We start from the raw sequence: 115343 nt of genomic DNA on the forward strand, positions 1-115343 counted from the left end.
GCGCAGCGTGCTGCTCGCGACGGCCTCCGGCATAGCCTTCGGCATGTCGTCGGTGTTCACCAAGACCGTCGCCGTCGACTGGACCGACGGGATCACCTTCGGCGACCTGCCCTCCCTCGCGGTGATCGCGGTGTTCGCGGTCGCCGGTGTCCTGCTCTCCCAGGCCGCCTACCAGGGCGGCGGACTGGCCGCGCCGCTGGCCACGCTGACGGTGGTCAATCCGGTGCTGGCCGCTGCGGTCGGCATCCTGATGTTCGGCGAGGCGTTCCGCTACGCCGGCACGGGCACCGTGCTCGCCCTGGGCTGCGGTGTGGTGGCGGCGGGCGGGCTGATCCTGCTGACCACGGTGCGGACCGAGGGGACGCCGGCGACGGAAGCGGGCGTGACGGAGCCGGAGACCGGCCTTACGGCGGCGGAAGCGGGCGTTGCCGCTCTGGAAGCCGGTGTCGCCACCAGGGACGCGTTCCCCGGCGTACCCGCGCAGCGCACGGCGACGGAGGCGGATGCGGAACCGGAGCGGGCGGGGACGGGGCTGGAGAGGGCCGTGCTCGGGCCGGGCGGGGACGAGGGCGAGGCACTCGTCCTTTCGCCCGCCCCCCTCCCCATCCTCTGCTACGCCCTCCCGGTCTGGTACGACCCGCTGGCCACGGGCTTCCGCGTGCCGCTGAAGGTCCTGGAGCGGGGCCGGCCGGCGGTCAGATCCTGACGCCGCCGGCCCGGAGCCAGGCGACCGGGTCGACGTCCGTGCCGAAACCGGGCCCCGTCCGCACCTCGAAGTGCAGATGTGGGCCCGTGACGTTTCCGGTGGCCCCGGACCGGCCGATGCGCTGCCCCTCGGACACGTTCTGCCCGGCGCGCACGGCGATGGCCGACAGGTGCCCGTACTCGGAGTAGTGGCCGTCGGCGTGCCGTATCACCACCTGGTAGCCGTAGGAACCGCCCCAGCCCGCGGCCACCACGTGCCCGGCACCGGCCGCCTTGACGGAGGTTCCGGTCGGCACGAGGAAGTCGATTCCGGTGTGGTAGCCCAGCGACCAGTGCGACCCGGCCTCGCGGTAGCCGGTGCCGAGGGGCGCGTGCACGGGGGCGACGAGCGCGTGGCCGCTGCCGGCCGGCGCGTGCGGGGTGTGTGTCGTATGCCCTGTGTGCCCCGTGTGCTTCTTGGGAGAGGTCTTCTTCTCGGAAGCGGATCTGCTCTTCTGCGACTTGGACGGCTTGGGCGTGGTGCGGGTCTCGGGCGCCGGCGCCGCGGGGGCGCGCAGGCTGAGCCGCTGGCCCGGCAGGATCAGGTCGGGATCGGCGCCGATCGTCGCGCGGTTGCCCGCGTACAGCCGCTGCCAGCCGCCCCGCACATGGTGGTCGTCGGCGATGCCGGAAAGCGTGTCGCCGTGCACCACCGTGTACATCTCGGCCCTGCCCGCGCGGGACTGCGGGGTGGTCTCGGGCAGCACGTCGCGTACGGAACTGCGCGCGGTCCCCGCGGGCCGGGTGGCGGCGCTCTCGGTGTGCACGCCGGCGCTGCCGCCACCCCGGTGCAGCCCGGCCTGCCCCGAACACACCGGCCAGGCGCCCGGCCCCTGTCCGCCGAGGACCTGCTCGGCGACGGCGATCTGCTCGTCCCGGGAGGCGAGGTCCGCGCGCGGCGCGTACCGGGTGCCGCCGTACGCCTCCCACGTGGACTGGGTGAACTGCAGCCCGCCGTAGTACCCGTTGCCGGTGTTGATGCTCCAGTTCCCGCTGGACTCGCAGGCGGCGACCTTGTTCCAGGTGGCCGGGTCGGCGGCGTCGGCGGCGCCGACGGCGACCAGCGGGATGGCGAGGCCGGCGCCGCCCGCCGTGACGGTGAGTGAGGCGCGGTTGATCCTGTTCGGCTGGTACCGGCGATGCCGGCCGCGTACGGCCATGTCCGATTCCCCTCGGCATGCGTCAGGAGCGGCAAAAATATGCGCCGCGAACAGGCCATGACAAGACGCAAACCCGCCCTCCTGACCCGCCCAAGTGGCCGGGAAGAGGCCCCTGTTGAGGCGAACGGCGCCTTCGCTCCGTATCACCGGTGAAATCCCCCCGCGGATCGCACACGGATGACCTGCCGGATGACCTGTGGCGGGTCGGACATGCGTCCGCCGGGGCGGCACGTCAGGATGGGCTGGGGGTCCGGGCCCGTACCGACGGAACCGTGGTCACGAGGCAGCTAGGGAGCAGGCGGTATGAGCACTTCGGCGCAGATCGGCGTCACCGGGCTGGCGGTCATGGGCCGCAACCTCGCCCGGAACTTCGCGCGCAACGGCTACACGGTCGCCGTGCACAACCGGACGGCGTCGCGCACGCACGCGCTGGTGGCGGAGTTCGGGGACGAGGGGGACTTCGTCCCCACCGAGGCCGCGAAGGACTTCGTGGCGGCGCTGGAGCGCCCGCGCCGGCTCATGATCATGGTGAAGGCCGGTGAGCCGACGGACGAGGTGATCCGGGAGTTCGCGCCGCTGCTGGAGCCCGGTGACATGATCATCGACGGCGGCAACGCGCACTTCGCGGACACCCGGCGCCGGGAGCGGGAGCTGCGCGAGCAGGGCATCCACTTCGTCGGCACGGGCATCTCCGGTGGCGAGGAGGGCGCGCTGCACGGCCCGAGCATCATGCCGGGCGGTTCTACGGAGTCGTACGCGTCCCTCGGCCCCATGCTGGAGAAGATCTCCGCGAAGGCGAATGACGGCGCGCCCTGTGTGACGCACGTGGGCCCGGACGGTGCCGGTCACTTCGTGAAGATGGTCCACAACGGCATCGAGTACGCCGACATGCAGCTGATCGGCGAGGCGTACCAGCTGCTGCGCGACGTCGCCGGGTACTCCCCCGCGCGGATCGCGGAGATCTTCCGCTCCTGGAACACCGGACGGCTGGACTCGTACCTGATCGAGATCACCGCCGAGGTGCTGTCCCATGTGGACGCGGCGACCGGGAAGCCGTTCGTCGACGTGGTGGTGGACGAGGCCGAGCAGAAGGGCACGGGTCGCTGGACGGTCCAGATCGCGCTCGACCTGGGCGTGCCGGTGTCCGGCATCGCGGAGGCGGTCTTCGCCCGCTCCCTGTCCGGCCACGCGGCGCTGCGGGCCGCGTCCCGCGGGCTGGCCGGGCCGAAGGCTTCCCCGATGAGCGAGTCGGAGGCGGCTGCCTTCGCGGACCAGGTGGAGCAGGCGCTGTACGCGTCCAAGATCGTGTCGTACACGCAGGGCTTCCACGAGATCGCCGCGGGCGGCGAGGAGTACGACTGGGACATCGACCTCGGCCGGGTCGCCTCCATCTGGCGCGCCGGCTGCATCATCCGCGCGGCCTTCCTGGACCGCATCCGTGCCGCGTACGACGCCCGCCCCGACCTGCCGAGCCTGCTGTCGGACGAGACGTTCGCGCAGGAGATCGCGGCGGCGCAGGACGACTGGCGCCAGGTGCTGGTCGCGGCGACGCGGCAGGGAGTGCCGGCACCGGGCTTCGCGGCAGCGCTGGCGTACTACGACGCACTGCGCGCCGAACGCCTGCCCGCGGCGCTCACGCAGGGGCAGCGGGACTTCTTCGGCGCGCACACGTACCGGAGGGTGGACCGGGAGGGTTCGTTCCACACGCTGTGGGGCGGTGACCGGACGGAGGTCTCCGCGTAGTCTGTGCCGCTCCTCAGGTCAGCGGCGGTCCCGGTTCCGGATTCGGTACGGGTTCCGGGCCCGGGGGGATCGGTGAAGGCGACGGCTCCGGCGGCCCCGGCTGGGGCGGTGCCGGAGGCGGGGGCGCCGGAGGCGGGGTCGGCTCAGGGCCCGGCGACGGCTCCGGTGGCGGAACCGGAGTGGGGTACGGCTCCGGCGGGACGGGTTCGGGGTACGGGCTGGTCATGGTGTCCTCCAGCCGCCGGCGGGACTTCACCCGCGGGCTACTCCCCGACTACCCGGCCCCCGCCGGGCCAGTCACCCCGACGTCGTCACGCCGGTACGGCCTCCGGGCTGCGCTGCTGGTCGGAGCCGGGCACCGGCTCGGACGGGTCGGCGCCGAGGGAGACGATCCGGTTGCCGCCGTCGACATGCACGACCCTCGGCTTCAGCTCCCGCGCCTCGGCGTCGGTGACCTGGGCGTAGCTGATGATGATCACCAGATCTCCGGGATGCACGAGATGGGCGGCGGCCCCGTTGATCCCGATGACCCCGGACCCGCGCTCCCCCTCGATGACGTACGTCTCCAGCCGCGCGCCGTTGGTGATGTCGACGATGTGCACCAGCTCGCCGGGCAGCAGGTCGGCGGCGTCGAGGAGGTCCGCGTCGATGGTCACCGATCCCACGTAGTGCAGGTCGGCCTGGGTGACGGTGGCGCGATGGATCTTGGACTTGAACATGGTGCGAAGCATGGAGAAACTCCCGGTGTGTCTGCTCCCTGCCTGCGCTTTTGCAGGTCAAGGGCTGTTTCCACACCTTACAACCAGTCGCTTGTTCGGGCAGTTTTCCCCATGTTTTTCAGGACTCATACTGACCGAATGCTGACTTCTCTGGCGGTGCATCAGGCCGCTGCCGAGAGGCGCTCAGGGTTGTTGCCTGCCCCTGCGCTACCCCTCGGCGAACGGCACACGCCGGCGTACGCAACCGGGCTCAAATACCCCGACGGCAACCGGACAGCGTCACGCGGGCGGTCGATCACGGCCGCACTGGGACTCCCCTGGCTGGTCGCGCACGAGTCGGGGCCCGTCAGGCCAGGGGCCGCCCTCAGTCGTCCAGGGCGCTCAGCAGTTCCTGACGAGAGAAGCTGTTGGGCGGCAGCGCCGCGGTCCGACGGTACGCAATCGTGCCGTCGGCGTTCACGAGGAAGGTCCCACCGTGCTGCAGGGCCAAGAATGCCCCCAGCCCGGCCGCCTCGTGCCCAGTGCCTGAGGCCCAACTGCTCACTGCGTCACCGCCGATCCGCTTGGTCAGCTTTGCGGCGTCGGACGCTTCGCCAGGCGCCACAAGCACCACCCGCACGTTGGTCCCCAACTCACCCGAAGCGGCGAGATCGGCCAATGTGCGAGCGCGCTTCACACACACCGCACACGTGGCGGCCCGCAGGAAGTAGACCACGGTTCGGCGTCCCGCCCGGACCTCTTCGAGCGTGGTTGCCGAGCGGTTGGGGCCGACCAGGCCGATGTTGGGCATGCCCATACCCACGGCGGGGACAGATTCGACGTTAGTGCTCGCATCCACTCCACGCCCCGGTGGAACGGCCACCCCTTGGACCGAACCACCCACACACAGCTCGCCAGACTCCAACTCCGCCTAGTTGCACTATAGTTGGCGCTTCTCTGAGCCGATGCGGCACATCGTTGCACTCGACGCAGCCCTCCGCGTCAACCGGCCCCGACTGATCGACAGGCGGTCGCGTGGGATCGCGATTCCTCCCGTGTCGAGTGCGACGGGCGGGCACCCACACGCTTGGCGGCTGGGCCGGTCGACAAGTTCACTGGGCTCAATCGGATGTCGCCGTCGGGCGGTTTTTCACCACCGCGTCGAGCTCCAGACTGAGGACCTGTTCGCCGTTCTGGTTGATCAACTCGCCGTGAATCCGCGCCATCGCAGTCCTCGCGCGAGGTGACACCTGTCCGATGGTGACCCAGCCTGTCAGCGTGTCTCCAGGGCGGACGGGTCTCGGCAGGCTCATGTTCGTCATTCGGCGGCCCCACCCATGGCGAACCATCGTAGATCGCTCTGCGCGCCACTTTCACCCATTTTCTGCAGCGTGCCGGTGCCCACTGGGTCGAGCCCGAGGCATCGCCGTTGTCCACACTGTCTTCGACGACTTCGTGCCGTCACCCGATGCCGGCGGCGACCTCGGGCAATGATCAGCAGGCCCCTGCTCAGGGAGCGCACGGTGCGGCACAAGGCGTCACGAGCGCTGATCAGCCGCGAGATGTGACCTGTGTGTGCCGGTCGCGTACATCGGCTGTGCGAAAGATCATCACCTGTGGCCGCTGGATCTGGTGTGCTCCGGGGACCGGCATTCTCGGTAGCGTGACCATCTGCTGCATGAAGTGTCCATGTGTCCGGCTGGTCCGTGCGACGGCTTCCGACGGAGAGTGATGAGGCTGCAATGAGTGAACTGACGAAGCCCGAGGTCGACGTTCCGGAGGGTGACGCTCCTACCGAGCTGACCATCCGGGACCTGATCGTCGGGGACGGGGCTGAGGTAAAGCCGGGCATGGTGGTCAGGGTCCACTATGTCGGGGTGACCTTCGAGTCCGGGAAGGAGTTCGATGCCTCCTGGGACCGGGGCCAGCCGTTCAAGTTCGCCCTGGGCAGTGGCAAGGTCATCAAGGGCTGGGACCGGGGAGTGAGGGGGATGAAGGTCGGCGGTCGGCGCGAGATCATCGTTCCCCCGCGTCTCGGCTACGGCAATCAGTCGCCCTCGCCGTTGATCCCGGCGGGCTCGACCCTGGTCTTCGTGGTGGACCTGCTGGACTCGTATTCCAACACAACCGGGTGGAGCAACGCCTAGCACCCCTGACCGCTCCTCCCCTACGACGTGCTGCGTCGTCCCCCAGGGTTGGCGCCGCCGTGCTCCTCGCTGCCGCTGCTGCTTCCGCCTCCGCAACGTCGGAACGGTTCCGCTGCGACTCGGTGACCACCGAAGACCACAAGGCGACCGACTGCCTCAACGGCCTGCCCGGCGCCGCCGCCCGGACGTCTGAACCCGGCGGCCGCGCTCGGCAAACGGGGAAGGTCCCCGGCGGAATCCAGCTCGTCGCACTGCCGATCACAGCGCTGGTCCGAGAAGGCCCCGCCCAGCAGCAGCACATTGCGGAGTTCAAGTCTCTCCCTGTCCGAGGCGGGCGATGACGGCCACGTCGATGGAGCTGTTCGCGTGCTCACCCACGGAGCACTCCGCCACCCGGCGGTTCGGGAAAGCCCGCCGCTGCCGGGCCGGCAAGGCTCCGAGTCCGCCTGACCAGTGAACGAACAGGTGCGCGGGACCATTTCGAGGGGCCGGGGGATCGAACTCACGGCTCCAGAAACAGCTCCAGTGGCACTCCTGCTCCAGCCCGGTCTCGGCCCAGATCGTCTTGCCCTGGCGGCCATAGCGAGTGCCCCACATGGCGGTGAGCTGCGCCACCAGGAAAAGGCCCCGTCCTCCTTCGTCCTCGCTGCCGGCGCGGCGGAGATGCGGAGAGGTATGACCCCCGTCCGAAACCTCGCAGATCAGCGCGCGATCGACGTCCCGAAGCAGGCGCAGGGAGACCGGCGGGCGGCCATATCGGATCGCGCCGCAGCCGTGTCGTGCTGCCAAGCAGTGCGAGAAGCGTCTACATGCACGACCCGAGGGATTCCTGCCGCACGGCGCCCCCACGAGCGGGTACCTTTCGACCTCCGCGACGGCGCAGCACGACCTCACGGGGCGCGGGTGCTCCCCCGCAAGCGGGACCCGCAGAGGCTGCACCGTGGACCCAGCGGCGCTCACTTACAGGGCGTCGGTCTGAGGGTCCTCGTCCTGGTCGGTCGCCAGCGCGGCCGGCAGCGGCAGCCCGTACTTGTCGCACAGGAATCGGGTCTGGCAGTACCGCTGGGCGTCGGTGGCCACCCTGCCGAGGACCGCGGAATTCATGCCGGCACCGATGAGGACACCCACGAACGGCACGACCTTGGCGACGTTTTTGACCGGCACCCTGGAACCGGCCGGACCCAGCTGCTGCATCAGCTTCTCGAGGGCGGCCAGGAGGCGGTGGTCCTGGCGGAGCTTCTGTGACCACCTTATGCGCCCTTTGACCGCGTTCGCCGCCCGTGCGGTCTCACGCAACGGCTTGGCTTTGGCCGCCTGTGCCATGAAGGACCGCTGTACCAGGCGTTGGATGAAGTCCTGCTCCTTGGGGTCTTTGGCGTCGTAGCCGTAGGAGTACGCGATACGCGATGCGATCGACGTGCTGAGGACCTGGACGACGAGGATGTCCGCTGTCATCGCGACGGGGATACCGGCGACGGGGACCATGGCCAGCAGACCCATGGCGCCACCTTCGAACGCGCCGGCGGTGCGCCACCTGAGAGTGTTGCGGGACAGCAGCCGGTCACAGACCTTGAGATCCTGCTGCCGCAGTTCGGTGAAACTGTCGAGGTCGAAACCTTGCTTGCGGGCGAGATTCTCGACGTTCTTCGGGTCGTTGAGCTCCATGGCCCAGTCGTTGACCAGCTCGAGCAACGCTGCGGCGCCTGCGAGCGCCGGTCGCATGGCCTTGTCGGCGACCGCGTCGCCTGCGCGACGGATCGGTTCCGTGACCGCCTCCGGCACAGCGTCCGTGACCCGTCTCACGGCGTTTCCCGCGGCCTCACCGGTCCGGCCGAGGGCGGCGCTCGCCCAGTTCGGCAGACCGCGGCGGTTGTTGCGGCGTAGCCAGTGCTCGTGGAGCGTGTCCCACACCTGCCCCTCGTACTCGCTCATCGGGGTTGCAGCGTTGACGAGTGGGTCGGCGTAAGTGCTCATTGAGGTTCTCCGATTCGACTGTGATCGCCGGATCCACGATGCCTACCAGCCGACACGTGGGTGAAGCCGCGGTGCGGGGGTCGATGTCCGAAGTCGACTGCACCGGCCACCTGCGGGTTGCTGAGAAGCGACATTTCCTTCGAGAAAGACCGGTCACCACACACTCATTCGCATGCTCCAGGAGCTCGGACGCATCGCGCAGTAAAACGGCCACATACGCCGGGAGCATGTCCACTCGGACGACTAGACAGAGCGGGATGAGCCGGCCGACGCTGCCCGCGCCGGCAACTGGCAGCGTGTCCTCTCCGTCGTCTCCCGCGCCGCAGAGCCCCATATCCTCAACCATGGTTGGTATCAACGCAGTTCGTCTCAGCTGCGGAGCATGGCGGCGCTGATCTCGTTCTTCGGCGAACAGGTTGACGGTCACCGCAGAGCGCTGCTGGAATCACTCTCCGTACGCGCGGGCAGGGTGAGAAGAGAGACACATGGCGGCACTGGACAATCTGAAGCTCAGGGACGTACTCACGGATGTCGCCTCCGGGGCGTTACAACTGCCCGACTTCCAGAGGAACTGGAAGTGGGACGACGACCGGATCAGGGCGATCATCGCGACAGTGACGCTGGACTACCCGCTCGGCGTGGTGATGACGCTGCAGACCGGCGGCGCCACCCGCTTCCGTTCCCGCACACTCACGGGGGCCCGCCCCGAGGGCGATCCGAAGGCGGACCTCCTCCTGCTGGACGGACAGCAGCGCCTCACCTCCCTCTTCCAGGCACTGTGGCTGGACGCCCCGGTGGAGACGTCGGACTCCCGCGGCAAGCCCATCGAGCGCTGGTACTACGTCGACATCGAGAAGGCCGTCGGACCTTCCGCCGACCGCGACGAGGCGATCCTGTCCGTCCCGGCGGACAAGGTGCTCCGCGCCGACTTCAACCGCACGGTCGTGCTGGATCTGAGGACCAGGGAGGCGGAGTGCGCGGCGGGCCTCTTCCCGCTGCATCTCGTCTTCGACGCCCAGCGCGTGAACGACTGGAAGAAGGGCTACATCAAGGCGGACGAGGACCGGAACTGGGACCGGTGGGGCCAGTTCGACGACCTGGTCCTCCAGCAGGTCCGCGCCTTCCAGGTCCCGATGATCCGGCTGGCCGCGTCGACCTCCATGGACGCGGTCTGCGCGGTGTTCGAGCGCGTCAACACCGGCGGCGTGCCCCTGAACGTGTTCGAACTGCTCACCGCCACTTACGCCGGCGACCCCGAGTACGTGGACCGTACCGGCGGCTACTACCAGCTCCCCGAGGTGTGGCGGGAGATCAAGGAAGCACTGGCGAGCAAGTACCCGGTCCTCGGCCGACTGGACAGCGGCCTGGAGAACGGCCTGAGCAGCATCGACTTCCTGCAGGCCATCGCGCTGGTCCGCACCTGGGAGCGCAAGGCGGCGGGCGTCGGGGCCACGGTGTCCTGCAAGCGTCGGGACCTGCTGGATCTGCCTCTGAACGACTTCGTCCGCCTGGCGCCCCAGCTCGCCGACGCCTTCGCCTGGGTCGGCGACTTCCTGGAACGCCAGTGCATCGTCCGCGCCAACGACCTGCCGTACAAGACGCAACTCGTGCCGCTCGCCGCGGTGCGGGCCATCCTCGGCGACGCGACCGACGGGCTGGGTCCCGAGGAGAAGATCGAGCAGTGGTATTGGTGCGGTGTACTCGGTGAGATGTACAGCGGCTCCACCGAGACACGCTTCACCCGGGACGTGGAACAGCTCGTGGCGTGGATCAGGCAGGAGGACCGCGCGCCCGAGACCGTCACCGACGCGTTCTTCTTCGCCGAGCGGCTCGACACCCTCACCACCCGCAACAGCGCCGCCTACAAAGGCATCTACGCCCTGCTGGTCAGGCAGGGCGCGGTCGACTGGCACCACACGGACGCCCCGCTCAGCCCCGGACGGCTCGACGAGTACGTCGTGGACATCCGGCAGATCTTCCCCAAGACCTGGTTCCGCAGGGGCAACAGTCACGGCCTGCCGACGAACTCGATCGTGAACAAGAGCCCGCTGTCCTACCGCGCCGCGATGAGCATGACGGGCGCGCCGTCGTCCTACCTCTCCACCCTCGTCGCGGCCTCCGACATGCGCCCCGAGTGGTTCGACGACGTGCTCGCCACCCACCTCGTCGATCCGGAGGCACTGCGCGAAAACGACTACGAGCGCTTCTACACCGACCGTTCGCGTCAGTTGCTGGACCTGGTCCAGTCCGCCATGGGCAAGCGGACCATGCTCCGCGACTCCACGGAGGGCGACGCCCGATGACCACCAGGCCCAGCGAGAAGGATCTCGCCTCGCTCAAGGGCAGCACCGTGCCCGTGCAGGAGATCCTGGACCTGTTCCGGGTCCGGGTCCGGGACCACCGCACGGTGCACCTCATCTCGCAGGCACTGGCCGACGCAGGCCTGACGACCCTGCCCGACTTCGCCGTCTGCGGGCTGCGCAGCAGCGTCGACGTGGTGCCGCTCGCCTCCGTCCCCGCACAGGCCGGACCGGTCGAGCTCGAGAACGGCGATGCGGACGAGGACGACGAGGCCCTGCCCTCCCTCCCGCAGCGGCTGCTGCTCGGCGACGTCCCGTCGGCCAGGCGTGGAGTGCTGGGCGTCAACCCCGGCACCCCCTTGGGTCAGGCCACCTTCCTGATGCGCACCAAGAGCCTCTCCCAGGTACCGGTGACCACCGGCATGGCGCAGATCCACGGGGTGGTCACCTGGGGTTCGGTGGCCCGGATGTACGAGGCGGGGAAGCAGCCCACCCTGGACAACGCGATGGAGAAGGACTCCCTGCCCGTCGCGGACGCCCGCCAGGAACTCTTCGCCGCCCTCCCGGTGCTCAAGGAGCACGGCTATCTGCTCGTCCGCGGCGACGACGGCTGCCTGTCGGGCATCGTGACCGCAGCTGACGTCACCGAACGCTTCGAGGGCTCCGCCCGGCCCTTCTTCATCGTCGGGGAGATCGAGTCCCTGCTGCGCCGCTGTCTGGGCGCGGCCCTGGACGAGGAAGCCGTCAAGGCCGTCCAGACGAACAAGAGGCCCGAACACCGCACCGGCCAGGTGACGGACCTGATGTTCGGCGACTACCTGAAGCTGCTGGACGGCGGCCAGACCAAGCAGGCCATGGCCGAGCGTGCCGACCGCAACTGGGAGGCCCTGAAGTGGCCCAACATGCCCCGCGAGCAGTTCGTCGGGCGCCTCAGACGGGTCAAGGACATCCGCAATCGGATCGCCCACTTCGACGAGAAGCCGCTTCCCCAGCAGATGATCGACGAGCTGACGACCTTCGCCAACGTGCTTCGGGCGTTCGTCTCGTGATTATTCGCGGGCCGCAGGCAACAGGTGTACGTTGCAGGCGAGTTGGCTTCTCACTAGAGTAAGCGTGCGTAACTTCCACACCCTTCCGGAGGCCTCTTTGACTTTCACGCTCTGTGCAGACCTACCGGCAACCAGCTGGTTGCGGGCTCCTTAGAGCTCGTCTGCGCATCGCTGGGAGCACGACTCACCTCGGTCAGCCGTGCCCAGTTCCAGCGAGCGAACAAGTCAATGGAGGAACGGTGTCGACTCACTCGACCCACCGGACGTGCAACCATCCCGGGCGCGACATCAGCATCGTCGCCCTCTGCTCCACTGTGGTGTCTCTCGGCGCGGCCGTCACGACCATGGCGCTTCACGCCGGCCCGTTGGTGATCCTTTCGAGCAGTGGCGGTGCGTTCGTCGCGATCGCCGGCATCGGGATGAACGTCCTCAACCATGTGAGGCGCAACGGTTAGCGTTCCTGGGGCGGCTCCTCAAGGGGCCGTCCCAGCTCACCACTGGGAGGTCTCCGTGTCGTATGGGATCCCCCACGCCCGCGAGCCGTTCCGCGGTGACCCGTCTCGTCACAGCCATGGTGGTTGCCAGGCGGTCCCCGTCGGCCCGTACGACCGCGGTACGGGTTTGTACGGCCGTTGTACGGGTCCGTGCCCGACACCGGGTGTACCCAGGCGTCGTTGAGCAGGCTGGACCAGCACTGTGGCGGACCAGGGGGCGACATGGGCAGGGCGGTGGAGGGCACGTGCCGGACGACAGGCCGACGCAAGCCGGAGAAGGAACGGCCCGTTGGGACACGGAAGCGTACCCGCCCTCCGGCAAGACGGTAGGAGCCGATTGCCCTCTGCGAAGAAGAAGTTCTCCCCTCGGAAGCAGCACTGACCGGAAACACGCTTGGCTCACCTCGGTGTACATAAGCTCGCCCTTCCGCATGTGCCCAGGTCTGGCGTATGTCATGGCGATGAGCCAATCACCTCGGGGGTGGAGATGGCGCAGGAGTCGACCCGTCCGTATCCGGTGGACGAACTGCTGGACGCAGTCCGGCTGGAGATTGCTGCCGAGCTGCGCAGCGGCGGCAAGGACGAGCAGAAGGTGCCCCTGTCGAAGGGGCGCCGAAGCTCGTCCGCAGAGGGTCGGTACGAGTACGTGTTCCAGTGCCGCAAGTGGCAGGATGGCCTCAACGGCAAGCCCGTGCTGGTCCGGCCGTCGCGCTCCACCGGTGAATGGGCTCCGGCCGAGGCCAAGCGGCTTCCCGACGGCAGCGTGCGGCTGGCCACCGCCGTGGATCTGGGGAACGCCCCGGCGAACGTGCAGATCCGTGAGGACGACGCGGCCGGGTGGCGCACGCTCGCCGAGCGCCTGGAGGCGGTGGGGCAGCAGGAACACCCGGTGCGTCCAGAAAGCGCCGGGTGGATGGTCGGCCGGGGCAGCCCGCGGCTCGGCAGTGAACGGTCGATGGCCCGCTGGGTGGCGAACTGGGCGTCCCTGAAGCTCAATTCCGGACAACGTCAGGCGGTCTCCCAGGCTCTCGCCGGCGAGGTCACCTTCCTGTGGGGGCCGCCGGGCACCGGCAAGACCGATGTCGTCGGACACATCATCGAGGGCAGCTACCGGCAGGACCTCACGGTCCTCTTCCTCGCGCCGACGAAGGTCGCCGTCGACCAGGCCCTGGAGCGCGTCTGCGACCTTCTCTCCGCCGAGACCGGATTCCCGGACGGACTCGTGCAGCGCGCCGGAGAGATCACGGTCCCATCGCTGCAGGACAGGTATGGCGAGCAGGTGGACCCGGAGCGGATCGCCACGCGGCTCTCCACCACACTGGACGCCGCGCTCACCGAACGCGCTGAGGAACTGCGCACCACGCAGGCGGGCCTCGCCGCACACGACAAGGTGGGCGCCCTCCGCGCCGATCTCGCGGCGGCGCAACAGCAGCACGCGCAGGCGACGCAGAGCGGCGACGCGGCGAACTCCGCCCAGGCAGGCGCCCGCAGGGAGATCGCCGAACAGACGGCTCTGATCGAGAAGATCGGCGTCCCACGCGGACTGTTCGCCGACCGGAAGCAGAAGCAACTGGACGACGCACGCGCGGTCGTCACCAGTGCCCGCACCCGACTGGAGTCGATCGCGTCCAACCTCGCCGCTGCCGAGCGTGCCCGGCGGCACGCCATGACCGAGGTGACCCGGCTGCGGTCGGCCTTGTCGGCCGAGGAGGCCAAGGTTTCCGGCCTGCCGGGCCGGGCAGCGCTGGTGTCGCGGGCCGACCGGCTGCAACAGGAGATCAACACGCTGGAGGAGCAGCGCCGGGCGATCAAGGACACGGTCCGTTCGAAGTGCCGGGTCCTCGGCGCGACCGTCGCCAAGGCCGTTCAGTCGCACAAGCTGCTCGACCGCGTCGACGTGGTGGTCATCGACGAGGCGGGGATGGTCGACCTTCCCTCCGCCTGGTACGCGGCAGGTCTCGCCGGCAAGCGGGTCGTCGTGGCGGGCGACTTCCGTCAGCTTCCGGCGGTGACCAAGGGCGGCGGCGACCGCAAGGCGACGCCGGAGGAACGTGACCACTCCCTGCGGTGGTGCGCACGGGACGTCTTCCATGCGGCGGGCCTGGTCGGGGAGTCCGGGTCCGTCCGGCCGGACGCTCGGCTCGTGGCGCTGAACACCCAGTATCGGATGCGCGGTCCGATCTGCGACCTGGTCAACACCGTGGCCTATCCGGACGCGCCCCTGTCGACGGGACGGGGAGACGGCTCGCGCATTCCGTTCAATCCGCTGGTCGACGCACCGGTGATCCTCATCGACACGTCGAAGCAGCGGATCGCCGGGCGCGACCACCTCACCAACACGCTGCACGAGGCGGCCGTCCATGAACTCGTGCGCGGCCTCCAGTACGAGGGCGTTCTGCCCGGTCGCAAGGCTGAGGACGTACCCGCCGGGGAGCGGGCCACGGACCGGCTGGCGGTGATCGCCCCGTACCGCGCGCAGGTACAGGCCCTCAAGAACAGCCTGGCCTACCGTTTCGGGACGTCGTACGAGGGGCTCGTCGACACCGTCCACCGGTTCCAGGGGAGTCAGCGGCCCATCGTCATTCTCGACACCACGGCCGGGTCGGGCAGGTCACCGGGGTACTTCTTCAGCGGCGGCGGACTGTCCTCGCACACCTGCCGACTGCTCAACGTCGCACTGAGCCGGGCGCAGGATCACCTCGTCGTCCTCGCGGACGTCGAGCATCTACGGGAGCACCTGGCCGTCGGCAGCGAGGCGCTGCGCATGCTCGATCACCTCGAGTCGAACGCGCAGTGCATGTCCGTGGACCAGCTCATCCCGGTCCGTGACGCCGCCCAGTTGTCTGCCCTTTCCGACAAGGAACTGGCCCGGCCCGCGTTCTTCCCCGCCGACGAGGTCCCCGCGGCTGTCCAGTGGGACATCGCGAGGGCCGCCCGCACCATTGAGCTCTACTCACCGTTCCTCGACCGCCGGCCGGTCCGCACCTGGTCGGCGCACCTCGCGAAGCGGGTGGTGGACGGCGTTCAGGTGACGGTCAGGACCCGCGATCCGCGGGAGCAGACGACCGATGCGGCGGCGGAACGTGTCCAGGGACTGGTCGACGAACTGCGTTCGGTGGGCTGCCGGGTCGAGTTCCGGGAGCGGATGCACGAGAAGGTGCTGATCCTGGACGGGAATGTGCTGTGGCACGGCTCGCTCAACCTCCTGGCCAACAAGGGCCCCACCGACCTGATGATGCGGCTCACCGACCCGGTGGCGTGCGAGCGGGTGGGGCGGGTCATCGAGCGTGCCCGCAAGGAGAGGGCGGCGTGGAACCCGCGAACGACGGGCGCGGGGACGACCGGCGGAGCAGGCGGTACCGACGAGGAGCGCCTCTATCTCGAAGTCCCGTACGCGGACAAGGACGAAGCGAAGAAGCGGCTCGGCGCGCGGTGGGATCCTGGCCGCCGGAAGTGGTATGTGGACGCCGCCAAGGTCAGCCGCGAGCAGGCTGCGCGCTGGCTGCCGCCATCATCGTGACGTCCGCCGAGCTGCCGGACGTGCGCAGGGGCAATCGGCACACGACGCCCGCCGACGACCGAAAGGCCGCCCGCTCCGACAGGCGCGGGACACGGCGTCGCGCCCACGCGGCTGCACACCTCCACTTGCAATGGGAGCGACTTGTGCTGCACCCCTGGAGGGGTACGAGTGCGGAGTTCATGCGCCACTCGGCGGCGTACTCCGGTTCCTGGCCCCCTTCACAGGGTCGTCCGCCCGCGGGCGCCGGGCGGGACGGCGGCCACTGCCACGGGCCACCAGGCCAGCACGCTGGACACCGTCCGGTCCCATGTTGACCTTTTGCTGACCCGGTCGCGGCGATCACGCCTTTGACCTGCAGAAACACCCAAACGCTAGATCTTGGACTTGAACATGGTGCGAAGCATGGAGAAACTCCCGGTTTGTCTGCTCCCTGCCTACTTTTTGCAGGTCAAGGGCGATGTTCGGAGGCTACAACGTTTCGCATGCGTGGTCAGCTGTCGCCGGGTGTTTGAGGACTCACACTGACCCGTTGCTGGGCGCTGTCCGGCGTGGTCACACGGCTGGCGGGCAACGGCAGCCCCATCCACATCTCCCAGGCCGCGGGTTCGGCGGGGCAGGCCGCTCGGGTGAAGATCACGGGCACCGTCGGCGGCCGCGAGCTGAAACAGCACGGGCACCGACACTGAAGCGGCCGTTCGCGGGCTCACCGGCCGAGCGGTGGGCGGACGGTACGGAGGCCATCGTGCTGCCGAAGGCAACCCCGGTGGGCAAACGGCAGGCAGTCGCCCCGCTGCCCCGCCTGCCGGAGCCATCAGATCCACGTTGTGCGGCGATGGCGGATCCGCCCGCCGGGCTAGCCGATCGCGTCAGCCGCAATGACCTGCTCCGTCCAGATGATCTTGCCGGTCTTCGTGTACCGAGTGCCCCACCGGCGGGCCATCTGGGCAACGATCAGCAGGCCCCGTCCCCCCTCGTCGGTGGTCCGCGCGTGACGCAGCCGTGGCGCGGTGCTGCTGGCGTCCGAGACCTCACAGATCAGGCCGCGATCCCGGATCAAGCGCAGGCAGACCGGTCCGGACGCATGGCGGATCGCGTTGGTCACCAGTTCACTGACGATGAGTTCCGTGGTGAAGGTGAGATCGGGGATGCCCCACTCCGTCAGCTTCTGAGCCGCGAGGTCGCGGGCGTGCGCGACGGCAGCCGGATCACTGGGAAGGCCCCAGGAGGCGACGCGATCCGGAGCAAGGACACGGGTACGGGCGAGGAGCAGGGCCGCGTCGTCGGCAGGCGGACCCGTCAATAGGCTGTCGATCACTCGTTGGCCGGTCTCCGCCAGGGTCGGCAAGGGCGTCGCGAGGGCATCACCCAGCCGGGAGAGCCCGACGTCGATGTCCCGGTCGACGGACTCGATGAGGCCGTCGGTGTAGAGGGCGATGAGGCTGCCGTCTTCCAGCTCGGTCTCGATGGACTCGAAGGGGAGGTAGCCGAGACCGAGTGGCGGTCCGGCGGGCAGGTCCAGGATGTCGGCGGCGCCGTCGGGAGTGACGATCATCGGGGGGAGGTGACCGGCCCGGGCCATGGTGCACAGCCTGCTGACCGGGTCGTAGACGGCGTACAGGCACGTGGCGCCCAGGAATGCGGTGCCCGTCGCCTCGCCCTCGGCCGCCAACGGAGCATCCATGTCGTGCGCCCCCATGAGGCCGATTACCAGATCGTCCAGATGGGCCAGCAGTTCGTCCGGGGACAGGTCGAGGTTGGCGAGCGTGCGTACCGCGACGCGCAGGCGCCCCATGGTCGCCGCCGCGTTGATGCCGTGCCCGGCCACGTCCCCGACGACCAGGGCGACCCGTGCTCCGGAGAGCGGGATCACGTCGAACCAGTCGCCGCCCACACCGCTGGGGGCATCCGCCGGGAGGTACCACGAGGCCACGGCGAGAGCGGACCCTCCCGTCAGGTCTTGCGGCAGCAGGTAGCGCTGCATGGAGCGGGCCGCGGTGCGCTCGCGGGTGAAGCGGCGTGCGTTGTCGATGCACACCGCTGCACGGGAGACGAGTTCCTCGGCGAGGCGGACGTCGTCGTCCTCGAAGGGGCCCAGCCGCCGGGACCGGGCGAACGTCGCCACCCCCAGGGTGACGCCGCGCGCCCGCACGGGGACCACCATGACCGAGCGGAAGTCGTAGTTCAGGAACGAGGCGCCCAGCGTTTCGTCCACGGTCACCCACGGACTGTTGGTGCGGTCAAGGACCCGTTCGACCAGGGTCTTGCTCTCGAGCAGACAGCGGGTCACGGGCGACGCGGGCGCACGTCGGACTGTTTCCCCCACGGCAAGGGACGCCTCGGGGCATCCCTCACGGACCGACCGCTGGGCCGCACGGCGGATGACGGGTGACATACCGACCGGCCCGGGGGCCGGCTCCTCGCCCCTCGTGACCGAGTCCAGCAGGTCGACGGCGACGAAGTCCGCGACGGCCGGCACCGCGTCGTCGGCCAGTTCCTGTGCGGTCCGCGTAACGTCCAGGGTGCTCCCGATGCGCGCAGCGGCGTCATTGAGCAGGGCCAGGCGCTCCTGCGCCCGCCACCGCTCAGTGACATCGATGATCATGTACCAGACACCGACATTCCGGTGGTGACGGTCCTTCATCGCGAAGAAGGAGGCAGAGATCGCGCGGCCTCGGTCGTGCACCGTGTAGCCGGCGCCGCGGTACTCGAAGTCCATCACCGGCGCACCGGTCCGAAGAACCTCGCGCATCTTCTCCTCGAAGGCGTCGGCCTCGGCCTGCGGCAACACCTCCGCCATCCGCCGCCCCAGCCGCTGCTTCAGCGAGATCTGGCGGTCCAGCGGCTCGTTCACCCAGACGTACCGCAGATCCGTGTCGAGGACGGCGATGCCGACCGGCGCGTGGCTGAGGAAGGGGGTGAGCATCAGTTGGCTCACCCCGCCGCCCGGCATCCGCCAGAAGGCCCGTTTCGGAGGCCGGCCGACGAACCTGCCGAAGATCAGGGCCGCGACCGTGGCGGCCATGACGCCCGGAATGATCTCGTAGATGCCCGACCAGAAGGGGCCGTGCAGCGGCTTGACCACACGCCACAGGAGCACCGTGACTGCGCCGGACACGATCCCGGCCATGGCCCCCGCCCAGGTCATGCGCGGCCAGTACAGCGAGAGCAGGACCACCGGGCCGAAAGCGGCCCCGAAGCCTGCCCAGGCGTAGCCCACGATCCCCAGCAGCCCGCCGCCCCTCAGCGCGATCACGGAGGCCACGAGGGTCACGGCGACGACGGCGGCGCGACCCACCCACACCAGTGCCTCGTCCGAGGCGCGCCGCTTGAGGAACGCGTGGTAGAAGTCCTCCGTGAGGGCGACGGACGACACGAGGAGCTGGCTGTCCGCGGTCGAGATGATCGCGGCCAGCACCGCGATCAGCATCACGCCGGCGCCCCACGGACTGAACAGGGTCCGGCTCAGAGCGATGTATACCGTCTGCGGGTCGTGGAGCGGTGTGCCGAACTGCGCGATGCCGAGCAGGCCGACCACTGTGGCACCGGCCAGTACCACGACCACCCATCCGGTCTCGATACGGCGGGCAGCGGGTACGGCGCTGGTGCTGCGGATGCCCATGAAGCGGGCCAGGATGTGCGGCTGCCCGAAATAGCCGAGGCCCCACGAGAGCAACGAGATGATCGAGACGGCGCCGAGCGACCCGCCGCCTCCCGACCACCGGCCGTCCGTGAAGCCGACTTTGGCACCCATGTCCAGCAGGCTGGGCGTCTTGCTGTTGAGGGAGTCACGAAGCGCACCGAAGCCGCCGAGCGTCGCGATACCGACGACGGGGAGGACGAGCAGGGCGAGGAACATCAGCGTGGCCTGCATGACGTGGGTCAGGCTCACGGCGAGGAAGCCGCCCAGGCACGAGTAGACGACGATCACCAGGGCGGTCAGGGCCACCCCGAGCCGGAACCCGGCGCCGAAGATGTGCCCGAAAAGCAGCCCGCCGGCCACCAGTCCACTGGCGACGTAGACGGTGAAGAACACGAGGGTGACCGCCGCCGAGACCATCCGGAGCATCCGGGTGCGGTCCTCGAACCGCTCCTCCAGGTAGGCGGACAGGCTCACCGCGTTTCCGGCGCGCTCGGTGTAGGTACGCAGCCTCGGCGCGACGAACAACCAGTTGAGGTACGTTCCGAGCACCAGGCCGACCGCGATCCAGCTTGCGCCGACACCGGCCGCGTACACCGCTCCGGGGAAGGCGAGGAACAGCCAGCCGGACATGTCGCTGGCTCCTGCGGACAGGGCGGCGACGAACGCGGGGAGCCCGCGGCCGCCGAGGGCGAAGTCGGCGAAGGTGTGCGTACGGCGGTAGGCCCAGACACCTGTTCCGATCATGACGGCCACGTACACGAGGAACGTGGCCACGATCGGGGCACTCAAGTCGGACATACTGCCTCGCCTGCGAGGTTCATGAGCACGGGCCTACAACCGCACGACTGACAGTCGTGATCCCTACTGCACAAATGTACAGATTCCGGTTGCCGTCGGCCGCTGGTGCCGCCCGCGCCGGTGCCGGCACGGGCATTGCGTCACGCCGAGGTCGAAGAGGACCGCCATCACAGCGATCAGGCACGAAAGTCTTCTCCCTCCGGCATGGGCAGCCCGATCAGGAGCAGTGTCACGTCATCGTCATCTGTGGCCGTGTCTGGCAGGAGGGTCTTGATCAGCAGGTCGGCGGCTGGTCGAGGCTCTCCTGATCTGCGAGTACCCCTTTCAGCGCCGAGTCGAGCGTGCGGGCGAGGGTGTCGATCTGGGTCTCGATGTCGGTGCCGGGCCTTTCGACCAGTCCGTCGGAACAGATGGCCAGCGTGGTGCCCGGTGCCACCGCTTGGGTCGCCTGCCGGAACGGCACCCCTGCGCCCCCGGTGCCCTGGTCCGAACGTCTCCGTCCGCGCCTGATCGTGCTGGTGTCGGCTCGCGCCGTCTTCCCTGTTCGTCACCACGGTCCCACGACGAGACAGCCCAAAATGATCTGCGGTTGGCCAGGACGACAAGAAGCCGCCCGGTCGGGGCGACGAGCCCGCGACAGCGGTGCAGCAGGCTACCGAGGATCCCCTCCGATGCCGATCTTGCCGTCCATCAGCAGAACCGGCTGCCGGCCTCTCTCCGCCGGCAGCCGGTCGAGGAGGATCAGCCGAACACCGAGGTCAGGGCCCGCGGATCGGACTGCGCCAGAACTCCGGCCGGAACGGCCCGGGGGCGGGGGCAGCAGCCCGAGGCGGTGCACCGCCCTCGGCTGTGGACGGTCGCCCACGCTGCCGCAGCCGTCCCACCGGTCCGCAGATGCCAGGGCCACCCCCGGGCACACTTCTGGCCCGGTGCCCGGCGCTGGGACCCGCTGGGCGGGGCCGACCCCGACGGCTGCCCGCCGGTTTCCCTCGGCATCACGTCACCGGTGCTCGGGGTTCTCGTAGTCGTGGCGGCAGCCGGCGTCCCAGGCGGTGCGCTGGTTGCCGTAGGCGGGGATGCCGCCGAGGTCCTTCAGTGCGCGGGCCAGGTGCAGGAGGTTCCAGGTCATGAAGGTGGTGTTGCGGTTGGTGAAGTCGTTCTCCGGGCCGCCCGAGCCGGGGTCGAGGTAGGAGGGGCCGGGGCCCGCCTCGCCGATCCGCCGTCCTCGTTGCCGGTGATCAGGCAGCCGCCGACGCGGCGTAGTAGGCGTACTGCCCGGCCTCGTTGAGCGGGCTGGAGCAGGCGTAGAGGCGTTCGATCACCCGCTTCATCACCGAGCTGTTGTCGCCCAGCCAGATGGGCCCGGCCAGCACCAGGATGTCGGCCGCCATGACCTGCCGGTACAGGTCCGGCCAGGCGTCCGTCTCCCAGCCGTGCTCCCTCATGTCGGGCCACACACCGGTCGCGATGTCGTGGTCCACCGCCCGTACGACATCGACGTGCACTCCCTGAGCGGCCATCATGGCCGTGCTCCGGTCGATCAGCCCCTGGGGTCGGTCGTCGCCGGCGAGCGTTTGAGGGTGCAGTTGATCACCAGGGTCCGCAGGTCGTCGTACCGGGCCGGCGGTGCGTCGGTGGCGGGCGACGAAACGGTCACACGGTCCTCCCGGAGTTCTGCCGCCGCTCTGTGCATGGCGGCCCGTTCTCACTCAGCCGGCGTGCGGTCCGACCGCGGAAGCCGCCACCACAACGCCTCCAAACGGCCGCAGCGGTCCACGCCCCGGTCGGCGGCGGACGAGTGGCCCGGACAGGCAGGCGTACCTACGTTCGCCTCATGAGCACCGACGGCGCGACCGAGTCGCGGAACACGGCAGCAGCGGACGACGTCGCACACCTTCTGGTGCGCTGTCTGCGAGCCGAAGGCGTGGAGTACGTCTTCGGGATCCCCGGCGAGGAGAACATCCGCTTCGTCGACGCCCTGAGCGGCTCCGGAATCCGGTACATCCTGGTGCGCCACGAGCAGGCTGCCTCGTTCATGGCCGAGATCTACGGACGTCTGACCGGCCGGGCCGGGGTGTGTTCGGCCACGCTGGGCCCCGGCGCGATCAACCTGCTGCTCGGCACCGCCGATGCCATGACCAACAGCGCACCGATGGTGGCCCTTGCCGCCCAGGGCTCGCTGCGCCGCACCCACAAGGAGTCGCATCAGGTCATCGACCTGGTATCGATGTTCGCCCCCGTCACCCAGTGGGCGGCCCGCGTGGAGTGTCCTGACGCGGTGCCGGAGATGACACGCAAGGCTTTCAAGATCGCGCAGAGCGAGCGCCCCGGTGCCGTGTTCCTGGCCGTGCCCGAGGACATCGAAGCGGAGCGGCCCGCCGAGCATCTGGCACCCCTGCAGATCGACACAGTGCACGCCGACGCGCCGTCACTCACGCAGATCGCGCGGGCGGTCGAGGTGCTCACCACGGCACGGCGTCCTGTCGTGCTGGCAGGCCATGGTGCCGCGAGAGCCCGGGCCTCGGACGCTCTCGTGCGGTTCGCCGAACGACTGAACACCCCGGTCGCGACCACCTTCCACGGCAAAGGCGTCTTCCCCGACGACCATCCGAACGCCCTCGGCGCGGTCGGCTTCATGCGCCACGACTACGGCAACTTCGGCTTCGACACCGCCGACGTGGTGATCTGCGTCGGCTACGAGATCCAGGAATTCGATCCCGCCAAGATCAACCCCGACGGCGACAAGCGCATCGTGCACGTGCACCGCTTCCCCTCCGAGGTGGACGCACATTACCCGGTCGCAGTGGGCATCGAGGGCGACCTGTCGCAGGCGCTGGACGCACTCGCTTCGGCACTGCCCGAAGGGTTCACCTACAACTCGGAAAGCAGCGTGAAGATCCGTACGCTGCTCGACGACGAACGCGCCTACGGGCGTGACAACGACGCGTTCCCGCTGGTGCCCCAGCGTGTGGTGAGCGATGTCCGGACCGCCCTGGACCGCCACGACATCGTGCTCGCCGACACCGGCGCCGGGAAGATGTGGATGTCCCGCCTCTACCCCACCTACGAGCCGGACACCTGCCTGGTCTCCAACGGCCTGTCCACCATGGGCTTCGCACTGCCGGGCGCCATTGCTGCCAAACTGGCCCGGCCCGACCGGCGCGTCCTGGCCATGATGGGCGACGGCTCCTTCCTGATGAACTCCCAGGAACTCGAGACCGCCGTCCGCGAACACATCCCCCTGACCGTCCTCGTCCTGGTGGACGAGGAATACGGGCTGATCACCTGGAAGATGGAACTCGAACTCGGCCGCCACAGCCACACCCGCTTCACCAACCCGGACCTGGTCGCCTACGCCGAGAGCTTCGGCGCACGCGGTTACCGGGTCGAGTCCGCCGACCAGCTGCTGCCTGTGCTGCGCCGCGCCCTCGAAGACGAAGGCGTCTCCGTGATCGCCTGTCCTGTCGACTACACCGAGAACCTGCGCCTGACCGACCGACTCGGCAGCCTCAGCGGACCGTTCTGAACCGCCGGCCCAGGTTCTCGGCATCCGAGCCGTCCACGTGCCGGGCACGAGAGGCCGCCGCAGGTCAGTGACAACCGCTGGCGCAATGAGGTGGATGGGCGCTGATCGCCGTGTCTGAGGCGGGAGTTGAGCATCCGGTTCGATGTAAGGACGTGAAGGTACGCAGAAGGTCCACCGGGGGTCCGCCAACGCGATCAGCCGGTGACCCGCCCGCGTGTTCGGCGCCCTGGTGATCGCCGCGTAGTCGAAGACGATGCCGTCACCACGTCCGGCCAGTACTGTCCCGGCGTCGAGCTGCCGCGAACGCTCCCAGCTGCCGAACTTCCCACTCCGGTACGTGCGCCGGTCGACACCGGACAGCGACATCGCCGGATTCAGCTCGAACGCGTGGTGGCGGATCTGGAACTCCCGCTCCTTCGCTCCTTCACGATGCCGACGGCCTTGTCCAGCCGACGGGCTTTCCGAACAGGGCGCCGGGCGGCGCAGCAGGCCCCTGCCACGGGTGCAGGTCAGCAAGCCCGGACACCCTCCGGCCTGATGCCTCCTTCACGTCCCCGGTCTCGTCGACCACCAGCACTGCGCCCTCGTCGTGGAGATGCTCCAGGACGTACTCGCACACGTCATCGCGCACGGCGTCGGCATCCCATCGGGCCCGGCCGAGCAGGTGCTGCATGCCGTCCGGGGCGGCCTCTCCGACCCACGGCGATGCTCCAGCAGTTTTTGCGTGGCAGGTCCGACAGCAGCCCCAGCATCCAGCGAGCAGGATCTACGCCGTGACCTACGGTCGGCCCACGAGCAAGATCAAGGTCTATGGCCGGAGGTCGCGCTGGTACCAAGTGCCTGACTTGCCGCCGAGATCGGCCGGGGTGGCAGGGCCAACCGGGACGAACCCGGCCTTGGCCAAGACTTTCTGGGACGCGGCGTTGTCGTGGGAGGTGGCCGCCCGCAGTGTGCGCAGGCCGTGCACCGCTGTCGCCATCCGGCACAGCTCCCGGACGGTCGCGGTCGCCACGCCGCGGCCGGCGACCCGCTCCGCGACCCGGTAGCCGAGTCTGGCAGTGCCGTCCTCCAAGTCGTACAGGTTGAACCTGCCGAGTACCGAGCCGTCCTCGGCGACGAGCACGTAGAAGGCGCAGATACCGGCCTCATGCTCGGCCAGCGAGGCGTTGTACCGGTCGGTGAACTGGTCGAAGAAGTCGTCGCCGCGGTCGGAGATCGAGGCAGCGAAGTAGGTGCGGTTCGCCAACTCGAAGGCCAGGACCGCCGGGGCGTGGCCGCCATGCAGCGGCTTCAGCTCGGGCATTGCCCGACTCTACCCAGATCGTGCGCTGAGGCCACCTGAGTTTCCGCCAGTGGCAGACAGCCCCAAGACCAGCGCACATAACGATCTACGGCTGGAGTACTTGGAGGCTCCTGGTGTGGCGACGGCGGTGTCACCGTAGTAGGTGATCAGCCACGCCAGCGCCACCTGGCCGACGGTGGCATGGTGCGCTTCGGCGATCGTGCGCAGTTCGTTGATCAACGGGATGGTGTGATCCAGTCTCTTGTTGGAAATTCCGGTCAACATCCGGCGCTGGCACGGGAGTTCGTCGACCAGCGTCCGGCCGGCATGGAGTTTGCCGGTCAACATGCCGCTGCCCGGGGGACGTAGGCGATCGGCGTGATGCCAAGACGCTGGGCGGTCTCCAGTACGCCGTTGGTCTCGATCTTGCGGTGCAGCAGGTTGATCTGAACCTGGTCGGCGGCCAACGGGACGCCGCGTTTCGCCAGTTCCTCGCGGGCGGTCTCCATCTGCCGGGCCGAGAAGTTGCTGACGCCGACCGAGCGGATCTTCCTCTGCTCGACCAAGTGCGCCATGGCCCGCGCCTGGGCGCGGATCGACGACAGGCTGCCGTAGGGGGTGTGGATCTGGTGCAGGACGATGGGAACTGGCCGGGAGGGTCTGGGCGAAGGCCGCGCCCACGAACGCCGGTCCGGCCGGCCCGAGGGCGACCGGATACAGTGCGCGAGACGGCAGCCTGGTCAGGGAGGGGAAGCGTGACCGACACCAGCAGCACCCGGCCCACTGAGGGTGAGGCGCAAGCGCCGCGGCAGAGCCGACTGCACCGCCTGATGCGCTACATCCCCCTGATCGCCCCCGTCCTGCTCTGGGCCGTGCCCTGCTGGGTGCTCCTGTACACCGGCCAGCACTGGCCGCTGCCCGTCACGCTGGTCGGCACCGCCCTGTTCGCCCTCGGCCTCATATGTATGCCGCTCGCGATGGTGCGCGGCCACGGCCGACGCCAGCAGGACAGGGCGGCGATCGTCGGTGACACTCTGCTGGGCAGCAGCTGGGTTCTGTTCACCTGGTCCGTTCTGCTCGGCGTCCTGTTGCGGCTCGTCCTGACCGCGGCCGGCGCCGGCGAGAGTCAGGACCGGGCCCGAATCGTCACTTGGGCGATCCTCGGCGTAGCCGCCGTACTGCTCGGCTGGGGGTACGCCGAGGCCCGCCGGGTACCCCGCGTGCGCCGCCTGGACGTGCAACTTCCGCGCCTGGGGGCCGGGTTGGACGGCACGCGCGTCGTCCTCATCACCGACACCCACTACGGCCCGCTCGACCGCGCCCGCTGGTCGGCGCGGGTCTGCGAGACGGTCAACACGCTGAAGGCCGACCTGGTCTGCCACACCGGAGACATCGCGGACGGCACGGCCGAACGCCGCCGCGCCCAGGCCGCCCCACTCGGCACCGTGCAGGCCACCCGGGCCCGGGTCTACGTCACCGGCAACCACGAGTACTACAGCGAGGCCCAGGGCTGGGTCGACCTGATGGACGAGCTGGGCTGGGAGCCGCTGCGCAACCGCCATCTGCTGCTCGAACGCGGAGGCGACACCCTCGTGGTCGCCGGCGTGGATGACGTCACGGCCGAGTCCTCCGGCCTGGCAGGCCACCGCGCCCACCTCGCCGGGGCCTTGGACGGCGCCGACCCCGACCACCCCGTCCTGCTCCTGGCACACCAGCCCAAGTTCATCGACCGGGCAGCAGCCGCCGGCGTCGACCTCCAGCTCTCCGGCCACACCCACGGCGGCCAGATCTGGCCCTTCCACCACCTCGTCCGCATCGACCAGCCCGCCCTCGCCGGCCTCAGCCACCACGGCCCCCGCACCCTCCTCTACACCAGCCGCGGCACCGGCTTCTGGGGCCCGCCCTTCCGCGTCTTCGCCCCCAGCGAGATCACCCTGCTCGTGCTCCGCTCCCCGCAGCCGCCCACCTCGATGTAACACTCGACGGGCCGACACATCAATTGGGTTCTTTGCGTTACCGTCCGGCATCCAAGGGCGTTCCCGGTGGACCAGTCGCGGGCCAAATAGGCCGCCTGCGTCAGGCCAGGCTCATACCTTTCCTCACGCGCGACGTCATGCTGAACGGCTGGACCGAGACCCGCTCCGCAGCCCGCGTCACGGCGGCCGAGGTCTGGGGCATGGTCGACGAGGAAACCCGGAATGCGGAGGATCCCTATGCGCCCCGAGCCGGCGGTCGGCCCCGTGCCGCGGTCCTCATCGACGCAGAGGCTGCAGCCGCCGAGATGCGGGCCTGCGTATACGAGCCGCTCGTGCCGTATCCCGGACGCACCGACGTGACTTGGCCCTCGCGCTGCATGACCTGCGGGCACGAGGGGCGTGCGACGTTCAATGCCGTCCGTAACGCGGGCCAGCGCTGTCGCGTCTGCCGGGTGAAGGAGACCCAGGCGAAATGCACCGCCGCGAACGCGCCGAAGGCCAGTGCAAGCATGCGCGCGACCGGACTCGAACTACTGGAGCCCTACCCGGGCAGCCAAACACCGTGGCGGTGCCGCTGCACCACATGCGGTCGCGAAACCAGCCCCACCTACTCCAGCGTCGACAGCGGTTCGAGGGGCTGCCGGTTCTGTGCCCTCAACTCGGCAACCGACGAGCGTGCGTCCGCCGAAGTGCGAGCGGCCGGGTTCGAGCCGCTGGAGCCGTACCCCGGTCGTACCACGGACCGTTGGCGCTGCCGCTGTTCCTGCGGGAACGAAGTCGCGACGCGCCTGTCGTTCGTCCGGTCGGGAACGACCGGCTGTAAGAAGTGCCCCCGATCCGATGGCCGAACCGATCCCGCGACAGCCGCCGCCGGGCTCGAGCCGTTGCTGCAGGTGCAGCACGGACATCACGCTCACCCTGGCCGGCATCAGAGGAGGCCGTACCGCGTGCGGAACGTGCTCCCGAGGCGCGGCACCCGGTAACCGTCGGTCACGATGAGCGCCGCCGCTGACACCCAGGAGTCGAGCCGGCCCGGGTCCCGCCGTACGAACCGTCCTCAAGAGATCGCTGCCGCCCGATGGCACCCTCGGTGTCGGCCCCCTTTGAAGATGCGTTCGGCGGATTATGAGCGCTTCGGCCTCCAGGGATGTGGTCGACGTCCTGTCGACGGTGATCGACTATCAGCTGGCAAGGGCAGGCCGCACAGTCTTACGGATGCCGACCTGAGCGCCATGATCCGTGCGAACGCCGCGCCGGCCTTCCGCGGCCAGGGGACCGTCGACACGCGGCACAGCCGTGCCCGCGCCCCCCGCTACAACCTAGTCGTCCCGGGGCACCCGGTTCGGGTGCCTGGCCCCGTCGGGAGGAAGAGATCGCACAGGCAATGGATCACCCCGTCCCGCTCTCCGGTACCGTCAGGGTATGAGTCACCCGCACCCCGACCTCAAAGCCGCCCCACCCCTTCCCGAAGGAGGGCTGCGGGTCATCGCCCTGGGCGGCCTGGGTGAGATCGGCCGCAACATGACCGTCTTCGAGCACGCCGGCAAGCTGCTCATCGTCGACTGCGGCGTGCTGTTCCCCGAGGAGACCCAGCCCGGCGTGGACGTGATCCTGCCGGACTTCACCTCGATCCGGGACCGGCTGGACGACATCGTGGCCGTGGTCCTCACCCACGGACACGAGGACCACATCGGCGGCGTGCCGTACCTGCTGCGCGAGCGGTCCGACATTCCCGTCGTCGGTTCCAAGCTGACGCTGGCGTTCCTGGAGGCCAAGCTCAAGGAACACGGCATCCGGCCGCGCACGGTGCGGGTGCGGGAGGGCGACCGGCGTGGTTTCGGGCCCTTCGACTGCGAGTTCGTGGCGGTCAACCACTCCATCCCCGACAGCCTCGCGGTCGCGATCCGCACCCGGGCCGGGATGGTGCTGCACACCGGCGACTTCAAGATGGACCAGTTCCCTCTCGACGACCGCATCACCGATCTGCGCGCCTTCGCCCGCCTCGGCGAGGAGGGCGTGGACCTGTTCCTCACCGACTCCACCAACGCCGAAGTACCCGGCTTCACCACCTCCGAGCGTGAGCTGAACCCGGCGATCGAGCAGGTGATGCGCACCGCGCCGCGCCGGGTCATCGTCTCCAGCTTCGCCAGCCACGTGCACCGCATCCAGCAGGTCCTGGACGCCGCCCACCAGCACGGCCGCAAGGTCGCCTTCGTCGGCCGGTCGATGGTCCGCAACATGGGCATCGCCCGTGACCTGGGCTATCTGAAGGTCCCCTCCGGTCTGGTCGTGAGCACGAAGGAGTTGGAGAAGCTCCCGGACCACAAGATCACTCTGGTGTGCACCGGCTCCCAGGGCGAACCGATGGCCGCGCTGTCACGGATGGCCAACCGCGACCACATGATCCGCATCGGCAAGGGCGACACCGTCCTGCTCGCCAGCTCCCTCATCCCCGGCAACGAGAACGCCATCTACCGGGTGATCAACGGACTCACCCGGTGGGGCGCCCACGTGGTTCACAAGGGCAACGCCAAGGTGCACGTCTCGGGGCATGCCAGCGCCGGCGAACTCGTCTACTGCTACAACATCGTCAAACCCCGCAACGTCATGCCCGTGCACGGCGAATGGCGCCACCTGCGGGCCAACGGCGACCTCGCCATCCGCACCGGTGTCGACCCCGAACGGGTCGTCATCGCCGAGGACGGCGTCGTCGTCGACCTCGTCGACGGGCGCGCGTCCATCACCGGCAAGGTCCCCGCCGGCAACGTCTACGTGGACGGCATGGAAGTCGGCGGCGCCACCGAAGCGTCCCTCAAGGACCGCCTCACCCTCGCCGCCGAAGGCGTGGTCACGGTGGTGGCGATCGTCGACGCAGACACCGGCGCCCTCGCCGAGGCCCCCGACTTCCTGGCCCGGGGCTTCGTCCACGACGACACCACCTTCGAGCCGGTCATCCCCGTCATCGAGAAGACCCTGGCCACCGCGGCCGAGGAAGGTGTCGGGGACGCGCACCAACTCGAACAACTCGTCGCCCGCGCCGTGGCGAACTGGGCGTTCCGCACCCACCGCCGCAAGCCCCTCATCATCCCCGTCATCATCGACGCCTGAGCCACGGCCCGGCAGCACGGTCCCGGTTCCGGCCGCGGCCCCGCCGGCATCGAGGCCGGGCACGGGAGAGACTCTGCGCACGTGAGCGCGATGAAGGGCGGGCCGGCCACCGGGCGTTCCCCGGTGGACCGGGGCAAGGCCGGCAGCAAGCACCACGTGATTGTCGAGGCGCACGGAATCCCTCTGGCGGTGACCCTGACCGGTGGAAACCGTAACGATGTCACACAGCTGAACCCGCTGATCCAGGCCGTTCCGCCGATTCGTGGCAGGAGCGGCCGACCCCTGCGCCGCCCCCGCCGGGTCTACGCCGACCGCGGCTACGACCACGACGTCTACCGCGACAAGGTCCGCCGGTTCGAAATCACCCCGGTCATCGCCCGACGCGGCGCCGAACACGGCTCCGGCCTCGGAGTCCACCGCTGGGTCGTAGAGGGCGCCATCGCGCTGCTGCACTGGTTCCGGCGTCTTCGCATCCGCTGGGAGATCCGCGACGACATTCACCAAGCCCTCGTCGCCCTCGGCTGCGCCATCATCTGCTGGCGACGGCTGAAGACCTCAGTCTGATCCCAGTTCTCAGGGCTGGGCGTCGTTGTCGCTGCCGAAGTCGGGTACGTCGGCGGACAGCAGGTGCTCGGCACCGCCTTCGAGGGCTTTGGCCGTCTCGGTGGAGCGGGGGAGCATGGTCTTCTCGTAGGTGCGGATCGCGTCGTCGACGGCGGCGGCGTTCGCGAGAGCGAGGGCGATTTCGCTGGCGTCGAGCATGGCGAGGTTGACGCCGACGCCGAGCGGGGGCATGAGGTGGGCGGCATCTCCGAGCAGGGTCACCGTCGGGTTGTGTTCCCAGGTGTGCGGGACCGGGAGAGCGAAGATCGGGCGGTCGACGTAGGGGCCGTCGTTCTCGGTGATCATCCGGCGCATGCGGGGCGACCAGTGGGCGTACTCGCCCAGGAGCAGGGCGCGGATACCGTCGGTGTCCTCGACTGTCAGGCCGCTCGTGCTGATCCAGTCGACCGGGACGCGTCGGATGATGTAGACGCGGATGTGGTTTCCGCTGTTGCGCTGGGCGAACAGGCCCCGCTCGCCGTCGGCTGCGTGGGCGCTGCCCTGGCCGACCAGCTCGGCGATGTCCGGGTGCCGGTTCTCGACGTCTGAGAACCATGCTTCCAGGAAGCTCACCCCGGTGTACTCGGGGACGGCGGGGGACACGGCCGGGCGTACCCGGGAGGAAGCACCGTCGGCGCCGATGACCAGATCGGTCTGGATGGTCGTGCCGTCGGTGAAGTGCAATTGCCGCGGCCCCTCGTCGGGTCCACTGATCGTGTCGAGGGCGCGGCCCCAGTGCACGGTTCCCGGTTGCAGGGAGTCGAGCAACAGGTTGCGCAGCTGGCCACGGTCGATTTCCGGCTTGAAGAGTTCGTCGGCCGCCGGGATTTGATGGGACGTGATCGTGCCGGTCGGGTCCATCTGGCGCAATTCCTGCCCTTCGGGACGGGCAAGCTTGAAGAACTCGTCGAGCAGACCGGCTTCGCGCAGGGCGATCTGACCGTTGTCGGCGTGCAGGTCGAGGGTGCCGCCCTGGTTGCGCGCGTCGGGGCCCCGGTCGCGGTCGTAGACGGTGACCGCTATGCCTCGCTGCTGAAGGATGCGGGCGCAGGTCAGTCCGCCGGGGCCGGCACCGATGATGCTGATGCGCGCCCGGGCGGGTTCTGGGGAGTTCATGGGTGTCCCTTTCAGTCGGCGAAGAGGGGCGAGCAGGCCGGGCGTCGTCGACCTCGGCACCGGATGTGCCACGCAGAGGGGTCCCTCAGATGAACAGACCGGCGCGGTGCAGACGACGACCAGGCTGACGAGGATGTGCCGCTCAAGTACTCGCAATACTCATAACATCAGAGCGAATAGAAAAGTGCAACGACTCTACTTAGTGACTGATTCGACTATCGAGTATGCTCTAGCCATGACCGTGCCCTCTGTCAGCCGCCGCGACCGCAAGAAGGCAGCCACCCGGCAGGCGATCGCCGACGCCGCACTGCAACTCTTCCTGGAGCGCGGCTACGATCAGGTGAGTATCCGTGACATCGCCGACGCCGCCGATGTGTCGACCGCTACGGTGTTCAAGCACTTCAGCGGCAAGGAAGCGCTGGTATTCGACCAGGACGAAGACCGAGAGTCGCAACTGATCGCCGCAGTGCGGCAGCGACCCTCCGATCAGAGCATCGTCGATGCCCTTCGACAGCACGTCCTGGACACCTGGCCGTCGATCGATGCCCATCCTCAGGCGGCCGAGTTCACCAACCTGGTGAACTCCACGCCGGTGCTGCGCGCCTACGCCGAACGCATGTGGACCCGGTACACCGACAGCCTCAGCGCAGCCATCGCCGACGAGTTCGGCGTGGACCACGACAACCTCGCATGCGTGGCTCTTGCCCGATTCACACTCGAGATCCCGGTGCTCGCTCGCGGCCGGCAGGACCGCCGGGCCGCCGTCGAGGCAATCTTCGACATCCTCACCCACGGCTGGGAGCCGCCAAGCAAGCCGCCCGCGCCGTAGCGCCTGGGCCGTTTCCTGGGCCCGTCCTCGACCAGCCTCGGCTTGCCCCACTGCGCGTTTCGGTCGCACTCACCCCCTGCCTGGCAACGAGAACTGACATGCCGTCACCCCTACACGGCAAGCACCTCATTCTGATCCCAGTCCTTAGCCGGTTGATCATCCGGACTCGGTTGGCGATCAGATCAGAACGATGGGCGGCCAGCAGTGCGAGATCGGCGGCCAGCTGGGCGGGCACCGCAATCGCGGTGAAGTCCCGGCGGTGCCGGGCCGTCTCTGCGACGACTCGCCGGCGGCCCGAGGAACACCCCGCTGTCATCTCCGTAATTAGCGACCGAAGCGCACATCTCAATCAGCAGCCAGGGTGCCCCGAAGAGCCGGAGTCTTCCACTTGCCGAAACGTGCAGGCAGATCCCGCCACGGCACCCCGGTCCGGTTCCGGGACAGGAGCCCGTTGATGATCCTGCGGTGGCTGCCCCAACGACCCCCGCGCTGCCCGGACTTCGGCAGATGCGACCTCAGCCGGGCCCATTCTTCGCTGTGGTGGGCGGCGAGGAGCTCGCCGAGCCGGGCCTGCCAGCGGGCGGTGTCGAACGCCGGGGCGCCGTCGCTCACACCCAGCGCACGGTTGACCGACCGGGCCACGTCGCGGTCGGTCTGTTCCAGGATCTTGGCCACCCCAGGTCTTCCGACATGCTGTCTCCCCCGCGGTCACGGTGCAATGGCGCGGGTGGGGCGGGGCCTGCCGGCTAGTCGGCGCTGCGGGTCCGCCGGCCGACGAGCCCGGTCAGCAAGGCAACCGTCGTGCGCGGCGGCTGCCGGAGGTCGCGGTCCGGGTGCAGGACGGTGCGGAACGCGGCCCAGGCGAGTGCACCGAGGGCGAAGCCGTAGCAGGAGACCAGCCCGTGCCCGTTCTCCTGCGCGAACCACATCGCCAGCCCGAGCACCGGCACGCCGAGCGCGAGCAGCCGGTTCTTGCGGACGGCCTTGCCGCGGCTCGCGCCCAGGTCGTCGGAGCCCTCCTCGGCACCCTGGCCGGCGGCCTTGCCGGAGTTGTCGTCGGCGCCGCCGCGCAGCAGCAGGGCCGCGGCCAGCGTCGCGCCCAGGAAGTAGGTGGCGCCGGAACTGCCGGCGAAGTTGCGGGGGTCGGTGCTCTGGGAGGTCTGGCCCCACAGCTTGTCGATCTGCTCCGGCAGCAGGATGCCCGCGGCGAACAGGCCGAGCGTCAGCGGCGCACCCCAGAACCAGTCGGCGAAGGCCGCGACGGCGGCAAGGGTGGCGATGTTCCAGGCCGCCCCTCCGAAGCCGCCGTTCTGCATGAAGACCGACGTGACCACGCGCCACCAGCCGGACTTCGACGGGTCCGCGTCGAGCACGCCCATCGCCCCCGACCAGCAGAGCTGGAGGGCTACCCCGGCAAGCGCGAGCCCGGTCAGGCCGACGGCCGCCCAGGGGATCCGCCGCCCTTCCAGCGTGCTCTGGCCGACCAGGGCCAGACCGCCGTTGAACATCAGCACCATCAGTGCCGCCGTGGTCACGTTGAACAGCACGATGTCCATCGTCACCACCCCCCTCCGAGCCGTGTGCGATTCGCTGATCACGACATTAGTGCGACCCTGGGAATTTTCAAACAGTGTTTGAAAGTTGGCGCGGCTCGCTAGACTGCGGTCGTGAAGCTGACGGCAGACCGGATCATCGACGCGGGGATGGCGGTGTTCGCCCAGACCGGCTACCACGGCTTCTCCGTGCGCCAGGTCGCGGACCGGCTCGACGTGCACGCCGGCAGCCTCTACTACCACGTGCCCAGCAAGGCCGCACTGCTCCAGCTGATGGCCGACCGGGTGGCCCGGCAGGCGTACGAGGCCGGCACCGCCGCCCTGGCCACTCTGCCCGCGCAGGCAGGCTGGCCGGCGCAGGTCACGGCGCAGGCCGTCGCCCTGCGGCAGAGCATCCGGCAGCACCCCGGCGGGGCGGTCATGCTCGCCGGCAGCCCGAAGACCCTCGGCCCCGGCGCACTCTCGCTGATGGAACGGCTGCTCGCCACCCTCGCCGAGGCCGGCGTGCCCACGGAGCACTGCGGCACCGCCGCCGACACCGTGCTCAGCCACGTCACCGGCTACGTGCTCCAGGAACAGAGCGATCCACCCGCGGTGCCGGTCACCGCCGAGGACCTCGCCGCCCTCCACCGGAGCTTCCCCCGGACGGTGGCCGCCGCGGCCGCGCACGGGCCGGACGAGAAGTTCACCCGCAGCTTGGACCTGCTCTGCGCCGGCATCGGGACACTGATCCGGCCGCCGTCCGAAGGGGCGCCGTCCGAAGAACCGGACGGAGGGAGCCAGCGGTGACGTCTGGTTCATGCAGTCAGTGGGTAATTGCGGTTTATGCGCCCCGCCAAGTGTACTTACCCTCGTCTCACGGCTCCGCGCGGAGGTCCCGTCGGAACGGCTGCTGGCCGGCCTCGCCGTATCACCCGCTATCACGCAGCTATCACGAACTGGGCTGACCCTCTCGGACCAGTAGGCCCTGACCTGCGATTTCATGCCCGCGATTGACTGGTGTAGACGCCCCTGGAGAGTCCCTACAACCTGTGCCATGTAGTACCGCGGGAAGATCCTCCGCCGGCATCACATACCTAGGTCCGCCGCGGCGGGGCAGGACGGGCAGGTCCACGCCCGCACGCCGGGCCAGTTCGCCGCCCCAGGCGCCTGCCGCGTTCACCACGTGCGGGGCGGGGAGGGTGCCGGTCGACGTCCGTACACCAGCCACCTCGCCGTCCGCTCCGGTGAGGACTGTGAGGTCACGTGTGATATTTCATATGGGACTGTGATGTCCCACCCCCTGCCGGTAGGCCCCACCGCTCCTTACCATCCGCGCCATGGATCTAGAGGTACGGCACTTGCGAGTGATCTGCGCGATCGCGGAGGCCGGCAGTCTGACCCGTGCCGCCGCTTCGCTGCGCATGACACAGCCGGGACTCAGCGCCCAACTACGGCGCATCGAAGCCATGCTGGGCGGGCCGATCTTCGACCGCGGGCAGACCGGTGCCGAGCCCACTGCGTTGGGCGAACTGGTACTCGCCCGGGCGAGGGCCATCCTGCCGGGCATCGACGGCCTACTGGCCGACACCGCCCGCGCCGCCCACTGCAAAACCGCCCCCGGCCACGTCCGCCTAGGATCGGTGGGCGCACCGCTGCTGGCCGATCTCATCGTGGCGACAAGGGAGTTGATTCCCGGATCGGAGGTGACGACCCGTTGCCAGTACTCCCCGTCGCCCCTGCTGGACGACCTCGCGGCGGGCCGCCTGGAGGCGGCGGTCCTCGGCGACAACCCCGGCCACGAACTCCCGCCGCGCGCGGGAGTAGTCCTGCGCCCGGTCGTCACCGAGCCCGTCTTCGCCCTGCTTCCGTCCACCCATCCGATGGCCGGCCGCGAGGAGGTGAGCCTGGGCGAACTCATCGGGGAGGACTGGGCCATGCCGCACCCGGACAGTGACCGCACCCGGGAGTACTGGGCGTCCGTCTTCTCCCGGACGGGCTGTCAGCCGCACGCCCCCTACGAGGCGGAAGGCCGGCAGCTGATCGACATCGTGCGTGCGGGCCTGGCCGTCAGCCTCTGCCAGGCGACCTTCATCGAGGTGCCCGGCGTCGCGGTGCGTCCTCTCGCCGGCAATCCGCTCTGGTACCGCCATGTACTCGGCTGGCGCTGCGACGGACCGCTGGCGGCACACGGCGACGGGATCGTCCGCAGGGTGGCCGAGGGGTATCTCGCCACCTGTGCCGCCGCGCCGGCCTACACGCGGTGGCGCAGGCGCCGGCCGGAATCGCTGCGCCTGCCGGAGTCGCTGCGCCTGCCGGAGTGAGCCACCGCGCGAGGGCGATCACTTCTCATTGCTTGGTGATCGAGATCTCGTCATGGAGAGGGGTGCTGCTGTCGATGTTGATCCGGACACCCGTGGCGGGATCGGTGAAGGTCTGGCCTGAGTGGAATGCCGCCATGTCCAAGGCCCGGCAGCCCGAGGGCAGGGTGGCGCCGGGTTTGCCGTTCACGATCTGTACGGGGCCGTAGCCGGTCTGGGTGGAGGTGTCCACCTTGTAGATGAGCACGCCGGTGGAACAGGCGCGGCTGTCCGTGCCGATGGCCCGGCGGGACTCGGCGACGTAAGCGGTGGTCTCGCCCGTACGGATCACCGCGATCTTCGTTCGGCCGGGGCTTTCGACCGCCTTCAGGCGAACCGTGCGGCTTCCGGCCGAGGGCAGGCAGGCGACCTGGCGGTCGTCGATCCAGCCGAGCTTCCACCGCTCCCATCCAAGGTGCTGCGGGGCGGCGCCGGCGATGTCGCCCATGAGGTCCCAGCCGCCGACGAAGCGGTGGTAGTCGGTGCCGGTGAACGCGTAGAGATCGGGCAAGCCGAAGGTGTGGCTGGTCTCGTGGTCGGCGACCATGAAGCCCCAGTGCCACATGTCCTGCCCGAACGTCACCCCCCACTTGAGGCGCTTGCCGTCGGCGGTGATGCCCGCGGTGGCGGGGTCGTACAGGTACGTCGGCGAGAAGCTGATCGCGGAGGCGGACTTCGCCGGGACGATGTAGACCATGTCGTACCGGGAGAAGTCGGCGTACGGGTCGGCGGCTGCCACCGCCTGCCGGACGTACGCCTCGTGCTGCTCGAAGGTGATCCCGCGCTGGAAGCCGTAGCTGGTGGAGTCCTGTGGCATCCGTATCCACCGGTCCAGCGGAGTGATGTCGAGCGCGGTCCGTCCGTAGGAGTCGCGCTTCATCCACTGGGCGGCCGGGGCGAGTTGCCGGTAATAGTCGGTCGTGGAGCCGGCGGCCTGGGCGTCGGGGAAGTCCACGAACAGCATGAGCACGTGCTTGGTGCCGATGGGCCGCTGGAACTGGGTGTGGTCGGTGTTGTGGCCCTCGTCCGTCCAGCCGGTTCTGCCGGGGAGGGCGCAGTCGGCGGCCGCAGGGGTGGGGTGCGCCGGTTCCGGCGCCGCGTTCGCGGTCGGAGCAACGGCTCCGACCGACAGGAAAGCCGTCGCCGCGGCGCCCGCGGCAAGGGCTCTGAGCCTCTGGGTGGATCCGGACATGTCTCCTCGTCTCTCCTTCGGGTTCGCGTGGGTACGGGTCGTCACGTTCGGGTTGGTGCGGGGACGTCAGGCCCGGCCGGCGGCCATGTCCATCAGGCGGGACAGCACACCTCCGCCGGACGCGGTCACCCCGTCGTGCTCCCACTCGTTGGTGACCCAGGCACGCAGCGCACCGACCGAGCGCGCGGTCTGCAGGGACAGCTCGGTGGGCACGTACATGTCGTCGTGGTAGATCGCGGCGGCCACCGGCACCTGGTTCGCCGCCAGCCGCGACGGGGAGTACAGCTCGGGCCAGTCGGCTCGCTCGGCCAGCAGATGGACCGCTTCGCGGAACGGCCGCAGCCCGGCGATCTCCTCGAACATCCAGGGATAGAACATCTCGCCGGTGAACAGCAGCGGGTCGGCGTCCTCGGCGAACTCCGGGTGGTCGGCGATCGCTCGGGCGGCGGCCCAGTCGGTTGGCTTCCCGCCCTGCGCGAAGATGGCTTCCTGGAGCACGGCGAAGAGCGGGTCGTCGACGAGACCGGTCAGGTTCATCACCTGATGCAGGAAGGTCGCCGAGAGTTCGCCGTCGGCGCCGAGGGCTTCGTCCAGAAGCCAGTGCAGGCGCTCGGCTCCGTCTCCCATGCCCAGCATCAGGCCGAGCGTGCGCAGCCGCCGGACGGTGAGCCGGTCCCCGTCGGGCAGGTGGACCGTTCGGCGGTCGAGCAGGCCGGCGATCCGCCGGACCAGCGCGCGGTCACCGGGGTAACGGGCGTAGAAGGCGGTCACCTTCTCCCTGACCCGGGGATAGGTGGCCGCGTAGACGTCATCGGCGGTGGCCTCCAGACCGGGTAGGCCGCCGGTGATGTAGCAGGCACGCAGTCCTTCGGGGGCCCGGGAGAGGTAGGTGAGAGTGAGGAAGCCGCCGTAGCTCTGGCCGAGCGTCTCCCATGGCTCGTCGCGGCACAGCTGATGCCGGATCAGCTCCGCGTCGGCGACGATCGAGTCCGCGCGGAAGAGGGCGAGATGGCCGGCCAGCTCCCGGGCATCGGAGAACCGCCCGGCAGACCGGGCCGTCACCGGGCTGCTGCGGCCGGTGCCGCGTTGGTCCAGCAGCAGCACCCGGTGGGTCTTGAGGGCACGGGCGAGCCACCCGGTGGTGGCGTTCAGCGGCCGGGGCGACTTGCCTCCGGGTCCGCCCTGCAGATACAGCAGCCAGGGCAGTCGCTCGCCGGCGCGGGCCGGGTCGGACAGTTCCCGTGCGAACACCTGGATCGAGACGCCCGCGGGGTCGGCGTGGTCGAGCGGCACGGTGAACGCGTGATCGGTCGCGGCGAGACCGGGCAGGTGACAGGTGCGGCTCATGCGGTCCTTTCCTCGGCGACCGGCGCGGACGCCGGCTGGGTCAGCGGCTCGGGGTAGTGACAGGCGACGTCATGGCCCGGGGCGATCACGCGCAGCGCGGGCCGTTCAGTGGCGCACGGGTCGGCCGCCTTGGGGCAACGCGTGCGGAACGGACAGCCGCTGGGCGGATCGAGCGGACTGGGCAGGTCGCCGCTCAGGACGATCCGCTCGCGGGTCCGCTCGGCGTCCGGGTCGGGCAGCGGTACGGCGGAGAGCAGGGCGTGGGTGTACGGGTGCGCGGCGCTGCCGTAGAGAGTGTCCCGGTCGGCCGTTTCCACGACCGTGCCCAGGTACATCACGGCGACCCGGGTGCTGATCTGGCGGACCACGCCGAGGTCGTGCGCGATGAACACGTAGGCGAGCCCGTACTCCTGCTGCAGGTCCTTGAGCAGGTTGAGGATCTGCGCCTGCACCGACACGTCGAGCGCCGAGACGGGCTCGTCGCACACCACCAGTCTCGGCCGCAGCGTCAGCGCCCGGGCGATCCCGATGCGCTGCGCCTGGCCGCCGGAGAACTCGTGGGGGTAGCGGGCGGCGTGCTCCGGCCGCAGGCCCACCCGCTCCAGCAGCTCTTCCACCGGTTCGTCGGGGGTCAGCCCTTGGTAGCGGTACGGGGCCGTCAGGATCTGTCGGACGGTCTGGCGGGGGTTGAGCGAGGAGAAGGGATCCTGGAAGATCATTTGCAGGTCGCGGCGCACTGACCTCATCAACCGCTCGTCCAGCGTGGTCAGTTCGCTTCCGGCCACGCGGATCGTGCCCGATGTGGGCTCGGTGAGCCGGGTCAGCAACCGGGCGACTGTGGACTTGCCGCAGCCCGACTCGCCGACCAGACCCAGCGTCTCCCCCGCGTCCACGCGCAGCGACACACCGTCGACCGCCTTGACATGTCCGGCGAGCCGCCGGGTCAGGCCGTGTCGTACGGGGAACTGCTTGACGAGGTCGCGCGCTTCGAGCAGCGGTGCGTTCATTCTGTTCACGCCGTCACCTCCGGTGCCGACAAGGTGGGCAGTCGATCGGGCAACGGTCCATCGACGCGAGGTACGCAGGCGAGCAGGCCCTTGGTGTAGGCGTCGCGCGGCCGGTAGAACACCTCGCGGACCGTGCCCCGTTCGACCGCGCGGCCGCCGTACATCACGACCACCTCGTCGGCCAGCCCGGCAACCACGCCCATGTCATGGGTGATGAGCATGATGGCGGTGCCAGACCGCTCCCGTAGCTCCCGCAGCAGATCCAGTATCTGGGCCTGCACGGTCACGTCGAGCGCGGTGGTGGGTTCGTCGGCGATGAGCAGGTCCGGCTCCAGACACAGGGCCATCGCGATCATCACGCGCTGGCGCATGCCGCCGGAGAACTCGTGCGGGTACGCGCGGGCGCGCCGCTCGGGCTCGGGGATGCCGACCCGGTCCAGCATCCGTACCGCGACCCGGTGCCCCTCGCGCCGCCCGGCCCGGCGGTGCGCGCGGTAGGCCTCGGCGATCTGGAAGCCCACCGGGTAGTAGGGGTTCAGGCAGGACAGCGGATCCTGGAAGATCATCGCGACCCGGTCGCCGCGCAGCCGGCGCAGCGCCCGCCGGTCCAGGCCGGTCAACCGCTGTCCGTCGAACCGGACTTCACCGGCGATCCGGGCATCGGGCAGGAGGCCCATGATGGCCAGGCTGGTGACGGACTTGCCGCTGCCCGACTCGCCCACCACGCCGAGCACCGCCCCGGCGGCCAGGTCCAGATCGAGGCCGTCGACGGCGCGTACGCCGCCCGCGAAGCCCACGGTCAGATCACGTACGGTCAGCAGGGTCATCCCACGGCCCTCACTCTCGGGTCCAGGAGCGCGTAGACCAGGTCCACCGCGACGTTGGCGAGCACGACGAATCCGGCGGCGAACAGCGTCACCCCGAGGATCACCGGCTGGTCGGCGCTGTTGATCGCGTCGGCCGCGAGCTTTCCCACGCCGGGCAGGCCGAAGACCGACTCGGTGATGAGGGCGCCGCCGAGCAGCGCGCCGAGGTCCATGCCGAAGATCGTCACGATGGGCATCAGCGCCGGCCTGAGCGCATGGCGGCGCAGCACGGTCGGCTCGGGCAGGCCCTTGGCGCGGGCGGTGCGGACGTAGTTCTGGCCCAGGCTGTCGAGCAACTCGCCGCGAGTGATCCGTGCGTAGATGCCGGCGTAGAGCATCGCCAGGGTGATCCAGGGCATGACCATGGACTCCGCCCAGCCGGCCGGGTCCGCGGTGAGCGGGATCGCCTGCGGATAGGGCAGCAGACCGAGCTTGACGACGAGCAGGTACTGCAGCACCAGAGCGGTGAAGTAGACCGGCAGCGAGACGCCGCCGAGCGCGGCCGTCATCGCCGCCCGGTCCCACAGGCTGCCCCGGCGCAGCGCGGAGATCACCCCGGCCGTGACGCCGACGATCAGCCACAGCACCGCCGCGCCCATGGCGATGGAGATGCTGACCGGCAGCCGGTCAGTGAGCATCAGCCACACCGGCTGATCGGTCTGGAAGCTGAATCCCAGGCACGGAGCAGGGCAGTGCACGGCCTGCGCGCCCGTGCCGTATGTGCGGCCCGTCACGATGCCGACGAGATAGTCGCGGAACTGCACGAACACCGAGTGGTCCAGGCCGAGCGTGGTGCGGATCTGGGCGATCCGCTCCGGGCTGCACGCCTTGCCGCAGGCGCCCTGGGCAGGATCGGCGGGCATCAGGTAGAAGATCGCGAACGTGGCCGCGCAGATCACCAGCAGGATCGCCGCCGTCGCGGCCAGCCTGCGCAGGACATAGAGGATCATCGTCGGCGGCTCCGGGGGTCGAGTGCGTCCCTTACCGCGTCGCCCAGCACGTTGAAGGCGAGCACGGTGACGAAGAGAAAGGCGCCCGGGACGAGGAAGTAGACGGGGTCGGCGGCGTACCACGGCACCGCGGAGGCGATCATCTGGCCCCACGAGGGGGTCGGCGGGCGCACCCCGATACCGAGGAAGGACAGGCCCGCCTCGGTCGCCACGTATCCGGGGATCGACATGGTCGCCACCACGAGGATCGGCCCGCTCAGATTGGGCAGCACCTCGCGCACCAGCAGGGCGCGCCTGGAGGCACCCAGCACCCGGGCCGCCGCCACGAACTCCCCGCGGGCCAGCACCATCGCCTGCCCGCGCACGATCCGCCCGACGTACGGCCAGCCGAAGAAGCCGAGCACGACGACCAGCAGCAGCTGCCGGTTCACGCCCGGGGCCGCGGAGATCAGCGCGATCATGAAGATCAGGGCGGGAAAGGACATCAGCAGGTCCATCAGCCTGCCGACCACGGCATCGGTCCAGCCGCCGAAGAACCCGGCGGCCAGCCCGAGCGCAGTTCCGAGCGACACCGAGACAACGGTGGCGAGCAGGGCGATCAACAGGGAGACCCGGGCTCCGTAGACGACACGGGCGAGGATGTCCCGGCCGCTGCCGGGTTCGACGCCCAGCCAGTGCTCGGCGCCGATCCCGCCTCCGGTGCCGCGCGGCAGTCCGCCGAGCGCCGGGTCCACCGCGTCGGAGTGGAACTCGGTCGGAGACATGCCGACGGCCCAGGTGATCAGCGGGGCCGCAAGGGCGATCAGCACCAGGAGTACGACCGCCGTCAGCGCAACCGTCGCGGAGCGCTGTGCCAGCAGCCGGCGCAGCAGAGACGTCTCTCGGGGTCCGCCGCGGCTCGACGGGGCGGAGGGTACCGAGGCGGGGAGCGTTGCGGTCACTTGCGCAGCCCCAGGGAGACCAGATCCAGTCGTCCGACGTAGGCGATGTGCCCATAGGCGCCGGTGACATGAGGCCCGGTCAGGACGGCCGCCTTGTCCCACAGGAACGGCACGACCGGAGCGTCTCGCATGATCTGCTCGGCCAGTCGGCCGTAGGCGGTCGCGGCTGCCGCCGGGTCCTTCATCCTGGCGATCGCGTCGATGCGGGCGTTGACCTTGGCGGAGTCGTACTGGGCGTGGTTGTTGTTGCCCTCGGAGGTGATCAGACGGCCGTCGAACACGAGCGGCAAGTAGGTGGAGGCGCCTGGCCAGTCGGGTGTCCAGCCGTCGATCACCAGGTCGTGTTCCTGGGCGGTGTTGCCCACCGTGCTGTAGAACGCCGAGGAGCTGATCGCGTTGATCTTCACTTTGATCCCGGCCTCGGCCAGCGATGCCTGCACGGCCTCGCCCTGCGCCTGGCCGCCCGCGGTGGCCGGGGTGTCGAGCGTGAGGGTCAGGCCCGAGGCATGACCCGCCTGGGCCAGCAGCGCCTTCGCCTTGGCGGGATCGCCCTTGCCGTCCGGGCTCGGGTACGGATCGTCGGGGACGGAGCCGGGCAGCGACGGGGGCAGCAGAGTGGTGGCCAGTTGGCCGGCGATCGGGCCGCCCCGGGCTGTGCGCAGGGCGGCCTTGTCCAGCGCGTAGGCGATCGCCTGCCGCACCCGGACGTCATTGAGCGGCTTGTGCCGGGTGTTGATGCTCAGGTAGCGCGTGTTGATCGACTCGCCGGTGACCAGCCGCTTGCGGACGGCGGGGTTGGACAATGCCGGCCCGACCGAGGCCGGGCCGACCGGCTCGAAGGCGACGGCGTCCGCGTCCTGTCCCTGAGCGGCGATGAGCCGCTGGTCGACGACGGCCGGGTCGAGGTTGAGATCGATCACGATCTTGTCCGGCCGGCCCTTGCGCACCATGTCGGTGGCCGGACTCCAGTGGGTATTGCGGACCAGCGTGAGCCGCTTCTTGGGTTCAAAGGTCCCGATCTTGTACGGACCGGAGGAGAAGGGCCTGCTGTCGTACCGGACGCCGGTGTCCTTGTCCTGCGGAACCGGGGCGAAGATCGGCAGCGACACCGCGGAACCGAAGTCGGCCACCGGACGGTCGAGCTTGAAGACGATCGTCCGGTCGTCGGGGGTCTCGATCGAGGCGAGACCGTGCTTGTCCTTGTAAGGGCCCTTGTAACTCCGGGCCCCAGCAAGCCACATACGTGCGTACGGCGGCCCTTCGGGGAGTTCCGCGGCGAACGACCGCTCGACCCCGTACTTGATGTCCCGGCTGGTGATCGGCCGGCCATCCTCGAACTTCACCCCCGCCTTGAGTGTGAAGGTCCAGGTGCGGGCCCCGTCGCTCGGGCGGCCGGTGTCCGTCGCCAGATCCGGCACGATCTTGCCGCCGGCGGGCCCGGGTGCCGCCGCGTACGTCGTCAGCGTCCGGTAGACGAGGCGGCCCACGTCCTCGGAGGAGGTGACATAGTTGCGGGCCGGGTCGAGGTGCTCCAGGTCGAGGCTGGAGAGCACGTGCAGCGTGCCCCCCTTGCTCGCGGACCCGCCCTGCCCGTCGGCGTCGCCGGCTCCCCCGCAACCGGCGACGGCGACGAGTCCGAGGGCGGCAGCCATGACCATCCCGGAACGTCGTGCTCTCACGATGACTCCTATGCGGTGTTCCCTGTGGGGCTATGCGATGTGACATTGCACAGCGGCTTGGGCCAAGGGTGGAGGCAGTCGGCCGTCACGGCCAGATCTCGGATCCCCACAACATCGGGTTATGGGGATCCGCTCGGCAGCGTCCGCCCTACCCGGTCACCACTTGTAGGTCCAGACGGTGTCGGTGTACGCGTCGGAGCTGCGTACGTAGATCCGGATGCGGGCGGTGCTGTCCTGGAACCACTGACCGGGTTGCCAGGCCTGCATGTCCCGTGTGGTGCAGTTCCCGGTGGGTGCGGCGGCATCGGGGTTGTCGACCACCTGGACCGGCCCGCTGCCGGTCGGGGTCGAGGTGTCGACCTTGTAGATGAGGACACCGGTGGCGCAGGCGCTGGAGTCGTTGGAGGCGGCCTTGCGGGACTCCGCGACGTAGGCGGTGGTGTCGCTGGTCTTGATCACCGCGAGTTTGTAGCCACTTCCGCCGTATTCCACCCCGGTCAGGGTCGTGGAGTACGTGTTCGCCGTGGACAGGCAGGAGACCTGGGAGTCGCTGATCCAGCCGAACTTCCACGCCTCCCAGGCGAAGTACTGCGGGGCCGGGCCCGAGATCAGGCCCATGAGGTCCCAGCCGCCGACGTACTGGTTGTGATCGCCGCTGAAGGCGTAGAGGTCGGGCAGGCCGAAGGTGTGGCTGGTCTCGTGGTCGGCGACCTTGTAGCCCCAGGTCCACATGTCCTGGCCGAAGGTCACCGCCCAGTGGATCGTCACCCACCTCTGGGTCGCCCGGTTCCACACGTGGGTCGGCTGGGCCGGGTCCTGGATGAAGGTGGGAGAGTGACCGATCGCGGCCGCGGTGCCGGTCGGCACGATGTAGAACATGTCGTACCGGGAAAGGTCGACGCCGGCGTCGGCGGCGCCGGTGAGCGCGTCCTTCACATACGTCTGGTGCGTGGCCCAGGAGAATCCGCGCTCCCAGTCGTAGTCGGTGGAGTTCTTCGGCATGCGCACCCAGTTGCCGTACGGGGCCTGAAGGTCGAGCCATGTCTTGCCGTTGGAAGCGTTCCACATCCAGTCGGCGGCTCCCGACAGCTGGTTGTAGTACGGGGTCAGGGGCAGGGATGTGCCGACGGCGTCGGGGAAGTCCACGTAGATCACGGCCACGTGTTTGGTGCCGACCGGGTTCTGGAACCGGGTGTAGTCGGTCGGTTGGCCCTCGTCGGTGTACCCGGTCGTCCCTTGCAGCGCACATGCCGAGGTGCTCCCGTTGTACGCGTGGGCGGGGTGGGCAAGTACGACGACCAGGGCGAGCAGGGCGGACAGGACCATGAGGAGCGACGCCGAGTGCAATGGGCGTCCGGTCCCGGCTGGGGAGCGCATGGTGCCTCCGGGGATTGGTGTTTGGGTGTGGGATCTGGACAGCATCGAACCGAGGCGGCGACGGACGGAATGGGCGTCGGTGAGGGCATGGGTGCCAGTGTGTCGGCCCGCTCGGCTCGTCGGCTGTTCGCGGCCGTGTGGGGTGATGAGGGCGGCGCGACCGCTTGCGTGGGGAGTTCTCACCCGGTCGCAGGGGCGGCCACGGCTCGAGCGGTTGTGGCACCCCGAGTCTTCGGCCGTGGTTCCCGAAGCCTGAGCCGTGCACTCCGGGTGCGCGGTTTACGCAAGGAGCAGTATTCGGCCGCCTGTACTCTGTCGGGGAGACATCAATAATCCATAACTCCGCGTTATGAGCCGGGGTTTCGAGGCCGGGGCACCTCGGATTGTTCGGCGGGCTGAGGGCATGCAGCGGTCCTCGACCGGCGGCGCTTCATCGGCTGCGAGATCCCCTGCACCGTCGGTGCCGGCGCCCACCCTGTCCCAGCGACGCGGAGCCGCCTGATGACCCGACGTCGGCCGTGGCAGGGGCACTGGTAACGGAGTACCGGCCGGCTGCGCTGCAATTACTGAGGTGCGCTGTCACTCCAGGACTTTCGACCGCGAACGAGGCCATTTTTAACAATCGTTACGTTTGTCAGGCTATAAAGTTGCTGTAAACCCCTGGGGTTGAGGGTGGGCGCGGGAGTACGGTTCCGGCGCTCGGCAGTAGGAGATCAAGTGCGGCCGTAGGGGCGGCCGCGACCTACGCCGAAGAAGCCGGAGACATCCATGCGTGGGTATTCCGCACGGCGCAGACCGCGCCGCGGGACGAAGAGCGGCGGCAGAAGGGCACTCGCCGCCGCAGCCGCCGCACTCCTGATAGCGGGGACGGGACCCGAGGCGGCGTTCGGGGCGAGCGACACGGACTCCAGCCGCCATGACGTGGCGGGCGAGGAGTCCCATGAACTGATGGAGTCGCTCGACGCGTTCAACGAGCCGAGACTCTCCCCCAGCGGACAGGTCACGCCGGGCGCGTACGCCGACGCCTGGGCGCACATCAAGAACATGCCGGTGAAGTCCGGGAGTTGGTCCGAGGTCACCACCTCCCCGTACAACGAGGACGCGCTGCACTACCGCGACCGGTCGGCCTCCAACTCCGGTGGCGGTGCAGGCCACTCGGCGGGCCGTATCGCCGCTCTGGCCACCGACCCGACGCGCCAGGGCGTGGTCTACGCGGGCGCCGCCGGCGGCGGCGTCTTCCGCTCCACGGACGACGGCAGAACGTGGACGCCGATCGCCGATCGGCTGCCCGCCCTGTCCGTGGGCGCCCTCGCGGTCGCGCCCGACGGCTCGCTGTGGCTGGCCACCGGCGAGGCGACCACCGCCTCCGACAACTATCTGGGCAGCGGCGTCTACCGGCTCGCGGACCCGGTCACCGGCACCTTCGGCGAGAGCGACAAGGTGGGCGGTACGGAACTGGACTCGGCCTCCATCCACACCCTCACCTTCGACGAGGCAGCAGGCTATGTCTTCGCGGCCTCCTCGCACGGCGTCTTCCGGCGCCCGCTGTCGGCCGGCCAGTCCACCGCCTGGACGAAGGTCCTCGCCCCCTGCGCCGGCGTCGGCATCAGCGGCGTGAGCTGCGGGGTGGACGGCCACTACGCGGACATCGCCAACGACATCGCCGTACAGCCCGGCAGCGACGGCACCAAGCTGCTCGCCAACGTGGCCTGGCGCAGCGGCGCCGACTACAACGGCTTCTACTACTCCACCGACGCGGGCACCACCTGGAAGCGCGCCAACCCGACCGGTGCGATCAACCCCGCCGAGATCGGCAACGCCGCCTTCGCGTACGCGGCCGACGGCAGCAGGCTGTACGTCTCGATGGAGTCCCCCAAGCTCCTCAACAAGTCCTCCGGCTCCGGCGTGTACTCGGTCCTCGCCGGCGTGTACGTCAGCCAGAGCGGCGACGCCAGCGGCTCGTTCAAGCAGATCGCGACCTCCTCGTCGCTGTCGAGGAGCGGCTCGGCGATGAAGGTCAACGAGATCGGCTCCGGCTACCAGCCCGGCTCCCAGTCCTGGTACGACCAGGTGATCGCGGTCGACCCGAGCGACCCGAACCACGTCTACCTGGGCCTCGAGGAGATGTTCGAGTCCCGGAACGGCGGCGCCACCTGGAAGACGATCGGCCGCTACTGGAACTTCGGCATGCCGTGCTTCTCGTACGACCCGGCCGCGAACTCCTGCGACGGCGACGTGATGCACTCCGACCAGCACGCCCTCGCCTTCTCGCAGTGGAAGGGCAGCACGCCTCAGGTGTTCGTGGGCAACGACGGCGGCGCCTACGCCCGCCCCACCACGCAGACCACCGCCGGCTGGCGCAACCTCAACGAGTCGGGCACCCTGCGCAACCTCCAGTACTACTCGGTGCGCGCGGGCAAGATGACCGACGGCAGCGGCGAGGCCGTCTGGGGCGGCCTGCAGGACAACGGCGTCTCACTGCTCGCGCCCAAGGGCGCGACCTACCAGGGGCAGCAGCTCAACCCGGACGGCGAGATGGTCTCCCCGTTCGGCGGTGACGGCGGCGACCAGCTGGTCAACCCCGCCGACGGCTGCCAGACGGTCGGCGAGTACGTCGACCTCGCGCTGCAAATCACGGACAACTGCGGCTACACGGCGAGCGACGACGGTTCCGAGGACGTGATCACCGACATCGCGCCCGGCGACCCGGGGGCCCGCTTCATCGCCCCGTTCAGCGCGGACGAGACCGACCCGAACGGCCTGTGGGTCGCGGGCGGCCAATACGTCTGGGGCAACACCGCAACCTGGAAGAGCACCTCCGGAGCCGACTGGACCCAGCTGTACGACCTGGGCGCCGGCCGCTCCGCCTCAGCGGTCGCCAGCCGCAACCACGTGACGTGGGCGGCCTGGTGCGGCCCCTGCTCCAAGGTCGACGGGACCTTCGGGCGGGGCATCGCCACCAACTACGGCGGCACCTGGCACCAGGTGAACCTGCCCGCCGCCTTCCCGAACCGGTACATCGCCGGCCTGACCATCGACCCGTCCGACGCCTCCGGCAAGACGGTCTATGCGGTGATCAACGGCTTCTCGCGGCACTGGAACGAGGGCCCCGGCGCGGGATACGGCCACGTCTGGAAGACCACGGACGGCGGCATGACCTGGACGGACATCAGCGGCGACCCCGCGGCCGCGGACTCCTTCCCGGACGCCCCGGCCAACGCGGCGCTCGTCACCAAGAACGGCACCCTCGTGGTCGCCACCGACCTGGGCGTGTTCACCAGCACCTCGGCGGGCCACTGGGCACGCCTCGGCACCAACCTGCCCACCTCGCCGGCGGTCTACCTCTCGCCGAGCTCGGACGGCAGCCAGGTGTACGTGGCCACGCACGGCCGCGGCATCTGGAAGACACCGACGGCGTAACGCGACACCCGGCCCCTCCACGCTGTGCCCGGCGTTGCCCGGGCACAGCGTGGAGGCCCCCGGACTGATCAGGGTGCCAAGCCTTCCGAGCGGGCGCCGGGCGACGCAGCAGGCGCCTGCCACGGGGTGCAGGGCAGCAAGCCGGGACACCCTCCGGCCTGATGCTGACCGTTTGCTGACTCAGACGCGGCGATCATGGGTCAGCTGTCGGCAGGTGTTCGAGGACTCACACTCACCTGTTGCTGACGCCTCCGCTCCCGCGGGTCCGGCGTGGGGGCCCTTCGGCCTGACACCATGGCTCACTTCCCGTAAGGGAGACAGCGGCCCAGATCGTACGGGTGCCGTCGTCAGCCACGTGTGTGCCGAGCGCTCGGGTGCAACTGGCGACGATTCCGAGACCGCGACCGAACCCTGTGGCATTGTGCCAGTGCTTCCCTGTGGAGACCCTTCCTTGGTCGCGCACCTGAATCCGCAGGTGAGTTCGGTTCCTCCGCAGGTTGGCGGTGATAACGGTGCTGTCGGTGTGAACGATGGCGTTCGTCGCAAGTTCCGTGGCGACGAGCAGGGCCGTATAACGGATGCTCTGGTCCGCCAAGTGCTGCTGGTCCAGCCATAAGCGAGTCAGATAACGGCAGATCGGAACGGATCGGTCCATTGCGGGGAAATGGACGGTGACGATGTGCGATCGGCACGAGGCGGTGGCCAGTGCCCGGACCGCCGACGAGTCAGGCCATCGCTCGATGTCCTGGGGGGAAAGATCGATCCGCGCGCACGCACGTGTGGTCAACATGTCTTGTCACTCCTGGTCCTGTGGGATGCAGGCCGCAGCGAGAAGTGCTGGCGCCCTGGGCGCGGTCCAGCGCCGACGTCGAGGAGGCGCGCCCTGCGCGTCAGACATGAAGAGCGTGCATCTCTGCATCGACAGCGGCCTAGTGGTCTTCCATCGCCGGCGAGGCGTGGATGGGCTGTTGCCGGGAACACGTCTCCAGGCTTCCCACCACTGCGCCCGGCATCGAAGGCGTAGCACCGATCCCGTCAGGGGCTGCCGCAACTCCTACAGAAGAGCGGGGGTCCCCAACTGGCCATACAGGGAGTGACGGCGTTCACGGCTGTCCTGTTTCGGCAACTCGCTCCGTTTCACGGGGATGCGGAAATTACGCGTCAGCCGACGCCGGCCGACGCCGGCTGACGGATCCAACACCTCTCGCGGGGTGCCCATCGTGGTAGCCCGCCGTGCAGCGGCCGGCACGAAACCGACGCGTTGAAAGCGGACGACCACTCCGCCGGAGAGGACGGGCGGCCCACCATTGGATGTAACCGTTATCCACCGGATTGGCATATGGCGACAACACTTACCCGAAGGCGGACACCCGGATGGCCTAACCTGTTGTGATGAAAATATCGGTTTGCATGCGGGGCGCATGGGTGACCAGACGGATTGATGGTGCCGCTCGCACACTATGTGCATCATGATGCTTCCACAGATTCATTCGGGAAGCCCGATAGTCCTCAGAATGCTGGCGATTTTCTCGCACGGCAGTCGACGTCTGCCGTATTGCAGCCAAGAGCCGATCGATGCGACGCTTTCCGGCCACGGTGTCGATCAGACGGTATGACCTTCCGGTGCCAACTGGATGTGCTGCCGCCCCGCCGCTTCGGTCGCGCATGCGCACCGGACCAGCCTGCCGGTCCTCGCACTTCGCCTTCAAAGTCGGCCGAAAACAGGCAAGTTGGGTGACTTCCCTCCCGTGGGAACGATGGCAACGGTCGGGGCGGTGCACGTACTCCGATCGGGTGACGCAGGCGCCGCCCCTCTTGAGATGCCACTCATCCGTGTCGCATTACTGGACTACGAGCCGGCGGGTTGCCCATCCCTTTCCGGGGACGTGACTGCTACCCGTTCCGGTCGTCACTCCCAGCACGCGAAGTATGCGGCGATCAGGTCGAGTTCTCGTTCACAGGCAGCCACCTCCCGGACAGTTGGAGGCAACCGCTCCCACCGGCCTCGTCGCCGATGAGTGAACCAGTAATCTCTTCAAGGGAGTGCCAACATGTTCCGTTACCGTCTTGCCGCCGCCACCGTCACCGCCACCATGGCGGCGGGCGCCGTCGTCGGCATCGCTCCTCTGGCCATGGCCACGCCCGCCGCCGCAGCTGCCTCAGCCTGTGTCGGCGACCTGCAGTCCGCGCAGACGTCGAACAACGCCGCCATCGCGGCCGACCAGGCCGACGACCCCGCTGCCGCCCGCACCCACAACGTGGCCACCGCCGCCTACCTCGAGGCCGCCATCAGTGACTGCCAGGGACAGCCGCAGGTCGTAGGGGCCGGCATCCTCATGGCCAGCGCGACCAACGCGACCGCCCTCGTGTACCACATTCTCGGATCCTCGAGCGCGGCCCTGAGCTCCGAGCAGGCGACTGCTTCGGCAATCAGCCAGGCACTGGCCAACGCGTCCTGACCGGTACATGCGCAGGTGGCCCTTGCGGCAACGCCCCCTGCTCCCGTCCGTCCCTGCGTGAGCCGGGACGAGCCGCCCGCCGGGACCGTCATCACCCCCCTCCGGCCCGGCGGGCGGTAAGCGGGCAGGGCACAGACCCTCTCTCCACAGATGGGGGCCTGGGCGTCGGTGAGTTCGCGTCCGCCGCCTGCCCTGCAGATTCTCTGCGTCCGCCCTCACGTCTGGCAGGTCATCATGCCGGTTTCCGCCTTCATCAATTCTCTGTGCCGCTCCTTCCTCATGGCATCCCGATGCCTGCTTCCCCCACTTCACCACCTTCCGCTCACTCTTGAGAGGACAAATTCGCCGCACAGCGGTGATGACCGGGCATCGGAGCCGAAAGTGCCGAATTCCGTTCGAGTGATGCTTTCCGGAGGCCCGGAATGGGTGCCGGTTCCTGTCGTATGGGAAGTCACATCCCTGGAATCCGAGCCCAAAGTGAAGGTCCTGTGCGGCAACGCCTACGAACATTTCGAGTTCTCAGGTCTGTACTCCGCCCATGACGGGGAGCAGTTGCCCGTCTACCGCTGGTGCCGTCGCACCTACGTGGCCGAATAGCCCACCATCTGACCCTGAAGGGAATACCCATGACCGACTCACTGTCACAGGCGGGTGCCTCGTGAGGCGGCGCACCGGCGCACGTGCGCGGGACGCCGTCGTCACCGGAATCGGACTGTGCCTTCCAGGTCTGGAGGATCCGGTGTTCACCGCCGACGACCTCTGGAAGGTCGCCTCCACCGGAACGTCCTGTCTCGTCAAGAAGGGCGTCTACTACGGCAGCGTCAACCTCCCGGCAGCGGTGTTCAAAGAGCGTGTGCCCGGCATCCCGGAATTCTTCTCACGCCACTACACGGACGCCCATCGCTTCGGGCTGGTCTCGCTCATGCAGGCGTGCCTGGACGCCGGCCTCGATGTGCAGCGCGACCTGGAAGAGGCCGCCGTCCTGGTGGGCCGGGGCGGAGTGGATGCCAACATCGACAGCTACCTCGCCGTGCTGCGGGCCGATCCGGCGACCTATCCCGTCGCCGACGCACTGGAAATGTTCGTCGCGGCGGAACAGGCCATCACCCCGTCGGACGTCGCCCTGGTCCAAGGCGCGCTCACTCGGTCGAGAGGCGCCAACTTCACGGTGTCGTGCGGCTGTGCCTCGTCCGCGCTACAGGTCGGCAACGCCCTCGGCATGATCGCCACCGGTGAGACCGACATCGCCGTGGTGACCGGAGTCGACGTCTTCAGCATCACGATGATCCGCAACATCCAGCGCCTGTTGAGCGGAGCCCAGGATGCGTACGACGCCATGCGCTCCCAGGACATGCCCGGCCTCCTGCCGTCGTTCGACGCCCTCATGCGTCCGTACGACGAACGTGCCGACTGCATCAACCACGGCGAGGGGTCCGCAACCATCATCATCGAGAGCCGGGAGCACGCCTTCGGACGAGACGCGGGACTCTACGGTCAGATCCTGTCGCAGGTCACCACGCGGGACGGGCTCGCGAACCCGCTGGCCTGTGACGAGACCGGGAAAGCACTGGTGTCCGCCGTGCGAAGGTGTCTCGGTGACACCTGGGACATCGATCAGGTGCCGTACATCCACGGGGGCAGCGACGGCAACATGGTCGTCACCTCGTTCGAGGCGAATGCGGTCAGGGAGCTGTACGGCTCGGCGTCACGCGACCTCCTCATGTCCTCACAAGAAGGTTGCTTCGGGCACAACGGCGCTCCGGCCGGCTGTCTCGGGGTGGCGCTGACCCTGCTGATGATGCGGAACCGTCAGGTGTGTCCGACGGCCAACTGCGAACAGCCGGCCGACCAACTGACCTTCAACCCGGTCCCCGGGACGGTGCCCCACCCGCTCGACTTCGACTACGCCTTCAGCTTCAACTACCAAGTGGGAGGGGTGAAAAGCGCGATCCTGCTGGGCGGCCCGGACGTCTGATCCCCGCCCTGTCCGCCCCCACCGTTCCGCGGTGTCACCCGCTCCGGACAGTGGAGAACCCACGGAGCCAGGTGCTGCCCGCCTCCACGGTATCCCGTGAACGCGTGCGGACGGACGCCACGCGCATCCGCACGGGCCGGCTCTCGTGCAGGAGCCCGCCGTCGTACGGCCCGACAGGCGGCCCGTCCCCCTCTTCCGGGCGCAGCCCGCGCTCCTCCCATCTCCCACCGACAAGGAGACTTCCGTGACCAACGACAAGCGCGGCCCTCGGTCGGCGAACGTGCCCATCGCCGTCATCGGCATGGGATGCCGCCTCCCCGGAGACACCGACTCCCCGGCCGCACTATGGCGCCTGCTGGTGGAGGGGCGCGAAGCAGTCGGCGCTCCACCGCCCGGCCGGGATGTGGCCGGTGCTGGGCTCGGGGCGCCCACCGACGCGCGCCCCGCCCTGCACCGGGGCGGCTATCTGAAGGACGTCTCGCGGTTCGACGCGGACTTCTTCGGAGTCGCGGGTCGTGAGGCCGACGTTCTGGACCCCCAACACCGGCTCCTGCTGGAGGTCGTCTGGGAGGCCCTGGAACACGCCGGGCTGCCCCCCGACCGACTCACCGGTTCTGCGACCGGCGTGTTCACGGGGCTGAGTTACAACGATTACATGGACCAACTGGCCGGACAGCCGCAGGAACTCGAAGGCTCCATCCTGACGAACGGCCACTGCGTCGCCGCCGGCCGAGTCTCCTACCTCCTCGGCCTGCACGGCCCCAGTATCGCTCTCGACACCGCGTGCTCCTCCTCGCTGGTCGCCTTCCACCTGGCCTGCGAGGCTCTGCACCGCGAGGAGTGCGACCTGGCCCTCGCCGCCGGCGTCACTCTCATGCTTGCTCCCCGCATCACCCGGTCCTTCGCCCGGATGGGCATGCTCTCCCCGACCGGCCACTGTCACACCTTCGACGCCGCGGCGGACGGATTCGTCCGCGGTGAGGGCTGCGGCGTCGTCGTCCTCAAGCGCCTGTCCGAGGCCCGCAGGGACGGCGACCGCATCCTTGCCGTCGTCCGCGGGTCCGCGGTGAACCAGGACGGCCGTTCCGACGGCCTCGCCGCCCCTTCCGCCGATGCACAGCAGGCCCTCTACCGCGCCGCGCTCCACCGGGCCGGTGTCGACCCGGCCCGGATCTCACTGATCGAAGCTCACGGCACGGGCACCCCCGTGGGCGACCCCGTGGAGTTCGCGAGTCTCGCCGCCGTGTACGGCAATGGTCTCTCACCGTGCGCACTCGGCTCGGTCAAGACCAACCTCGGCCACCTGGAGCCGGCCGCCGGAATCACCGGGCTGATCAAGACCGTCCTGTGTCTGCAGCACGGCATGATCCCTCCGAACCTGCATTTCACCCGCTGGAACCCGGCCATCGCCGCGGACGCCACCCGTCTGTTCGTCCCATTCGAAAGCACGCCGTGGCCCGCCAAGGAACCGGTCAGGTTGGCCGCTGTGTCCTCGTTCGGCTTCTCCGGCACCAACGCCCACGTGATCCTGCAGGAGCCTCCGCGGCCCGCCCGCTGGGCCGGCCTGCCCGCCCGCCGTCGCCCCGGGCCGGTACCGCCCGAGGTGATCCTGGTCGGGGCCGGATCCCACCGGGCTCTGCCGGACGCTGCCCGCAGACTGGCCGACTGGCTGGACACGGACGGCGCGAACGTCCCGCTTCGAGACGTCGCCCACACCCTGGCGCTGCGACGCAGGCCCGGCCGGGGACGCCTCGCGGTCGTCGCCCGCTCCCGCACCGAGACCACCGACACGCTCCGGCTGTTCGTCAACGGCCTGCCGACTCCGGCCCTCGTGTCCGGCACGGCCGATGTCACCGCCCCCCGCCGTCCTGTGTGGGTGTTCTCCGGCCAAGGCTCCCAGTGGGCCGGCATGGGCCGCCAACTCCTGGCCCAGGACGAGGCGTTCCGGAAGGCTCTGGCCGAGGCAGACGCCCTGATTCGCAAGGAGGCGGGCTTCTCCGTGTTGGACCTGATCCGGGCCGGCGAGTCGGTCACCGGATGCCCACGGGTCCAACCGGCCCTGTTCGCGCTGCAGATCTCCCTGGCCGCAACCTGGCAGGCACACGGCGTCCGACCCGCCGCCGTGATCGGCCACTCCATGGGAGAGGCCGCGGCCGCGGTCGTGGCCGGAGCCCTCACCCTCGCCGACGGCGTCCGCGTCATCTGCCGTCGCTCGGCGCTGCTGGAGCGGATCGCCGGCACGGGCGCCATGGCCACCGTCGGTCTGGGCCGGGCCGCGGTGGAAGCCGCACTCGTCGACGAAGGCGCCGACGGCGTGTCCGTGGCCGTCCTGGCGGCGCCCGATGCCACCGTCGTCTCCGGCGACGCCGACCAGATCACCCGTCTGGTCAGCCGGTGGGACGAGCGCGGAATCGCCGCCGTACCCATCGCGGTGGACGTCGCATCGCACAGCCCTCACGTCGACCCTCTGCTGTCCGATCTGCACCAGACACTCTCCGGCCTCGTTCCCCGCCCGCCTGACATCCCCTTCTACTCCACCGTGACAGAGGACCCGCGGCAGAACCTCCTCCTCGACGCCGCGTACTGGTGCGACAACCTCCGACGGCCCGTTCGCTTCCACCCCGCCGTAGCCGCGGCCGCCCAAGACCGGCACCAGGTCTACATCGAGATCTCGCCCCATCCCGTGGTCACCCAGTCCCTCACGGACAGCCTGGCCCAGTTGGTTCCCAACGCCGTCGTTCTGCCCACTCTGCGTCGCGCGCAGGATGAAGTCGCCACCTTCCGGACCCAGCTCGCCGCCTTCCACTGCAACGGCGGCACCGTCGACTGGACTCCCATGTACGGCAACGGCGTCCTGGCCGACGCGCCCACCACCACCTTCGATCGCATGCGCCACTGGGCTGCGGGCCCGGCGCCACAGGTCGACGGCGGGGCCCTGCCCGGCCGACACACCGAGGTCCCCGGTGACCCGGTCCGGCACAGCTGGCACGCCACCGCTCCTGCCCAGCACCTGCCCTGGCTCGACGACCACCGCGTCCACGGCGCCCCTGTCGTACCGGGCGCCGGCTTCTGCGCGGTGTTCCACACCGCGGCCCTCACCGCACTGACCGGTGCCGCCCCCGGCCTCGACCTCATCGACATCGCCTTCCACGACCTGCTGCCCCTGAACAATGACACCGAACTGAGCACCACCGTCACTCTCACCGACGGCGGTCAGGCAACCTGCGAGATCCACTCCCGTACCCCGGACGGCTCCTGGCAACTGCACGCCTCAGCCATCGCCCGCCGGGCACTCGCGTCCCGCGACACCCGTGCCGCCTCCGTCCCCGCACTGCACGGCAAACATCCCATCCCCCTTGATCCCGGCAGGCTCTACGCCAGGCTGCGCGCCTGTGGACTGGAACACGGCCCCGCCTTCACCGGCATCACCGCACTGCGGACCACCAAGGGGCAGGAGAGTTTCTGGGCCCGCATCCAACTACCGCGCACGGCCCTCACCCCTGCCCCCGCCCTGAGCGTCCACCCCGTCCTCCTCGATCTGTGTCTCCAACTGCTCGTCGCGGGAGCGGGCCGAGAGACTGCACCCGCACCGATCCTCCCGGTCGGGGTCGGTGCCCTCCGCCTCCTCGGAGACCCTGCTCGGGCCGTGTACGCCCACGCGTTGATCACCGAGAACAGCGATGCGACACTCGCCGGCAATGTCCGCGTCCTGGATGCCCACGGCCGTCCGGTCGTCGCCCTCGACGACGTGCGTTTTCTGCGGGGCGCACCTGCCGGAGAGACCCCCGTCGACCAGTGGTTCATGGAACTCGGCTGGCACCCCGTCCCCCGGCCCGGCGCCGACCCGAATCCGCCCGGAAACTGGCTCGTCCTCGGCGAGGGGGACGGCCGGGCCGAACGCCTGGCCGGGCTCCTGCGCTCCGTCGGCGCCCGCGTCGAGGCGCGGGAGATTCCTCTGGACTCGCAGGCACTCGCCTCGCTGGCCGAGACCTTCGGCCGGCACCTGGCTGCCGCAAGCGACCCATGGCGCGCAGTCGTCCTGCTGTGCGGCGCACCCTCAGCTGACACCACTGACCCCACTCAGGGCGCGCAACAGCGCGCACGGCGGCTGCTCGCTCTGGCTCAGGCGGCCGACGAGCACCGCGGAACATGGCGTCTGTACGCGGCCACCCACCACGCGTACGCCGTTACGGCGGAGGAATCCGGCCACCCCGCGCACAGCACCGTGCGCGGCGTGGCACGCGTCCTGGCGGTCGAGCGGCCCCGTATGCACCCCACCCTCGTCGACACCGACCCCGACGAGCACGGGCTGCGCACACTGGCCGCCGAACTCCTCGCCGGCGCGCCCGAAGACGAGGTGGCACTGCGCGGTGACACCCGGTACGTCGCGCGCATCGACCGGGCTCCCGTCACACCCGCCGAAGGCACGGCCCGAACCACCCGAACCGTCCACTTCGAAGACGACGGGTTCCGCCTGCACGTCGGGCGGCTCGGAGATCTCGACAGCCTCGAACCGGCCGCGACCGGCCGTCGCCGGCCCGGCAAGGGCGAGGTGGAGGTACGCGTCCATGCGGCGGGCGTCAACTTCCGTGATGTCCTGACCGCCCTGGGGATGCTCGGCTCCGAGCCCGCCACCCCCTACCGCATCGGTTTCGAGTGCGCGGGCGTGGTCAGCGCCGTGGGACCTGGCGTGGACCACCTCCGTCAAGGGGACACCGTGCTCGCCGTTCAGCTGGAGGGCGGCGCCTTCGCCCCCTTCGTCACCGTCCCTTGCGCCGCCGTCGCTCCCGTACCGCAAGGCTTGGCGCCTGCGACGGCGGCAGGACTGCCCACGGCCTACCTCACCGCGTGGTATGCCCTGCAGCACGTCGCACGGCTCGCACCCGGTGAACGCGTGCTGATCCACTCCGCAACCGGAGGCACCGGCCGGGCTGCGATCGCCGTCGCCCGTCTCCTGGGCGCAGACGTGCTGGCGACGGCCGGCTCGGAGGAGAAACGGCATCAGCTGCGCGGGATGGGAATCCGCTGCGTCATGGACTCCCGCACCTTGGACTTCGCCGAACAGACTCGTCGGGCCACCGACGGACAAGGGGTCGACGTCGTCCTCAACTCCCTTGCCGGACCCGCCGTCCGCGCCGGACTCGAAAGCCTGCGCCCGTTCGGCCGCTTCGTGGAACTGGGCGTACGCGACATCATGGCCGACGCTCCCCTCAAGCTCGGCCCGCTGCGCCACAACATCACCTTCAGCACAGTCGATCTCATCGAACTGCAGCAACGCCGACCGAAGTTGTTGGCCTCGGTGCTGCGCGAGGTGATGGACCACATCGCCGCGGGGAGGCTCAAACCGCTGTTGTGCACCGAGTACCCCCTGGACCGCGCGGCCGCCGCCTTTCGGCTGATGGCTCGTGCCCGACACACCGGCAAGGTCGTGCTGACCGTTCCCGACCGGGGAGAGACCACCGCCGTGGTGCCCGAGGGCCCGCCCGTCGTGCGCAACGACGGCGCCTACATCATCACCGGGGGGCTGGGAGGACTGGGCCTGGCCACCGCCTGCTGGCTGGCCGAGCAGGGAGCGGGCCGCATCGTCCTCAACGGGCGCCGTCCCCCGTCGCTGGACACCGCTCGCACCGTCAACGACCTGGCCACCGACACCACGGTCATTCTGGGCGACATCTCGCAGCGCGACACCTCGGAACGGCTGGTCGAGGCTGCCACCAAGGGTGGTGTACGGCTGCGCGGCGTGGTGCACTGCGCCATGGTTCTCGACGACGCCGCGTTGACCACCATCCGCGACAACCAGCTCAAGCGCGTATGGGCGCCCAAGGTCACCGGTGCATGGAACCTCCACGGGGCCACGGCCGACCGGTCACTGGACTGGTTCGTCGTCTACTCCTCGATGAGTTCCCTGCTGGGCAACGCTGGACAGGGCACGTACGCAGCAGCCAACGCCTGGCTCGACGCCTTCGCCACCTGGCGCACACGCAACGGCTTGCCCACACTGGCCGTCGGCTGGGGCCCGTGGGGAGAAACAGGGCAGGCCGTCGACTTCGCCGAGCGCGGTTACGAGACGATTCCCACTCGAAAGGGCTTGGAAGCGCTCCACTGCCTCCTCGCCCACCAAAGGGTCCGGACCGCAGTGATCCCCGGACCTCCCCAGACCTGGATCCCCCGTGCAGCCGCGGATTCCAGCTTGTTCACCCTCCTCGCCCCGGACAGTGTCCACACGGAGCAGAAGCAGACCGGAACCGGAAGCTCGGACATCCGCGCCCGCATCGAGGCGCTGCCTGCCGGCATCGCCCGCCAGACCGCCCTGGAGAGCTACCTGGCAGACCACATCCGGGCCATCCTGCGCACCAGCAGCGCCACACTCGACCCGAACACCCCGTTGAAGTCCCTGGGTTTCGACTCGCTCCTTGCCACCGAGCTGCGGATCCGCCTCGACGCCGACCTCGCTGTCCGCCTCGCGAGCAACTTCGTCTGGCAGCATCCGACGGTCGCCTCCCTCGCCACGGCCCTGGCCGCTCACATGGGCCTCGCCCTGCAGGAGAACGCTTCGTCCTCCGAGACCTAGTCATCGCACCGGACGGATCCCGCCCTGCAGTTGTGTCCCGCTCCCGTCGGCAGCGGGACACGGCCGTGTGCGAGCCGTCCGTCCGCTTCCGTTCGCGCTCATCACGAGCAGCCCTTACCGGCGACTGACGCCCCGGTCGTGCAGCCGACCCGAGACAGACTCGCCATCCCGTTCTGGTCGAAGTGACTGGCCCTGCCGTCCTGCTGTACCAGTCGTCCCTGTTGGGCAGCCCTCGCACGGGGGATGAGGGTCCAGGTGCCGTCGGCGCGGTGCAGGGCGGCGGAGTGCCAGGGGGTGGTCCAGGCATCCGGGGCGTCGAGGAGGCGGATGCCGAATTTCGGGGCGCTGATGGGCTGCGGGTGGATGGACAGGCGTACGGCGCGAGGGTGGTGTTCGGCGATCAGGGTGCCCCAGGCGCGGCTGCGTTGGACAACGCCGTAGGCGCGTTGGCGGCACGCGCGTTGGAGGGCGGAGCGGCTGCCGGTCCAGTCGGCGGCGTCCTCGACGAGGAAGCGGGTGATGCCCCGGTAGAGAGCGAGGGCCTGATCGTCGGCGCGGATCTCGGCCCGGAGGGCCTCCAAGGTGGGGGCGTAGCGCTCGTGGACAAGAGTGCGTTTCGTGTCGTGGGGGAGATCACCGAGGGCGTCGCGCAGGTCGAAGACGGACAGTCTGTACAGGCCCATCCGGCCTATCTGTGTTCGTAGGTCGTCGGCGTAGGCGTCGATGTGGTCGTCGGGGACACCTATGAGGTCGCCGAAGACGTGGCCGTCCGAGCAGATGATCAGACGGGCGCCGGGCGGGTAGATCCGCTCGATCTCGGTGCACAGGGTGTTCAGGAAGGTCAGAGAGAGGCGTTCGCCCTGGTCGGGGAGGTGACCGAGGACCTTGGCCGGGTTGGGGGACTTGCAGGGGAAGCCGGGCAGGGTGAAGACGACGGGCGAGCCGTCGCGTACGAAGGCGGAGATGCGCCGCAGTTGGTGCGGGAACGCCTCGGCTGTCGCGGGGGTCCGGTCGCTGGTGCGGTGGTGGGGCAGCAGCAGGTTCAGGATCTGGGTGCCGATGCGGGCGGGGAGGGTGTCCGGCGCGGTCGTCAGGGGCATGTCGTTCCTCCTGGAGTACGAGGGTGTGCGAGGGCACGTCGACATGGCGCCGTGGCGGGAGTCGATGCCAGGCGCCTGGGGTCAGGGGGTGTGGGTCAGCCGGCGCCGGGTCGGCTGGTGTGGCCTGACCCGGTCAGCGGTACGTCGGTGTCAGAGGCGGCGGTCGTAGCCGACGGGGAGGTGGTTGGTGCCGCGGCCGAGGACGGCCGGGATCCACTTGATGTCCTCGTCTTTGATGGCCGGATGGAGGCCGGGCAGGCGGGCGAGGAGTGCGCCGAGGGCGATCTGGAGTTCGGCGCGGGCGAGGGCGGCGCCTGGGCAGAAGTGGACGCCGTGGCCGAAGGCGAGGTGGGGGTTGGGCGAGCGGTCGAAGTCCAGGGTGTCCGGGTCGGGGAAGCGGCGCGGGTCCCGGTTGGCCGCGCAGAGGGAGACGATCACGGAGTCGCCGGCCGGGACCTCGGTGCCGTGCAGGTCGCTGTCCTTGTCGAAGAAGCGCCAAGTGGTGAGCTCGAAGGCGCTGTCGTAGCGGAGGAGTTCCTCGACGGCGCGGGGCAGCAGGTCCGGGTTGTCGCGTAGCCGGGCGAGCTGGTCCGGCTTGCGGAACAGGGCGATCAGGGCCGTGGTGATCTGGTTGGTGACCGGCTCCTGGCCCGCGACGAGGAGCTGGAAGATCATCGAGTCCAGCTCCTCCTGCGACAGTTCGCGGCGGTCGCGGGCCAAGACGAGGCGGCTGAGCAGGTCGTCGTCCCAGTGTTCACGCTTGTGGGCCACCACATCGCCGATGTAGCTCTGCAGGCCGTGCAGGCGGGCCTCGTAGAGGGGGCGTCCGGGGTCGGTGGGGCCGACCGGCTGGACGACCTTGCCCCAGTCGCGGTCGAAGCGGGCCGCGAGTTCCTTCGGGAGGCCGATGACTTCGGCGAGGACCTGGAAAGGGAAGTGGGCGGCGAATCCGGTGACGAGGTCCGCGGGGCCGTGCTCCGGCAGTGCGTCGACGAGGGCGTCGGCCAGTTCCTGGAAGCGGGGGCGGAGCTGCTCGATGCGGCGCGGGGTGAAGGCGTCCGTCACGAAGCGGCGCATCCGGGTGTGCTTGGGCGGGTCCTGGTGAAGGAGGTGCACCTGGAGCTGGGAGTGCTGTGGCTCGGGCATGATCGAGGCTCGGGCTCGCCAGCGGTCGTTGCCACGGTCGTGGTTCTTGCCGAGGCGGTCGTCGTTCAGCGCGGCGTGGGCGGCGTCGTAGCCGGTGACGAGCCAGGCTTGGACGCCGCTGGGGAAGAGGACCCGGTGGACGGGGCCGGCCTCGCGCATCTGCTCATACAGGGGGTAGGGGTTGCTCTTGTAGGGGCAGCCCGTCAGCGGCACGGGGTCGGGCAAGGTGTCCGGATCTGGCACTGGATGCTGTTCCTGGAGGGTCATGGGGAGGCTCCTCAGAGGGCGAGTTCGGGCTGGTGGTGGTCCAGCCACAGGGCGAGGTCGACGACGCGTTCGAGGCGCAGGCGGTGGCCCCACTCCAGTCGGTCGGGCGGGGTGTCGAGGCAGGGCTTGATGCGGGTCTCGTCAGCCAGGGCACGGACCTGTTCGGTGGCGAGCGCGTCGCGGGCCAGGTCCTGCAGGCCGCGGTTGTAGTCGGGGTGGTGGGTGGCCGGGTAGTGGTTCTTGGGGCGGTGCAGCACCGACTCCGGAGCCAGGCCGGCGCCCATCGCGCGCAGCAGGCTCTTCTCCCGTCCGTCGAAGCTCTTCAGCGCCCAGGAGGTGGTGAAGGCATACTCGACGAGCCGGTGGTCGCAGTACGGGACGCGGACCTCCAGGCCCTGCGCCATGCTGAGGCGGTCCTTGCGGTGCAGGAGCTGGCGCAGCCAGCGGGTCAGGGACAGGTGCTGCATCTCGCGTTGGCGGTGTTCGGCGGGACTCTCTGCGTCCGTGTGCGGTACGGCGGCGAGGGCGGCGCGGTAGGTGTCGTCGCGGAACTCGGCGATGCGAAGGTCGAGTTCCGGGTTCAGGGGCATGGCGGCCTCGTCGCCCGTCACCAGCAGCCACGGGAAGGTCTGCGCTGCCAGAGCCTTCGGGTTGTGGAACCAGGGGTAGCCGCCGAAGACCTCGTCGGCCGCCTCGCCGGAGAGGGCGACGGTGGAGTGCCGGCGGATCTCGCCGAACAGCAGGTACAGCGACGTATCCATGTCGCCGACACCGATGGGTGAGTCGCGGGCCACGATGACGGCCTTGCGGTGCTCCGGGTCGAGCAGGGCGCGCGGGTCGAGGACGACAGTGCTGTGGTCGGTGCCGATGAAGGCGCCGGCCTCGATGGCGTAGGGCGTGTCGTGGCCGGTGCGCAGGACGTCGCCTGTGAACTGTTCCGCCTGGTCGCTGTAGTCGACGGCGTAGGAGCGGATGCGGGCGTCCGGACCTTCGCGCAGGCGGAGTTCGTCGGCGAGCAGGGCGGTCAGGACGGTGGAGTCGATGCCACCGGAGAGCAGGCTGCACAGCGGGACGTCCGCTTCGAGCCGGCTGCGGGCCGCGGCAGCGACCATGACGCGGATCCGCTCGATGGCCGTGTCCTGGTCGTCGGTGTGCTCGGCGGCCTCCAGCTGCCAGTAGCGGCGTTCACGGATGCCGCCCCCGTCCAGGACGAGCACGCCGCCCGGCTCGACCTCCCTGACACCGGACCACACGGTCGGGCCGGTGTTGAACAGCAGGCTGTACGCCTCCCGCAGCCCGTCCGCGTCCACCCGGGGCCGTATCTCTGGATGGGCGAACAGGGCCTTGGGCTCGGAGGCGAAGGCGAGGCCGCCGTCGACAGTGGCCCAGAACAGGGGCTTCACCCCGAGCCGGTCGCGGACCAGGAGCAGGCTCTGAGCGCGTTCGTCCCAGACGGCGAAGGCGAACATGCCCTCCAGGTGCTCGGCCACCGCCTCGCCCCACTCGGCGTACGCCCGCAGCACCACCTCGGTGTCACTGCGCGTGCGGAACGCATGGCCTCGGGCGCGCAGTTCGGTGCGCAATTCGTGGTGGTTGTAGACCTCGCCGCTGTAGCTGAGCACGATGGCCGGCTCGTCGGGCCGGTCGGTCATCGGCTGTACGCCGCCATCCAGGTCGATGACGGCCAGGCGTCGGTGGCCGATCGCGGCCCGCTCGCCGAGCCAGACGCCTCCGGCGTCGGGGCCCCGCGGGGTGAGGGTGGCGGTCATGGCCTCGATGATCGGGGCCTGGGGACGGGCGTCGCTGTGGAAGGACGCCCAGCCGGCGATTCCGCACATGGGAACGACTCCTCGGTCAGGGGTGGTGGGCGGCGGGAGCCGCGTCGGTGGACATCTCTTGCACGAGCGCCGGCCTGCGTCCTTGCAGTGCGAGCAGGGGTACGGCGATACAGGCGGCGACTGCCGCCAGGGTCAGCCCGGCCGTCACGCCGTCATCGCCTCCGGCCAGACCCCAGGCGGCGGTGGCCAGGGCCGGGCCGAGGGTGAAGCCGAGGCTGCGGGCCAGCTGTACGGAGGAGCCCACGGTCGCCGTGCGGTCCGCCGGGGCGGCACCCATGACGAGGGCCTGGGTCGGGCCGCCGTTCAGGCCCATGCCGAGGCCGGCCAGCGCCAGCCGCCAGGCCATGTCCACCGGCGACCAGTCACCCGCCAGTGGAACGAGGAGGAGCAGACCGGCGGCGGTGAGGGCGGCGCCGATGACCGCCACTGTCCGAGCCCCGCACCGGTCGGCGAGGCGGCCACCGACCGGCCCGGCCAGCCCCATGCCGAGCGGGAAGGCGAGCACGGTCAGACCGGTCGTGGTGGCGCTGACGCCGTCGTCGCGCTGGAGGTGCAGGGCGACGACGTAGTGCATCGCCGCGAACCCGGCCGCCAGCGCCAGCACCGCCGTATGCGCCCGGAACAGCCGCATCGCCCGCAGTGTGCCGACGACCGGGCGGCCGCCCGGTCCCCGCAGCCACCACCACAACGGCGGTACGGCGGCAAGCGCGAGCACCAGCCACCCCGGGCTTCCCGACGCCAGGGTCAGCGCCAGCAGCAGGGCGGCCACCCCGGAACCCACCAGCAGCACATCCGCCGCCGACCGCCGGTCGGGCAGGCGCAGGCCGCCGTCCTTCGGCATCGCCCTCCACGCCACGGCCAGGGCGAGAAGGCAGAAAGGGATCTTGACCAGGAAGACGGCGCGCCAGCCCAGGTGGTCCAGCAGCAGTCCGCCCACCACCGGACCGGTCACCGCGCCCAGCGGGCCCAGCGTCGCCGGCACGCTCATGGCCCGCCCGCGCAGTTCCGGCCGTACCGAACGCAGGGCGAGAACCGGCATCAGCACGAAGAGCACGGCCCCGAACGCGCCCTGCGCGAGGCGGGCGGCGATCAGCCAGGACGCCCAGGGTGCGGCGGCCGCCAGTGCGCTGCACAGACCGAAGCCCGCGGTCGCGACCAGCAGGGCGGAGCGCATGCCGACCCCGTCCAGCCACCGGCCGACAGGCAACAGCAAGGCCACTACGGGCAGTTGATAAGCCAGGACCGCCCACTGGGCGGTCGCGGCGGAGACGTGCAGACCGTCGGCGATGTCCGCCAGAGCCACGTTGACGATGTTCATGTCGAGCATCGCCACGAACGACAACAGGCCGGCCACCGCAACGAGCAGCCAGCGGTCCTCGCCGCCGACGGGTATGTGGCCGGGCTGTTCCGAACCGGGACTGTGGCCTGTCACCGTTGCCGCCCCTCACGGTCGTGGGTGGGCTGCCGGACGGCAGCCTCGTCCCACAAGTCGGGAGGGATCGCACACGAGTTCCCGGGCGCGTCCAAAAATCATGACGGGCAGGCTGAAACTGCCCGCGCCGATCAGTCGGGGCGGCCGCCGCGTGCCGGCTTGCCCGACACGGCCGACTCCACCAGCACATCGCCGATTCGATCCCCGCCCGACCCGGCAGACGGCCGAGCGGGCAGGGCGCGACCGTCGTCCTGCCCGAGCCGTTCATCAGCCCGTTCATCCCCGGCTGGGCGTCTCCAGCGGCACGGCTGTCGGTGCCTCGTCCGCCGGCGTCCGGTGGTCGAAGGCGATGAGCGGGTCACCGGTCAGGGGATGCTCGACAACCGCCGCTCGCACTCCGAACACCTCCGCCATCAGCGCGGGCGTGAGGACTTCCCGCGGCGGGCCGGAGGCGACGACCGCTCCGTCGTGCAGGACGTGGAGGCGGTCACAGACGGAGGCCGCGGCATTCAGGTCATGCAACGACACCAGGGTCGTACGGCGCTGGGCACGCAGGAGGGCGAGCAGATCGACCTGGTGGCGGATGTCGAGGTGGTTGGTCGGTTCGTCCAGCACCAGGACGTCCGGGTTCTGCGCGAACGCCCTTGCCAGCAGGACACGTTGGCGCTCACCGCCGGACAGGGCCGTGAAGCGGCGTCCGGCCTGTTCCGCCATGCCGACGTCGGTGAGCGCCTGCGCGACGATGCCCCGGTCGGCGGCATCCTCCCCCGCGAAGGCCCGCTTGTAGGGCGTACGGCCCATCGCGACGACCTCGCGCACGGTCAGCTCGAAGTCGCTCCCGCGCTCCTGCGGCAGGGCCGCCACGTGCCGCGCCGACTGGAGCGGGGTCATCTCCCGCAGGTCCGTGCCGGCCAGCAGGATCCGCCCGGCGGTGGGCTTCAGGTGCCGGTAGACGGTACGCAGCAGCGTGGACTTGCCGCTGCCGTTCGGGCCGACCAACCCGGTGATCTCGCCCTCGGCGGCGACGAGATGGGCGCCCGCGACCACTGTCCGGCCGGCGTAGGCGACGTGCAGGTCCTCGATCTCGATCCTCAACTGCCGCTCCCCAGACGCCGGTCCAGCAGATACAACAGGGCCGGAGCCCCGAGCAGAGAGGTGACCACGCCGACCGGCAGCTCCTGCGTGTCCATCGCCGTACGGCACACGATGTCGACCACGACCAGCAGCAGCGCGCCGAACAACGCGGAGACCGGCAGCAGGCGTCGGTGGTCACCCCCCACTACCAGGCGACAGACATGCGGCACCATCAACGCGACGAACGCGATCGCGCCGGAGACCGCCACCAGGACACCGGTCAGCACACTGGTGACGGTGAACAGCTCGCGGCGCAGCCGGGTGACGTCGATGCCGAGTCCGGCGGCCGTCTCGTCGCCCATCAGCAGGGCGTTCAGGCCCCGGGCGCGTGCCTGGAGCCACAGCAGCGCGGCGGGTACGGCGACGGCGGGTACGGCGAGCAGTTCCCACGTCGCTCCGCTGAGGCTGCCCATGAGCCAGAACAGGACGCTGTGGGTCTGCTGCTCGTCGCCGGACTGGAGCACCAGGTAGCTGGTGAACCCGGAGAGGAACTGGCCGATCGCGACCCCGGCCAGCACGAGCCGCAGAGGCGCGAACCCACCACCGCGCCGGGCCACCGCCCACACCAGCGCGAACGTCGCCAGCGCGCCGACAAAAGCCGCCCCGGACAGGCCCAAGCCCAGCGCCCCGCCGGCGCCGAGGCCGAGGACGATCGCGGCGACCGCGCCGAGGGAGGCGCCGTTGGAGATGCCCAGCAGGTAGGGGTCGGCCAGCGGGTTGCGCACCAGCGCCTGGACGGCCGTACCGACGAGACCGAGGCCGGCGCCGACGAGGGCGGCGAGCAAGGCACGAGGAAATCGGAGCTGCCAGACGATGAGGTCGTCCGTGCCGGGGCGCGGAGCCTCGCCGGACAGCCGCCGCCACACCACGCTCCACACCTCGCCGGGCGGGATCGACGTCGAGCCCCAGGCCACGGCGGCCGTCAGCGCGGCCAGCAGTGCCACGGCCAGAACCGCCGCCGGCGGACCGGCGGGCAGGCTGCCGCGCTCCTCCGCAGCCGCGGCCTTCCGGCGCACGAGTGTGAAGGCCACGATCAGGCGACCTTGCCGGGGTAGAGGGTCTTGGCGATGGTCTCGACCGTTTCGGCGTTCTCGACTCCCGCGATGGTGGTCTGTTCGGAGCCGATGCGCAGGAGGTGGCCCTCCTTGACCGCTTTCAGGCCCTTGGTGGCGGGGTTTGACCTCAGCCACTGTTCGGCCTCGTCGAACGCCTTCTTGTTCGCTGCCTCGCCGCCTCGGCCGCGGACGCCGAGCTGGATCCAGTCGGGATTCCTGGCGATGACGTCCTCCCAGCCGACCTGCTTGTAGTCGCCGTCGCAGTCGGCGAAGACGTTGCGGGCTCCGGCCAGGGTGATCACGGCGTTGGCGATCTGGCGATTGCAGGTGACGGAGGGCTGCTTCGTACCGGCGTCGTAGTCGAAGAAGAAGTACGTCGGCCGGTTGCTCTCCGCCGTACCGCCGACCGCCTTGTGGACCGCGCCGATCTTCTCCTTCATTCCGGCGACGAGTTTCTGCGCCTGCGCGCTCGTGCCGGTGACCGCGCCGAGGGAGGTGATGTCGGCCTCGACAGCGGACAGATCGGTCACTGGGCTCTTGCTCTGGGCAGCACAGGCGGTGGACTTCAGGTAGATGTGCTTGGTCCCGGCCGCCTTGAACTCGTCCGCCGTCGGTGCGTCCCCCATGCCTCCGCCGCCCATGCTTCCCATGGAGGCGAAGGTGTCGATGTAGAGGTCGGCTCCGGAGCCGAGCAGCTTCTCCTTCGGGATGACGGACCGGCTGAGCACCTTGACCTTCTGCGCCTGTGCGTCGAGGGCGCCGGGCAGCGTGCCCTTGCCGGGCGGGAAACCGGTGCCGATCACCTGGTCGCCGGCACCGAGGCGCAGCAGCAGCTCCAGGCTGGAGGCGTTGCTGGTGACGATTCTCTTCGGGGCGCTGGAGAAGGTGGTCTTGGCGCCCATGCAGTCGGTGACGGACACCGGGTAGCCACCGGAAACCGTCTCCCCGGCCTGCCCCGCGTTCCCGTCCGCCGTGTCCTTCCCCCCGCCGCCGCAGCCCGCCAGCAGCAAGCCGCTCAGTACGACGGCCGCGGTACCGCCCCACACACGAGAACGCATCGAACAACTCCCGGATCCACTCGGTACACGGGCGAGCCTTCGCCACCCGGTCCAGTAGTCGGAGCGAAGGTGCCCTGAGTTCCCGGGCAGTTGCCGAACCGGCTCAGGTGAACCGCTCCCGGTACTCCGGCGGCGAGGGTGCCGGTGCCGTTCTTCCAGTCGGCACCGACACCCTCTTGGCGCTCAAGTCGCCGGCGCGGCGGTCTCGTCAGCTTCGTCCAGCAGGTCCATCAGGGTCGCGCGGGCTCGGGCCACGCGGGAGCGGACCGTGCCGATCGGGCAGTCGCTCATCTCGGCGGTCTCCGCATACGACAGGCCGAGCAGCTGCGTGAGGATGAACGCCTCCCGACGGTCATCGGGCAGCGAGGCCAGCAGATCCAGCAGGGCGATGCCGTCATCGAATCCGGGCACGTCGCACGGCTGGGCCAGCTCGACGGCCAGCTGCCAGTCGGGTACGTCGGTCAGGCGCGGCCGGGCCGCGGCGTACCGGTAGCTGTCGATCACCGCGCGGCGGGCGATGGACAGCAGCCACGCGCGCGCCGAGGAACGCCCCTCGAAGCGGTGCAGACTGCCGAGGGCCCGCAGGAACGTGTCCTGGGCCAGATCGTCCACAGCCTGGGGGTCGCCGCACAGGCGGGCGACATAGCGCTGGACGTCCCGGTGCAGGGCGCCCACGAACTGCTCGACCGCGTGCGCATCACCGCCTCGGGCGGCCAGCGCCCACGCGGTGATCGATTCGTCGGGCGCTGCCGGTATGTAGCTCTTGGCGCGCGAGGTGGGCAGGGCAGAGGTAATCACCTGGTGTCCTTCTCGGGTCAACCGTGATCCGGACCAGGGCGTGCCAAAGCGGGTGGTCCGGTGAAAGTGGGAGAGCCGGCCCTACGGCGTCGCTGTGGCGCTACAGCGCCTGTGCGGTCGTACGGCCGTGGCCCGAGGCGCACACGGGCAGCCGGGCAGCCTCGGGAAACCAGCTGTCTTCAGACGACAGCCGTCCCCACCGGCGGACCCCGAGAGGTGATCGCGTGGACGAGAAGGAGGAGACGCGGCGTCCGGTCCGAGCGGCGGCGCCGCATGTGGACGCGCGGGCGTTCGGGGGTACCGGGCAGGGCGAGCAGCAGCCGCAGTGGCGCCGCCAGCCATCCGGCCATCGCCCGCAGAATCCGGAAGGTGGCCTTCTCGCCGTAAGCCAGCCACAGGCCGCACAGCACCGCGGCGAGCAGGTGGGCGGCGAGCATGCCGAACGACGACCAACCGCCGTCCATGGAGTGCCCGATGCGATCCATGGGGCTCATGCCCGTGTGGTCCATATGCATGGCGCCCATGTCCATGGAGCTGTCCATGGAGCCCATGCCGCTCATGTCCATGGAGGCGGAGCCGCCGGACGAGCCGGATGCCGACTGGGCGTAGGAGAACGCCTCGTGCAGCACCGTCTGGGCGGCGACCACGACCGTCACGATCAACGGCAACCCGCGCTCACGCCCCGCCAGACACCAGCCCACGGCACCGGTCACGGCCCCGCCGGCGGCCAGCGCCCACGCGGGCACGTCGTTGCCGGACATCAGGACGTGGCCCAGGGCAGCGAGCAGCACGCACATGGCCGCGAACACCGCGGCCCGTATCGCGCGAGCACACCACCCTGCTGTCATCGCGCCCCATCCTCGCATCCGGGCTTCGGTCGTCAGGCGTGGGTACGGACATCCACGGGGGACCGCACTCGATCCCCAGGGTGTGATCCAGCCCACGACAACCGGCTGGAACTCGACGGCACTCTGCCCCGACGTTCGGAAGAGGATTCCTCCGCCCAGAGGGCAGGCGATCACGGACCGCTGTCGCTCGGGCGGATCACGACCGCGATCGTCTGGACCGGTGCGCTGCGCTCGAAGTGCAGCGTGAACGGTACGAGGTCGCCCGCCCGCCAGCCGGCCCCGGCCCGCAGCGTCACGTCCACACCGCGCGGCGACATGGACAGCACGCCGCCCGCAGGAACGCCGGCCGAGGTCACGTCCGACTTGTCGGCGGCCCGGCCGTCCAGCATGCGGTGCCCGCTGAGGGTGATCCGGCCGTACGTGGCGGTGGACGTCACGTTCACCAGCCGGTCGTCCGCGCCACCGACGTTGGCGATGTCGAAGAGCGCCGCGGTGTCCGTGCTGTCCCCGTACGGGAGAAGGACCCGCCCGTTCGAGACGGTGATCCGAGCCGGGCTGCCCGCCTTCCCGGCCCCGGCCCAGGTCGTCAGCCCTCCCAGGGCGAGGCTGCACGCGGCCACGGGCCCGAGCGCGGCGAGGAGGGAGTCGGTCAACCGACGGCGAGTGGGTCGCCAGAGATTCTGCTCGGTCATCGGGTACGCCTCCGGGCGGGAGCGGGCGAGGGCTGCCAGGCGCGCAGCCGCAGGCTGCTGCCCACGACCAGCAGCGAACTCACCGACATCGCCGCCGCTGCGAGCATCGGATTGAGCAGGCCGACCATGGCGAGCGGCACGGTCACGACGTTGTAGCCGAAGGCCCAGACGAGGTTGGCCCGGATCGTGCCCAGCGTGCGCCGGGCGAGCCGGACGGCGTCCGCCAACGCCTCGATGTCCCCGCGTACCAACGTCACGTCGGCGGCCCCGATGGCCACGTCCGTGCCGCTGCCCATGGCGATGCCCAGGTCGGCGCCGGCCAGGGCTGCGGCGTCGTTCACGCCGTCGCCGATGACCGCGACGCGGTAGCCCTGCTCCTGCAGGTCCCGTACGAGGTCGGCCTTGGCCTCGGGAGTGCAGCGGGCATGCACCTCGTCGATGCCCAGGGCTGCGGCCACGGCCTGCGCGGGTGCCTCACGGTCACCGGTGGCGAGCACCGGCCGCACGCCCAGGCGCCGGAGCCGGTCCACAGCACGGTAGCTGCCGGGCCGTACGACGTCCCCGACCTCGATCAGGGCTTCGGCGGCACCGTCCACCCGGACCAGGACGGCGGTGTGGGCGGCGGCCTCGGCCACCGGTAGCGCGTCTGCCAGGGCGGTGGGCAACTCGCCGTCCGGGGCGAGGACTTCCACCAGCCGGCCCTCGACCCGGCCGCGCACGCCCCGCCCCGGCACCGCGGCGAACTCACTCAGTCCCGGCAGCGGCCCCTCGGGGAGTTCCCGCCGGGCGTACGCGGCGATCGCGCGGCCCAGGGGATGCTCCGAGCCCTGCTCGACGGCACCTGCCAACCGCAGCAGACCCTCCGTGCCCAGTCCGTCGGGTACGGCCGTGACCCGGGTGACGGTCATACGGCCGGAGGTCAGCGTGCCGGTCTTGTCCAACACGACCGTGTCGATGTGCTGGAGCCCCTCCAGCGCCTCAGGTCCGCTGACCAGGACGCCCAGTTGGGCACCGCGGCCGGTCGCGGCCATCAGCGCGGTCGGCGTGGCCAGGCCGAGCGCGCACGGGCAGGCCACGACGAGCACGGCCACGCACGCGGTGACGGCGGCCTGCGGTTCGGCCCCGGCACCGAGCCAGAAGCCGAGACAGGTGACGGCCAGCGCGAGCACGACAGGGACGAACACCCCGGCCACCGTGTCGGCCAGCCGCTGCGCCCGTGCCTTGCCGGCCTGGGCCTCGGTCACCAGCCGGGTGATCCGGGCGAGCTGGGTGTCGGCACCGACGGCCGTGGCCTTCACCAGGAGCAGCCCGCCGGCGTTGACGGCGCCGCCGACCACCGCCGAACCCGGCCCGACCTCGACGGGCTCGCTCTCCCCGGTGACCAGGGACAGATCCACGGCCGAACTGCCCTCCACCACCTGCCCGTCGGTGGCCACCCGCTCCCCCGGCCGCACGACGAAGATCTGTCCCGCTCTCAACCGCTCGATGGCGATGAGGAGTTCCGCGCCGCCTTCTCGGACCGTCACCTCTTTGGCGGCGAGTTGGGCCAGTGACCTGAGCGCCGCCCCGGTCCCGCGCCGGGCCCGCGCCTCCAGGAACCGCCCCGCCAGGACGAACAGCGGTACACCGACGGCCGCTTCGAGATAGACGTGCGCCGCGCCGTCCGAAGCCGAGGGCACCAGGGTGAACGGCATCCGCATGCCGGGCTCCCCGGCACCACCGAAGAAGAGCGCGTAGGTGGACCAGGAGAAGGACGCCCCCACACCCAGCGACACCAGGGTGTCCATGGTCGCCGCCGAGTGCCGAAGCCCACGCGCCGCACGCACGTGGAAGGGCAACGCGCCCCAGACAGCGACCGGTGCGGCCAGCGCGAAGCACAGCCACTGCCAGTTACGGAACTGCAGCGCGGGCACCATCGACAGCACGAGCACGGGCACCGCGAGCAGCGCGGTGATCAGCAGCCGACCCCGCTCCTGGCGAGCTTCCTCGGACTCGCCCGCGTCCTTGCCCTCGCGCGTCTCGGGCGGCTCGGGCGGTCCGGGCGGTTCGGGCAGGGCAGCCGTGTAGCCGGCCTTCTCGACGGCGGCGACGAGTTCCTCGGGGATGATCCGCGGCGGGTGGCTCACCCGCGCCCGTCCGGTGGCCAGATTGACGGTCGCCGTGACCCCGTCCAGCTTGCCGAGCTTCTTCTCGACGCGCCTCACACAGGCCGCGCAGGTCATGCCACCGATGGTCAGGTCGGTCGTCACCAGGTCGACGGTCACCGGTTCCCCGCCCATCAGTGGCCACCCCCGTGCATGTCCCCCATGTCATCCGTGCCGCCGCCCCCGCCGGAATCGCCGTCACCCCGGCTCGTGCCGGTGCCGTGCATGCCGGGCGCGACAGGTCCCGCAGCGGCACCGACGGCGTACGACACCGCGAACATCAGCGCCAGCAGGAGAAGGAATCCGCACAGGGCGGGCGGAGGCACCAGCTTCCGCGACACCGCACCCGCGCCGGAGGAGGATTGCCGGGGCTCGTCCATCAACCGCGTCTCCAGATCACGTCGTACGGCGTCGGTCGGATCGCGCCGTACTGCATCAGGAGTCGGAGCCGCCGTGGGTCGAGTTCCGGAGCAATGTTGTGGTTCGCGTCACGTGAGGGACCGTGAGGGACAACTGTGCCGGGGTTCGCAGCGACGAAACGCTGCCCTGCCGACGGCTACCGTCGGCAGGGCAGCCCGCGGCAGCGAGAAGTCCGGCAGCGGTCAGGGCCGTGACGGCGCCGGCGCGGCGCAGGGTCGTGAGGGTTCTGGACATGAGGTGAGGGATCTCCGTACGGAAGAAGGGATGTCGGGGGTCAGATCGCGTACGACATCCCCATCGGCGGCCCCCGTAGGTGAACGGCGTACCTCAGCCGTACGTGCCGCAACGCCCACGGCTCACCGGCGGCCCGACGCACCAGCCCTGGCCCGGCCGGTGCGCTCCACGCAGGCACACGGGTCGCCCGCACGGACGCCGCGCATCGGGGCCGGGCCGGGATGAGAGCAAGTGTCAACTCGTAGTTGACGAGAGCAGACTGACAACCTAAGGTTGACAGTATGACGCAGATCACTCCGCCGGTCAGGCTCGACGACCTGATCACGGCGATCACCAAGAACCACACCCACGCCCTCGACCAGCTGGCCGACGCGGTGCTTCTGGCCGACCACATCGGCGAGGTCGCCGACCATCTCATCGGTCACTTCGTCGACCAGGCCCGTCGCTCCGGCGCGTCCTGGACCGACATCGGCCGGAGCATGGGCGTCACCAGGCAGGCCGCGCAGAAGCGCTTCGTCGGCAAGCCCGACGCCAACCCGTCGCACGGTTTCGACAAGTTCTCCCAGCTCGCCCGCAGCGCGATCGTCGCCGGCATGAACGAGGCCAAGCTGGCCGGCAACGCGGAGATCGTCCCCGCGCACATCGTCCTCGGCCTGCTCGGCACCGAGGGCACTGCGGTCGACGCCCTGCGGGCGCAGGGCGTCGACCTCGGCCGGGCGCGGGACACGGCAGTGGCGGCCCTGCCGGAGCGCAGCGACGCCGATCCGGTGCTGATTCCGTACGACGCCCACGCGAAGAAGGCGCTCGAACTGACGTTCCGGACGGCCTTGCGGCTCGACCACGACAGCGTCAGCACCGGCCATGTTCTGCTGGGGCTGCTGGAGGAGGAGGACGGCGCCGGGGTGCTGTCCTCGCTGGGTGTCGACGCGGCGGCGGCCGAGAGGTTCGTCGCGGACGCCGCCGAGGAATCGCCCGTCACCACGTAGCAGGACCTCCGGGCGAGGTGGAGCCAGTCGAAGGTTGCACCTCGCCAGGCGGTCCTCGCGTCCCGCGCTGACGTCCGCTGACCGAACTCGGCCGAGTCATGTCATCCGCTGTATGTTCCGTGCTCACTCGTTGGGCCGCGCCGCGCTGATGCCCCCGAGCACGGAGCCCGGATCCCGGTCGACGGCCAGGTCTCCCAGGGAGACGATGCCGACGGCGTGGTCGCCCTCGACCACCGGCACACGGCGTACCGCCCGCTCGCGCATCAGCCCGATGACCTGGTCGACGTCGTCGTCGGGGGCCACGGTGACCAGGTTCTTGCTGCACGCGCTCGCCACGGTACGGTCACCGACGGTGCCGCCTTCCGCCATGACGCGCACGACCAGGTCCCGGTCGGTCACCACCCCGCACAGCCGGCCGTCGTCGACCACCAGCACGTCGCCGACGTCTTCACTGCGCATCAGCTGGGCGACGTCGATCACCGAGGTCAGCGGCGCCACCGTGACGAGGTCCGTGGTCATGATCTCGCGCACCTGCTGGGTCATGGCTCCTCCCTCCTGGTCGGGATCGGCGGGACGTCGTTGCGGCATCCCGATTCCCGAGTACCCGTGGCAGGCGTCGCGCAACGCCGGATCCGGCCGCCCCCGTTCAGCAGGGCGCGGGTGGCCGGCCTGGTCGGCCCCGGTGACGGTGTGCCGCGAGGGCTGCCAGTGTGGGAGCGTCGACCACCGCGCTTCGACGACGGCGCATCGAGCCTTGGTTCCCGATCACGCGTGGGCGGCGGAGAGCACCTCGTCGGCCAGCGCTTTGTCCAGGGCCGCGTGGACAAGTCCGTCCGCCAGGCGGGGCATCTCACGGCCCGCGACGAGGCCGCTCAGCTTCTCGGGCGAGGGCGGCAGGCCGAGCCGGCGGGCGCCGTCCAGGGCCTTGCGGTCGATGTAGGGCGCGAACTCCTGCCACACGCCCTGGACATCGCGCAGGAAGATGTCGGCCCCGGTGGGCCCGATCCCGGGTATGTCCATCAGGGCCTTCCTCGGGTCGGGTTCCTCGCGCAGCCGGCGCAGATCGCCGTCGTAGCGTTCGAGGAGCAGTTCGGCGCCCTCGCCGAGCATGGTGGAGGTGCGCTCGTCGTAGCGGCGGTAGCCGCCCTCGCCGAGTGCGTCGACGCGTTCCTGCCAGGACGCGTCCGCCATCGACCGCGGGTCCCGCAGCCCGGCGTCGAACAGTGCCCGGGCGGCGGCGACCGCTGTGTCAGCCCTGATGCGGGCGCTGAGGAGAACGGCCAGCACGAGCGTCTGGTAGAGGGGGCCCGGGGTATTGCGAAGTCTGATGCCGGCCTGCGCCGGATAGGTGTGTTGCTGCCGGTCGAGCAGAGCGCGGACGACAGCCTTGTCCGTCCCGCCGGACGTCTTCTCGCCGGATTTCCCGTCGTTCTTCGTACTCATCGCCCGTCACCGACTCGTCACCGATTCAACAGCATTCTCGGCATTCCACAGCGCGTCGTTCCGCCCGGTCCGCGTACCCGTCCCGGTCGGATCGACGCGGCCGTTTGTGCCCGAGGGTCCCGGGAACGCGGGCACCATGGCCGGCAAGAGCGCAAGCAGCGGCAAGAAGCGGAAGTCCGCATCCGTTCGCTCCGGAGGGTCCTTGGACGAGTACCGGGCGAAGCGCGGGAGCGGACGCACGCCGGAGCCCATGGGAGGCACGTCGGCCAAGGGCGGCAGGCGTCGTTTCGTGGTCCAGAAGCATGCGGCGACGGCGTTGCACTACGACTTCCGGCTCGAGGCGGGCGGTGTCCTGAAGTCATGGGCCGTCCCGAAGGGACCGTCCAGCAACCCCAAGGACAAGCGCCTGGCGATGCTCACCGAGGACCACCCGGTGGACTATCTCGGGTTCGAGGGCGTCATACCGTCGGGCGAGTACGGCGCAGGCAAGGTCATCGTCTGGGACACCGGCACGTACCGGAACCTCGCCGAGCACGAGGGCAGGAAGGTGCCCGTCAGCAAGGGCGTGGGCGAAGGCCATGTGAAGGTGTGGCTGGACGGCGAGAAGCTGCACGGCGGCTACGCGCTCACACGGACCGGCCGTGAGGGCGAACGCGAGCGCTGGATCATGATCAAGCTCGCCGACGAAGGCGCCGACGCCCGCCGGAACCCGGTGAGCACCGAGCCGGCCTCCGTGCGCACTGGCCGCACCCTGGACGACCTCTCCGAGGACGGCGGGCAGAAGAAGCACAGGGGCGAGAAGTAGCCCTGGTCGAAGCGGCGGGGTCCCGCAGGCGCGGTGCCGGTTGATGGTCCATCACGGTGATGCTCGGACGGGCGGGGCTTCCTTCCCGGCGTGCGCGGGGCATGGGATTCGCCGCGCGCGGTACACGTTGCTGGTGCGTGACGGTTCGCGCCGGTGAGGAGGGGCGATGCGACAGGAGTGGCGCGCGGCCTCGGGTGAGGTGCTGGTGTGGTGGGCGGTCCTGGTCGTCGCCGAGCTGATGTTCATCAGTTCGGTCTCGGTGCTCGAACTCGCCGTGGCGGGCGGAGGGGCGCTGATCGGCGCGGTCGGCGCACGGGCCGTGCACACGGCGTCGGGAGCCGGACTGGGCGGCACCGACCGGTGGGGCGCGGCACTGCTCGCGTGGCCCGGCGCGGTACTCAACGACATCGCGCAGCTGTGCGCGGTCACCGTGCGCGTCCTGCGCGGCCGCCCGGTCGAGGGAAGCCTGCGGACGATGACGCTGAAGTCCGGTACGGGGGCCGCGTGGGCCTGCGGAGTCCTGTCGTCCACGCCCGGCGCGTACGTCGTCGACGTTCCCGGGGGGCAGGATGAGGCGGGGCGTACGGTCGTCGCCCACGTCCTGACCGGTGACCGCACACGACTGGAACGCCTGCTCACCCAAGGGGGGCGGCGGTGAACGCGTGGCTGGCGGGCGCCGCGGTGCTGGCGACCCTGGGGATGCCGCCGTGCCTGTGGGCGGTGGCCCGGGGGTCGGCACATGAGCGGCTCGCGGGGCTCAACCTGGCGACCGCCTTCGCCACCGTGCTCTTCCTGCTGACGGCGCAGGGTGTCGGCCGCAGCTCCTACGCCGACTCCGCCCTCGTTCTCGCCGTGCTCGGGCCCGCCGGAACCCTGGTCTTCGCGCGCCTTCTCGGCGGACGGTCGAGCGACGCCGAGGGCACGGGACGGCACGGGGAGGCGTGAGATGACGGTTCGTCATGAGTGTGCGGTCGCGCTGCTCGTCGTGGGGACCGGCGTGCTGCTGCTGTGCGCCGCCTGGCTGGTGCTGCTGCCGCGGCCGTACCAGCGCCTGCACGCCCTCTCCCCCGCCACCTCCGTCGGAGGGCCGCTCGTCGCGCTCGCCCTGGCCGTCGAGACGGGCCCCGGGCGTGCCGCCGTCAAGCTGCTGCTCATCGGCGCGATCATGGCCGCAGGCGGTGCGGTCACCACCATGTCCATCGGCAGGTCGACGGCCCAGCGCGACCGCCTGGTGCGAAGGGACTCCCCGCAGTGAACGCCGCCGGCGTCGAGGAATATCTGATCGCCGTGGCGTTGGTGCTGGTCACGGTGACCGCGACCGTGGCGGCGCTCACCCGCGATCCGGTGCGCCAGGCCGTGGTGCTGGCCCTGCTCGGTCTGTGTCTCTCCCTGCTCTTCATGTTCCTCCAGGCCCCCGACGTGGCGCTGTCCCAGCTGGCGGTGGGCACGGTGGTCACCCCGCTGCTGATCCTGCTGACGGCACGGAAGGTGCGCCGCACCTCGGGACCGCGCGGGGGCCGGGACGGGCAGGAAGAGGGGCGGCGCCGATGAGCCGTACCGTGCGCATCGGGGTCTTCTGGGCGGCGGCCGTCGTCTTTGCGGTGGCGTTCACGGCCGCCTGTACGGGGCTGCCGCGCTTCGGGACCGAGGTGCACCCCTACGCCACGCGCGCGGTGGCGGCATCGCTGCGTCAGCGCACCGCCAACGTGGTCTCGTCCGTCAACTTCGACCAGCGGGCCCTGGACACGCTCGGAGAGGAGTCGATCCTGTTCGCCTCCGTGCTCGGAGCCATCGTGCTGCTGCGCCACGCCCGCGACGAGCGCGTCGAGCGACCACGGGCGGGACGCGTGCTGCCCACCACACGCCTGCTGGGCGTGGTGCTGCTGCCGGTCACGCTGCTCACCGGCGTGTACATCGTCGCGCACGGCCAGCTGTCGCCGGGCGGCGGCTTCCAGGGCGGTGTCATTCTCGCCACCGGGCTGCATCTGGCGTACATCGCCGCGGACTACCGGGTCCTGGAGCGGATCCGGCCGCTGGCCGTTCTGGATGTGGCCGATGCCCTGGGCGCGGGCGCCTTCGTGGCCCTGGGGTCGGCCGGGCTGATCGCCGGTGGCGCCTACCTGCAGAACGTGCTGCCGCTCGGCACCTTCGGACAGCTCTCCTCCGGCGGCCTGGTCCCCGTCCTCAATGCGGCGGTCGGCGTGGAGGTCGCCTCCGGCGTCGTCGTCCTGCTGGCCTCCTTCCTCGAGCAGGCGGTCGAGGTCAGATCGACGGGGAACTCGGGTAAGGAGGGCGGCACATGACGGTCCTGCCGTTCCTCTCGGCCGGGTGGATCCTCCTCGCCGGGGTATACGGGATGGTCACCAGCCGCGATGCCATTCACGCCATCGGCTCTCTCGCCGTGGCGCAGTCGTCGACGTACGTGCTGCTGCTCACGGTCGGATACCGGCGCGCCGCGACGGCGCCGTACTTCACCGACACTCCGGTGCGCACACGCGTCGTGGATCCGGTCGTGCAGGCCCTCGCCCTCACGGACGTCGTGGTGGGCGCGACCGTCACGGCGCTGCTGCTGGGGCTGGCCATGCAGGTGCGAAAGCGGCACGGCACCGTCGACCCGGACGCCCTGACGGGGCTCAAGGGGTAGCGGGCCGGGTGGTGCGTACCGCGGATCTGCTGCCGCTCGCCGTCGCCGTCCCGCTGCTGGGCGCCGTCGTGCTCATCATCGGCGGGCGCCTGCTGCCGCGGGTCGTCATCGACTCGCTGGCCACCGCCTGGGCCGCGCTGGAGGTCGCGGAACTCGTCCTGCTGTGGGCGCGTACCGGCGACGGCCACAGTGTGTCCTGGGTCGGTGGCTGGTATCCGGTCCATGGGGAGAGCGTCGGCATCGTGCTCGCCGGCGACCGGATCGGCATCGGTCTGGCGCTGCTGACCAGCGCGCTCGTCCTCGCGGTCGTGGTCTACTCCTGGCGCTACTTCGACGAGCCGCCCATGGAGCATGCCGGCGTCTTCCCCGCCCTCATCCTGCTGTTCGAGGCGGGCATGTGCGGCTTCGCGCTGACCGGTGACCTGTTCGACGCCTTCGTCTTCTTCGAGCTCATGGGCGCCGTCGCCTACGGGCTCACCGGCTACCGCATCGAGGACCCACGTCCGGTGCAGGGCGCGCTGATCTTCGGCATCGTCAACTCGCTCGGCGCGTACTGCTCGTTGCTCGGCATCGGGCTGCTCTACGCCCGTACAGGTGAACTCGGTTTCGCCCAGATCGGGGTGAAGCTGGCAGGGCATCGTCACGACGCCCTGCTGGTGGTTGCCTTCGTACTCGTGACCACCGGACTGCTGGTCAAGGCGGCCGTGGTGCCCTTCCACTTCTGGCTGCCGGACGCCCACTCCGTCGCACCGACCCCGGTGTGCATGCTGCTGTCGGGCGTCATGGTGGAGCTCGGCGTCTACGGCGCCGTACGCGTGTACTGGACGGTGTTCTCCGGGCCGCACGGCATCACGCAGCCGCACCTGCGGGCCGTGTTCGTCGCCGCCGGGATGCTGACCGCGCTGGTGGGTGCGGTGATGTGCTGGCAGCAGCGGCACCTCAAGCGCATGCTGGCCTTCTCGACCGTCGGCCACGTCGGGCTCTTCCTCGTCGGCATGGCGCTGCTCACCCCTGCCGGAACCGCCGGAGTGGCCCTCTACGTCGCCGCGCACGCCGGGGTGAAGGCGGCCCTGTTCGCCACCACGGGCGTCCTGCTCGACCGGCACGGCTCCGTCGACGAACACGGACTGCACGGGCGAGGCCGCGATCTGCCGCTGGCCGGTGCGATGTTCGCCCTCGGCGGGCTCGCGCTGGCCGGTCTGCCGCCGTTCGGCACCGCCCTGGGCAAGGCCATCACCGAGCACGCCGGCGAGGACCGGTTCCCCTGGCTGCCCGCCGGGTTCGTCCTCGTCTCGGCCGCCACCGGCGGAGCGGTCCTGCGCGCCTGTGCCCGGATCTTCGCCGGCGCCGGGCCCCGGCCCGAGGAGCACCACGCCGGACCCGAGACCACCGGCACCGGAGAGGAGCCCGAGATCCGCGATCCGCAGCGTCGTATCCCGGTCCCCATGCTCGCCGTGCCGGCCGTCCTGCTCTGCGCCTCGCTCGCCGTCGGACTGCTGCCCGGCGTCGGCGACGCGCTCGCCCGCGCCGCCCGGCAGTTCACCGACCGCACCGCCTACACCGCCGCGGTCCACGGGCACACCGTCGCTCCGTCCTCCCCCGTGCCGGACACCGGCTGGTCCGCCGAGGGCGTGCTCCTCGCGTTCGCCTCGACCGCCCTGGCCGTCCTGCTCGCGTCGGCTGCCGTCTGGGGTGCGCGGTGGCGGGGCACGGACCGCGTCGGCGCCGTGTGCCGGGCGGTGGGGCGTGAGGTGATCCTGCCGCTGCGCCGACTGCACTCCGGTCACCTCGGCGACTACGTGGCCTGGCTCGCCGTCGGTGTGGCGGTGTTCCTCGTCGTCATGGCGGTGTAGTGCGTCGGCATGGCGGTGCAGTGCGTCGGCATGCGGCTGCCCGCTGCGGGAACCCGGAGAGAGTGAAGAGCGGTCCTTGCGGTGAAGGGAGGTCGATGTGCCATGTCCGTCTCCGCGTCCGTGACGGATCTGTTGGAGACGGTGCCCGACGATGAGCGCGGGGCACTGCGGCGGTCGGCGCGGCCCGAGCGCCCCAGGCCGATGCTGGCCACGCTGACGGAGCGCTGCTTCTCGGATCCGCAGTGGATATTCGAGCGCAAGCTCGACGGGGAGCGCTGTCTGGGCTTCCGTGACGGCGCCCGCGCCGGGCTGCTCCCCCGCAGCGGCCAGTCGCTCACGGACACCTGTCCCGAGATCGCGGAGGCGCTCGGCCGACAGGACTGCGCCGACTTCGTGGTGGACGGCGAGATCGTCGCCTTCGAGGGCACCCGGACCAGCTTCGCACGGCTGCAGCAGCGCATCGGGATCCATGACCCGCGCCGGGCGCGTGCCGGCCATGTGGCGGTGACGTACTACGTCTTCGACGTGCCGTACCTGACCGGACACGATCTGACCGCTCTGCCCCTGCGCACCCGCAAGGCCCTGTTGCGCCGCACCCTCACCTTCGCCCCACCCCTGCGCTTCACCCCGCACCGCAACGCCGACGGCGAGGCGTATCTGCGCCAGGCGTGCGAGCGGGGCTGGGAAGGGGTCATCGCCAAGCGCGCGGACAGCCGCTACGAGCACCGGCGCTCGACGAAGTGGCTGAAGTTCAAGTGCGGGCGGCGCCAGGAGCTGGTGATCGGCGGATTCACCGAGCCCCGAGGCAGCCGCACCGGCTTCGGCGCGTTGCTGGTCGGTCACTACGAGGGACGACGCCTCGTGTACGCGGGCAAGGTCGGCACCGGCTACAACCGCGCGACACTCGACGAGCTGCGCGCGCGGATGGACGGTCTGGAACGCGGCCGCTCCCCGTTCGCGGGCAGTCCTCCGCGGGAGCGCGGAGCCCACTGGACCGAGCCGCGGCTCGTGGCCGAGATCGGGTTCACGGAGTGGACGGGCGACGGGAAGCTGCGCCACCCGCGGTTCGTCGGGCTGCGGACCGACAAGCCCGCGCGAGAAGTCGTACGGGAGCGGCCCGGCGGGACGAGCACAAGCTGACAAGCACAAGCCGAGGACGAGCTCAAGAGCTCTCGGGAGCTCTCAGGAACTGGGGAAGAGCGCATGAGTGCCAGGAACAAGGACGAGATACGGGTCGGCGCTCGGCGCGTGCCGCTGTCGAACCCCGACAAGGAGCTGTTCCCGGACGACGGCATCACCAAGGCAGAGCTGATCGACTACTACCGCACCGTCGCGCGTCCGATGCTCACCCACCTCAGGAACCGGCCGCTCGTGATGGAGCGCTGTCCCGACGGATACCGGGGAAAGTCCTTCTACCACAAGGACGTTCCCGATTATTTCCCCGACTGGATCCGCACGGTCCGGGTGCCCAAGGAGGGCGGCAGCCTCACCATGGCGGTCTGCGACGACACGGCCACCCTGGTCTACCTCGCCAACCAGGCGTGCATCACCCCGCATCCATGGCTGAGCCCCGCCGACTGCCTCGACTGCCCCGACCGGCTGGTCTTCGATCTCGACCCGCCCGAGAGCGACGGCGACGGCTTCGAGTCCGTACGGTGGAGCGCCCGCCGGCTGGGGGATCTGCTCACGGAACTCGGGCTTCGCCCCGCGCTGATGACGACGGGATCGCGCGGTCTGCATCTGCTGGTCCTGCTCGACCGGCGTACGGACTTCGACTCCGCACGGCACTTCGCCCGCCGGGTCGCCGAGTTGCTCGCCGCACGTCACGACGACCGGCTGACCATCGAGCCGCGCAAGAACAAGCGCCGGGGCCGCCTCTACCTGGACACCCAGCGCAACGCCTACGCCCAGACCTCGGTCGCCCCCTACGCCGTACGCGCCCTCCCGCACGCCCCGGTCGCCACTCCCCTGGACTGGGACGAACTCGACGACCCGGACCTGGGACCGCGGCGGTGGACGCTGCGCACCCTCCCCGAACGCCTGGACGAGCACGGGAACCCGTGGAAGGACCTGAGCCGCTGCCGACGCTCCCTGCGCACGGCGGAACGGCGCCTCGACGACCTCGCATGACGTCGCACGACGTAGCAGAACGGGATGAGTCGCCCGGCCGAGCGGAGGCGCGCAGTATGGAAGACGGCCTCATGTAAGACGGCCTCGACCATGAAGGCCGCGGCGATCTGCCGACGCGAGCGGAAATGGAGTCGCAGATGACCGGACGCAGACACAGGCCGTCAATCCGCGACCGGCCGTCCGGCCACTTCGTCTCTGACCGGCCCCTCGGAGGTCTCCGCACGCGGCGGGTGACCCCGCGGTGCCGGACTTGGGTCAACCGCGCGACACGGAGGCAGCAGCCATGTTCCACACATCACGTCCCTCGTCCCACAGCCCGCGTGTCGTCGTGGTGACCGGCGCGAGCGCGGGCGTCGGCCGCGCCGTGGCACGTGCGTTTGCCGCGAGGGGTGACAGGGTGGCGCTCGTGGCACGCGGAGAGACCGGGCTCGACGCGGTGGCCGACGAAGTACGCGCGGCGGGTGGCACCGCCCTGCCCCTGGAGGCGGACGTGGCCGACTCCCGTGCCCTGGAGGCCGCGGCCGAGCGGACCGAGCGCGAACTCGGCCCGATCGACATCTGGATCAACGACGCCTTCACCACCGTGTTCGCGGAGTTCACCGACATCGAGCCCGACGAGTTCCGCCGCGTCACCGAGGTCTGTTACCTCGGTTATGTGTACGGCACACGGGCCGCGCTGCGCCGGATGCTGCCGCGCGACCGCGGCGCCGTCGTCCAGGTGGGATCGGCGCTCGCCTACCGCGGCATCCCGCTCCAGTCCGCCTACTGCGGCGCCAAGCACGCCATCCAGGGCTGGCACGAGGCCCTGCGCTGCGAACTCCTGCACCACGGCAGCGGGGTGGCGGTCACCATGGTCCAACTGCCCGCCGTCAACACCCCGCAGTTCGACTGGTCGCTGACCAGGATGCGCCGGCAGCCGCAGCCGGTTCCGCCGATCTACCAGCCGGAGGTGGCCGCCCGTGCCATCGTGCACGCGGCCGACCATCCGCGCCGCCGGGAGTACTGGGTCGGTGGAAGCACGGCGGGCACCCTCATCGCCAACGCCCTGGCTCCCGGGCTGCTCGACCGCTACCTGGCTCGCACCGGCTACGACGCCCAGCAGACGGACGAACCGAAACCTCCGGGCAGCCGCCACAACCTGTGGCGACCGCTGGACGGCAGAGGGGGGACGGACTTCGGCGCCCACGGCCGGTTCGACGAGAAGGCCAGAAAGCACACCGTTCAGGGCTGGGCCTCGCGCCACCACGACGCGTTGGCCCTGGCCGGCTTCGCCACGGCCGCAGGCGCCCTGGCGGCGGGCTGGGCGTCGCGGCAGGGACTCCGCTCGCGCGGCGTTCCGGGGTAGCGGGCACCGCTCCTCTCCCCCGGGCGGCCGTGACGCAACGCCGGTCCCGCGACGATGCCGGCCTACGTCCGGTGGCGAGACCCCCCGGGAGCCCGCCGGGTTGGAGGCGCAGCGCACGGAGACGCTTCGAGGGATACGGGGGTGACGAACTCGTCACGCCCATGTCGGCACACTGCGTCAGGGTGTCCCTGAGGCACCGGGCTCCTGTCGCCACCGACCTGCTGGGGAGGGATTCCGTCCGATGCCAGCGCCGAAGGCTCTCGCGGTGCGGCCGACGGCGTCGACAGCGGTATCCGCGCCGACGAAGCAGCGGCCGGAGACGACCGGTTCCGCACCGTCGCCGATGCAAGCCCCGTCCAACGCGGCGATGACGGCCGCTCTGGTGGGCGCGGGCACGACGGTGCCGACCCCGCCCTTTCCCGGGCAGCCGGGGCCCGCCGCCCAGGACATGGTCGGCAACGGCGCCGTCGCGGCGGCCGGCCGCGCCGAGGCGGGTACCGCCCCGGCCGCAACGGCCGTCGCACGGCCGGCACCCGCCGTCGCAACGCCGGCGCCGGTCGCGGAGGCGCCGGCGGCCCCCGGCGCCGCACCGGAGGTGAAGGCCCGGCCTGGCCCCGACGCGGATCCGAAGTTCGCGGCGCTGAAGAAGGACGTACGGCACAAGAAGCGCTCGCTCGCCGCCTCGCATCCGCCGCCGCGTACCGAGGCGGGGGCCGCGCAGGACGCCGCGCTGCCTCCCAAGGACGACGAGGTGGCGCAGGGCAAGACCGCCAATGCCGAGAGGATGAACGAGGCCCAGCCCAAGGAGTTCGACAAGGAAGCGTTCATCAGGGCGGTCGAGAAGGCCATCGCGGACAAGGCGCCGAAGAACCTCGACGAGGCGGACAAGTTCGCCGGCTCCGGCAAGGCCGACGAGGTCCGCGCGGAGGTGCACGGCAGGGTAGGCGAGGGCAAGTCGGATTCCGCCGAACAGATCGCCACGACGACCGCCGCGCCACCGGACACCTCGGCGGCCGTGCCCAAGAAGGTCGTGCCGATGAGCGCGGACCGGCCGCCCGGCACGCCGGGCGCGCCGAACCCCGCGCAGGCGGTACCGGACAAGCTGCCGCCCTCCGCGACCGATCTGTCCGCCGGTCCGGCCGAAGTCAATCAGCAGATGGCCGACGCCCAGGTCACCGAACCGCAGCTGCAGCGGTCCAACGAACCGACGTTCGACAAGGCGCTGGGCGAGAAGAAGGCGGCCGAGCGGCACTCCGAGACGGCCCCGGGCGCCATGCGCAAGCACGAGGCCGCCCAACTGGGCGCCTCCACCGCCCAGGCCCGGCGGCTCGGGGTGGCGGCGATGGGCGCGATGGGCGCCCAGCGGGTGCGCACCGGGCAGCAGGTCCACACGGGCAAGACCGGCACCAAGAGCCGGGACGAGGAGAAGCGGGCCCAGGTCACGGCGGTCCTGCAGGGCGTCTTCGACACGATGAAGAAGGACGTCGAGGCGATCCTCGAAGGCCTCGACAAGCTCGTGGACGACCAGTTCAACCGGGGCGAGAAGGCGGCCCGGGACGCGTTCACCGCCGAGCACAAGCAGAAGATGGACGAGTACAAGGACCGCCGGTACTCGGGCGTGCGGGGCAAACTGCGCTGGGTCCGCGACAAGTTCGCCGGGCTGCCCGCGGAGGCCGACAAGATCTTCGAGGAGGCCCGCGACCACTACGTACGCCGGATGCGGCAGGTGATCTCCGGGGTCGCCGACACCATCGGAACGGAGCTGAACCGGGCCAAGCGGCGCATCGCTCAGGGCCGGACCGAGATGCAGGACGCGGTGCGCAAGCTCCCGGCCGACCTGCGCACCATCGGGCAGCAGGCAGCCGCCGAGTTCACCGACAAGTTCGACGAACTCACGCAGTCCGTGGACGACAAGGGCACCCAGCTCGTCGACACCCTGGCCACCAAGTACACCGAGGCGCTCAAGTCCGTCGACGACGAGATCGCCGCGGAGAAGGAGAAGAACAAGGGCCTGGTGGCCAAGGCCGTGGACGCGGTCAAGGCGGTGATCAACACCATCCTGGAGCTGAAGCGGCTGCTGCTGTCGGTGCTCGCCAAGGCCGCCTCGGCCGTGATGCTGATCCTGAAGGACCCGATCGGCTTCCTGCGCAACCTGGTCTCCGCCGTCGGCGCCGGTCTGCGGCAGTTCCTCCAGAACATCGGCCGCCATCTGCAACAGGGCATCCTCTCCTGGCTGCTGGGCAAGACGGCCGAGGCGGGCATCGAGCTGCCGGCGACGTTCGACACCCAGGGCGTCCTGAGGATGCTCGCCTCTCTGCTCGGCCTGACCTGGCAGAACATCCGCGGCCGGATCGTCCGCAAGGTCCCGGACATGGAACCGGCGGTCGCGGCGGCCGAGACCGCCGTCCCGCTGGTCGCGGAGGTCCGCAAGCGGGGCGTCGCGGGGATGTGGGAGGACCTCAAGGCACGCGTGGGCGACCTGAAGAATGATCTGCTGGACAAGGTCATCGCGTATGTGACGCCCACGATCGTCCAGGCCGGGATCATGTGGGTGCTCTCACTCCTCAACCCGGCGTCCGCCTTCGTGCGTGCGGTGAAGCTGATCATCGACATCGTGCGCTTCATCGTCACCCAGGCGCGCCAGATCTTCGAGTTCGTGAACGCGGTGCTCGACGCGGTCATCTCGATCGCAAGAGGCGGCAGCGGCGGCGTTCCGGGCCTCATCGAACGCGCCCTGGCCCGCTCCATCCCGGTCCTGCTGGGCGTCTTGGCCGCACTCCTGGGCGTGGGCGGCATCGCCGCCAAGGTCAAGCAGATCGTCCAGGCGATGTCCAAGCCGGTCGACCGGGCGGTGGACTGGGTGATCGACAAGATCGTCGGCCTGGTGAAGAAGCTCTGGTCCAAGATCAAGGCCAAGGGGAGCAGGAAGAAGCCCAGAGCGGACAAACCACGCAAGCCCCTGCTTACCAGAGCCAAGGAGAGGCTGCGCGGCGGCGACGATACCCTGGCGGGCCTGCAGAAGCGCCTGGCCAAGGCCCTGGCCGCGGCGCGGTCCGCAGCGCGACGAGTGAAGGGCAGTGGCAGCGTCAGCCGGACGACGCTGCAGGCCGTCTTCAAGGTTATCCGCGTGCGCTACGGCCTGACATCGCTGGAGCCGCTGCTCAAGGACGGCCGCTGGCGCGCCCGCGGCACGGTGAACCCAACCGGCGAGGTCGACCTCGACATCCCAGCCGGACCGCTCACCGCGCAGGACTCCGACTTCATCAAGGAGATCGCCAAGCACCTGCCACCCCAGGGCGACCGGTTCGCCCGCGAGGCCCGGGAGCAGTGGAGCAAGGACCTGCAGGGCAAGGCGGTCGGCGGCCAACTGCTCTGGGACGAGCCGGCGCTGCCAGCCGAGAAGATGCCGGCCGAGGGGAAGGCAGCACTGGAGGACCACGGCACCCACCGCCTCCTCCTGCCCTACTTCCACGCCAAGAAACGTACTGGCGGAGCCACCTCCGAGGCGTTCTACGAGCACGCGTTCGGGCTTGCGGCAATCCGCTCCCGCCTGTTGAGCATCCTGGGGGCGGCCGCTCTCCCCGAGCTCCGCAAGCCTCGGGCCGGACGCCCCGCTGACCTGAACACCCAGCTGGCCGCACTGAAATTCCACTTCAACATCGGGAAATGGGGCGAGTTCGGACCGATCCCCGGTACCGGGGCCGGCGCCGACGCCAAGCTCAAGGCCGCGGTGGAGGCGGCCGGCGGCATCATCCTGTTCTTCAAGAGCGTGGTCCAGGTCAAGGGAGGGCCATGGGAGGTCAAAGTCTTCGACCTGTGGGACCACGACCCTCCATCAAAGGATTTCCTGATGGACCGATTTCGCGGCGCGGACAAGGGGAAGCACGAGTGGATTCCCACCGACTACATCCCCAACGTGTTGCGGCGGGCGATGGCCCGCCGGTCGACGATGGTCGAGGCGCTGCGGTGGGTCGTGCTGCACCATGCGCTGCGGTCTCCGACCCGGTACGTCATCTGGGAGCTCGTCGGCGCCACACCTCAGGGACATTCCGGCGTATTTTGGGAGTCCTACCAGAAGCGGGGGGAGACCAAGTACAAGTTCACGCTCACCAAGAACCAGGACAAGTTCCACAACCGCCTGCGCGGTATCTTCGACCGGTGGAACGGGACAGCACTGGATTACGTGGCGGAACTGCGCGCACAGCTACCGAAAATCATGTGGGACGGCCAACTCGGACACACTCACCAGCAGTTCCTGACCACGCGGGTCGACGCCCTCGTGATGACGTCCGCCGGCATGGTCTCCATGACAGTGCTAGAGCTGAGCGAGCTACAGCAGACTAACTTCGACCTCATCACTGACGACTTCGACGCCGCCAAAGACGCCGTCAGCAAGGAGATCTGACCCCGTGACCGCCCTCAACCCTGCCGTCGAGCGGGCGATTCAACTTCAGCTTCAGCGGGATCCGCCGTTCACCCAGCAGGATCTGGCCGCCGTGGAAGGGCTGGCCGTGCTGGGGGCGACCGACATCAGCGACCTGGCACGGCTCACCGGGCTGCGAGTAGTGCGCCTTATCGCCTACGGCGGCCGCGACCTGACACCACTGGCCGGCCTGTCGGTCACCGTACTGGAGGTCAAGGTCAGCGCGGTGTCCGATCTGGCGGTGGTCGCGGAGTTGCCCAAGCTCCGGAGGCTGAGGGCGCGGAACAATGCGATCACGGAGATCGACGTGCTGGCCGCGGACGAGCGCCACTTCCTTGAGCTGGACCTGACGGGCAATCCGCTGTCGGACCACGCTTACCAGGAGGTGGTGCCGGTGCTCCACGAGCGGCTGCCGCAACTGCAAGTGTCCGGCGAGCGAGAATGGCGGCTCACTCGCCGACTCTACGCCAGTGGCTTTCCGTTCGACTACTATCGCGACGACGAGGGTTACTGGCTATGTCGGCCCGGGTTGGAACACACGGCGTACCCGAGCGCCGACCACCTGAGGATCGAGCCGGATGACCTCGAAGCAGTCCTCGACCGCAACCCGTCGGAGATCCCGGGGTTGTTCCCCACTGCGACGGGGAACACCAACCCGCCTACGTGACGACCCCGCCAGCGCGACCGCCGCATGACAAACAGACCAGTAGCTGACTGCTCCTCCTGGTGTGGCTGACGTCATCAGCGCAATCCCCGCCAGCCGCAGCGCAAGCCGCCGGGCGTCAGAGCGAGTGAGCGCCGGGCTTCCACTTCGGTCCCACGATCACCAGCGGCGGTGACACAGCCGGCGCCGCACTCAGCGCCGCTCTGGCCACCGCCGCATTCCCCGTTTGGTCATGACCCGCCAGGAGCATGGGCCCCACGGGCACCGGATGATGCGCTGTCTGGGCCATCGTCGCGTTGCTCACGGGCGCAGCGACGGGCACCGCGGGCACCGGCTGCGTCTGGCGGGTGGCCGCCGCGGTTTCCTGGGTCCTGGCCGGCGGCACCGGCGCCAGCAGCCGGTGCAGCGAGAGCGGGGGTTCGGTGGGCAGCATTCGTTGTCACCCCTTAGACGGGTCGTCGAGCAGATGGGCGTGGGGGCCCAGTTCGTTCGGGCGGAGCAGGCGTGCCTCGCGCTGGAACTGGCGCGCCACCCCGCGTACGACATGCCGCATGGCGATCGTGTCGCCGCCGTCCGCCGCGGCCAGCGCCGCGGTGCGGGCCGCCGCCGTGATGCCGGCGCCCGTCATGTCCAGGCGGGCCAGGACGTCCAGGTCCACGTCGCCGGCGAGCGGGGCCTCCGGTGGGAACGCCAGCCGCCACAGCCTGCGGCGCTCGGCGGCGGCGGGGCGCGGGAAGTGGACCACGAAGTGGAAGCGGCGGGTGAACGCGACGTCGATGTTGTCCTTGAGGTTGCTGGTCAGGATCACCAGGCCGTCGCTGGCCTCCAGGCGCTGCAGCAGATAGCCGACCTCCAGGTTGGCGTACCGGTCGGTGCCGTGTTTGACCTCACCGCGCTTGCCGAACAATGAGTCGGCCTCGTCGAAGAGCAGTACCGCGTGGCTCTCCTCGGCCTGGCGGAACGCGGCCTCCAGGTTTTTCTCCGTCTCCCCCACCCACTTGGAGACGATCTGGGCGAGGTCCACCTTGAGCAGCTCCAGGCCGAGCATGCCGGTGACGATCTCGGCGGACATGGTCTTGCCGGTGCCGGGCTCGCCGGTGAAGAGCACCTTGACTCCGCCGGGTGCCGAGCGGCGCGCGAAGCCCCAGGTCTCGGCGATCCGGGGCCAGGCACGGGAGGCCGAGGCGATCTCCAGGATCTGGTTCAACTGGACCTCGGGCAGGACCAGGTCGTCGACGGTGCGCCGGGGCACGATCGAGCGCACCGCACTGCCGCCGCGTCCCCGGATGACCGTGGCGATGGCGGGCTCCACGTGGTCGGCGACCGGCTCCGGGTGCCCGTTGCCCGCCAGGCGTGCCCCGGCCCCGGCCACCGACGCCACGGCGCGCAGTTCGCCGCCGCTCATCCGGTAGCGGACGGCGAGGTCTTCGAGGAGCGTGCCGTTCAGGTCCGGCAGCGCGGCCGACCACATCGCCCTGCGATCACCCAACCCCGGTGTGGGCAGCACGAGTTCGGCGTAGCCACGGACGGCGAGCAGTCCCGCCGGCCGCCAGGGTTTCAGGCCGGTCAGGCACACCGGGGTCCGCGAGTGGAGCAGGGCGGCGGACAGCGCCTCGGCCTGCTGTCGGTGCGCCTCGCCGTGCAGGTCGTCGGTGGGGATCCACAGCAGCGCACCCAGTGCGGCAGCGGTCCGCAGGTCGGCTTCGGGATCGGCGGCCAGGCACCTCAGGGGTGTTCCCGCCGCGCGGGCGAGGGCCTGTACGGCGTCGAGCTGGTCGTCGGGCGGGCAGCCCCACAGCCCGGCCAGGTCGATGTCGCCCGCGCCCAGCGCCCTGCCCAGACGGGTGAGCCGCTCCGAGGACAGGTGTGGGGGCAGGACCTGCGGATCCGGCCGTACGACCTCGCCGGGGTCGTGGCCGAGCAGACCGACGTCCGTGCCCCAGCCCAGCAGGAAGTCCAGCACAGCTGGGCCCAGGACGAGTTCCTGGGCCAGCTCGACCGCGGATTCTCCGTAGGTACGCAGTAGTCCGTACCGGCGCAGCGGCCCGGCCGGCCCGAGCGAGCGGCGCAGGGCGAGGCGGGCGGCGGCCGGGCTCGGCAACTCGGCCGTGCCTTCCGGTTCTTCGGAGCGCGCTGCGCTCAACGACCCGACCGTGACCAGCAGTTCCACACTGGGCAGCCGTCGGTTCAGGTTGTCCACGATGTAGGCGTAGATCCGCTCGTAGCCGCGGTCCAGTTCTGGCGCGGCCACCAGCAGCAGCACGTCCTGTTCGGCGCGGGTCAGGCCGAACCGGGTGGCGAGCGCGTCCAGTGGGAGGGTCCGGCCCTCGGCGGACGCGCTCCGCCTCAGCTCCCGTTCCGCTTCCGGCTCGGGCCGCTGGGGGGCGTACGGGCCTGCCATCGCGTCGGTGAAGGCGGCGGCCTCGCCGAGCAGCACATCGACCTGTTCATCGGTGATGCAGTACGGCGTGAGGTCCGGCCGGGTGAGCCGGGCCGCGATCCGCGACTGCCGCTCGACGGCGACGCGCAGTGCCCGGTGGACGTCCGCGAGGCGGATCCGCAGGTGTTCCAGCGCCGGTTCGCCCATATGGCTCAGCCTCCCGAGAAGGTCAGGGTCCGCCCGCCCAGCCAGGCCACGTCGGGCACGTCGGCGAGCAACCCGCCGCGCAGCAGGTCCGCGTGGCGCCGCCCCATCGGGACGCGCACCCGGACGGCGTCCGGTTCGAACCGGACGGTGGCCTCCAGGTCGGCGAAACGGTCCAGGGCCAACAGCGGATCAGGGGTCTCCCGGTCGCGCCAGAGCGTCCAGGCGATCGTGGCCAGGCCCAGGGTCGCTGCCAGGGTGACGGAGCGCTCCAGTCCGCTGTCCTGGGCGAGCGGTACCGCCCTGCGCTCGGCCACCAGCGCGGTGACCAGGTTCGCGAACCGGTCTGCGTGGCCGGGCAGTTCGGCGGCAAGGTGCGGATCCGGCAGCTGTTGTGCCGCGCCTGTCCACAGGGGCGTACGCCAGGGCAGCCGCGCGACCGGATCGCCGCGCAGGGGCCGTACGCCGGTCAGGAACGGCACGCCTGCCGAGTCCAGTTCGCGCAGCGAGCCGGGGGGAAGGGGGCCTTTGCAGACCAGCACCGGCGGCCGCCCGGCGGCCTGCCAGTACGACAGCAGCGCCGCGAGGTCCGCCGCCCAGGCGATCGGGAAGACGCCCTGGGCGTCGACCAGGAAGAGCCCGTCATCGGCCCCGGTGAGCAGGAGCGGGTCGGCGGGGTCGTGGCCGCGGCACACCGAGAGCGCCAGGACGCCGTCGAGCACCGGGAGTGCGGGCCGTACCGCGCGCGCGAACGCGGCCAGCCGCTCCTCGGGCACGGGCGGTTCGAGCCCGGCGAAGGCGGCGGCCGCCTCCCGGTCCCCTTCGCCCCGGCGCCAGCCGCGCGTGGTCACGCCCAGCACCTTGTAAGCCAGGGCCGCGGCGAACAGCGGCGCCTCCTCGGCCAGTTCGACACCGGCCAGCGCGGGAGCGATCGCGTCGAGGTACCCGATGCGGGCCAGGGGTCCGACGAGCAGGAACGGCAACACGGAGCACACACGCACCTCTTCGGTGGCGCGGACCGCGACGGCACCTGACGCCGCCTGCGGGTTCGGTTTCTCGACCACCTGGTCGTGCTCCCCCGCCAGGGACCGCACCAGCCGGGCCACCTCCTCGTGGTCCGCCGAGTTCAGGTATTCGGCGAGGAGCCCGGACAGGGCCGCAGCGCCGGCGTCCGCGACCTCGGTACGGACAGGCTCGGGCAGCAGCTCGGCCGGCCTGCCGGGGCGGGCACGCTCGGCGAGTTCCGTGAGGAGCCGGGCGGCCGCCGCGTCGTCGTCGCCGAGCAGGGCGAGCGCATACACCTGGAGCGTCTCCTTCGGCAACAGCGCGAGGAGTGCGTCCAGTTCGCCCCGCTCGGCGAGTTCACCGAAGAGCGCGGCGGCCGAGGGCGCGTCCCGGAGGGCCGCCTCGGCGGCGAAGGACTCCTCGAACGAGAGCCCCTGGGCGGGCGCCTCACCGGGGACCTGGACCATCGTGAGCGGCGCGAAGTGGACCTCGGCGGGCGCGTGGGACCGGCCGGGCCACCCGGCCCCGCCCAGCCGGACGGTGACGGTCACCGGCTCGGTGATCTCCACGTCCGGGCCGTCGCCGGTCAGCTGCTGGGCGAAGTGGTCCGCCAGCAACTCCGGAAGGATGTCGATCACTTGCGGCACCAGGCCGCGCGGGTCCGGCCCCCAGCTCCACCCACCGCGCCGGACCACGGTCACCGTGCACCGGTGAACGGTGATCTCACCGGCCTCACCGACGGTCCGTGCAGTGGGCGTGGTCACGTCACACTCGCCTCCTCCAGGCGGCCCGCCCAGCCGGCCACCAGCACCAGCACTCCGTGCTTGCTGCCGTGGTCGAGGCTCACCGGCAGTTTCACCTGGGTCTGCTGGGCGGGGAGCTCCCCGGCGAGCACATGGGTGTCCTGGTCGTCGGAGACCAGGGCGACGACCTTGGTGGGCCGGGCCGCCGCGACCTGCACGGTGACGGTGAGCCCGTCCGCCGCCAGCGCGATACCGGCGCTGCCGGTCCAGGTGGCCAGGCGCACCAGCGTGGGTTTGGGCCTGCCCTCGGGGCTCAGCTCGACCCCGAACGCCAACGGGTCGACGAGGGCGGCCGGTTCGTCGTCCACGGCCGCCACGGCGAGGTCCCTGGCGTTCAGTGGAAGGGTCGCGATGCGGCCCTCGTCGAGGAAGACGCGCATCGGCAGCGCGCGTCCGACGAGCGCGGCCACATCGGCGGGGGCGCCGGCACCGGTCAGGGCCAGCGCGCCCACCACATGGCCGGTGTCGGCCGCGTACACCACGGTGAGAGCCATCGTCAGCCACCTCCGTTCGTTGCCGCGACCGTCGCCAGGACGAGGAAGTCGACGGCCCCGGGCCGTTCGACGACCGCCTGCGTCGTGGCCTCGTACAGACGTGTCCGGCATCTGACCCGGCGGTCGCCGTCCACGGCCGCCTCCACCGTGCTGACCAGCGTGGTTTTGGTGGCAGTCGGCGGTATGCGCGGAGTGAGGTGTACGTGGATCACGACCCGGCCGTCGGCGATCTGCTCCGGGGTGATGCCGGACGGCAGCGGGAGCAGCATTCCGTCGGTGGCCGTCCCGGACACCACCAGGGTGCTGCCGACCGGCATCCGGCCGCTGAAGCTGCCCTCGATGGTGAGGTTGCCGTTGGCCGCGAGGGTCATCAGCGGGGCGACCGTGCCGCTGCCCTGGTAAAGGCCGAAGACCAGGCTGGGCTTGTCGCCCCCGGACAGTACGAGCGCGGGCTTGCCCTCCTCGGCGGTCGGGCCGGTGCGCAGGGTCAGCGCGCCCGAGCGGGCCGAGACGGTGTCCGCGCGTACGCCCGCGAAGCGCACCCCGACCCCGCGGGCCTTGGTCTCCACCCCGCTGAAGTGGCCGTCCGTCCAGCGGACGTAGCCGAGCAGGACGAGCCAGCGGGCGGGCGGATCGGCCGGCGGGGCGCCGGTCGCGGGCGGGCGCTGCTCGTCGACCAGCCGCTCGTCGCCGAGGCGCCCGAAGAGGATCTGGTACGACTCCTCCACGCGCGTCCTGGTCGCGCTGCCGGTGCACGACACGGGCCCGGGTGCCTGGGCGGGCTCCCGGTCGGCCGCGGTGAGGAAGACCGGGTAGGGCTCGTCCGTCGGCTGGTCCGCCCCGTTGACCTCCTCGAAGTCGCTCTCGCGCAGCACGACCGGCTCGGTGAGGACCACCTCGCGGCCGGTGCCGTCGACGGCGATGCCCGGCGCCACGCTCACCTCGGCAAAGCGGGCGTTGGTGAGCGGGTCGGTGCGGCCTCCGGTGACCAGGCCGAGCCCCTCGGCGATGCCCCAGTCGTGCAGATGACGGGCGTGCCGGGCGGCCATGCCGCGCGCGTACTCCACCGTGGCCGACAGGTCCGCGGCGGCCAGCACCTGGCCCTCGTGGAAGGCGGGGCGCAGCGGGCCCGTCATGGCGTCTCCCCGGACTTCGGGCTACGGGAAGGGCGGGTGCGCCTGGCCGGCGGCTTGGCAGGCCCGTCCTGGGCGGACGACTCGCCGGACGACTCGCCGGACCCGCTCTCAAGGTGCGCGAGGCGGGACTCGAGGTCTTCCGGAACCTGCCCGCTCAACCGGCCGACCTGGGTCTGGGCACTGCCCAGTTGGGTGCGCAGCCCTTCCAGGGCAGCGGTCAGATCGGCCACTTGGGTGCGCAGTATCGCCAACTCCTGGATGCTGTCGGTCACTTCACTGGGAGTGGTGTAGACCTGTTCGTGCAGCGCCTTGGGCGGGGTCTCGCCGGGTGCCGGGGTGAGCAGCAGGGACAGCATCTCCTCCAGGTCCCCGGTGCGCGGCCAGTCGCCGAGCAGACCTTCCACGTAGGGACGCACGACCTCGCCCTGCGGCGGGAGCGTCGGCTTCTCGAAGCGCGGCAGGGGCCCGCAGCACACCCGCTCGGCCAGTTCGCGCAGCCGGTAGAGCTTGGGCAGCCACTCGCCGTACGCCCCTCCGCCCGGCAGCACCTGCTCGCGGGTCCCGGAGCACACCCGTACGACGTCGCAGCCGTCCAGCTCCAGATGGGCGAGGAGCACGTCGGTGTCGGTGCAGTCGCCGCACGGCGGGTTGAGTGTGGCGCACGCCGCGTCGGTCAGGAAGCGCCGCAACGCGACGGTGAGTGCCGCCGCTGCTTCGGCGATCTGCTGCACCTCGGCGATGGTCGCCTTCTCCACGCTGTCCGGCGCCGGGGCCGGCAGCAGCGGCGGTACGTCGACGGCTGCGACCTCCGTGCGCAGCCGGCAGTCGCCGATCTCGCCCACCTGGTCCAGGCGGCCCAGCAGCCACTCCCTGATCAGGCCGAGGTCCGCGCGGAACTCCACCCGCAGCGCATGGCTCAGCGGTGTGCCCTGGGCCACCATGCGCACTTCCAGCGGCGCGTCCGCGTCGCCCCCCTCGGGCACCACCCGGGCCGCGGTCTCGGTGACGACCGCGCGGGCGAGGGTGCGGCGCAGCGGGTCCGGCCAGGCCGCTTCCATGTCGGCTTCGCGGAGCCGGTCGCAGGCCGTGCCCAGGACGCCGCGGGCCTCCTGGACGGTGGCGAGGTCCGGGTACTCCCCCTTGAGCCGCTCCTGTCCGGCGGCGTCGTAGGTGTCGTAGCGGGCCACGCCGCCGGCGAGCGCGCGGACGTGCTCGGTCATCTCGCGGGCGGCCGGCGGTGGCGGCGGCCCCTCGCCGCCCGCGTTCTGGCGCAGCCAGGCCAGGGATGCGGCGTACCGCTTGGCGTCGGCCGCGTCGAAGCGGAACGTCAGGCCCGTACCGGCCGAGGCGGTGAACAGGGCGTCGAGGTAGTACTCCAGGCGCCGGTCCCGGGTGCGGGCGCGGTCGGCCCGGACCAGGTCGCCGATGCTCGCGAGCAGCTGGGTGCCGGGGTTGTGGCGGTGGTCCTCGAAGTCGTCGCACTTCACGACGAAGCGGAAGCCCTCCTGGATCCGGGAGGGCACACAGCCCGGCGAGGGGCAGGGCTCCTCCGTGGCGTACGGCGCCACGGGCTCGACGGGCAGCTCCTGGTAGCGCACATAGAGGCCGTAGCGGCGGCCTCCTTCGTCGTCGCAGTCCTCGCCGCAGTCGACGCCGAGGGCGCTGATCCGCTGTTCCCGCAGCAGGGCCCGTACGTCGACCTGTTCGGTGCAGGGCACCACGATGTCGTTGCCCGCGCAGTCGAGCGCGTGTCCGGGGTGGACCGCCACGGTGCCGCCGCCGCACGGGGCGCAGGTGACGCCCAGGCCGCAGATGACCCCCGGTCCGTACAGCGAGCGGTTGTGCAGCCTCCCCTTCGCGGTCATGTAGTCGACCAGCAGACCGAGGTCGTCCTCGGTCAGCAGCTGGCCCGCGAAGAAGCGCGGGCGCACGAAGGCGGAGGTCCGGGTGGCGTCACCACCGCAGCCGCATCCGCAGTCTGTTCGCATGATCAGCGCTCCTTAACGAAGAACCAGCTCTCGAAGACGTCCCCGCCCGCCCCGGTTCCGGACGTCCAGGGACCGATGCCGGACGGAGGCAGTTCGCAGCCCCCGTGGGCCGCCACCGATGCGTCGGTGCCGGCATCGATGGTCGGTACGCGTCCGCCGACGTGGGTGCCGTCGACCGGACGGCAGCAGCGGTCGAGGATGAACGCCGCGCGGACGGTGATCAGCACGCGGTCGCCGTCCTGCAGCGTCTCGCGCGTGGTCTGGCGGTAGCGGAACTCCTGGGTGAACTCGCCGCATTCGCCGTCGGGTTCGGTGAAGGTGCCGCCCATGTACCAGGTGGAGGCGTTGCGGCCGCTGCCGCCCTCGATCACCTGGATCTCCACGACGCCCGGCTGCAGCGAGTCGGTGCGTACACCGGCGGAGAACCGCACCACCAGGCCGCCGCCCTCGTCCTGGGTGCCGAGGAGGGCCTTGGCCTCGTCGATGGTGTACGTGTGTCCGTGGATCCAGTTGATCCCGGTGATGACCGTGGGCAGATGGCGGCCGAACGGGCGGCGCACGTTCATATGGATCTGGTCCCGGCGCACCGGCCGGTGCCGGTCCACGCAGTCGATCCTGGCCAGCCAGAGCGTGGTGTGCTCGCAGCGGGAGCAGCAGGTGTCGCAGCGCTCGTCCACCGGCGGCTCGCATCCGGTGACGACCACCTTGTGGCACTCCTCCGTCCAGCCGAACTCGCAGTCGGAGGTGTCCGCGCAGGCGTCGTTGTAGACGGCGCGGGTGGGCTCGACGGGCCGCTCGGCGTAGCGGATGCCGACCCAGACCGTGTCGGTGTCCCGCTCGCCGGGGGGCAGCGCCTGCCACAGGTCGATATCGCAACCGCCCCGTACCACGACCTCGTTGCCGTCGCAGTCCACGGCGAGGCCGGGGGTGATCCGCACCCTGGCCCTGTGCCGAGTGTGCTCCGCCTCGGTGTGCTCATCGGTGTGTTCACCGGTCTCGGCCGGCTCGTCGGCCCCCGTGTGCCCGTCGCCGCCGGGCGTACAGTCGTCCTCCCCCGGCACCGGCTCCACGAACAGGCCGCAGACCACGCCGTAGCCGAGCAGGCAGCGCATGCGCAGCTTCAACCTCTCACGGTAGTACTCCTGTTCACGCTGGAAGTCCCTGGCGCCGAGCATCTGGCCGTGGAAGTACCGCAGCCTGCGCAGCGGCGGCGCGTCGAACTCCGCTGTCCCTGGTGTCCCTGTCTCCGTCATCGCCCGTCCTCTCACGACACTTGCGTATGCACACCGACGGCGGAGACGACTCCCACGCCCACCCCTCGGCGCAATCCTCCGGGTCCCGGCCTGAGCACCCCGTCGCGGTTGAGCCGCAGCGGGTTTTTGCCGCCGAGCACGGGCGGCGGCAGCGGGACGAACGCGGTGTCCACGCCGACCGTGGACCGGGAGCCGACCACGAAGCCGGCGCCGCCGGTGCGTACCGCCCCCACCGTGTGCGCGGGCGCCTGGCGCTCCACCAGCCGTCGCAGCGCCCGGATGTCCGCCGACCCGGCGGGCAGCAGCACCCGGAACCGGTGCGCGTGCGCGGTCAGCGGATCGCTGTCGGGCGCCCCGTACGCACGCAGTGGCGCCGCGCCCAGTTCCGAGCCGCCGACCCGGAAGCGACTTGCCGAGCGGCCGAACAGCCGTACGGCGCCGAGCCCTTGGGCCGGGCCGGGTGGCGGAACGAGCCCCGGTGGCGCGCACCCGACGGCCGCGCGCAGCTGGGCCCAGCGGCGGTCCTTGGCCAGCTCGTCGATGACCGGGGTCTCCCCGAACACGATGCGCACCGCTTCCCGCAGCGCCCAGGGCGTGCCCCGGCGCCGGTACAGCTCCGGGGCCGCGGCGAGCAGCGCGCGCCGGGTCCGCGCGTCCCAGCCCGCCTCGAACGACAGGCCGAGCAGTCCGGCGAGCCAGGGCAGCACCCGGTCCGGTACGCCGGCCGGGTCGAGGAGCGCCGGATACCGCTCGATGACCCGGTCGAGGTCGGCGAACGTGGCGTCGAACAGCGACAGGAAGCGCTCGGTGAAGTCGTCGGCCGCGGGGTCCTGGCGGAAGGCGGGCGGCAGCAGGTCGGCGCTGGTGACCCGGGGGAAGTCCAGCCGGATCCGGTGCACGACCGCAGTCGCGCCGCCGTCGCCCGACAGGCGCAGCCGCAGCCGCAGGAAGCGGCCGGGCGGCTGGTCGACGAGGAAGTCCGTGACCCCCGGGGCCGATGCCTGCCAGTCGCTCTGCTCGTAGCGGCCGTCCTCGGTCACCACGATCCCGACGGAGACCGAGGTGCCCGCGGGCACCTCGGCGTCGACGCGCACCCGGTGCCACCGGCAGCGCGATTCACCGCTGTCGATCAGGGTCGTGAGGTACGAGCCGCTGGTCAGGTAGGTGTCGCTGCGCGGCGGCAGGGGGTCCCGGGGCAGGCCCCGCCAGGTGTGGCAGTGGGTCACGGGTCCGTCGGGGCCCTTCTCGTCCAGGCAGAACCCGTCCTCGTCCACCGAGGTGAGCGTGGACGGCGCCAGGGCCCCGGCCAGTTCGTCCGCGGTGGCGGTGCGGAAGGGCCGGCCGTGCCCGCCCCGGTAGATCCGCAGCCGGGTGCCGTCGTCGGTGAGCAGCCAGATCGTCCGCTCGTCTGAGATCCGCAGGCCGATGACCTCGCCCCGCGCCCCGGTACGCAGTACCCCTCTGCGTCCGCCCGCAGAGTCGAACCGGCGCAGGTCCGTACTGCCCTGAGTGGCGATCAGTACCTCGTCGCCGGGCCCCAGTGCGGCCCGCCTCGGCCGCCGCACCCGGATCACCCCGGCGAGCTGGGCGCCCTCGCGGCGCCACACGAGCACCCGGTCGGACTCCACCACGGCGATGCGGTGTCCGCGCGCGGCGACGGAGACCGGCCGGTGCAGCAGGCCCGGGTCGCACTCGGGCGGCCATACGGGGGTGAAGGCACTGCCGCACACGTCGCGGCGGAGCAGCCGGCGCTCCTCGGGGACCACCAGATACCAGCCGCACGGCCCGCAGGCCGGCGCCAGGCGCGGGTCGGGGAACCACGGCAGGAGCTGTTGCCTGGTGGGTCCCTCCGCCGCGCCGCCGCGGTAGGCGAGCCGGATGCCGGCCGGGTCGTCGAACCCGACGATGCCGCCCGTGCCCGGCTCGCTTCCGGCGGGGGTCTGGTCCCAGCCGACGTACCCGTCCAGGAGGCGGAAGGTCGCGGGGTGTGGTGTGCACGTCATGGCCGGTCTCCTACCGGGATCAGCAGCGGGCGCTCCGGCCAGACCAGGTCGTGGGGCCCGATCGCATGGTCGGTGCAGGGCGGCAGCCGCACTCCGTCGACGGTGAGCGAGAGCCGGTCGACGGCCAGCACCCCGTCCACCGCGAGCAGGCGCCGGACCAGTGCGGTGTGCCGCAGCGCGCCGCCGAACGGCCAGCCCGCGCCGTCCTCCCCGCCGCCCAGCGGGTCCAGATAGCCGCGCACCGCGTCGCCCGCCCTGGTCAGGACTGCGGCGCGGTCGAGGTCCGGGTCGAGGGCGACCCATGACTCGACGGCGACCCGGCGGTACGGCACGGGGGCGGCGACCACCGTGACCCCGGCGGGGGCGGCCTGGCGGGTGAGGTAGTCGGCGACGGCCCGCAGTGTCGCGGCGGTGGGGACCGGCGGCTCTCCGCTGTCGTCGCCCGGCGGCACGACGAGGACCCCCACGACACCGGGGATCGGAGCCCCGGCGTAATCGGGGTGCAGGCCGGGCACGCCGTGGGCGCGGGCCACCGACGCGCCGGGCGCGCGGGTGGCCAGCAGGCCGTAGTCGGCCGGGGCCACGGCCCGGCCCCGGGCCCGCAGTTCACCGACCCCCCGGCGCATCGCGTCGGCGTCGGGCTCGGCATCCGTACCTCCCGAGGCCGGGAAGGGGTTGTTGACGCCGATGACGTACGGCAGGGCGGTCACCACGGTGCCGACCGCGCCCGCGCGCACGGCTCCGGCGCTGCCGCCGCCCACGCGATAGCGCACGGCGCGGACATTGCGGAATCCGGGCGGTACGGCCGCGCCGTGGACCCCGTCACCGAAGGTCACCTCGCCGCTCTCGTGGTCGACGGTGAAGACCCGGTCGTCGGCGCCGTAGCCGGCCAGGCTCTCCACCTCCCGCCAGCGGGAGGCGGAACCGGCCGTGGTGCCGAACACGTCGGCGCCGGGATCGTCGTCGACCTCGATGACCACGGACCCGGTGAGGATGGGCAGCTGACTGAGCCTCATACGGCGCCGGCCGCTCGCCCCGCTGTGCCCGCTGTCCCCGCTGTCCCCGTTGTCCTCGATCGGCTGCATCGGCTCGTCCCTGACGGTGCGGGCGGCCGTGGCGGCGACCATGTTCAGCCGCAGCCCGGAGAGCACGGGCGCGGGTCCCCCGAAGACGCCGTGCGCGATCCGCAGGCGCAGCCAGCGCAGCGGGGGCCTGGGCCGGGTGCCGGGCGGGCTGCCCGGCGCCCATGAGCGCGGCACCCGCAGCTCGACGGTCCCGCTCGCCCGGAACCCGGCCGTGGAGTCGCGCACCAGCTCGGCGGGGACCAGCCGGGTGCCGTCCAGCACGTCCCAGCGCAGCAGCGGCGCGGGCGGCAGCGGCAGGGGCACCAGGCCGCCGGAGTCGGCGGGCGCGGGCGGGGCGGCGACCACCACGAAGCCCAGCGAGAGGTGCGGGTAGGGGGCGGCCGTCCCGGCGAGCCCGATCCACAGTCCGTTGCCGGGCTCCGGGTCCCGGCCGAACGGCGCGAACGGACGGCTGGGCCCGGCCGGTCCCAGCGGCAGGGTCTCCAGCGTTCCGCCCTCCTGTACGGCGAGGGCGGCGAGGGTGGCCGGGGTGGCGTACAGGTCCTGGTCGGTCTCGTACACCACCTGCCCGGCCGGACCGGACGCCGCGCTCTGGAATCCCGCGGGTACCAGGACGGAGGTGCCGTCCGGGGGGTTCACGGTGAACTCCAGGAGGGCGGCCGCCGCGGCGGCCGGGAGCCGTCGCACCCCGGCCGTCGCCAGGTGTTCGGCGAGCACCTTCTCCGGCAGCCGGTTGACGCGCGTGAGCACGGGTTCGGTCTGGGTGCCGAAGAGGCGGACGAGCGCGACACCTGCGTCCTGGCGGTCGGGATCGGTCCAGTCCGGGGTGTAACCCGAGATCCGGCCGCGCACCCCGGCCCGGACCGCCTCACGCGTCGCGTCGGTCAACTCGGGCTGGACGCCGGTCGGTCCGGGGCCCGGTACGAGCCGTCCCTCCTCCTCGCGCGCGGCCTTCTCCCACCACACGTCGCCGGTCATGCCAGCCCCTCCCCCGGTTCGACGGCGGGCACGATCCGGGTGCGGACCGCCCGCAGGACGGGTAGTTCACCGGGCCCGAGCGGCACTTCCCGGCAGTCCTCGTCCGGGTCGGCCCCGTCCAGGCCGATCGCCACGGCGGAGACGTCCGCGAGGTCCCCCAGCGCGCGGTGCGCGGCCCGCAGCAGAGCCGAGGGACGCAGCGGCTGTCCGAACGGCCAGCCCTCCTGGTCGTCGCCTCCGACCAGCGGGTCGAGGAAGCGGCGCAGCGCCTCGGTGAGCTGGGCCGACACCCGGGCCCGGTCGGCGGGGTCGCCCGACAGGTCGGCGCGCAGCACCACGTCGCGGTAGCGGGGCGCGCGGACGAAGACCTCGCAGGTGAGCAGTCGCGCCCGCTCCAGGCGGGCGGCGACCGCGCACAACATGCCCGGGTCGGGGCGCGGCGCGGCCACGAAGTCCTCGCAGGCCAGGTCCTCGCGCGGCACCGCCGGTACGAGATGCACGGTGACGGCACCGGGCACCGGAGTGCACGGGAAGCCGGGGTGCTCGCCCAGGGAGGCGTAGGCGCGAGCGACGGCGACGCCCGGTGTGGTGCGGGCGAGGGCGGTGAAGTCGTCCGCGGTGACCGCGCGGGTCACCTCACTGAGGGAGGAGGCCGCGCGCTGGCGCGCCTCGGCGACGGTCTCCGGGTCGGTGCCGCCCTCGGCACGCACCAGGCTGCAGGCGGTGACCGCCGCCGTGGAGTCCCCGGCCGGTACCCAGTTCGCGGTCATGCCCCCGTTGCCGTCCCGGCCGCCGCCGATCGCGTACTCGACGCTCGCTTCCTGGCGCGGGTGAGGGATGCGCCCGGTGAGTCCGTCGCCGAACACCAGCGCGCCCTCGGTCCGGTCGAGGACGAAGACCCGGTCGGCGGGCCCGCCGAAGGTGAGGTCGGGCACGGCCTGCCACTCCTGCCCCCCGAGTCGCAGGCTCGCCTCCAGCAGGCGCTCGGCGGCTTCGGGCAGCACCAGGTGCTGGCCGGGCAGCTTGAGCCAGGCGTCGATCTGCTCCTGGAGTTCGCCGCCGCTCGCGGTGCGCCGCCGGCGGTGGTGTGCGGCCGACACATTGACGGCGAGCCGGAGCAGGCGCGGCGGGGCGGCATGGGTCGCTGCCGGGGTGGACACCAGGATCCCGCTGTCCTGGGTGGTCCAGCCGGCGGGCGGGTGGAGCCGGACGACCCCGGAGCGCCTGAGCCCGGCCGTGCCGTCCTCGACCTTGGCGAACGGACCCGAGACCTCGGTCCCGGGCCGGAACCAGGCCCAGGTCAGTTCGGCGGGCGGCGGTACGTCGGCGACCGCCCCGGGCAGCCAGGCCGCAGCGGATGCGGCGGGCGCGTCCAGCTCGAACAGCAGGCTGAGCGGGCCGGGCGCGGGGTGCGCCCCGGTGAGCGGCAGGGTGAACCGGGCTTCGGCGGTGGCCCCGTCGGCCGAGAGCAGCGGGACGCCCCGGCGGGCGCGCAGGTCCGCCGTGCGGTCGCGGTCGGTCCATACGGTGACCTCGCCGTCCTCGGCGAGCGGGAAGACGGCCACGTCATCGTCGAGGGTGAAGACGATCTGCCCCGCCGGGTCACGGGTGAGCGCCGTCCCGGCGGGGGTGACCGGGACGGCGGTGCCCGCCTGCCGGGCCGCGACGCTCAGCACGGTGGCGGCGGGCCGGGCGGGGTGCGGGGGTTCCAGGCCGAGCAGCCGCAGTATGGCGACCACGAGTGCGTCGGGCACCTGGTCGAGCCAGTACAGCCGCTGTTCGAGGAGGTAGGCGAAGAGTTCGAGGAGGGTGACACCGGGGTCGACGGGCGCGTGCAGCGTCCAGGTGCCGTCCGACTCGGCGGGGATCCGCCGGCGGATGGCCGCCATCATGTCGGCCCAGGTGAGGTCGTCCAGTTCGGGCACGGGCAGGGTCATGGCGTCCTCCCCGAGGAGGCGGTGGGGCCGGTGAGCCCGACGTAGAACGGAAACACCAGGTTCGCCTTGGTGTTGCTGCGCCGGATGCGGTAGACGACCGAGACGGTGATCCGCGCCTCGTCGGCCGGGTCGGCCTCGGCACGGACCTCGTCGAGCTCCACCCTGGGCTCATGGTCGCGGACGGCGGCGGCGATCGAACTCTCCAGGTCGCGCAGGTTCTGGACGCTGCCGGGCGCGAACACCAGCTCGTGGGCGCGGGTGCCGAGTTCGGGCCGCATGACCCGCTCGCCGGTGCCGGTGAGCAGCAGCGCCCGCAGACAGTTCTCGATGCTCTCCTCGCCGACGGCGTACCCCAGGCGCCCGGAGGCGTCGGGCAGGATCGGGAACCGCCAGCCGGTCCCCAGGAACTCCTCGCTCATGCCGTCCTCGCCTTCTTGGCCAGTACGGCGGGGGTGAGCGGCGGGGTCGGCGGGCCGGTGGGCCCGGCGGCGGACGGGTGGGTGTGGGTGTTGAACGCCTGGAGCAGCGCGTTGCCCAGCACCAGGGGTTCGGTGGCGCCGCCGCCGAGGTCGATGGAGGGGGAATCGACGGTCACCTTGGGCGCCTTGAGCGTGATCTCACCCTGTGCGGTCACGGTCACGCTGCCGCCCGCGGCGGCGGTGATCCGGATCGCCTTGCCCTGGTCGTCCAGCTCCACCACGTGCCCGGCGGCCGAGGTGATCCGTACAGCGGCGTTGTCCGACGTGTCGTCGAAGAGCACCTCGTGCCCGTGGCTGGTCCGGATCATCTTCTGGTCGCGGCCCTGGGTGCGGGCGGTCGGCGGCTTGTCCTCGCCGTTGTAGAGACCGCCGAGCACGATCGGGTACCGCATGTCCCCGTGCACGAAGGCCACCAGGACCTCGTCGCCCTTCTCGGGCACGAACACCGAGCCGTAGCCGCCGCCCGCGTACAGCTGGCTGACGCGGATCCAGTCGGTGACCGTGACGTCGTCGAACCAGGGGAACTTCACCTTGACCTGGCCCTCGTCGTCGCCGTCGTTGTCCACGACGATCGCCGAGACGACGCCGTAGTACCGCTTGTCGGTGCTGCGGGCCCGCGGTGTGGTCCTGATGGTCACTGGTCCCCCTGGTGGATCCGCCGTCCGGTGAACTGGGTGAAGAACCCACTGGTGTTGAGCGTGTGCTCGACGCGTTTGACGAAGTACATGCCGGAGAAGCGGCGCCCGAGGCCGTAGATCTCCAGGTTGTCGCCGGGCCGCAGCTCGGGCAGGCCCGCCACCTTGCCGGTGGCGGTGATGAACTCGTACGCCCGCTCCCGCAGCAGGCTGATCGCCAGTTCGCGGGCCTCCTGGTCGCTGCCGACCGGCGCGTCGACCAGCACCTCCTGGCGGCCCTGCAGGGTGGACTCGGCGACCTGCGGCCCGCTCTGCCCGTCGGCGGTGTTCTGCCCGGCCGGCAGGTTCTGAGCGGTCGCGGTGAACGCGATGGGCTGTTTGGTACGGGGGTCCCAGCCGCGCACGGTGACCTTGCTGACCTGCTGGGACACGGTCAGGGTCGGGGTGAATTCCATGAGGTTGGGGATCAGCCCCTCGGGCTGGGCGGTGGGGCCGGTGGACAGCCCCGGCGCGTAGGCCAGCCGGTACACCCGCAGGGGCCGGCCGTCGCGGCCGTCGGTCGGTTTGATGAAGTAAAGCGTGTCCTCGCCGGTCCTGGGGTCCGGCAGGATGTAGCAGTCGAAGTCCAGCCGCTTGGCCCGCTCCAGCAGAAACGTCGCGTCGTCCTGGTTCTTCTGCACCACCAGGTCGTGCGTGGGTCCCTCCCGGGTGACCTCGACCCGCAGGTGGTTACGCTGGGCGATCTGCTCGGCGATCCGCCAGTCGGGCTGGTTGCGGTAGATCTTGGTCTCGTTCTCGGTGGGCTTGCGGTCCTTGAGCCGCAGCAGCCCGTCCACTCCGCTGACCTGGACGGTGGGCGAGGCGCTCTCGGTGAACTTCGGGCTGAGCGTGGAGATGGTCCCGGTGGCGACGGTGAGCAGCTTGTCGGCGTAGCCGAGCCGCACCGAGACCCGGCCGCCGAGCCTGAAGGTCGGCGAGTCGCTGTGCTTGAACCGCAGGCCCGCGTCGTCCCAGTTGTTGAGGGTCAGGTCGAAGCCCGACATCTCGTCGATGTCCCGGTTCACCTTGATGTCGATGATGTCGTTCTTGGTGGACGGGTCCATCTCCAGGCCCTCGATGCGCACCTCGAACTCGGGCGCGTACCGGTCGGGCGAGGCGACCTCCGGGGTGGGAGTGCTCATCGCGCGCTCCTCACGGCAGCCGGGGCACGGTCAGCACCCGGCCCGGCCTGAGGTCCCGTGGATCGGTGATGCCGTTGGCGCGCGCCAGCTCCCTCCAGGCGTCGGGCCGCCGGTACAGCGCGCTGGAGATGGAGCTGAGCGTGTCGCCGCGGCGCACCACGTAACTCTTCTCCACCGTGGGCGAGGAACGCGGCGTGGCGGCGACCTGCACGGCGGCGGGGCGGTACTCCTTGAGCGAGAGGTCCAGCATGGCCCGCAGCGGCACGCCGTCCGGCCGGAACAGCTGGTAGCTGACGTCCAGCTTCTCCACGACACCGGTGAAGACCTCCTCGTCCCACACGAACCGCACGACCGGCGGCGCGTGCTCGCGGCTGTCGGGCCGCAGCAGGTTGCGCACCGCGTCGACGTAGGCCCTGCGTACGTTCTCCAGGGTGTCGGAGGTGTCGACGAGCGCCTGGACGGTGAGGGTCTCCGTGCCGCCGCGCACATACTGCAACGGCGGGGTCTCCAGGCCCGGGATGGTGATCTCGGCAAAGGTGTTGCTCTTGCTCAGCTTGTAGTCGGTGGGGTTGAACCGCAGCGGGATCCGCCGCTGCTGCTCATCGGCGATCACCGGCCGGACGATCTCCAGGCGGGCCTGGGCCGCGCCCTGCCGGGCGAAGGACACGGGCGTCACGCTCATGACTGCCCCTCCCCGTCACCGAAGCGGCGTTCGGCCTCGGTGTGCGCGGCGCGGGCGCACGCGTCCTCGTACAGCTTCGACCAGGCCTGGATGTGCTTGTTGAACAGGCGGGTGAACACCGCACCGTCGTCGCCGTCCACCTGGAACCGCACTTCGAGCTGGTGAATGGTCACCTTCGGCACGACGGTCACCTCCCTCGGTTCAGTTGCGACAGGCCGCTCGCCGCGGCGTCCTGCAGGGCCTTGGTCAGTCCCTCGTGGGCGATCTCCAGCGACTCGATGGCGATCGCGTTCTGCTCCGCGTGCAGATCGGGGCCGGTCCACTTGGCGGCGAGACCGCCGTGGAACGCCCATGCCGCGCCGGGCACCCCGTCCGGGCCGAGGACGATCACCGCGCCGTCGCGGCGGGCGCCCAGCGAGTCGGCGAGCCCGGCCTGGTACCAGGCCCACAGGCCCGGATCGCGCACCACACCGCGCTTGAGGGTGATCCGGTTCCACGAGTGGCGCAGCGGCAGCTGGTGCACCGAGTCGTTGCGACCGCCCTCCGGATAGCTCGTCACCTCCAACTGCGCGCCGAGACCGGTGACTTCCTGGAAGGCACCGGACGCGACCAGCGGCAGCAGCAGCGCCTGCGCGGGTGGCAGATAGGCGTCGCCGGGGTCGAGGGTGACCAGGAATCGGTACTTCGGCAGCGGGTCCTGGTTCATGCCTCGATCACCTCCAGACCTCGGTCCTGGCCGAGTACCAGACGCAGCCGGATGAACTCCATGGGGACGGCCGGGGCGACCTCGATCTCGCAGACGAGTTCTCCCGGGTCCTGCTCAGGCGGGTTGTTGGTGTCGTCGCACACCACCCGGAACGCCTGCTCGGGCCGCGCGCCGGCGAGCGCCCCGGCCCGGAAGGCGGAGAGCAGCACCGAGGTGATGGCCCTCACCAACGTCAGCCGCAGCTCGGGTGAGTTGACGTCGAACACCAGCGGGCTCGCCACCCTCCGGATGGCGCGCACGAGGAGGTGTACGAGGCGGCGGTGGGCGATGTAGCGCGTGCGGGGGTCGGTGGACAGGGTGCGCCCGCCCCAGACCGTCAGGCCCCGCCCGCGGGTGCACCGCACCAGGTCGATGCCCGCGTCGAACAGCCGCACCTGCTGCGGCTCGGGGAACTCGTCCGCCAGGTCGACCGCCTCCAGGATCACGGCGCCTGCAGGCGTGTGGTGCGCTCCGCGCTCGCCGTCGAGGCGGGCGATGACGCCCAGGACGTGCCCGGAGGCGGGGACGGTGCGCAGCCCGTGCCGGTCGGGGGTGCGCAGCGCCGGGTGGTAGACGGCCGCGCAGTCGAGGAGCCCGCTGTCGCCCGTCGCCGTGAGCGACCCCACCCAGTCGACCACCTCGTCCACGGAGGACAGCCGGGGCGGTACGTCCAGGACGGCCAGCCGGTCGTGCAACGGGGCGACACTGCGCAGCAGTTCCAGCACCACGTCGGTGTGGGCGCTCCCGGACAGGTCCGTGCCGAGGTCCGGCAGCGCCACCAGCGCCGGTTCCGGGAGTTCGGTCTGTACGGCCACGGCGTCCCCGTACTCGCCGCGGGTGGGCGCGGATTCGGTGCCGCCCGCGAGCGTCAGCTCCCAGGACCGTGAGATCGGGCCGGGTCGCCCGGGCGGCGGCGGGGGCCCGTCCGGGAGCAGCCGGATGAAGCGGGACGCGGCCAGCCGGTCGGCCGCCTCGGGGAGCGGCAGACCGGGGAATGCCTCGGGCACCTCGCCGGGCACGGTGACCCGTACGCTCACCGTCGGCGGTCCGGCGACCGTGCTGGCCTGGTAGCGGATGGCGACCCGCGCGCCGTTGGCCCAGATGCCCGGGCTGGTGGCGAGCACCCGGTAGCGCGTGGCGGGGATCCCGCTCAGCGGGCCCACCGTCCACCGTGCCTGGGCCGTGGTGGCCGGCCCGGACACGCGGAGCACCCAGGCGGTACGGCCGCCGTTCTCGAAGAATCCGCGCAGCGCGTACGGGGTGGCGAAGGCGCCGTCCAGCGGGTCCCCCCTGCCCGACGAGCTCGCGGGGGGACCGAAGGCGCCCACGACGTCGTTCCAGCTCTCCACCCGCACCGGGGCACCGACCGGACCCCGGCGGAGCCGGCCGAGGAACGCCGCCACGTCCGTGCGCAGCGGCTCGGCCTCGGACCCACGCGGCGCGAGCGTCAGGGACACGCCGGGAAGCGCTTCACTGGTCATGTCAGACGTCGATCTCCAGCTTCTCGACCGCGAGGACGAGCGTCTCCATGGCGATCTCGTTCTTGGTGGCGCTCAGGGTCGGGCCGGTGTACTTGGTCGGCCAGCCGCGGTCGAAGTTCCAGCGCATGGCCTCCTGACGGTTCTCGTCGAGGAGCACGATCGAACCGGAGGTGCGCCGCACCTTGCCGTTGAGCGCCTCGACCACCCAGTTCCAGAAGCCGACATGGCCGGTGATGCCGCGCTTGAAGGTGAGGTTGGTGTACTTCTTCAGCCCCGGGATCTTGCGGACGGTGATGTCCTCGCTCCCGTTGCGGTACTCGATCGGCGGGATCTCCAGTTCAAGGCCGCTGGCCTCGGTGAAGGACCCGCTCACCGCGACGCCGTCGTCGCTGACGTTGGTCACGATGATCTGGAAGTTGTAGGACGCGTACGGATCGTCCCTGGTCACGGGCGGCATGGTGGCCCCTCCTCGCTCCTCGGTGGTCCTCGGTCGGATGCTCAGGCGAGCTGGGTCTCACGGGTCTTCTGCTGGATCCGGAAGATCACGAACTCGGCGGGGAAGACCGGCGCGACGCCGACGGCGCAGATGAGACGGCCGTTGGCCAGGTCGTCCTCGGTCATAGTGGTGCGGTCGCAGGCGACGAAGAACGCCTCGTCGGCGGTGGTCCCGGCGAGCGCGCCGCTGCGCCAGACCGTGGTGAGGAAGTTGGTGATGGTCTGGCGGACCAGGGCCCACAGGGCCTCGTCGTTGGGCTCGAAGACCACCCACTGGGTGCCCTCGTCGATCGACTCCTCCAGGAAGAGGAAGAGCCGCCGGACGTTGATGTACTTCCACGAGCTGTCCGAGGAGAGCGTGCGCGCGCCCCACACCCGGTGGCCCAGGCCCGGGAAGAACCGCAGCGCGTTGATCCCCTTGGGGTTCAGCAGGTCCTGATGGCGCTTGGTGATGTCCTGGGCGAAGCCGTCGGTCTGCCGGATCCCCCGGACGACCACGTTGGCGGGTGCCTTGTGCACGCCCCGCTCCACGTCCACCCGGGCGTAGATGCCGGCCATGTGGCCCGAAGGCGGCACCTCCACATCGCGGTTGGTGGACGGGTCGCGCGTGACCAGCCACGGGTAGTACAGCGCCGCGTACTTGGTGTCGAACGGCTCGCGGAACGCCTGGATCCCCTCGATGTCGAGGCCGTCGCGCGGGTCGAGGATCGCGAACCGGTCCTTGAGCAATTCGCAGTGGGTGACCAGGCTCGATTCGACCGTGCCGGACCACATGCCGGGCACCGCGCAGACCGCGACCTCGTCGATGTCCTCCAGCGCGACGATTCCCGTGCGCCGCCCGCTGCCGCCGTCGGCGCCGACGAAGTCGGCCACGCTCAGGGACTCGTACGCGTCGTCACCGTCCGCCAGTGTCAGCCAGGAGCCGATCGCGGGCACCGGGAACTTCGCGGGGTCGGTGGACAGTCCCGGCAGCGCGGTGGCCCGTACCAGCCGTGACCGGCCGGCCAAGGCCGTCACCAAGTTCGACGGGGCGTCGCCGGTGAGCCGAAGACCCGGGAAGGTCTCGGTGACGGTGGTACCGCCCGGGTCGGAGAACCGGGTGCTGACCTCGGCCTCGATCAGATGGATCCGGTCGGTCTCGAAGAACGTCCCCGGTACGTCGCGGTCGAAGGTGACGGCGTCGCCGACGACCGTCTGGACCTGCACGGCGGTCATGGTGGTGCCGTCGTCGACCTGGACGACCGCTCCCTCGTACAGCCTGCTCGCGCCGCCGGCCCTGAGGGTCCGCCCCGCCGTGAGGTTGCCCCGTCGCACCCGGCGCACGGTGAGTCCGGTCTCCCACGCCGGGTGGGTGGTGCCTGCCGGGAGGGTCAGGGTGACCTTGCCGTCCGCCGGCTGGCCCACCTCGGCCTTGTACCGGTCGGAGCCGATCTGGGCCCAGACGTCGGCGGGCAGGCCGGCCGGGTCGAGCCCGGGCGCCGCGGCCACCTCGACCGTAGCGCTGTCGGCGGCCGCGTCCGCGACGAGCCGGGTGACGAACAGCGGGCCCTCCTGCGGGTCGGGCAGCACCGGCAACGCGGCGCCGACCATCGGCTGGACCCGGACCTGGACGCCCCGGCCCCAGGCGCCGGGGCTGTTGGCCGACAGCCGCAGCGTGTGCTCGGTGCCGCGCGCCCCGACCTGGACATAGTCACCTCGGGCCGTCCTGACCTCGGCGGGCAGGGCGGCGCTCAGCGTGATCCGGCGCTTGGCCATGTCGTAGCCGGAGACCGTGGCGGTGTGGATGGCCTGCTGGTCGTCGCCCCGGAAGATCTGGATCTGCTGTCCGGCGCCGGTGAAGCCGACCAGGTGGCCCAGTTGCAGACTGGTCGCGCCGCGCGCGGCATCGGTGGCGATCGGGCTCACCAGCCCCTGGACGAGGTCGCCCGAGGCGGGCGTCGCCTGTGCGCTGGCGACCCGCTTGACATAGAGACGCTGGCCGCCGTTGTCGAAGAATCCCTTGACGGCCAGCGGAAACAGCCACCAGCGGCCGCCTTCGGAGGGGTTGTCGGCCCACGCGTCCCGCACGGACGCCTCCGGCTCGGGCAGGAAGCCGCCGAAGGTGTTCTGGAACTCCAGGAAGTTCGTCACCAGTTTGGGTTTGCCGGTGTACGGTCCGCGAGCGGTGACCCCGACCATCCCGGCGGTGCTGGTGCTCACCCCCGCGATCGGCCGCGGCCCCGCGTCGATCTCCTCGATATAGACCCCGGGGCTCAGATACTCGGCCATGAAATGGGCTCCTCACTGCTCACGGATCTCGATGACGTGCTGACGCTCCGCGTCCTGGGGCAGGTGCACGAAGAGCGCCCCGGTCCGGCCCGGCCGCTCGGTGGCCTCCAGGCGGAATGTCTCCTCGACCGCGTGCTCGGCGGCTTTCTCGCCCTCCCAGCGCAGGGCGAGCCGGAAGGCTCCCCGGGCGTCGGAGAGCGTGCGTTCGTGCCACGGCGTCAGGTCCTGGCCGGTGCGCCCCCTGGCCTCGACGAGCGCGTTCGCGACCGGCGCCCTGCCCGCGGCGTCGAGCACGACACCGTGGACCGTGCGCGTACCCGGCGGGTACGGGAAGGAGACCGCCGGCAGCAGCCGGACCAGCCGCGGCGAGGCCTCCACGGAGGGCGGGTGGGTGTCGTCGTACGGGTGGACCAGGAAGTCGACGCCGACGAGTTCGGCCGAGAACGGCTGGCCGTCGGCCGGGTACAGCGGCTGGTAGCCGGCGGCCACGAAGCGGGCCCGGTGGCGTTCCGGCCGGGCCGCCCACGGCTCTGCCCGCCTGCCGAGCCCCGGAAAGGCGATGGATCCGCTGGGTGTGCGCACCGCCTTGTCGTCCAGCGGCAGCCAGCCGCCACTCGTCTCGTCGAACCGGTCGAGGCGGACCTCCACGCCCGCGGCGCGCACCCGTCGTACGTAGTCGTCGAACGGCACCAGCCAGACGGGGCTGTAGAGCGTCGACCGGGCAAGGGGCAGGAAGGCGCTCATGGCGTCGCCGTCCCCCCGAAGGTCCGGCTCTGCACAGGCCGTACCGCACTCTCCACGGCAGAGTCCAGGTTGACGACGCGGACCTCGTAGTTCAGTGAGAGCCGGTACGGCTTCTGGATCGCGTACCAGACCCAGGACTTCTGGTCGAGGGTCAGCGGTGTCAGGGTGAGGTGCAGCGAGTCGACACTGCCGGCCAGACCGCCGGAGAGCTGTGCGCCGTCCAGGATCGCGTCGTCGTAGAAGGTCTGCAGAGCACGTCCGAGCATCCGGTGCTGGGTCGCCTGGTCGCCGCCCCAGGGAGTGATCAGATACCGCAGCAGCAGGGCCATCGGCGGTTTGCGGGCTGTCAGCGGTTCGGGCGGCTGGGAGCGCACCGGTGGCCGGTTGCGCGAGGTGGGATCCTCGGCGATCTCGTAGAGGAACACCGTGAGTTTGGGGGGCGGTGTCTGCACCGTCTCGGACAGGTCGTTCAGTTCCGCGATCGGCGGTTCCACCTGGCTCAACCCGCGCAGGGCCTGCGTCAGC

The 115343-nt window shown here is 70.7% G+C and carries 90 protein-coding genes and 6 pseudogenes (2 of these 96 cut by a window edge); 34 read left to right on the plus strand and 62 right to left on the minus strand.

The features are described from left to right. Window positions 1-706, plus strand: the 3' portion of a protein-coding gene (locus ACWD3E_RS26075) for a DMT family transporter (RefSeq protein WP_451389986.1). 467 nt of this gene lie to the left of the window's left edge; 706 of the gene's 1173 nt are visible here — the last part of the coding sequence; its start codon lies off the left edge, out of view; the stop codon is at window positions 704-706. On the opposite strand, the gene ACWD3E_RS26080 is transcribed toward ACWD3E_RS26075, so the two are convergent. After that, window positions 696-1904 carry a transglycosylase family protein gene (locus tag ACWD3E_RS26080; RefSeq protein WP_451389987.1) on the minus strand — a complete coding sequence of 403 codons (1209 nt, stop codon included), beginning with the start codon at window positions 1902-1904 and terminating at the stop codon, window positions 696-698. The genes ACWD3E_RS26075 and ACWD3E_RS26080 overlap by 11 nt on opposite strands. A gap of 303 nt (window positions 1905-2207) precedes the next feature. On the opposite strand from ACWD3E_RS26080, the gene gndA reads away from it, so the two are divergent. After that, on the plus strand, window positions 2208-3647 hold the full coding sequence (gene gndA / locus ACWD3E_RS26085) for an NADP-dependent phosphogluconate dehydrogenase (protein ID WP_451389988.1): 1440 nt from the start codon (window positions 2208-2210) through the stop codon (window positions 3645-3647). Between the two features lie 311 nt (window positions 3648-3958). On the opposite strand, the gene panD is transcribed toward gndA, so the two are convergent. The 3 genes from panD to ACWD3E_RS26100 all read right to left on the minus strand — a co-directional run bounded on the left by panD (window position 3959) and on the right by ACWD3E_RS26100 (window position 5667). Continuing rightward, window positions 3959-4378 (minus strand): aspartate 1-decarboxylase, encoded by a 420-nt coding sequence (gene panD / locus ACWD3E_RS26090; RefSeq protein ID WP_451389989.1) that lies wholly within the window; start codon window positions 4376-4378, stop codon window positions 3959-3961. A 352-nt stretch (window positions 4379-4730) separates the two neighbouring features. Then, on the minus strand, window positions 4731-5156 hold the full coding sequence (locus ACWD3E_RS26095) for a redoxin family protein (protein WP_451389990.1): 426 nt from the start codon (window positions 5154-5156) through the stop codon (window positions 4731-4733). 310 nt (window positions 5157-5466) lie between these two features. Further along, on the minus strand, window positions 5467-5667 hold the full coding sequence (locus tag ACWD3E_RS26100) for a hypothetical protein (RefSeq protein WP_451389991.1): 201 nt from the start codon (window positions 5665-5667) through the stop codon (window positions 5467-5469). Window positions 5668-6087: 420 nt separating this feature from the next. On the opposite strand from ACWD3E_RS26100, the gene ACWD3E_RS26105 reads away from it, so the two are divergent. Beyond that, window positions 6088-6492, plus strand: coding sequence for an FKBP-type peptidyl-prolyl cis-trans isomerase (locus tag ACWD3E_RS26105; RefSeq protein WP_451389992.1), 405 nt, complete (start codon window positions 6088-6090; stop codon window positions 6490-6492). A 537-nt stretch (window positions 6493-7029) separates the two neighbouring features. On the opposite strand, the pseudogene ACWD3E_RS26110 reads toward ACWD3E_RS26105, so the two are convergent. Together ACWD3E_RS26110 and ACWD3E_RS26115 are read right to left on the minus strand one after the other, a co-directional pair. After that, window positions 7030-7257: pseudogene (locus ACWD3E_RS26110) on the minus strand (ATP-binding protein); the annotation flags it as partial. Between the two features lie 195 nt (window positions 7258-7452). Continuing rightward, window positions 7453-8466, minus strand: a complete 1014-nt coding sequence (locus ACWD3E_RS26115) for an EcsC family protein (protein ID WP_451389993.1) — start codon at window positions 8464-8466, stop codon at window positions 7453-7455. A 485-nt stretch (window positions 8467-8951) separates the two neighbouring features. Here ACWD3E_RS26115 and ACWD3E_RS26120 point away from each other — a divergent pair, with 485 nt between their 5' ends. The 5 genes from ACWD3E_RS26120 to ACWD3E_RS26140 all read left to right on the plus strand — a co-directional run bounded on the left by ACWD3E_RS26120 (window position 8952) and on the right by ACWD3E_RS26140 (window position 16515). Next, window positions 8952-10769, plus strand: a complete 1818-nt coding sequence (locus ACWD3E_RS26120) for a GmrSD restriction endonuclease domain-containing protein (RefSeq protein ID WP_451389994.1) — start codon at window positions 8952-8954, stop codon at window positions 10767-10769. Next, window positions 10766-11815, plus strand: coding sequence for a CBS domain-containing protein (locus tag ACWD3E_RS26125; protein WP_451351018.1), 1050 nt, complete (start codon window positions 10766-10768; stop codon window positions 11813-11815). The genes ACWD3E_RS26120 and ACWD3E_RS26125 overlap by 4 nt, the downstream gene beginning before the upstream one ends. Window positions 11816-12054: 239 nt before the next feature. Further along, the gene (locus ACWD3E_RS26130; RefSeq protein ID WP_451351019.1) at window positions 12055-12270 is read left to right on the plus strand and encodes a hypothetical protein; all 216 of its coding nucleotides are present in this window, start codon (window positions 12055-12057) and stop codon (window positions 12268-12270) included. A gap of 433 nt (window positions 12271-12703) precedes the next feature. Then, complete coding sequence (locus tag ACWD3E_RS26135; RefSeq protein WP_451389995.1) at window positions 12704-15829, plus strand: AAA domain-containing protein; 3126 nt, start codon at window positions 12704-12706, stop codon at window positions 15827-15829. A 548-nt stretch (window positions 15830-16377) separates the two neighbouring features. Then, window positions 16378-16515 (plus strand): hypothetical protein, encoded by a 138-nt coding sequence (locus tag ACWD3E_RS26140; protein ID WP_451389996.1) that lies wholly within the window; start codon window positions 16378-16380, stop codon window positions 16513-16515. Window positions 16516-16682: 167 nt separating this feature from the next. On the opposite strand, the gene putP is transcribed toward ACWD3E_RS26140, so the two are convergent. The 3 genes and pseudogenes from putP to ACWD3E_RS26155 form a co-directional block, all read right to left on the minus strand. Further along, window positions 16683-20267 carry a sodium/proline symporter PutP gene (putP, locus tag ACWD3E_RS26145; protein WP_451389997.1) on the minus strand — a complete coding sequence of 1195 codons (3585 nt, stop codon included), beginning with the start codon at window positions 20265-20267 and terminating at the stop codon, window positions 16683-16685. A gap of 274 nt (window positions 20268-20541) precedes the next feature. After that, window positions 20542-20730, minus strand: a complete 189-nt coding sequence (locus ACWD3E_RS26150) for a SpoIIE family protein phosphatase (RefSeq protein ID WP_451389998.1) — start codon at window positions 20728-20730, stop codon at window positions 20542-20544. A 537-nt stretch (window positions 20731-21267) separates the two neighbouring features. Then, window positions 21268-21960 (minus strand): annotated as a pseudogene (locus ACWD3E_RS26155) (flavodoxin family protein). Window positions 21961-22101: 141 nt separating this feature from the next. On the opposite strand from ACWD3E_RS26155, the gene ACWD3E_RS26160 reads away from it, so the two are divergent. After that, window positions 22102-23793 carry an acetolactate synthase large subunit gene (locus ACWD3E_RS26160; RefSeq protein ID WP_451389999.1) on the plus strand — a complete coding sequence of 564 codons (1692 nt, stop codon included), beginning with the start codon at window positions 22102-22104 and terminating at the stop codon, window positions 23791-23793. A 535-nt stretch (window positions 23794-24328) separates the two neighbouring features. Here the strand turns inward: ACWD3E_RS26160 and ACWD3E_RS26165 are convergent. The 4 genes and pseudogenes from ACWD3E_RS26165 to ACWD3E_RS26180 form a co-directional block, all read right to left on the minus strand. Next, window positions 24329-24545 (minus strand): annotated as a pseudogene (locus ACWD3E_RS26165) (transposase); the annotation flags it as partial. A gap of 56 nt (window positions 24546-24601) precedes the next feature. Beyond that, window positions 24602-25096 (minus strand): GNAT family N-acetyltransferase, encoded by a 495-nt coding sequence (locus ACWD3E_RS26170; RefSeq protein WP_451390000.1) that lies wholly within the window; start codon window positions 25094-25096, stop codon window positions 24602-24604. 9 nt (window positions 25097-25105) lie between these two features. Then, window positions 25106-25423 (minus strand): hypothetical protein, encoded by a 318-nt coding sequence (locus tag ACWD3E_RS26175; protein ID WP_451390001.1) that lies wholly within the window; start codon window positions 25421-25423, stop codon window positions 25106-25108. Continuing rightward, the gene (locus tag ACWD3E_RS26180) at window positions 25417-25791 is read right to left on the minus strand and encodes an aldo/keto reductase (protein WP_451390142.1); all 375 of its coding nucleotides are present in this window, start codon (window positions 25789-25791) and stop codon (window positions 25417-25419) included. The genes ACWD3E_RS26175 and ACWD3E_RS26180 overlap by 7 nt, the downstream gene beginning before the upstream one ends. Window positions 25792-25830: 39 nt before the next feature. Between ACWD3E_RS26180 and ACWD3E_RS26185 the strand changes: the two genes are divergently transcribed. The 3 genes and pseudogenes from ACWD3E_RS26185 to ACWD3E_RS26195 all read left to right on the plus strand — a co-directional run. Then, window positions 25831-27051, plus strand: a complete 1221-nt coding sequence (locus ACWD3E_RS26185) for a metallophosphoesterase (RefSeq protein ID WP_451390002.1) — start codon at window positions 25831-25833, stop codon at window positions 27049-27051. Between the two features lie 1422 nt (window positions 27052-28473). Continuing rightward, entirely contained in the window at window positions 28474-30159 is a 1686-nt protein-coding gene (locus ACWD3E_RS26190) for a ribonuclease J (protein ID WP_451390003.1), read from the plus strand. Between the two features lie 69 nt (window positions 30160-30228). Beyond that, window positions 30229-30723, plus strand: a pseudogene (locus tag ACWD3E_RS26195) (IS5 family transposase); the annotation flags it as partial. A 9-nt stretch (window positions 30724-30732) separates the two neighbouring features. Here ACWD3E_RS26195 and ACWD3E_RS26200 read toward each other — a convergent pair. After that, a complete protein-coding gene (locus ACWD3E_RS26200) occupies window positions 30733-31878 on the minus strand; it encodes an FAD-dependent oxidoreductase (RefSeq protein ID WP_451390004.1) in 1146 nt (381 codons plus the stop codon). 235 nt (window positions 31879-32113) lie between these two features. Here ACWD3E_RS26200 and ACWD3E_RS26205 point away from each other — a divergent pair, with 235 nt between their 5' ends. Continuing rightward, window positions 32114-32707 carry a TetR/AcrR family transcriptional regulator gene (locus ACWD3E_RS26205; RefSeq protein WP_451390005.1) on the plus strand — a complete coding sequence of 198 codons (594 nt, stop codon included), beginning with the start codon at window positions 32114-32116 and terminating at the stop codon, window positions 32705-32707. A 142-nt stretch (window positions 32708-32849) separates the two neighbouring features. On the opposite strand, the pseudogene ACWD3E_RS26210 reads toward ACWD3E_RS26205, so the two are convergent. From ACWD3E_RS26210 to ACWD3E_RS26220, 3 genes and pseudogenes are all read right to left on the minus strand, one after another. Continuing rightward, window positions 32850-32990, minus strand: a pseudogene (locus ACWD3E_RS26210) (IS110 family transposase); the annotation flags it as partial. Between the two features lie 95 nt (window positions 32991-33085). Next, window positions 33086-33241 (minus strand): annotated as a pseudogene (locus ACWD3E_RS26215) (transposase); the annotation flags it as partial. A 212-nt stretch (window positions 33242-33453) separates the two neighbouring features. Continuing rightward, a complete protein-coding gene (locus ACWD3E_RS26220; protein WP_451390143.1) occupies window positions 33454-34263 on the minus strand; it encodes a hypothetical protein in 810 nt (269 codons plus the stop codon). A 111-nt stretch (window positions 34264-34374) separates the two neighbouring features. Between ACWD3E_RS26220 and ACWD3E_RS26225 the strand changes: the two genes are divergently transcribed. Further along, window positions 34375-35049 (plus strand): TetR/AcrR family transcriptional regulator, encoded by a 675-nt coding sequence (locus tag ACWD3E_RS26225; protein WP_451390006.1) that lies wholly within the window; start codon window positions 34375-34377, stop codon window positions 35047-35049. A gap of 142 nt (window positions 35050-35191) precedes the next feature. Here ACWD3E_RS26225 and ACWD3E_RS26230 read toward each other — a convergent pair whose 3' ends face one another. Further along, window positions 35192-35512: an FAD-dependent oxidoreductase gene (locus ACWD3E_RS26230; RefSeq protein WP_451390144.1), complete on the minus strand. Its 321-nt coding sequence runs from the start codon at window positions 35510-35512 to the stop codon at window positions 35192-35194. 67 nt (window positions 35513-35579) lie between these two features. Here ACWD3E_RS26230 and ACWD3E_RS26235 point away from each other — a divergent pair, with 67 nt between their 5' ends. Beyond that, window positions 35580-36563 carry a LysR substrate-binding domain-containing protein gene (locus ACWD3E_RS26235; protein WP_451390007.1) on the plus strand — a complete coding sequence of 328 codons (984 nt, stop codon included), beginning with the start codon at window positions 35580-35582 and terminating at the stop codon, window positions 36561-36563. A gap of 25 nt (window positions 36564-36588) precedes the next feature. Here the strand turns inward: ACWD3E_RS26235 and ACWD3E_RS26240 are convergent, their stop codons facing one another. The 8 genes from ACWD3E_RS26240 to ACWD3E_RS26275 form a co-directional block, all read right to left on the minus strand. Continuing rightward, on the minus strand, window positions 36589-37791 hold the full coding sequence (locus tag ACWD3E_RS26240) for a M6 family metalloprotease domain-containing protein (RefSeq protein ID WP_451390008.1): 1203 nt from the start codon (window positions 37789-37791) through the stop codon (window positions 36589-36591). Window positions 37792-37857: 66 nt separating this feature from the next. Further along, a complete protein-coding gene (locus ACWD3E_RS26245; protein WP_451390009.1) occupies window positions 37858-39138 on the minus strand; it encodes an alpha/beta fold hydrolase in 1281 nt (426 codons plus the stop codon). Further along, complete coding sequence (locus tag ACWD3E_RS26250; protein WP_451390145.1) at window positions 39135-40145, minus strand: ABC transporter ATP-binding protein; 1011 nt, start codon at window positions 40143-40145, stop codon at window positions 39135-39137. Before ACWD3E_RS26250 ends, ACWD3E_RS26245 begins: the two co-directional genes overlap by 4 nt. A gap of 5 nt (window positions 40146-40150) precedes the next feature. After that, window positions 40151-40972: an ABC transporter ATP-binding protein gene (locus tag ACWD3E_RS26255; RefSeq protein ID WP_451390010.1), complete on the minus strand. Its 822-nt coding sequence runs from the start codon at window positions 40970-40972 to the stop codon at window positions 40151-40153. Then, window positions 40969-41961: an ABC transporter permease gene (locus tag ACWD3E_RS26260; protein ID WP_451390011.1), complete on the minus strand. Its 993-nt coding sequence runs from the start codon at window positions 41959-41961 to the stop codon at window positions 40969-40971. Before ACWD3E_RS26260 ends, ACWD3E_RS26255 begins: the two co-directional genes overlap by 4 nt. Then, window positions 41958-42902, minus strand: a complete 945-nt coding sequence (locus ACWD3E_RS26265; RefSeq protein WP_451390012.1) for an ABC transporter permease — start codon at window positions 42900-42902, stop codon at window positions 41958-41960. The genes ACWD3E_RS26260 and ACWD3E_RS26265 overlap by 4 nt, the downstream gene beginning before the upstream one ends. Further along, window positions 42899-44581 carry an ABC transporter substrate-binding protein gene (locus ACWD3E_RS26270; RefSeq protein WP_451390013.1) on the minus strand — a complete coding sequence of 561 codons (1683 nt, stop codon included), beginning with the start codon at window positions 44579-44581 and terminating at the stop codon, window positions 42899-42901. The genes ACWD3E_RS26265 and ACWD3E_RS26270 overlap by 4 nt, the downstream gene beginning before the upstream one ends. A 156-nt stretch (window positions 44582-44737) precedes the next feature. Beyond that, window positions 44738-45958: a M6 family metalloprotease domain-containing protein gene (locus tag ACWD3E_RS26275; RefSeq protein WP_451390014.1), complete on the minus strand. Its 1221-nt coding sequence runs from the start codon at window positions 45956-45958 to the stop codon at window positions 44738-44740. A gap of 768 nt (window positions 45959-46726) precedes the next feature. Between ACWD3E_RS26275 and ACWD3E_RS26280 the strand changes: the two genes are divergently transcribed. Beyond that, a complete protein-coding gene (locus ACWD3E_RS26280; RefSeq protein ID WP_451390015.1) occupies window positions 46727-49378 on the plus strand; it encodes a WD40/YVTN/BNR-like repeat-containing protein in 2652 nt (883 codons plus the stop codon). Window positions 49379-49610: 232 nt separating this feature from the next. On the opposite strand, the gene ACWD3E_RS26285 is transcribed toward ACWD3E_RS26280, so the two are convergent. After that, a complete protein-coding gene (locus tag ACWD3E_RS26285; RefSeq protein WP_451390016.1) occupies window positions 49611-50168 on the minus strand; it encodes an ATP-binding protein in 558 nt (185 codons plus the stop codon). Between the two features lie 1261 nt (window positions 50169-51429). On the opposite strand from ACWD3E_RS26285, the gene ACWD3E_RS26290 reads away from it, so the two are divergent. The 4 genes from ACWD3E_RS26290 to ACWD3E_RS26305 all read left to right on the plus strand — a co-directional run bounded on the left by ACWD3E_RS26290 (window position 51430) and on the right by ACWD3E_RS26305 (window position 60383). After that, complete coding sequence (locus ACWD3E_RS26290; protein WP_451390017.1) at window positions 51430-51837, plus strand: hypothetical protein; 408 nt, start codon at window positions 51430-51432, stop codon at window positions 51835-51837. A gap of 279 nt (window positions 51838-52116) precedes the next feature. Next, on the plus strand, window positions 52117-52434 hold the full coding sequence (locus ACWD3E_RS26295) for a DUF5988 family protein (protein WP_451390146.1): 318 nt from the start codon (window positions 52117-52119) through the stop codon (window positions 52432-52434). Window positions 52435-52495: 61 nt separating this feature from the next. Continuing rightward, window positions 52496-53812, plus strand: coding sequence for a beta-ketoacyl synthase N-terminal-like domain-containing protein (locus tag ACWD3E_RS26300; RefSeq protein ID WP_451390018.1), 1317 nt, complete (start codon window positions 52496-52498; stop codon window positions 53810-53812). Between the two features lie 244 nt (window positions 53813-54056). Beyond that, the gene (locus tag ACWD3E_RS26305; protein WP_451390019.1) at window positions 54057-60383 is read left to right on the plus strand and encodes an SDR family NAD(P)-dependent oxidoreductase; all 6327 of its coding nucleotides are present in this window, start codon (window positions 54057-54059) and stop codon (window positions 60381-60383) included. 101 nt (window positions 60384-60484) lie between these two features. Here ACWD3E_RS26305 and ACWD3E_RS26310 read toward each other — a convergent pair whose 3' ends face one another. From ACWD3E_RS26310 to ACWD3E_RS26365, 12 genes are all read right to left on the minus strand, one after another. Further along, complete coding sequence (locus tag ACWD3E_RS26310) at window positions 60485-61483, minus strand: L-tyrosine/L-tryptophan isonitrile synthase family protein (protein WP_451390020.1); 999 nt, start codon at window positions 61481-61483, stop codon at window positions 60485-60487. A 150-nt stretch (window positions 61484-61633) separates the two neighbouring features. Further along, window positions 61634-62896 (minus strand): cytochrome P450 family protein, encoded by a 1263-nt coding sequence (locus ACWD3E_RS26315; protein ID WP_451390021.1) that lies wholly within the window; start codon window positions 62894-62896, stop codon window positions 61634-61636. An 11-nt stretch (window positions 62897-62907) separates the two neighbouring features. Next, window positions 62908-64734 carry an asparagine synthase (glutamine-hydrolyzing) gene (gene asnB / locus ACWD3E_RS26320; protein WP_451390022.1) on the minus strand — a complete coding sequence of 609 codons (1827 nt, stop codon included), beginning with the start codon at window positions 64732-64734 and terminating at the stop codon, window positions 62908-62910. 16 nt (window positions 64735-64750) lie between these two features. Continuing rightward, entirely contained in the window at window positions 64751-66166 is a 1416-nt protein-coding gene (locus tag ACWD3E_RS26325) for an MFS transporter (protein WP_451390023.1), read from the minus strand. Window positions 66167-66442: 276 nt separating this feature from the next. After that, complete coding sequence (locus tag ACWD3E_RS26330; RefSeq protein ID WP_451390024.1) at window positions 66443-67261, minus strand: ABC transporter ATP-binding protein; 819 nt, start codon at window positions 67259-67261, stop codon at window positions 66443-66445. Further along, on the minus strand, window positions 67258-68331 hold the full coding sequence (locus ACWD3E_RS26335; RefSeq protein WP_451390025.1) for a FecCD family ABC transporter permease: 1074 nt from the start codon (window positions 68329-68331) through the stop codon (window positions 67258-67260). Before ACWD3E_RS26335 ends, ACWD3E_RS26330 begins: the two co-directional genes overlap by 4 nt. Before the next feature lie 2 nt (window positions 68332-68333). Beyond that, window positions 68334-69413, minus strand: coding sequence for an ABC transporter substrate-binding protein (locus tag ACWD3E_RS26340; protein WP_451390026.1), 1080 nt, complete (start codon window positions 69411-69413; stop codon window positions 68334-68336). Window positions 69414-69596: 183 nt separating this feature from the next. Continuing rightward, window positions 69597-70211: a sigma-70 family RNA polymerase sigma factor gene (locus ACWD3E_RS26345; RefSeq protein WP_451390027.1), complete on the minus strand. Its 615-nt coding sequence runs from the start codon at window positions 70209-70211 to the stop codon at window positions 69597-69599. A gap of 179 nt (window positions 70212-70390) precedes the next feature. Next, a complete protein-coding gene (locus ACWD3E_RS26350) occupies window positions 70391-71059 on the minus strand; it encodes a hypothetical protein (protein ID WP_451390028.1) in 669 nt (222 codons plus the stop codon). Window positions 71060-71229: 170 nt separating this feature from the next. After that, complete coding sequence (locus ACWD3E_RS26355; RefSeq protein ID WP_451390029.1) at window positions 71230-71712, minus strand: copper chaperone PCu(A)C; 483 nt, start codon at window positions 71710-71712, stop codon at window positions 71230-71232. A 35-nt stretch (window positions 71713-71747) separates the two neighbouring features. Beyond that, window positions 71748-74030 carry a heavy metal translocating P-type ATPase gene (locus ACWD3E_RS26360; protein WP_451390030.1) on the minus strand — a complete coding sequence of 761 codons (2283 nt, stop codon included), beginning with the start codon at window positions 74028-74030 and terminating at the stop codon, window positions 71748-71750. Then, the gene (locus ACWD3E_RS26365; protein WP_451390031.1) at window positions 74030-74275 is read right to left on the minus strand and encodes a hypothetical protein; all 246 of its coding nucleotides are present in this window, start codon (window positions 74273-74275) and stop codon (window positions 74030-74032) included. The genes ACWD3E_RS26360 and ACWD3E_RS26365 overlap by 1 nt, the downstream gene beginning before the upstream one ends. A 555-nt stretch (window positions 74276-74830) precedes the next feature. On the opposite strand from ACWD3E_RS26365, the gene ACWD3E_RS26370 reads away from it, so the two are divergent. Further along, window positions 74831-75535: a Clp protease N-terminal domain-containing protein gene (locus tag ACWD3E_RS26370; protein WP_451390032.1), complete on the plus strand. Its 705-nt coding sequence runs from the start codon at window positions 74831-74833 to the stop codon at window positions 75533-75535. Between the two features lie 123 nt (window positions 75536-75658). On the opposite strand, the gene ACWD3E_RS26375 is transcribed toward ACWD3E_RS26370, so the two are convergent. Next, a complete protein-coding gene (locus ACWD3E_RS26375) occupies window positions 75659-76078 on the minus strand; it encodes a CBS domain-containing protein (RefSeq protein ID WP_451390033.1) in 420 nt (139 codons plus the stop codon). 222 nt (window positions 76079-76300) lie between these two features. Continuing rightward, window positions 76301-76978 carry an endonuclease gene (locus tag ACWD3E_RS26380; RefSeq protein WP_451390034.1) on the minus strand — a complete coding sequence of 226 codons (678 nt, stop codon included), beginning with the start codon at window positions 76976-76978 and terminating at the stop codon, window positions 76301-76303. Between the two features lie 136 nt (window positions 76979-77114). On the opposite strand from ACWD3E_RS26380, the gene ACWD3E_RS26385 reads away from it, so the two are divergent. From ACWD3E_RS26385 to ACWD3E_RS26445, 13 genes are all read left to right on the plus strand, one after another. After that, entirely contained in the window at window positions 77115-77783 is a 669-nt protein-coding gene (locus tag ACWD3E_RS26385) for a DNA polymerase ligase N-terminal domain-containing protein (protein ID WP_451390035.1), read from the plus strand. Between the two features lie 166 nt (window positions 77784-77949). After that, window positions 77950-78441: a hypothetical protein gene (locus tag ACWD3E_RS26390; RefSeq protein ID WP_451390036.1), complete on the plus strand. Its 492-nt coding sequence runs from the start codon at window positions 77950-77952 to the stop codon at window positions 78439-78441. Beyond that, window positions 78438-78728, plus strand: a complete 291-nt coding sequence (locus ACWD3E_RS26395; protein WP_451390037.1) for a monovalent cation/H+ antiporter complex subunit F — start codon at window positions 78438-78440, stop codon at window positions 78726-78728. Before ACWD3E_RS26390 ends, ACWD3E_RS26395 begins: the two co-directional genes overlap by 4 nt. A 1-nt stretch (window position 78729) precedes the next feature. Then, window positions 78730-79038 (plus strand): cation:proton antiporter, encoded by a 309-nt coding sequence (locus tag ACWD3E_RS26400; RefSeq protein WP_451390038.1) that lies wholly within the window; start codon window positions 78730-78732, stop codon window positions 79036-79038. Then, window positions 79035-79334, plus strand: a complete 300-nt coding sequence (locus tag ACWD3E_RS26405) for a Na(+)/H(+) antiporter subunit B (RefSeq protein WP_451390039.1) — start codon at window positions 79035-79037, stop codon at window positions 79332-79334. The genes ACWD3E_RS26400 and ACWD3E_RS26405 overlap by 4 nt, the downstream gene beginning before the upstream one ends. Then, entirely contained in the window at window positions 79331-80086 is a 756-nt protein-coding gene (locus ACWD3E_RS26410; RefSeq protein ID WP_451390040.1) for an MnhB domain-containing protein, read from the plus strand. The genes ACWD3E_RS26405 and ACWD3E_RS26410 overlap by 4 nt, the downstream gene beginning before the upstream one ends. Then, window positions 80083-80427, plus strand: a complete 345-nt coding sequence (locus tag ACWD3E_RS26415; protein ID WP_451390041.1) for a sodium:proton antiporter — start codon at window positions 80083-80085, stop codon at window positions 80425-80427. Before ACWD3E_RS26410 ends, ACWD3E_RS26415 begins: the two co-directional genes overlap by 4 nt. Before the next feature lie 11 nt (window positions 80428-80438). Then, the gene (locus ACWD3E_RS26420; RefSeq protein WP_451390147.1) at window positions 80439-82280 is read left to right on the plus strand and encodes a complex I subunit 5 family protein; all 1842 of its coding nucleotides are present in this window, start codon (window positions 80439-80441) and stop codon (window positions 82278-82280) included. 102 nt (window positions 82281-82382) lie between these two features. Further along, on the plus strand, window positions 82383-83420 hold the full coding sequence (ligD, locus tag ACWD3E_RS26425) for a non-homologous end-joining DNA ligase (protein WP_451390042.1): 1038 nt from the start codon (window positions 82383-82385) through the stop codon (window positions 83418-83420). A gap of 63 nt (window positions 83421-83483) precedes the next feature. Further along, window positions 83484-84410: a non-homologous end-joining DNA ligase gene (gene ligD / locus ACWD3E_RS26430; RefSeq protein ID WP_451390043.1), complete on the plus strand. Its 927-nt coding sequence runs from the start codon at window positions 83484-83486 to the stop codon at window positions 84408-84410. 283 nt (window positions 84411-84693) lie between these two features. Next, window positions 84694-85755 carry an SDR family oxidoreductase gene (locus tag ACWD3E_RS26435; RefSeq protein ID WP_451390044.1) on the plus strand — a complete coding sequence of 354 codons (1062 nt, stop codon included), beginning with the start codon at window positions 84694-84696 and terminating at the stop codon, window positions 85753-85755. Window positions 85756-85996: 241 nt separating this feature from the next. Further along, window positions 85997-90160 (plus strand): HPC2 multi-domain protein, encoded by a 4164-nt coding sequence (locus ACWD3E_RS26440; RefSeq protein WP_451390045.1) that lies wholly within the window; start codon window positions 85997-85999, stop codon window positions 90158-90160. Between the two features lie 4 nt (window positions 90161-90164). Next, window positions 90165-90845, plus strand: a complete 681-nt coding sequence (locus tag ACWD3E_RS26445; RefSeq protein WP_451390046.1) for a hypothetical protein — start codon at window positions 90165-90167, stop codon at window positions 90843-90845. 115 nt (window positions 90846-90960) lie between these two features. On the opposite strand, the gene ACWD3E_RS26450 is transcribed toward ACWD3E_RS26445, so the two are convergent. The 21 genes in view from ACWD3E_RS26450 to ACWD3E_RS26550 are tightly spaced (at most 41 nt apart) and all read right to left on the minus strand, a layout consistent with a single transcriptional unit that may run on beyond the window. After that, window positions 90961-91275 (minus strand): hypothetical protein, encoded by a 315-nt coding sequence (locus ACWD3E_RS26450; RefSeq protein WP_451390047.1) that lies wholly within the window; start codon window positions 91273-91275, stop codon window positions 90961-90963. A 6-nt stretch (window positions 91276-91281) separates the two neighbouring features. Then, window positions 91282-93429 carry an ATP-binding protein gene (locus tag ACWD3E_RS26455; protein WP_451390048.1) on the minus strand — a complete coding sequence of 716 codons (2148 nt, stop codon included), beginning with the start codon at window positions 93427-93429 and terminating at the stop codon, window positions 91282-91284. Window positions 93430-93434: 5 nt separating this feature from the next. After that, the gene (locus tag ACWD3E_RS26460) at window positions 93435-95195 is read right to left on the minus strand and encodes a hypothetical protein (protein WP_451390049.1); all 1761 of its coding nucleotides are present in this window, start codon (window positions 95193-95195) and stop codon (window positions 93435-93437) included. Further along, on the minus strand, window positions 95192-95728 hold the full coding sequence (locus ACWD3E_RS26465; RefSeq protein ID WP_451390050.1) for a hypothetical protein: 537 nt from the start codon (window positions 95726-95728) through the stop codon (window positions 95192-95194). The genes ACWD3E_RS26460 and ACWD3E_RS26465 overlap by 4 nt, the downstream gene beginning before the upstream one ends. A gap of 2 nt (window positions 95729-95730) precedes the next feature. Further along, a complete protein-coding gene (locus tag ACWD3E_RS26470) occupies window positions 95731-96864 on the minus strand; it encodes a hypothetical protein (RefSeq protein ID WP_451390051.1) in 1134 nt (377 codons plus the stop codon). Next, the gene (locus ACWD3E_RS26475) at window positions 96861-98852 is read right to left on the minus strand and encodes a hypothetical protein (protein ID WP_451390052.1); all 1992 of its coding nucleotides are present in this window, start codon (window positions 98850-98852) and stop codon (window positions 96861-96863) included. The genes ACWD3E_RS26470 and ACWD3E_RS26475 overlap by 4 nt, the downstream gene beginning before the upstream one ends. Window positions 98853-98854: 2 nt before the next feature. Further along, on the minus strand, window positions 98855-100105 hold the full coding sequence (locus ACWD3E_RS26480) for a hypothetical protein (protein ID WP_451390053.1): 1251 nt from the start codon (window positions 100103-100105) through the stop codon (window positions 98855-98857). A gap of 11 nt (window positions 100106-100116) precedes the next feature. After that, on the minus strand, window positions 100117-102108 hold the full coding sequence (locus tag ACWD3E_RS26485) for a phage tail protein I (RefSeq protein ID WP_451390054.1): 1992 nt from the start codon (window positions 102106-102108) through the stop codon (window positions 100117-100119). Continuing rightward, a complete protein-coding gene (locus tag ACWD3E_RS26490; RefSeq protein WP_451390055.1) occupies window positions 102105-104171 on the minus strand; it encodes a putative baseplate assembly protein in 2067 nt (688 codons plus the stop codon). Before ACWD3E_RS26490 ends, ACWD3E_RS26485 begins: the two co-directional genes overlap by 4 nt. Beyond that, on the minus strand, window positions 104168-106108 hold the full coding sequence (locus tag ACWD3E_RS26495; protein WP_451390056.1) for a putative baseplate assembly protein: 1941 nt from the start codon (window positions 106106-106108) through the stop codon (window positions 104168-104170). The genes ACWD3E_RS26490 and ACWD3E_RS26495 overlap by 4 nt, the downstream gene beginning before the upstream one ends. Next, window positions 106105-106527 (minus strand): GPW/gp25 family protein, encoded by a 423-nt coding sequence (locus ACWD3E_RS26500; RefSeq protein WP_451390057.1) that lies wholly within the window; start codon window positions 106525-106527, stop codon window positions 106105-106107. Before ACWD3E_RS26500 ends, ACWD3E_RS26495 begins: the two co-directional genes overlap by 4 nt. Further along, a complete protein-coding gene (locus ACWD3E_RS26505) occupies window positions 106524-107225 on the minus strand; it encodes a phage baseplate assembly protein V (RefSeq protein ID WP_451390058.1) in 702 nt (233 codons plus the stop codon). Before ACWD3E_RS26505 ends, ACWD3E_RS26500 begins: the two co-directional genes overlap by 4 nt. Next, window positions 107222-108403: a phage late control D family protein gene (locus tag ACWD3E_RS26510; RefSeq protein ID WP_451390059.1), complete on the minus strand. Its 1182-nt coding sequence runs from the start codon at window positions 108401-108403 to the stop codon at window positions 107222-107224. The genes ACWD3E_RS26505 and ACWD3E_RS26510 overlap by 4 nt, the downstream gene beginning before the upstream one ends. Window positions 108404-108413: 10 nt before the next feature. After that, window positions 108414-109085, minus strand: coding sequence for a CIS tube protein (locus ACWD3E_RS26515; protein ID WP_451390060.1), 672 nt, complete (start codon window positions 109083-109085; stop codon window positions 108414-108416). After that, window positions 109082-109276, minus strand: a complete 195-nt coding sequence (locus ACWD3E_RS26520) for a putative phage tail protein (protein WP_451390061.1) — start codon at window positions 109274-109276, stop codon at window positions 109082-109084. The genes ACWD3E_RS26515 and ACWD3E_RS26520 overlap by 4 nt, the downstream gene beginning before the upstream one ends. Further along, window positions 109273-109791 carry a phage tail protein gene (locus ACWD3E_RS26525; protein WP_451390062.1) on the minus strand — a complete coding sequence of 173 codons (519 nt, stop codon included), beginning with the start codon at window positions 109789-109791 and terminating at the stop codon, window positions 109273-109275. Before ACWD3E_RS26525 ends, ACWD3E_RS26520 begins: the two co-directional genes overlap by 4 nt. Then, window positions 109788-111311 (minus strand): phage tail sheath family protein, encoded by a 1524-nt coding sequence (locus tag ACWD3E_RS26530; protein ID WP_451390063.1) that lies wholly within the window; start codon window positions 111309-111311, stop codon window positions 109788-109790. The genes ACWD3E_RS26525 and ACWD3E_RS26530 overlap by 4 nt, the downstream gene beginning before the upstream one ends. 1 nt (window position 111312) lies before the next feature. Then, on the minus strand, window positions 111313-111768 hold the full coding sequence (locus ACWD3E_RS26535; protein WP_225830072.1) for a phage tail protein: 456 nt from the start codon (window positions 111766-111768) through the stop codon (window positions 111313-111315). Between the two features lie 41 nt (window positions 111769-111809). Further along, window positions 111810-114074: a phage tail sheath family protein gene (locus ACWD3E_RS26540; protein ID WP_451390064.1), complete on the minus strand. Its 2265-nt coding sequence runs from the start codon at window positions 114072-114074 to the stop codon at window positions 111810-111812. A 12-nt stretch (window positions 114075-114086) separates the two neighbouring features. Continuing rightward, on the minus strand, window positions 114087-114818 hold the full coding sequence (locus tag ACWD3E_RS26545) for a carboxypeptidase-like regulatory domain-containing protein (protein WP_451390065.1): 732 nt from the start codon (window positions 114816-114818) through the stop codon (window positions 114087-114089). After that, window positions 114815-115343, minus strand: the 3' portion of a protein-coding gene (locus tag ACWD3E_RS26550; RefSeq protein WP_451390066.1) for a DUF4255 domain-containing protein. It continues 50 nt past the right edge of the window; 529 of the gene's 579 nt are visible here — the last part of the coding sequence; the start codon falls outside the window, past its right edge; the stop codon is at window positions 114815-114817. Before ACWD3E_RS26550 ends, ACWD3E_RS26545 begins: the two co-directional genes overlap by 4 nt.

The sequence above is a fragment of the Streptomyces sp. NPDC002676 genome, assembly GCF_053592455.1.

What these genes read in the sequence shown, in the direction of transcription:
- ACWD3E_RS26080 (WP_451389987.1), bottom strand. Translation starts at nt 1,904, where the DNA reads ATGGCCGTACGCGGCCGGCATCGCCGGTACCAGCCGAACAGGATCAAC.
- gndA (WP_451389988.1), top strand. Translation starts at nt 2,208, where the DNA reads ATGAGCACTTCGGCGCAGATCGGCGTCACCGGGCTGGCGGTCATGGGC.
- panD (WP_451389989.1), bottom strand. Translation starts at nt 4,378, where the DNA reads ATGCTTCGCACCATGTTCAAGTCCAAGATCCATCGCGCCACCGTCACC.
- ACWD3E_RS26095 (WP_451389990.1), bottom strand. Translation starts at nt 5,156, where the DNA reads ATGCCCAACATCGGCCTGGTCGGCCCCAACCGCTCGGCAACCACGCTC.
- ACWD3E_RS26100 (WP_451389991.1), bottom strand. Translation starts at nt 5,667, where the DNA reads ATGACGAACATGAGCCTGCCGAGACCCGTCCGCCCTGGAGACACGCTG.
- ACWD3E_RS26105 (WP_451389992.1), top strand. Translation starts at nt 6,088, where the DNA reads ATGAGTGAACTGACGAAGCCCGAGGTCGACGTTCCGGAGGGTGACGCT.
- ACWD3E_RS26115 (WP_451389993.1), bottom strand. Translation starts at nt 8,466, where the DNA reads ATGAGCACTTACGCCGACCCACTCGTCAACGCTGCAACCCCGATGAGC.
- ACWD3E_RS26120 (WP_451389994.1), top strand. Translation starts at nt 8,952, where the DNA reads ATGGCGGCACTGGACAATCTGAAGCTCAGGGACGTACTCACGGATGTC.
- ACWD3E_RS26125 (WP_451351018.1), top strand. Translation starts at nt 10,766, where the DNA reads ATGACCACCAGGCCCAGCGAGAAGGATCTCGCCTCGCTCAAGGGCAGC.
- putP (WP_451389997.1), bottom strand. Translation starts at nt 20,267, where the DNA reads ATGTCCGACTTGAGTGCCCCGATCGTGGCCACGTTCCTCGTGTACGTG.
- ACWD3E_RS26160 (WP_451389999.1), top strand. Translation starts at nt 22,102, where the DNA reads ATGAGCACCGACGGCGCGACCGAGTCGCGGAACACGGCAGCAGCGGAC.
- ACWD3E_RS26170 (WP_451390000.1), bottom strand. Translation starts at nt 25,096, where the DNA reads ATGCCCGAGCTGAAGCCGCTGCATGGCGGCCACGCCCCGGCGGTCCTG.
- ACWD3E_RS26175 (WP_451390001.1), bottom strand. Translation starts at nt 25,423, where the DNA reads ATGTTGACCGGCAAACTCCATGCCGGCCGGACGCTGGTCGACGAACTC.
- ACWD3E_RS26190 (WP_451390003.1), top strand. Translation starts at nt 28,474, where the DNA reads ATGAGTCACCCGCACCCCGACCTCAAAGCCGCCCCACCCCTTCCCGAA.
- ACWD3E_RS26200 (WP_451390004.1), bottom strand. Translation starts at nt 31,878, where the DNA reads ATGAACTCCCCAGAACCCGCCCGGGCGCGCATCAGCATCATCGGTGCC.
- ACWD3E_RS26205 (WP_451390005.1), top strand. Translation starts at nt 32,114, where the DNA reads ATGACCGTGCCCTCTGTCAGCCGCCGCGACCGCAAGAAGGCAGCCACC.
- ACWD3E_RS26220 (WP_451390143.1), bottom strand. Translation starts at nt 34,263, where the DNA reads ATGGACATCGTGCTGTTCAACGTGACCACGGCGGCACTGATGGTGCTG.
- ACWD3E_RS26235 (WP_451390007.1), top strand. Translation starts at nt 35,580, where the DNA reads ATGGATCTAGAGGTACGGCACTTGCGAGTGATCTGCGCGATCGCGGAG.
- ACWD3E_RS26240 (WP_451390008.1), bottom strand. Translation starts at nt 37,791, where the DNA reads ATGTCCGGATCCACCCAGAGGCTCAGAGCCCTTGCCGCGGGCGCCGCG.
- ACWD3E_RS26245 (WP_451390009.1), bottom strand. Translation starts at nt 39,138, where the DNA reads ATGAGCCGCACCTGTCACCTGCCCGGTCTCGCCGCGACCGATCACGCG.
- ACWD3E_RS26250 (WP_451390145.1), bottom strand. Translation starts at nt 40,145, where the DNA reads ATGAACGCACCGCTGCTCGAAGCGCGCGACCTCGTCAAGCAGTTCCCC.
- ACWD3E_RS26255 (WP_451390010.1), bottom strand. Translation starts at nt 40,972, where the DNA reads ATGACCCTGCTGACCGTACGTGATCTGACCGTGGGCTTCGCGGGCGGC.
- ACWD3E_RS26260 (WP_451390011.1), bottom strand. Translation starts at nt 41,961, where the DNA reads ATGATCCTCTATGTCCTGCGCAGGCTGGCCGCGACGGCGGCGATCCTG.
- ACWD3E_RS26275 (WP_451390014.1), bottom strand. Translation starts at nt 45,958, where the DNA reads ATGCGCTCCCCAGCCGGGACCGGACGCCCATTGCACTCGGCGTCGCTC.
- ACWD3E_RS26280 (WP_451390015.1), top strand. Translation starts at nt 46,727, where the DNA reads ATGCGTGGGTATTCCGCACGGCGCAGACCGCGCCGCGGGACGAAGAGC.
- ACWD3E_RS26285 (WP_451390016.1), bottom strand. Translation starts at nt 50,168, where the DNA reads ATGTTGACCACACGTGCGTGCGCGCGGATCGATCTTTCCCCCCAGGAC.
- ACWD3E_RS26290 (WP_451390017.1), top strand. Translation starts at nt 51,430, where the DNA reads ATGTTCCGTTACCGTCTTGCCGCCGCCACCGTCACCGCCACCATGGCG.
- ACWD3E_RS26295 (WP_451390146.1), top strand. Translation starts at nt 52,117, where the DNA reads ATGGCATCCCGATGCCTGCTTCCCCCACTTCACCACCTTCCGCTCACT.
- ACWD3E_RS26310 (WP_451390020.1), bottom strand. Translation starts at nt 61,483, where the DNA reads ATGCCCCTGACGACCGCGCCGGACACCCTCCCCGCCCGCATCGGCACC.
- ACWD3E_RS26315 (WP_451390021.1), bottom strand. Translation starts at nt 62,896, where the DNA reads ATGACCCTCCAGGAACAGCATCCAGTGCCAGATCCGGACACCTTGCCC.
- asnB (WP_451390022.1), bottom strand. Translation starts at nt 64,734, where the DNA reads ATGTGCGGAATCGCCGGCTGGGCGTCCTTCCACAGCGACGCCCGTCCC.
- ACWD3E_RS26340 (WP_451390026.1), bottom strand. Translation starts at nt 69,413, where the DNA reads ATGCGTTCTCGTGTGTGGGGCGGTACCGCGGCCGTCGTACTGAGCGGC.
- ACWD3E_RS26350 (WP_451390028.1), bottom strand. Translation starts at nt 71,059, where the DNA reads ATGACAGCAGGGTGGTGTGCTCGCGCGATACGGGCCGCGGTGTTCGCG.
- ACWD3E_RS26360 (WP_451390030.1), bottom strand. Translation starts at nt 74,030, where the DNA reads ATGGGCGGGGAACCGGTGACCGTCGACCTGGTGACGACCGACCTGACC.
- ACWD3E_RS26365 (WP_451390031.1), bottom strand. Translation starts at nt 74,275, where the DNA reads ATGGACGAGCCCCGGCAATCCTCCTCCGGCGCGGGTGCGGTGTCGCGG.
- ACWD3E_RS26370 (WP_451390032.1), top strand. Translation starts at nt 74,831, where the DNA reads ATGACGCAGATCACTCCGCCGGTCAGGCTCGACGACCTGATCACGGCG.
- ACWD3E_RS26375 (WP_451390033.1), bottom strand. Translation starts at nt 76,078, where the DNA reads ATGACCCAGCAGGTGCGCGAGATCATGACCACGGACCTCGTCACGGTG.
- ACWD3E_RS26380 (WP_451390034.1), bottom strand. Translation starts at nt 76,978, where the DNA reads ATGAGTACGAAGAACGACGGGAAATCCGGCGAGAAGACGTCCGGCGGG.
- ACWD3E_RS26385 (WP_451390035.1), top strand. Translation starts at nt 77,115, where the DNA reads ATGGCCGGCAAGAGCGCAAGCAGCGGCAAGAAGCGGAAGTCCGCATCC.
- ACWD3E_RS26390 (WP_451390036.1), top strand. Translation starts at nt 77,950, where the DNA reads ATGCGACAGGAGTGGCGCGCGGCCTCGGGTGAGGTGCTGGTGTGGTGG.
- ACWD3E_RS26400 (WP_451390038.1), top strand. Translation starts at nt 78,730, where the DNA reads ATGACGGTTCGTCATGAGTGTGCGGTCGCGCTGCTCGTCGTGGGGACC.
- ACWD3E_RS26410 (WP_451390040.1), top strand. Translation starts at nt 79,331, where the DNA reads ATGAGCCGTACCGTGCGCATCGGGGTCTTCTGGGCGGCGGCCGTCGTC.
- ACWD3E_RS26415 (WP_451390041.1), top strand. Translation starts at nt 80,083, where the DNA reads ATGACGGTCCTGCCGTTCCTCTCGGCCGGGTGGATCCTCCTCGCCGGG.
- ligD (WP_451390042.1), top strand. Translation starts at nt 82,383, where the DNA reads ATGTCCGTCTCCGCGTCCGTGACGGATCTGTTGGAGACGGTGCCCGAC.
- ligD (WP_451390043.1), top strand. Translation starts at nt 83,484, where the DNA reads ATGAGTGCCAGGAACAAGGACGAGATACGGGTCGGCGCTCGGCGCGTG.
- ACWD3E_RS26435 (WP_451390044.1), top strand. Translation starts at nt 84,694, where the DNA reads ATGTTCCACACATCACGTCCCTCGTCCCACAGCCCGCGTGTCGTCGTG.
- ACWD3E_RS26440 (WP_451390045.1), top strand. Translation starts at nt 85,997, where the DNA reads ATGCCAGCGCCGAAGGCTCTCGCGGTGCGGCCGACGGCGTCGACAGCG.
- ACWD3E_RS26450 (WP_451390047.1), bottom strand. Translation starts at nt 91,275, where the DNA reads ATGCTGCCCACCGAACCCCCGCTCTCGCTGCACCGGCTGCTGGCGCCG.
- ACWD3E_RS26455 (WP_451390048.1), bottom strand. Translation starts at nt 93,429, where the DNA reads ATGGGCGAACCGGCGCTGGAACACCTGCGGATCCGCCTCGCGGACGTC.
- ACWD3E_RS26465 (WP_451390050.1), bottom strand. Translation starts at nt 95,728, where the DNA reads ATGGCTCTCACCGTGGTGTACGCGGCCGACACCGGCCATGTGGTGGGC.
- ACWD3E_RS26470 (WP_451390051.1), bottom strand. Translation starts at nt 96,864, where the DNA reads ATGACGGGCCCGCTGCGCCCCGCCTTCCACGAGGGCCAGGTGCTGGCC.
- ACWD3E_RS26475 (WP_451390052.1), bottom strand. Translation starts at nt 98,852, where the DNA reads ATGCGAACAGACTGCGGATGCGGCTGCGGTGGTGACGCCACCCGGACC.
- ACWD3E_RS26480 (WP_451390053.1), bottom strand. Translation starts at nt 100,105, where the DNA reads ATGACGGAGACAGGGACACCAGGGACAGCGGAGTTCGACGCGCCGCCG.
- ACWD3E_RS26485 (WP_451390054.1), bottom strand. Translation starts at nt 102,108, where the DNA reads ATGACGTGCACACCACACCCCGCGACCTTCCGCCTCCTGGACGGGTAC.
- ACWD3E_RS26490 (WP_451390055.1), bottom strand. Translation starts at nt 104,171, where the DNA reads ATGACCGGCGACGTGTGGTGGGAGAAGGCCGCGCGCGAGGAGGAGGGA.
- ACWD3E_RS26495 (WP_451390056.1), bottom strand. Translation starts at nt 106,108, where the DNA reads ATGACCCTGCCCGTGCCCGAACTGGACGACCTCACCTGGGCCGACATG.
- ACWD3E_RS26500 (WP_451390057.1), bottom strand. Translation starts at nt 106,527, where the DNA reads ATGAGCGAGGAGTTCCTGGGGACCGGCTGGCGGTTCCCGATCCTGCCC.
- ACWD3E_RS26510 (WP_451390059.1), bottom strand. Translation starts at nt 108,403, where the DNA reads ATGAGCACTCCCACCCCGGAGGTCGCCTCGCCCGACCGGTACGCGCCC.
- ACWD3E_RS26515 (WP_451390060.1), bottom strand. Translation starts at nt 109,085, where the DNA reads ATGAGCGTGACGCCCGTGTCCTTCGCCCGGCAGGGCGCGGCCCAGGCC.
- ACWD3E_RS26525 (WP_451390062.1), bottom strand. Translation starts at nt 109,791, where the DNA reads ATGAACCAGGACCCGCTGCCGAAGTACCGATTCCTGGTCACCCTCGAC.
- ACWD3E_RS26530 (WP_451390063.1), bottom strand. Translation starts at nt 111,311, where the DNA reads ATGACCAGTGAAGCGCTTCCCGGCGTGTCCCTGACGCTCGCGCCGCGT.
- ACWD3E_RS26535 (WP_225830072.1), bottom strand. Translation starts at nt 111,768, where the DNA reads ATGCCGCCCGTGACCAGGGACGATCCGTACGCGTCCTACAACTTCCAG.
- ACWD3E_RS26540 (WP_451390064.1), bottom strand. Translation starts at nt 114,074, where the DNA reads ATGGCCGAGTATCTGAGCCCCGGGGTCTATATCGAGGAGATCGACGCG.
- ACWD3E_RS26545 (WP_451390065.1), bottom strand. Translation starts at nt 114,818, where the DNA reads ATGAGCGCCTTCCTGCCCCTTGCCCGGTCGACGCTCTACAGCCCCGTC.